Consider the following 95225-nt stretch of genomic DNA (forward strand, 5'->3'; position numbering starts at 1 on the left):
GCACATGGAGCCGGACTACCTGCAGCTGGAGTTCGATACCCGCCTGTACCTGACCGAGCTGGCCAACCGCAGCCAGCGCTGACCGGCCGCAGCAGCTACACTGCGCGCCCCCTGACCGACCTGCCCGCCATGGAACCGACCCGCCTCGACAAACGCCTGTCCGCCCTGCTGGGGATCCCGCGCGGCGAAGCGCGCCGCTACATCGAAGGTGGCTGGGTGACGGTCAACGGCGAGGTGGTGGAGCAGCCGCAGCGCCCGGTCGATGAGAGCGCCGTGATCGTGATGGCCGAACAGGCCGAAGACAGCAAGGCCGAGCGGGTCACCATGCTGCTGCACAAGCCGGCCGGCGTCGCCGCCGAGACGCTGTGCGCGCTGGTCAGCAGCGCCACCCGCAGCGAGCTCGATGCCAGCGACATCCGCCCGCTGCAGCGTCATTTCCACGGGCTGCAGCTGGCGGCATCGCTGCCGGCCGCCGACAGTGGCCTGGTGGTGGTCAGCCAGGACCCGGCCACCCTCGCCCACCTGCAGCGCAACCTGGGCCGCACCGAGCAGGAGTACCTGGTGGAAGTGGCCGACGGTGGCCCGGAGCGCGGCCCTTGGCTGATGGCCCGGCTGCAGCACGAATCCGGCGGCGCCAAGGTCAGCTGGCAGAACGAGCAGCGCCTGCGTTTTGCCGGCAAGGGCCTGACCGCCAAGGGCCTGCGGACGGCGGTCGGCAACGCCGGCCTGCAGGTTGCCGCGGTTCGCCGCCTGCGTATCGGCCGCGTGGCCCTGGGGCCGCTGCCGCCGACGCAGTGGCGTTACCTGGGCAGCGACGAGCGGTTCTGATTCTCGCGGTGGTGGCATCCACGCAGGGCGTGGATCTACCATCGATGGCATGAGCCCGTTCCTGCCGCCCTGGCGACGCGTGCTGCGTGTCGTCGCACTCATCATCGCCGCCCTGCTGGTGCTGGTGTTGTCCGGCCTGCTGCTGGCCGACCACCTGACGCCGCAGGCGCGGGGGCCTGTCTCGCACGTGCTGCCGCTGCAACCGGCGCAGACCGCCATCGATCGCCAGCTGGTGCCCGAACAGGACGCGCGGCCCGGGCAATCGGGCGTGGCGTTCCTCAGCGATGGCATGGATGCATTCGCCGCGCGCGCGAAGATCACCGAACAGGCCGGGCGCAGCCTGGACCTGCAGTACTACATCTGGCACGACGACCTGGTGGGCCATCTGATGGCCAAGGCGCTGTACGACGCGGCCGAACGCGGCGTGCGCGTGCGCATCCTGCTGGATGACATGAATGCCAAGGACAAGGACGCGCTGATGATGGCGCTCGATGCGCACCCCAACATCGAGATCCGCCTGTACAACCCGTTCCGCAACCGCAGCGGCATCGCGCGGACGCTGGAAATGATCCAGCGCGCCTTCAGCGTCAACCACCGCATGCACAACAAGAGCTGGATCGCCGATGGCCGCGTGGCGATCGTCGGCGGCCGCAACATCGGCGAGGAGTATTTCAGCGCGCGCAACGACGTCAACTTCCAGGACCTGGACCTGGTGGTGGCCGGGCCTGCGGTGGAACAGGCCAACCGCATCTTCGACGACTACTGGAACAGCGCGGCGGCCATTCCCATCGGCGCACTGGCCAGCTACACCGATGCGCAGCTGCGCGCCCTGCTGCGCCAGTCCGACCGCGATGCACTGCACGCCCGGGCGCAACCCTACCTGCAACGGGTCGAGGCGTCGCGCGCGCTGCGCCAGCCGGGCCCGGACCCGCTGCACTGGAGCGCGAGCGTGCGCATCCTGTCCGACCCGCCGATGAAGCATCGCGACGATGCGCGCGATGGCTGGCTGGTCAGCGCGCTGGTCGAGGAGCTGCAGTCCACCCGCCATACCGCGCTGCTGGTGTCGCCTTACTTCGTGCCCGGTCGCGATGGCCTGCAGGGCCTGTCGGCGATGGCCGCGCGCGGTGCCCAGGTGGGCGTGGTGACCAATTCGCTGGCCGCCACCGACGTGGCGGCGGTACACGGCGGCTACATGGGCTATCGGGCACCGCTGCTGAAGGCCGGCGTGCAGCTGTACGAACTGAAGGCGCACGGCGAGCCGGGCGAATCCAGCCTGTTCGGCAGCAGTGGTGCGAGCCTGCACACCAAGGCCTTCGTCATCGACGACCGCCGCGGCTTCGTCGGTTCATTCAACCTCGACCCTCGTTCGGCCTACCTCAACACCGAAATGGGCGTGCTGTTCGATGACCCGGTGCTGGGTGCGCGGCTGCGCGAGGAATACCTGCGCCTGGCCGACCCGCTGCACAGCTGGTGGCTGGCGCTCGGGCCGGACGATGACCTGCGCTGGCTGGAGCGGCAGCCACCGCCGCACTGGGTGGGCCGCGAGCCCGGCAGCACTGTGGGCGCGCGCCTGACCGCCCGCGTGATCAGCTGGTTGCCGGTGGAATCGCAGCTATAGCGCTCATGCCCCGGCCTCGCCGTGCGCGTCATGCATGGCCTCGTCGAGGGTTTCCACGTTGCGCCCGTGCAGGCGCCGCCAGATCCAGCGCAGGGCGTGCGGCGGTGCGGAGGGCAGCTGCTCCAGCAGCGCCAGCATGCGCGCCTGGGGGCCGTGGCCGTGCCGGCACAGCAGGCTGGCGGCAGCCGCCGCGCTGCCCAGGCGCAGGCTGTCGGCCAGCGGGCCCTGGGCATCGGCCGCCAGCGCCTGGTGCACCGGTTCGGGCAGGTCCCAGGCCGCGGCCACGCGCTGGGCCAGCGGCAGCGACCAGCGCTGCAGCAGGTCCAGCACCACCTCCGGTGCAACCGTCTCGCCACGTGCCTGCGCTTCCTGCAGCAGCTGGCGCATCACCAGGGCCGCGCCCAGGCCCTGCACCAGGCCCAGCCACTGCGCGGCGAAGGCATCGCCGAAGGTGACCGTGCGCGCATGGTCGGCGGCCGCGCGCGAGGCCAGCAGCGCGTGCTCCCAGATGATCGCGCTGAACTGCGGGAACACCTCGCACTGCACCTGCATGACCGGCTGCACCAGCACGGCACTGATGATCTGCCGCACGCCCTCGGTGCCGACCAGGGTCACCGCCCGCTGCAGGCTGTCCACCGGCCGTTCGTGCACTTTGTAGGCCGGGCTGTTGGCGATGCGCAGCAGGTTGCCGGTCAGCACCGGGTCCTGGCCGATGATCGCCGCCATCACCCGGGCCGAGGCTACCTCGTCGTTGACGGTCTGGATCAGCTGCGGCAACAGCTGCGGGCGCCGCGGCAGCTGCCGGGTCGCCCAGTCGCGGTCCTGCAGGGCGCGGTCCACCGCATCGGCCAGTGCCGAGGGCTGCCCTTCAGGCAGCTCGCCCACCAGGTGCGGGTACAGCGCCAGCGCATGCAGGCCGCGCTGCAGGTGGGCGGCAATCTCCGCCGGCTGCAGCGCCTCGCCCTGCAGGCTTGCCGCAGCGGCGGCCACGGCCTGCCGCGGTGCCGTGGCCAGCCGCACCGGGTCCGTGCCAGCCCGCCGGGACACCCATTCCACCAGCGTTTGCCACCAGGCCGGCCTCATCCGGGTCGGCCCTGTCGTTGCACTGCTGCTGCCACTGACTGCCCCTGCGCGTTCTTCACATCGGCCACCTGCCGTCGACGCTGCATCGGCCGCACTTTCATCTTCTTTAACCCGGACCGCTCGGATCTGCACGGCAGATGCCGGGGGAATGGACTAGAATGGCGCCGCGCGACCCGTCCCCCAGCCATGACGACGTCGCTTTTTTTGTTTTGGGACCCTACCGTTCATTGGCAGTTCGCTGCAGTTCGCCGCTGATCGCGCCATCGGAGACGCCATGCTATTCGAAACCCTCGCCACCACCGGCCACGAACAGGTTGTGTTCTGCCACAACCAGGATGCCGGCCTGAAGGCGATCATCGCCATCCACAACACCACCCTGGGCCCGGCCCTGGGCGGCGTGCGCATGCGCCCCTACGCCAGCACCGACGAGGCGCTGGCCGACGTGCTGCGGCTGAGCCGGACGATGACCTACAAGAATGCACTGGCCGGCCTCAACGTCGGTGGCGGCAAGGCCGTCATCATCGGTGATCCGAAGGTGGACAAGACCGAGGTGCTGTTCCGCGCCTTCGGCCGCTACGTCGATTCGCTGGGCGGTCGCTACATCACCGCCGAGGACGTTGGCACCGACGTCAATGACATGGAAAACATCTACCTGGAAAGCCAGTTCGTGACCGGCGTGCACCAGGTCCACGGTGGCTCGGGCGACCCCGCCCCGTTCACCGCCTATGGCGCGCTGCAGGCGCTGATGGCGTCACTGCGCTTCAAGTTCGGCCACGAGGAAGTGGGCAAGACCAGCATTGCCGTGCAGGGCCTGGGCCACATCGGCATGGAACTGGTGAAGCTGCTGCGCGACCGCGGTGCCAAGCTGTATGTGACCGACCTGGACAGCAGCCTGGTCGATCGCGCGGTCAGCGATTTCGGCGCCGAGGCGGTCAAGCCGGACGAGATCCACGAGGTCAACGCCGACGTGTTCGCACCGTGCGCGCTGGAAAGCGCCATCAACGCCGACACCCTGCCGCGCATCAAGGCCAAGATCATCTGCGGCACCGCCAACAACCAGCTCTCCAGCCTGGAGATCGGCGATGAACTGCATGCGCGCGGCATCCTCTACGCGCCGGACTATGCGGTCAATGCCGGCGGCGTGATGAACGTTTCGCTGGAGATCGACGGCTACAACCGCGAACGCGCGATGCGCCTGATCCGCAGCATCTACCACAACCTCACCCGCATCTTCGAACTGTCGCAGCGCGAGAACATCGCACCGCAGCGCGCCGCCGACCGCATCGCCGAAGCGCGCATCCTGTCGATCGGCAAGCTGAAGATGCCGCTGGGCCGCAGCACTCCGCGCCTGGGCAACCTGCGCGGCGGCTGATACGCCCGGTGACAGGAACAGGGAATGCCGGCCAGCGGCCGGCACTACCTGCATTTCCTGATCAGAAAGCGGCGCTATAGCGCAGCGCCACCTGGCGCAGATCGCCGCGCGGACCGAAGCGCTGGTCGTAGCCGAACGCCAGCCGCGTGTTGCGGCTCAACCACGATTCCACCGACACGCCGAACAGGCCACCGGAACGGGTGGGCTGCAGGCCGGCCATCGGTGCCCATGCATCGACGCCGACGAAGCTCGCGTCCGCATCCAGGCCCTGGCTGGACAGCAGCTGCTGCCACTCGGCATAACCGCGCAGCGACCAGCCACGCCATTGCCGTTCGGCACGCACGCCGGCCAGTGCCTGGCTGCGGCTGCTGATACCGCCCTGCGTGCGCAGGCCGAAGCCCAGCCCGCCCTGTTCGCTGAAACGATCGTTGTCCACGCGCGCGTAGTCGGCGCCCACGTAGGGTGTCAGCGCGGCGCGGGCCGAGCCGAAGCGGTAACCGGTCTCCACGCTGGCCATGCTGAAGCTGCCGCCATAGCGCGCATTGACGCCGTACTGGCCGGCCCCCAGCAGCAGCTGGCGGTCGATCTGGCGGGTGAACTGGCCGGCGCCGACCTGCCCCAGTGCGTAGGCGCCGCCGCTGCTCCAGCCGGCGTAGAGCTGCGCCTGCGATTGCCGGTCACGCCCGCGATCACTGCCCCAGCTGCTGTTGCTGTAGCTGCGCAGTTCGCCGAAGGCAAAGCCCAGCACGCCGTTGCCGCCCATCGCCACATCCTGGCCCATCATCCAGCCACGGGTGTCGGTGCCGCTGGCCGAGAAGCTGCCCTGGCCGGCATCGCCCAGCGCGTTCTGCCACGCACCGCCCAGCCGCGGCGCGGCCTGCACCTGGCCGAAGCGGGCTGACAACGCGCGACGGCCCAGGTCGATGCTGTCGAAGGTGGCCGCCGCGGCCAGCGCATGCGCCTTGCCCGACAGGCTGTCCAGGCTGGCCTGCAGGGCCTGGTTGCCGTCCACGCGCTGCAGCGCGGCGGCCCCGTCGGCGAAGGAGGACGAGCCGGCGCCGAGATCGAGGCGTTCGAACGCCGACTCCACGCGCAGTGCCGACGCCAGCCCCGCATCCGACGCGCGCGCCAGGCTGGCGGCCTGGGTCACGTTGATGCGGTCGGTGACCAGCACCACGTTGTCGCTGCCGTAATTCAGCGAGCTCTGCAGCAGCGTGCCCTGCGGCAGGCTGTTGCTGACCCCGTCGAACCTGCCGGTGACACCCTGGCCGGCATGCAGCACGGTCTGGGTGCGGCCATCGGCGGCCACGTAGCCGCTGATGATGCTGGCCACGTGTACGTCACCGCCCTGCAGGGTGGCCGTGCCGGTGATCTCCAGCGGGTTGGAACCCAGCGAGATGCTCAGCCGCGCGCCCGCGCGGTGCAGGTAGTTGCCCTCGATGGTGGCCGTGGTGTTGGCGTTGCGCAGGATGACGGTGGCGCCGTTGTCGACGTTGCCCTTGATCCGGCTGGTGCCGGTCATGAACTGCAGCGCGGCGGCCTCGGGAACACCGGCCTGCGGCACCACGACCACGTTGGAGGTGATCGACGCACCGTCGCGCAGCGCCAGCGTGCCCTGCTCGATGCGGGTATCGCCGGTGTAGGTATTGGTGCCCGACAGGCCCAGCGCGCCAACGCCCTGCTTGACCAGCCCGCCGCTGCCGCTGATGTCGTTGCTCCAGACCGAATCAAGGCCGGTCTGCGAGACGTTGACCGTGGCATTGCCCCAGTCGAACTTCGCCGGGCCGTTGATGGCCTTGGCGATGTTCAGCAGGCCATAGCCGAAGACGCTGTCCACGCCGGGCGCACCGAGGTCGGTGGCGGTGCCCAGCAGGGTCTGCCGCACCAGGTCGTTGCTGAAGTACGGGTATTTCTGCCACACCAGCGCCGCCGCACCGGATACCAGCGGCGCGGCGAACGAAGTGCCGTAGTTCCACAGCAGCGCGGAGCCGGTCGGGTACTCCGGATTGACGAAGATCGCCGCGCCCGGTGCGGCCAGGCAGTAGCTGGCGGCCACGCCGCAGGCATTGGCATAGCTGGCGCGCTTGCTGGGATCGGTGGAATCGACGGCGGTCACCGCCAGCCAGCCGCGCTCCAGGTCGGCCGCCGGGCGCGAGTTGCCCGGGCCCGCCTGGCTGGGCAGCGCCGCCATGTCGGACGGATCGGCCTTGGCTTCATTGCCGGTGGCAAACACCACCAGGCCGTTGTTGTTGATGATGAAGGGACGGTACTCGGCGGCGATGGGGGCGGTGGCGGCGGCGTTGGTCCAGTACAACCCGCCCCACGAGTTGTTCATGACCTTCACGCCCTGGTTGATCAGGTCCTGGTGGACCCCGGCCAGTCCAAGCGCACCATCGACCTCGTTGCCATTGCCCGTGCCATCGTCGCTGGGACGCGTGTCGGAAATGATCCGGGCCGAGACGATCTGCGCATTCGGCGCGATGCCACCGGGCCACGAACCGAACGCCTTGCCCGCCGCCAGCTCGGCAACCGCCGTACCGTGGCCGACCACGTCATCGTTGTTGAGGTTGTTGCTGCGCGGATCGACGTAGCTGTAGTTGGCCAGCACCCGTCCGCTCAGGGTGGGATGGTTGCGCTGCACGCCCGAATCGACGATGCCGATGCGCACGCCGCTGCCGTCCAGCCCCGCGCTGCGGGCCGCGTCCGCCTGGGTGATGGACAGGTGCGCGTTGATGGCCGGTTCGGCCGGCGTGGCCGGTGGCGGTGTCGTCGGCGGTGGCGTGGTGGGGGGCGTGGTCGGTGGAGGATCGACGCGCACGTTGCCGCCGCCACCTCCGCCGCCACATGCCGTCAACGCCACCACCAGTGCCGACCCCAGGATCGACCTTGCCATCGTCGTGCGTTCCATCGATTCCATCCCATGAACGTTGGCCTGCTACCGTCCCTGCAGGCATCAAGGGCTGCCCAGCGGCAGCCATCGCCGACCCTCTATACTTGGGCCGACCCCCACGCAGTCTGCCGGGAAACAGCGCTGCATCCAACAGCCGCCGTCTCCTTTCCGAACATTGCTCACGCATCAACGAGATTGCCATGTCCAACATCGTCATCGCCGCCGCCAAGCGCACCGCCATCGGCTCCTTCCTCGGCCAGTTCAACGGCGTGCCCACCCCGACCCTCGGCGCGGCTGCCATCGCCGCCGCCCTTGAGCAGTCCGGGGTTCCGGCCAGCGACGTTTCCGAAGTCCTGATGGGCTGCGTGCTGCCGGCCAACCTCGGCCAGGCGCCGGCCCGCCAGGCCGCCATCGCTGCCGGCATCCCGCTGTCGGCCGGTGCCACCACGCTGAACAAGGTGTGCGGCTCGGGCATGAAGACCATCATGCTCGGCCATGACCTGATCAAGGCCGGCTCGGCCAAGGTGGTGGTGGCCGGCGGCATGGAGTCGATGTCCAACGCCCCGCACATGCTGCCCAATTCACGCACCGGCAACCGCTTCGGCAACTTCCAGGCGGTGGACCACATGGCCCACGATGGCCTGGTCAACGCGTACGACGGCAAGGCCATGGGTGAGTTCGCCGAATGCGCGGTGGACAAGTACCAGTTCACCCGCGAGGAACAGGACGCCTACGCCATCGAATCGGTGCGCCGTGCCCAGGCCGCGCAGGCCAACGGTGCCTTCGCCGGCGAGATCGTCGCGGTGAAGGTCGCCACCCGCAAGGGTGAGGTCGAGTTCGCCACCGACGAGCAGCCGGGCCGTTCGGACATCGCCAAGATCCCGACCCTGCGCCCCGCATTCAAGAAGGACGGCAGCGTCACCGCCGCCAGCTCCTCCAGCATTTCCGACGGCGCCGCCGCCGTGGTCCTGCTGGCCGAGGAAGACGCCGCTGCGCGCGGCATCACCCCGCTGGCGCGCATCGTCGGCCATGCCACCCATTCGCAGGAGCCGGAGTGGTTCACCACCGCCCCGATCGGCGCGATCCACACCCTGCTGCAGAAGACCGGCTGGACGCTCGACCAGGTGGACCTGTTCGAGATCAACGAAGCCTTCGCCGTTGTCGCCATGGCGCCGATGCGTGAACTGGGCATCCCGCATGCGAAGATCAACGTGAATGGCGGTGCCTGCGCACTGGGCCATCCGATCGGTGCCTCCGGTGCGCGTCTGGTGGTGACCCTGGTCAACGCCTTGCGCACGCACGGCGGCAAGCGCGGCATTGCCACGCTCTGCATCGGTGGCGGCGAAGCAACGGCTATCGCCATCGAATTGATCTGAAAGGAATTAACGCTGATTTCGCAAAAATGAATGCGGGATCGCTTGACAGCCAAACGTGGCTTGTCATCATGTTGTCGGCGCGCAGTTGCGCGTTGCCTAATTCAACGACGAGGATTCACACAATGAGCATCAACAAGCTGCTGGTCGCTATGTCCCTGGCCCTGGCCCTGGCCGCCTGCTCGAAGCAGGAAGCTGCCCAGGACGCCGCTGCTTCGGCCAACGAAGCCGCCACCGAAGCCCAGGCTGCTGCCGACCAGGCCGCCGCTGCTGGCGCCCAGACCGCCGACGCTGCCCAGCAGGCCGCTGACACCGCCGCCACCGCTGCCGACGCTTCGACCGACGCTGCTGCCCAGGCTGGCGCTGCTGCCACCGACGCTGCTGCCGGCGCTGCTGCCGACGCTGCCAAGGCTGCCGAAGGCACCGCCGAGCAGGCCAAGGACGCTGCTGAAGAAGCCAAGAAGTAATAACTTCTTTCTTCACGCTGTTCTGGAAAAGCCGCTGGTTCGCCAGCGGCTTTTTCTTTGCCTGCTGCACTGCTGCACGCACCACCACCGGGCCTTCACGAAGGCATGAATAGGCTGGCGTCCCCATCCATTGCAGCACTGGAGCCCGCCATGAAGACCCGTCCGCTGACCACCACCCTGCTGGCCGCCTCCCTGCTGCTGGCACTGGCCGCCTGCAAGGGCCCCGAGGCCGAGCAGGCCAGGCAGGACGCCGCACAGGCTGCCGACAGCGCCGGCGCCGCCGCACGCGAAGCCGTGGACAAGGCCGCCGCCGCAACCCGCGACGCCGCCGACAAGACGGCCGAGGCGTCCGAGCACGCCGCCGCCGACACCCAGCAGGCGCTGGACAATGCCGCCGACGCCACCGCCAACGCTGCCGACCAGGCCAAGGCCGCCGCCACCGATGCCGCCGCCCACGCCAGCGATGCCACCGCCACGGCCGCGCAGAAGGTCGCCGACAAGGCCAGCGACGTCGCCGCCGACGCGCGCGCCAACGCCGCCAAGGAAGAAGCCAAGCACTGACGTGCCGCAACGCTCGCCGGGCATGGCCCGGCGCTACCGGGCGCTACCGCCAGCCGAGCATGGGCTCGGCTCTACAGGAAAAGCCGCGGCACTGCCGCGGCTTTTCTGCTTTCTGCTTTTCAGTCGATTCCGTGGTGGACGCGCCCGGAAACCGTCCGGGGCCGCGCGGGTGGGTTGCGCAGGGGCGTAAGCGCCATGGATGGCGCGCTCGAGCCTACAAGGACGTATTCACGGCGTCCCCTGCGCAACCCACCCGCGCGGCCCGCTCACGATGGAAACTCCCGCACGTCCACCGCGAGGGGCTCCGCCGTTGGCCACCTACTGCGGCAATGCCCGCGCCATCATCGCGCCCACATCCACCCCGCCCGGCAGCGTCCCGAACACCAACCCATGCTCGCCCTGCAGCCGGCTGCGCACGAACACCCCGGCCATCGGGCTACGCGCCCGCAGCAGCAGCGCCGCCTGCAGCAGCAGCACCGTGCGCTCGCAGAACAGCCGCGCCTGCGATTCATCCGGCGCCGGTGCCGACGCCCAGCGCTGCAGCGCGGCCGCATAACCTGTGTCGCGATCGGCCACCGCTTCCAGCTCCGCGCGCAGCGCCCGCATCGCATCCGGCTCGCGCCCCAGCGCGCGCAGCACGTCCAGGCACTGCACGTTGCCGCTGCCTTCCCAGATCGAATTCAGCGGCGCCTGCCGGTACAGCCGCGGCAGCATCGACTCTTCCACATAGCCGGCACCGCCCAGGCATTCCTGCGCCTCGTTGACGAACGCAGCCGCGCGCTTGCACACCCAGTATTTGCCCAGCGCCGTGCCCAACCGGGCCAGCGCGGCCTCCTGCGGATCGCTGCCGGCACGATCCACCGCGCGTGCGATACGCATCGCCAGCACCGTGGCCGCCTCCGATTCCAGCGCCAGGTCGGCCAGTACGTTGCCCATCAACGCGTGCTCCACCAGCGGCTTGCCGAACGTGCGCCGGTGGCGTGCATGGTGCAGGGCCTGCGCCAGCGCCATGCGCATTTCCGCGGCTGCGCCCAGCATGCAGTCCAGCCGGGTCATCATCACCATGCCGATGATGGTGGCCACGCCCCTGCCCTCCTCGCCCACGCGCCAGGCCTGCGCGCCACAGAACTCCACCTCGCTGGACGCATTGGACCAGTCACCCAGCTTGTCCTTCAGGCGCATCAGGTGGAAGGCGTTGCGATCACCATCGGCCAGCCGCCGCGGCATCAGCAGGCAGGTCAGCCCACCCGGCGCCTGCGCCAGCACCAGGAAGCCATCGGACATCGGCGCCGAGAAGAACCACTTGTGGCCGACCAGGCGGTAGCGCTCACCGTCGATGGGCTCGGCGCGCGTGCTGTTGGCGCGCACGTCCGAGCCGCCCTGTTTCTCGGTCATGCCCATGCCCAGGGTGATGCCGGCCTTGTCGGCCACCGGGACGTCGCGCGCGTCGTAGACCGGTGAGGCCGCCTTGCGCGCCCACTCGGCCAGGTGCGGCTGCGACTGCAGCACTGCCACCGCGGCGTGGGTCATGGTGAGCGGGCAGCTGGTGCCCGCTTCGGCCTGGTGGTGCAGGTAGCTCAACGCCGCCCGCGCGACGTGCGCGCCGGGCTGCGGCTCGTGCCATGACAGTCCGGCCACGCCATGCTGCTTGGCGGCGTGCATCAGCTGGTGGTACGCCGGGTGGAACTCCACCGTGTCGATGCGATGGCCCTGCGCATCGTGCGTGCGCAGCCGTGGCCGGTCACGGTTGGCATCAAAGCCCAGCTGGTAGAGCTGGTTGCCGGCCAGCGCGCCATACACGCCCAGCCGTGGCGCGAACGCGGCACCGCCTTCGCGCTGCACCGCCTCGGCCAGGGCCACGTCGTCGGTCCATAGATGGCGGCCCGCGAACGGCGGCGGCTGGTTGAGCACCACATGGGTTTCAAAGGGCGCGCTGCTGCTGAAGCTCGGTCCGTTCATCGGTTCCATCCTGCCGGCGAGAGGGCTGCGCGCCGATTGTGCAGCATCGCCCGGCAACCCCGCGTTCAGGCCGGTTCTCGCCCCGTGCACGAGCATCGCGCGACAGTGCAGGCATGGCAGTCAACGACGATCTGGTGGTGCTTCGCCCCGAAGGGCTTTACTGCGCCGCGGGCGATTTCCACATCGACCCGTGGCGGCCGGTGCCGCGCGCGGTCATCACCCACGGCCATGGCGACCACGCGCGGCCCGGCATGGGCGAGTACCACTGCAGCCCGGGCAGTGCGCCGATCCTGCGCTGGCGGCTGGGCGACGTGCCGCTGCAGGTGCACGCTGAAGGCCAGCCGTTCACCCTGGGCCAGGTGCAGGTCTCGCTGCATCCGGCCGGCCACGTGCTGGGTTCTTCGCAGGTACGCATCGACGATGGCCGCCAGGTCTGGGTCGCATCGGGTGACTACAAGCGCCAGCCCGACCCCACCTGTGCGCCGTTCGAGGTGGTGCCCTGCGATACGTTCATCACCGAAGCGACCTTCGCCCTGCCGATCTACCGCTGGCCCGATACCACCGAGGTGGCCGCCGAGATCGTGGCGTGGCGCCGCGAATGCGGGCAACGCGGGGAAGCCGCCGTGCTGCTCTGCTATTCGCTGGGCAAGGCGCAGCGGGTGCTGGGCGAACTGCTCGCGCTGGATGACACGCCCGCCTGGCTGCATGGTGCGGTTGCCAATGGCGTGGCGGTGTACCGCGAGGCGGGCATCCCCATGCTGGAAACGCTGACGGTGGCCGAGCAGGGCCGCCAGCCGGATGCGGCCGGCAAACTGATCATCGCCCCGCCGTCGGCCGCCGGCACGCCCTGGCTGCGCCGGTTCGGCCGCCACCAGCTCGGTTTCGCCTCAGGCTGGATGCAGCTGCGCGGCAACCGCCGGCGGCGCAACGTCGATCGCGGTTTCGTGGTGTCCGACCACGCCGACTGGCCCGCCCTGCTGCAGACCATTGAACAGACCGGCGCGACCCGGGTGATCGCCACCCATGGCAACACCGATGCGCTGATTCCCTTCCTGCGCGAACGCGGCGTGGCCGCCGAGGCCTTCCGTACCGATTTCGGGAGCGAGGAATGAAGGCCTTCGCCGCGCTCTACCAGCGGCTGGACCGCAGCACGGCCACGCTGGACAAGCGTGCGGCGCTGGTCGACTACTTCGCCCACGCCAACGCGCACGATGCGGCCTGGGCGCTGTACCTGCTCAGCGGCGGCAAGGTCGGTGGCGCACGCAGGAAGATCGCCGCCAGTGGCGAACTGCGCGCGTGGGTGAGCGGGGAATCGGGGCTGCCGCCATGGCTGGTGGAGGACAGCTACGCGCAGGTGGGCGACCTCGCCGAAACACTGACCCTGCTGCTGGATGATCCCGCGCAGCGCGCCCCCGACCGCCCGCTGGCCGACTGGATCGAACAGCATCTGCTGGCCGTGGCCAACCAGCCCGAGGAGGTGCGTCGCGCCGCCGTGGTGGCCGGCTGGCGGCAGCTGCCCGCCCGCGAGCGCCTGGTGTTCAACAAGCTGCTGACCGGCGCGCTGCGCGTGGGCGTATCGCAGCGGCTGGTGCAGCAGGCCCTGGCCGAATGGTCGGGGCTGGACATCGCCCGCATCGCCCAGCGCATGCTCGGTGAGTGGGTGCCCTCGCCCGGCCTGCTGGCGCAGCTGCTGTCGCCGGAGGCGTTGCCGCGGGACCGCCAGCAGCCCTATCCGTTCTTCCTGGCGTCACCGCTGGAAGGCGAACCGGGCGAACGCCTGGGCGCGATCGAGGACTGGCTGCTGGAATGGAAGTGGGATGGCATCCGCCTGCAACTGCTGCGCCGCCAGGGCGAAGTGGCGCTGTGGTCGCGCGGCGAGGAGCGGCTGGATGGGCGCTTCCCCGAGATCGAACAGGCTGCAGCGGCGCTCCCCGATGGCTGCGTGATCGATGGCGAATTGCTGGCGTGGGATGAGGCCGACGATGCGCCGCGCGCATTCACCGCGCTGCAGACGCGCATCCAGCGGCGCAAGCCCGGTGCGGCAACGCTGCGCAACACGCCGGTGCGCGTGCTCGCCTACGACCTGCTGGAACGCGATGGCCAGGATCTGCGCGAACAGCCGCTGCGGCAGCGGCGCGCACAGTTGGCCGAACTGATCGGTGCACTCGGCGATGCACGCATCCAGCTGTCGCCCGACGTGCACGCCGACGGCTGGACGCACGCCGCGCAGCTGCGCGAAGCATCGCGCGAACGCGGTGTCGAAGGGCTGATGCTCAAGCGCCGGGATTCGATCTACCAGGCCGGGCGCCGCCGCGGCGACTGGTGGAAGTGGAAGGTCGAACCGCTGACCATCGATGCCGTGCTGCTGTACGCGCAGGCCGGCCACGGGCGGCGCAGCACGCTGTATACCGATTACACCTTCGGCGTCTGGGACGGCGACACCCTGGTGCCGGTGGCCAAGGCTTACTCCGGGCTGGACGACAAGGAGATCCTGGCGCTGGACCGCTGGATCCGCGCCAATACCCGCGAACGCTTCGGCCCGGTGCGCAGCGTGCGCGGCGAGCAGGTGTTCGAGCTTGGCTTCGAGGCGGTCAACCGCAGCACGCGGCACAAGTCCGGCATTGCCGTGCGCTTCCCGCGCATCCTGCGCTGGCGCCACGACAAGCCGGCCAGCGAAGCCGACCAGCTGGCGACCCTGCAGGCACTGGCGCGATGAAGCGTGGTGACGCGCTGCAGCGGCTGCAGGCCTGGTTCGAACACCGTGGCTGGAAGCCGCTGCCGTTCCAGCGCGCGATGTGGCGCCATTACCTGGCGGGCAGCTCGGGCCTGCTGCACACCCCCACCGGCAGCGGCAAGACCCTGGCGATGTTCGGTGGCCCGCTGCTGCAGGCCATGATCGATCCGCCGCCTGCGCCGCCGCGGGCAAACGCCGTGCGCCCGCTGCAGGTGCTGTGGGTGACGCCGCTGCGGGCGCTGGCCAGCGACACCGCCCGCGCCCTGCAGGCGCCCATCGAGGGCCTCGGGCTGGGCTGGAAGGTCGGCCTGCGCAGTGGCGATGCCAGCAGCCGCGACCGCCGCCTCGCCCGCGAAGGCCGCATCGACGTGCTGGTCACCACGCCCGAATCGCTGGCCCTGCTGCTCAGTTACCCCGACACCCTGGAACGCATGCGCCAGCTGCGCTGCGTGGTGGTGGACGAGTGGCACGAGCTGATGGGCAACAAGCGCGGCGTGCTGCTGCAGTTGAACCTCGCGCTGCTGCGCGAGACCGCGCCGGCACTGCAGCTGTGGGGCCTGTCGGCAACGCTGGGCAACCTGCAGCAGGCGCGCGATGTGCTGCTGCCGGGGATGCCCGACGCGGTGCAGGTGGAAGGTGCACGGCAGCGACCGGTGGCGATCAGCAGCCTGCTGCCTTCCAGCGGCGAACGCTTCCCGTGGGCCGGGCACCTCGGCCTGGGCCAGTTGTCGCGCGTGCTCGATGCGCTGATGAGCGCGCGCAGCAGCCTGCTGTTCACCAACACCCGCGCGCAGGCCGAACTGTGGCACCAGGCACTTGCCGCGGTCTGGCCGGAAGATGCGCAGACGCTGGCCCTGCACCACGGCTCGCTCGATCCCACCCTGCGCCAGCAGGTGGAAGACGGCCTGCGTGCCGGCACCCTGCGCTGCGTGGTGGCCACGTCCAGCCTGGACCTGGGCGTGGATTTCCCCGAAGTGGACCAGGTGCTGCAGCTGGGCAGCCCCAAGGGCGTGGCCCGCCTGCGCCAGCGCGCAGGACGCGCACGGCATCGGCCCGGCGCGAGTGGCAGCGTGCTGTGCGTGCCCACCCACGCGCTGGAGCTGGCCGAATACGCAGCCGTGCGCCGGGCGCTGCGCGAGGGCATCACCGAACCGCGCACGCCGCCCAGGCTGTCGCTGGATGTGCTGGCCCAGCACGCGGTCAGCCGCGCACTGGCGGGCGGCTTCCAGGCCGATGCCCTGCTCGCGCAGGTGCGCCGCACGGATGCCTTCGCCGCGCTGCAGGACACGCAGTGGCAGGCCGTGCTCGAGTTCATCGTGCAGGGCGGGCGCGCCCTCGCGCAGTACCCCGAGTACCGCAAGGTGGTGCTGGACGACGATGGCCGGTACCGCATGCATGATCGCCGCCAGGCGCTGCGCCACCGCCTGTCGATCGGCATCATCAGCAGCGATGGCAGTGTGCGCGTGCAGTTCCTGCGTGGCGGCGGGCTCGGCGCGGTGGAAGAGCAGTTCGCCAGCCGCCTGCGCCGCGGCGACCGCTTCCAGTTTGCCGGCCGCCTGCTGGAGCTGGTTCAGCTGCGCGACATGACCGCGTACGTGCGCCTGGCGCGTGGCAGCGGCAGTGGCGTGGTGCCGCGCTGGCAGGGTGGCCAGCTGCCACTGTCGATGGCGCTGGGGCGCGAGCTGGAGGCAGTGTTGTCCGGTGCCGACAACAGCGCCGAGGCGCGCTGGCTGGCGCCGCTGTTTGGCCTGCAGGATGACCTGTCGGAACGACCCGCGCCGTCGCGGCTGCTGCTGGAAGATGTGCGCCGTCGCGAAGGCCAGTTCCTGTTCGTTTATCCCTTCGCCGGTCGCCACGTGCACGAGGCGCTGGCGGCGTTGCTGTCGCTGCGCTGCACGCGCCGGCAACGCAACAGCATCGGCTATGCCGTCAACGACCATGGCCTGGTGCTGGCACCGGCGGAGACCATCGACCTCGATGCAGCGGCATGGCAGGCGCTGTTCGATCCGGCCGACCTGCTCGACGATCTGCGCGCAGCAGTCAACCTGGGCGAGCTGGCACGACGGCAGTTCCGCGGCATCGCGCGCGTGGCCGGCCTGCTGGTGCCGAGCCTGCCCGGCGGCGTGCCGCGTTCACTGCGCCAGCTGCAGGCCTCGGCGGGCCTGCTCTACGACGTGCTGCGCGAACATGACCCCGGCCACCTGCTGCTGGCCCAGGCCGAACAGGAAGTCCTCACCGATGCACTCGACCTGCCCGGCCTGCAGCAGGCGTTGCAGCGCATCGCCACGCAGGCGGTGTCACTGCAGCGGCCGCCCACGCTGACGCCGCTGGGCTTCCCGCTGTGGGCCGAGCGCCTGCGCGGGCAGTTCAGCAACGAGGACTGGCGCACGCGCGTGCAGCGCGCGGCACAGCAGCTGGAACGCCGCCATGGCCGCTGAACTGCCGGTGCAGCTGGGCGGTGAGCCGATGTGCCTGCTCGGCCCGCGCGCGTTGTGGTGGCCGGCACGGCAGGCGTTGCTGATCGCCGACCTGCACCTGGGCAAGGCCGACGTGTTCCGGCGCGCCGGCATTGCCCTGCCCAGCGGCGGCACCGAAGACGACCTGCAGCGCCTGCAGGCGCTGGTACAGCAGCAGGCGTGCCGCGAACTGTGGATCCTCGGCGACATCCTGCACGGGCCGGCGCACCGCGCGGCATGGCATCGGCAATGGCTGGGCTGGCGCGAGCAGCACGCCGCGCTGGACGTACACGTAGTGCGCGGCAACCATGACCGCCAACTGCCACACGCGGCGCTGCAGGTGCAGATCCACGATGACCTGCGGCTGGGACCGTTCCTGCTCTGTCACGAGCCGCGGCTGGATGCGCAGGCCCACGTGATTGCCGGCCACGTGCATCCACAGGTGGCCCTGCCCGCGCTGCGGCGGCGCTTTCCTGCCTTCTGGCTGCGGCAGGCACAGACGGTGCTGCCGGCGTTCTCGGCATTCACCGCTGGCGTGGTGCCAGCGCGACGACGCGGCGAACAGTGGATCGCCTGCGTGGAAGACCAACTGGTCCCGCTGCCCGTGCGTTGAGGACGGGCGGGTGCAACGGCGCTCCGGTCAGGCCGGTCGCGCGAGCAGTTCCGGCATCACCCGGAAATCGGCGCTGCGCTCGGTGCTGCGGCGTGGCAAGGCCTGGATGGCGACCAGCATTTCCCGCGCGCAGGTACGGATGCGCGCGTGGTGCGCCGGTGCCGAATGGCTGATCAGGCTGCCCACATGGAACTCGAACACATCTTCCAGGACGTCGGGCTGGTCCTCGTGCAGCATCTGCAGCAGGCCCCTCAGCTTGCAGATTTCCGATTCCAGCTCATCGACCGCGAACAACATGGCATCCTCCTCGAATACTGCGGCGCATCCGGGCCGCAACAGGCCGCGACGGCGGTGCCGCCCGGCCACGCGCGATGTTCGATCACGGAAAGGAAAACGGGCGACGCGCCAATGGCGTGCTCCCCTCTTCTCGCATATCCGGGGTGAGGTGTTCGTTAATTGTCGTGACGGCGCGGTTCACGCACGCAGCGGAATCGCGCCCACCGGCGGGCTCGCCGGCGCCTGTGAAAGTGCCTCGATGAAGGCCGGATCCAGCGCCATCGCACCGAACCAGCCGTGCTGGGTGCCGCTGAGCACGCGCAGCATGTGGCCACGGCCGCCGGGCATGCGCCCCATCGGCCCGAGCAGCACATCGCGCGCCTTGGCCCATACATCGCGCTCGGACTGGAACAACGGCGTCAGCCAGCGGCTCCAGCGCTGGTAGACCGCCACGTGCGCGCGGCGCTGCGCCTGGTAGGCCTGCAGCGCGAATGCGCCGCCACCGTGCGTGCGCAGCGCATCGCGCAGGGCCAGCGCATCCAGCAGCGCCATGTTCACGCCCTGCCCCAGCTGCGGGCTCATGGCATGCGCTGCATCGCCGGCCAGCACCAGCCGGTCCTGGTGCCAGCGCTTCATCACCGCATCGCGGTAGACCGCGCGCGCCAGCTGGCCCGCCTCCTGCAGGTGGGCGAAGCGCGCACTGGCCTGCGGCCACAGCGCATGCAGTTCCTCCAGCCATGGGGCCATGCCATCGGCCTGCCAGCGCTCGAAGTCAGCACGCGGCAGGCTCCAGAAGAAACTCAGGCGCGGCGTGCCGTCACCCGGGCGGGTGCCAACCGGCAGCAGGCCGATCATTTTGCGCGCGGCCACGTAGCGCTGGCGAAGCTCGTTCGCATGCGGCCAGTCTTCTGCGGGCAACAGGCACCACAGCGCGCCCCACGGGTAGACCCGGTCCAGGCCGATGCCTTCCTCGACGCCGCCGCGCAGCGTGGACGCAGCACCATCGGCGGCCACCACCAGGTCGAACGGCCCGTGCTGGCGCCCCTCGCTGTCACGCAGCCGCCCCTGCACGGCATCCACCGAAACAATGGTGGTGCCGACATGCAGCTGGCCTTCGCCGGCGCGGGCCTGGTCCAGCAGCGCGAACAGCGCCCCGCGCTGCATGCCCAGGCCATGCAGGCGCGCATCCAGCCCGGCATAGCCCATGTCCATCACCGCGCGCTCGCACGGCGTATCGCCATACAGCCGGTGCACCGGTGCCGCATGCGCGCGCACCTCGTCCAGCAGGCCCATCTGCCACAGCACCTGCAGCCCGCTGGGTTGCAGCAGGAAGCCGGCCCCCACCGGGCCGGGCGTCGGCACCCGTTCGAAGATCTCCACCTCGTGGCCATCACGGGTGAGCAGGATGGCCAATGCCTGGCCGGCGGTGCCGTAGCCGATCACGGCGATGCGCAGTCGTTCCGTCATGCCCGCATTGTGCCCGCCAGCCGATGCCGTGCGCAAAAAAAAACCCCGCCGTAGCGGGGTTTTCAACGCACTGTCGAGTGGATCACTCGGCCGGCGTGATGTTCGAAGCCTGCGCACCCTTCGGGCCCTGGGTCACGTCATAGGTGACACGCTGGCCTTCCTGCAGGCTGCGGAAGCCCTTGGAGTTGATGGCGGAGAAGTGCGCGAACACGTCGGCGCTGCCATCCTCCGGCGAGATGAAGCCAAATCCCTTGGCGTCGTTGAACCACTTGACGGTACCGTTCGGCATGTTAATGCGAGACCTTTGCAATGAATGGGTGGTGTACGCTGAACCCGCGTACCGGCTGAGTATGCAAAGCTTGCCCGAGGATGACAATCACCCCCGCGCCAATTCGCCGACCAGTTCCGGAAGTCCGTTGCTGGCGGCCTGCACGTTGGCCAGCACTTCGGCCATGGTGATCTCCTCGCCGTCGCCACAGCCTGCGGCCCAGTTCGCCACGATCGCCAGGCAGGCGTAATCCAGCCCCAGCTCCCGTGCCAGCGCGGCTTCCGGCATGCCGGTCATGCCCACCAGGTCGCAGCCGTCGCGGCGCATGCGGGCGATTTCGGCGATGGTTTCCAGCCGCGGGCCCTGGGTGGCGCCATAGCAGCCGCCGTCGTGCACCTTCACGCCGGTCACCTTCGCCGCCGCCAGGATCTTGCTGCGCAGCATCGGCGTGTAGGGGTGGCCGAAGTCCACGTGCACCACGTCGGTGCCCTCTTCCTCGCAGAGGGTGCTGATCCGGCCCCAGGTGTAGTCGATGATCTGGTCCGGGCAGGCCAGCACGCGCGGGCCGAAATCGTCACCGATGCCGCCGACCGTGTTCAGCGCCAGCACCCGCTGCGCACCGATCTGCTGCAGCGCGGCCAGGTTGGCGCGGTAGTTGATCTTGTGCGGCGGCAGCGAATGGCCCTCGCCATGGCGCGCCAGGAAGGCCACGCGGTTGCCCAGCAGCGTGCCCACGCGCACCGGGCCGGACGGGCGGCCGAAACGGGTTTCGACCTCGTGCGTCTGCACGTCGTCGAGCTTGGCCAGGTTGTAGACACCGGTGCCGCCAATCACGGCCAGGGCGATCTGTTGCATGCAATGCACTCCAGGAAAAGACAAACGCCGGCACCCGAAGATGCCGGCGCGGGACAGGACAGGACAAGGACAGGCCGCGAGCGGCCAGCCCTTATTCCTTCATCGCGTAGATGGCCGGCACGCAGCGCAGGGTTTCGTTGACGTCCATGCCGAAGCCGAAGACATAACGGTCCGGCAGTTCGATGCCCGCGTAGTCAGCGGTGACGTCCGGCAGGCCACGGTCGTGCTTCTTCACCGTCATCGCGGCGATGCGCACGTCGGTGGCGCCCTGTTCCAGGCACCAGGTGCGCACGCCCTGCAGGGTGTAGCCCTCGTCGAGGATGTCATCGACCAGCAGCACGCGGCGGCCGAACAGTGCGGTGGCCGGCTTGTGCTTCCAGACCAGGTCGCCGCCGGTGGTTTCACCGCGGTAACGGGTGGCATGCAGGTAATCGAACTGCACGTCCTGGCCGCGCGCGCCCAGTTCCAGCGCAAGCTGGCCGGCGAACGGCAGCGCACCGTGCATGATGGACAGGAACAGCGGGACCTCGCCCTCGTAGTCGCGTGCGATCGCGTCGGCGATGCTGGCGATGGCCTTGTCGATGGTGGGACGGTCGACCAGCAGGTCGGCCTGGGCCAGGGCCTGGGAAATGGTGAGGTTCGGCATCAGACGGTTCTTCCAAGGGTGTGGAGCAAACGGGATTGGGTGTCGCCATGGCGGGCATCGGCCAGCAGGCCATCCCAGCCAAGCGCGCCGCGGCCCAGCAGGCCCAGCAGCGCGGCGGTATTGAGTGAACGCCCCTGCACGGCCTGCAGGGCTTCGTCGACCAGCTCGGGGTGGCAGACCAGCACCACGTCGCAGCCGGCATCCAGGTGCGCGTGCACGCGCGCCGGCACGCCACCGGCGCTGTGCGAAGCGGCCATGCCGATGTCGTCGGAGAACACCACGCCACGGAAGCCGAGCTCGCCGCGCAGGATGTCCTGGATCCAGCGCGGCGAATAGCCGGCCGGTTCCGCTGCCACCTGCGGGTAGATCACGTGCGCCATCATCACCGCGTCGGCCCCGGCGGCAATGCCGGCACTGAACGGGACCAGGTCCTGCGCGCGCAGCTCATCCAGCCCGCGCGGGTCGATGGCGGTATCGACGTGGGTGTCTTCCAGCACGGTGCCGTGGCCGGGGAAATGCTTGAGGGTGGCGCCCATGCCGGCCGCGTGCATGCCACGCACGTAGGCCGCGGTGAACGCGGCCACCACCTGCGGGTCTTCGCTGAAGGCGCGGTTGCCGATGGCACGGTTGCCACGGCCGAGGTCGACCACCGGGGCGAAACTGAGGTCCAGGCCGCTGGCGCGCACTTCGCTGGCCATCAGCCAGCCGTGCTGTTCGGCCAGGGCCAGCGCCTGCTGCGGGTCGCTGGCGTACTGCGCGCCGATGTCCTGCAGCGGCGGCAGGTCGCTGTAACCCTCGCGGAAGCGCTGTACGCGGCCGCCTTCCTGGTCCACGCAGATCAGCTGCGGGCGCGGGGCGGCCGCGCGGATGGCCGCGCTGAGATCGGTCACCTGCTGGCGCGAGGCGAAGTTGCGCTTGAACAGCACGACCCCGGCCACGGCATCGTGCTGCAGCCACTCGCGTTCCTGGGCGGTCAGTTCAGTGCCGGCAACGCCGATCAGCAGCATGGTCGATCTCCACTACGGGCGCCCGCATGGCGCAGTGCCGCATTGTCGCAGAACCAGCCGGCAGGCGCAGTGTTCAGACGGGAACGCAGCATGAGTCAGAGCCCCTGCGGGGATCTGACCCCTGGGGGCTTAGACCTTGCAGCCGTCCGGGCCGCAGGCTTCGTCACCGGCCGCGGCGGCGGGCGCACTCTGCTCGGCAGCGATCTGGCGCAGCGCGTTGGCGAACGCTTCGGGCGGCTGTGCACCGGAAATGGCCCAGCGGCCGTCGATGACGAAGGTCGGCACCGAGGAAATGCCCAGTGCGTGCGCCTGGGCCAGCTTGGCCTCGACCTCGGCCAGGCCACGGTCGGAGGCCAGCATCTGGGCGATTTCGGCGCCGTCGAGGCCGCCTGCCACGCCGGCCTTCACCAGCACAGCGGTGTCGGCCAGGTTCTGGCCATGTTCGAAGTGCGCGCGGAACAGGGCCTCGCCCACCGCGTCCTGCACGCCCTGTTCGCCGGCCAGCCACAGCACCCGATGCGCCGGCAGCGTGGTCACCCGCACCTGGCCCTGGCTGAAGTCCATTGGCAGGCCTTCGGCGCGTGCGGTGGTCTGGGTCTGGCCCAGGATCTGCTCGGTGCGCTCGGCACCGCCGAACTTGGCGGCGTAGGCCTGGCGCAGCGGCACCGGGGTGTCCCCGGCATCCGGATCCAGCTGGAACGGCTGCCACTGGATGTCGATTTCAGGCGCATCGGCGCCTAGCAACTGCACACCCTGCTCGAATCGATGCTTGCCGATCCAGCACCAGGGGCAGACCACGTCGGAGTAGATATCGATCTTCATGCAGGTGACATGGGGACCGCTGCGGACGAAAAAAGGGGCTTCACCACTGTGAATAGGGGTGACTGGCCAAGGCGACGTTGTAGTAGCGGGTGTCGTCGGTCACTTCGGTACCGGCCCAGTCCGGCAGGTCGATGGCCTGGTCGGCGCTGTCCAGCTCGACTTCGGCCACCACCAGCCCGGCGTTGTCGCCGAGGAACTCGTCCACTTCCCAGGTCAGGCCAGCGTGCTCGACCAGGTGGCGGCGCTTGTCGACCAGCCCGCCCACGCACAGCGCCAGCAGCGCCCGCGCATCCTCCACCGGAATCGGATAATCGAACTCCTGGCGGGTGTGGCCGATCGTGCGCGACTTCAGGTTCAGCGCGGCGTGGTCGCCTTCGATGCGCACCCGCACCGAGGCGTTCTGGGTGCCGCGGTCAAGCGAGCCCATGTCGTTGATGTAGCCCTGCGCCATCGGGATCACCCGGTGCGCGGCGGCACGCCAACCGTCGTGGGTGACGAGGAATTTGCGTTCGATTTCAATGCCCATGCGGCCATTATGCGCGATGCCTGTGACCAGGCCGGTACCGGCCGCGGTGCGGCCACCTACAATGGCACTCCCTCCTGCATGGATGCCGGTCGATGCGCCGTCTGTTGCTGCTGCTGTTGTGCTGCCCACCCGCGCTGGCCCTGGCCGCCCCCGCGCCCGACCTGCAGCAGGTGCAGGCCGCATTGGCTTCGGAGATGGAAGCCGGACTGCAGGGCAGGAGCACGGGCAGCCAGATCGCCGCCGCGATGTTCGCACCGCGCTTGAACGCGCTGCCCTGGTGCGTCCCGGCCGGGGACGGCGCCGTCGACTGCAGCGTGGGCTACGAGCGTGGCATGGACCAGCGCCATCGGATGATGCGGCTGGCGCCGCAGGGCGATGGCTGGCGGCTGCAGTCAACGCGCCTGCAGGCACCGCAGCCGCCGCTGGCAGAACTGGCCCCGCAACTGCAGGCCCGCATTGAGGAAGCGATCGCGACCGGTGCCGATGCCTCGGAACGCGAAGCGCTGCGCGCCGATTTCGATGGCATGCGCCTGGCCGGCGTGGACGGCTGCGACCTGGCCCAGGCCAGCGGCCAGCTGCAGTGCGACCTGCTGCTGGCCTTCGACAGTGGCCATGATGGGCAGATGACGCTGGGCCTGCAGCGGATCGGCGACCAGTGGCGCCTGGACCCGCTGCCGGCCGGGTGACTCAGCGCTTCTCGAACACCGCGATGCTTTCCACATGCGCGGTGTGCGGGAACATGTCCATGGCGCCGGCGCTGACCAGGGTGAACCCCTGTTCGTTGACCAGATAGCCGGCATCGCGGGCCAGCGAGCCCGGGTGGCAGCTGACATAGACGATGCGCTTGAACTGCTTCAGCGGCAGCTGCTGCAGCACTTCGATGGCGCCCGAACGCGGCGGGTCCAGCAGCAGCTTGTCGAAGCCCTGGCGCATCCACGCGGTGCTGCGCTGGTCCTGGGTCAGGTCGGCGCTGAAGAACTGAGCGTTGGCCAGGCCATTGCGCTCCGCATTTTCACGGGCGCGCGCGACCAGGCCGGCATCGCCTTCCACGCCCACCACTTCGCGCACGCGGCGGGCCAGCGGCAGGGTGAAGTTGCCCAGGCCGCAGAACAGGTCCAGTACGCGCTCGTCCTCGCCCGGCTCCAGCAGGTCCAGGGCGTGGGCGATCATCTTCTCGTTGAGCTTGGCGTTGACCTGGATGAAGTCCAGCGGGCGGAACGCCAGCTCGACGTCCCACGGCGCCAGCCGGAACGACAGCGGCACGCCCTGCCCGTCCAGCGGCTGCACGGTGTCCACGCCGCCGGACTGCAGGTAGATCACGAAACCATGCTGCTGGCCGAAGGCGGCCCAGGCCGCACGGTCGGCCTCGCTGAGCGGCTGCAGGTGGCGTACGGTCAGGACCACGGCCTGGTCGCCAGCGATGAACTCGATCTGCGGGATGTCGCGTTTGCCATCCAGCGACTCGATGAAGGTCGACAGCGCCTCGACCTTGGTGCCGATCTCCGGGATCACGGTCAGGCACTGGCTGAGATCGGCCACGAAGCGCGGATCCTGCTCGCGGAAGCCGACGAGGGTCTTGTCCTTCTTCTCCACGCGGCGCACCGAGAACCGGCCCTTGCGGCGGTAGCCCCAGCTTTCGCCGACCAGCGGCGGCAGCACGGCGCCCGGCTTCACGTGGCCGATGCGCTCGAGGTTGTCCATCAGCACGCGCTGCTTGGCGACGATCTGCTGGTCTTCGTCCAGATGCTGCAGCACGCAGCCGGCGCAGGTGCCGAAATGCGGGCACTTGGGGGTCACCCGCTGCGGCGAGGGCTGCAGCACCTCGACGGTGCGCGCCTCGTCGAAATGACGGCTGCGGGCGGTCTGTTCAGCCATCACCACTTCGCCCGGCAGGGCGCCACTGACGAAGGTGACCTTGCCGCCCTCGCCTTCACGGCGGGCGACGCCACGACCATCATGGCTGAGGTCGAGGATCTCGGTCTGGAACGGAGTACGGTCGATGCGGGAGCGGGATCGGGCCACGTGGCAACAGGCTGCGGGCAAAAATGGGTGCGTATTGTCGCAGATCCGGGACGCGGGGGCCCGATGGCCGCTTGCGCCCGCCGCTCCCGTGATTGATGATGGACGCAGCTGACATGGAGGCAGCCCTGATGCAGATGACCCCGCGGGCCAGTCGGCCACGCTTCCTGCTTGTCGAGGATGACATCATCAGCCGCGGTTTTTTCAAGGCGGCGTTGGAAACGTTACCAGCGGATGTGGACACCGCTGACTCACTTGCAAGTGCATTGGCGCGCGCCGAACCCGGTGCGCATGACCTGTGGCTGATCGACGTCAACCTGCCCGACGGCAATGGCGCGCAGCTGCTGCATGAACTGCGCCGCTCGCATCCGGACACGCCTGCCTTGGCCCATACCGCCGATGGCGATGTGAGCATCCACGCGCGCCTGCGCGAGGCCGGCTTCAGCGACACCCTGGTCAAGCCGCTGGGCCGCGACCAGCTGCTGAAGGCGGTGCGTCGCGCACTGGTCAACAGCCCCGCGGGCGCGACCCCGCCGCCGGCAGCGATCGAGCTGGTGGTCGAGGACTGGGACGAGACGGCCGCCCTGGCTGCGCTGAATGGCCAGCGCAATCACCTGATCGCCCTGCGCGAGCTGTTCCTGGCGGAACTGCCGGGGGTGCGCGATGCGGTGGAGCAGGCGGTGGACCAGCACGACGCGTCGAGCCTGCGCAACCAGTTGCATCGGCTGCAGGCCAGCTGTGGGTTTGTGGGTGCGGCGCGGTTGGCGCGTGCGGTGCGGCAGCTGCATCACGCGCCGGAGTCGGGGCCGGCTCAGGCCGGGTTCCGGGCAGCGGTGGCAGCCCTCCTGCACTGAGGGTGTTCGGCAGGGCTGCGCCCTGCACCTGCGGTAGTGCCGGCCGCTGGCCGGCAACCTAACGTCAAGAGCCTGCATTCCGTGGGATGGCGGGGCGGTGTGGGTGGTCAGGACACGCCGTAAACCCGTCCCTGGGGGCTCGATGGCGCCATCCATGGCGCCAACGGTCCTGCCCACCCACACCGCCCCACCTCTGACAGTTGGCCGGTGGCTGTTGGTGGGTGCCGACCGTTGGTCGGCACATCTGTCAGATATCGAATGAATTCATCCACGCATGGCGTGGCTCTACTGGGCATGCGCGGCTGTTGGTAGGTGTCGACCTTGGTCGACACATCTGTCAGATATCGATATTTAGAATTGGGTCGGAGCCCGGCTGGTAGATCCACGCCATGCGTGGATGAAATCTGTCAGACATCGAATGAACTCATCCACGCATGGCGTGGCTCTACTGTGTCGACTCCGACCCAGTGCCGACCAACGGTCGGCACCCACCATCAGCAGCAAGTTCCGACAGATCGCGGAAAACTGTCGAAGGCGGGGTGGGTCCGGTTGAGGGGCGTGAGCCGCATGGATGCGGCGACCGAGCCTACAGGGACGTATTTACGGCGTCCCCCTCAACCGGACCCACCCCGCCAACCCACGGAATGCAGGCTTTTGACGTTGCCGTTGCATTGAGCAGGTGCAGGGCTGCAAGCCCTGCCGGGACAAAAAAAACAGGGCCGGACCCCGCCAGGGCCGACCCCCGCCTGGCGCCCTCTGCCAAGCAGCCTCGACTGTACGATGACAACGCACGACAAAGTGCGGTTGGATACATCCCGACATACGCCGACACTGCCCCGGCGAGCCTTGCATGGAACGGGTTCACGGCGCCACCGCAGGGCCTGTTCCACGCCAGTAAACGCTTGGCACATATCGCTTTCGCAGCCCCTTGCCTACACTCGGCGGCCGTGCATCAACCAGGACCTTTCATGTTGGCTCGTATCACTTCGACCCTGGCCCTTGGCCTCAGCCTGGCCGTCCTGGCCGGGTGCGCAGGCAAACAGGAGGCCGCCGCGCGTCGGCAGGGCGAAGCGGTGCCGGTCACCGCCCAGGTCGTGCAGCCCTCGCAGTGGAACGACACGCTGCAGGCGCTGGGGACGGCCAAGGCGCGTGAATCCATCAGCGTTACCGCCAAGGTCAGCGAGATCGTCGACCGCGTGCACTTCGAAAGCGGCCAGCAGGTCGCCGCCGGTGCGCCCATCGTGACCCTGCGCGGGCAGGCCCAGGAGGCGGCGCTGGTGCAGGCGCAGGCGACCTTCCATGAAGCCGACCAGCTCTACAAGCGGCAGCGCGAACTGGCGACCCAGCGCCTGGTCTCCAGCGCCACCCTCGATACCCAGAAGTCGATCCGCGACGCCGCCGAAGCACGCGTGGCGCAGATGCAGGCGGACATCGGCGACCGCCGCGTGCGTGCGCCGTTCGCCGGCGTACTCGGCATCCGCCAGGTCAGCCCGGGCACGCTGCTGACCCCGACCACCGTCATCGCCACCCTGGATGACATCGAACGCATGCACGTCGATTTCCAGGTGCCGGAAGTGGAAATGGCCGCGCTGTCCAACGGCGACAAGGTCAGTGCGACCAGCGTCGCCTGGCCGGGCCGTACCTTCGAAGGCGAAGTGACCACCATCGATGCGCGCGTCGATCCGGCCACCCGCGCGGTGACCGTGCGCGCCGACTTCGCCAACGCCGATCATGCGCTGCGTCCGGGCATGCTGCTGGACGTGCGCCTGTTCCGCCCCGAGCGCCCGGCGCTGGTGGTGCCGGAAATCGCCGTGGTGCAGGTCGGCCGCGATACCTTCATGTACCGCATCAAGGCCGACGACACCGTCGAGCGCATTGACGTGATCACGGGTGCGCGTCGTGCCGGCGTGGTCGAGATCCGCCAGGGCCTGCAGGGCGGCGAGCGCATCGTCGTCGATGGCACCGGCAAGCTGCGCGCCGGCCTGAAGGTGGCGGCGACCGATGCCGCGCCGGCCAGCGGCACCGCACCGGCCAAGACGCCGGCCGCAGCACCGGCCGAGGGCAACGGCGGATGAAGCTGTCGGATATTTCCATCCAGCGGCCGGTGTTTGCCGTGGTGATGAGCCTGCTGCTGGTGGTGCTGGGCATCATGTCTTTCACCCGCCTGACCCTGCGCGAGCTGCCGGCCATCGATCCGCCCATCGTCTCGGTGTCGGTGGATTACACCGGTGCTTCGGCGGCGGTCATCGAAAGCCGCGTGACCCAGGTGCTGGAAGATGCGCTGGCCGGCATCGAAGGCATCGATACGATCAACGCGCGCAGCAGCAATGGCCGCTCGCAGGTCAGCATCGAATTCACCTCCAACCGCGATATCGAAGCGGCCGCCAACGATGTGCGCGATGCGGTCAGCCGCGTGGCCGACCGCATGCCTGAAGAGGCGCGCCCGCCGGAAATCGCCAAGGTCGAGAGTGATGCCGACCCGATCATCTGGTTCAACATGTCCTCCACCACGATGGACACGCTTGAACTGAGCGACTACGCCGACCGCTACGTGGTCGACCGCTTCTCCAGCCTGGATGGCGTGGCCCAGGTCCGCATCGGTGGCCGCCAGCGCTATGCCATGCGCATCTGGCTGGACCGCGACCAGCTGGCCGCCCGCGGCCTGACCACCGGCGATGTGGAAACCGCGCTGCGCAACGAGAACGTGGAGCTGCCGGCCGGCCGCATCGAGTCGACCGACCGCGACTTCACCCTGCGCGTCGAGCGCAACTACGTGAAGCCCGAGGATTTCGCCACCATCCCGCTGGGCAAGGGCAGCGATGGTTACGTGGTGCGCATGGGCGATGTTGCCAAGATCGAACTGGCCTCGGCCGAACGCCGCGCGTACTTCCGCAGCAACGGTGAACCCGGCGTCGGCCTGGGCATCGTCAAGACCTCCACGGCCAACTCGCTGGACGTGGCCCGCGCCGCGCGCGCGGAAGCTGAGAAAGTTGCCGCGACGCTGCCCGAAGGCACGCAGATCGTGGTCACCTTCGACAACACCACCTTCATCGAGGCGGCCGTCGATCGCGTCTACGCGACCCTGATCGAAGCGATGCTGCTGGTGCTGGCGGTCATCTGGCTGTTCCTGGGCAGCTTCCGCGCCGCGCTGATTCCCGCGGTGACCGTGCCGGTGTGCCTGGTCGCGGCCTTCATCGCGCTGTACGCCTTCGGCTTCTCGATCAACCTGCTGACCCTGCTGGCGCTGGTGCTGTGCATCGGCCTGGTGGTGGACGATGCGATCGTGGTGGTGGAGAACGTGCAGCGCCGCATCGACCTCGGCGAACCGCCGCTGGTCGCCTCCAAGCGGGGCACCACCCAGGTGGCCTTCGCGGTCATCGCCACCACCGCGGTGCTGGTGGCGGTGTTCCTGCCGGTCGGCTTCCTGGAAGGCAATACCGGCCGCCTGTTCCGCGAGCTGGCGGTGGCGCTGGCCGCCGCAGTGGCTCTGTCGGCGTTCGTCGCGCTGACGCTGACGCCGATGATGGCCTCCAAGCTGCTCAAGCCGCACAGCGGGCACGCGCCGCGCGGCCTGTATGGCGTCATCAACCGCAACCTGGAGCGCCTGGCGTCGGGTTACGGCCGCGTGCTTGACCACCACGTCGATCGCCTGTGGATCTACCTGGTGGTGATGGCGCTGGCACTGGCTGCCAGCTGGGGCCTGCTGAAGATCCTGCCGTCCGAGCTGGCCCCGGCCGAAGACCGTGGCTCCTTCCAGATCATGATCGACGGCCCGGAAGGCGCCGGCTATGACTACACCGTGCAGCAGGTGCAGCAGGTCGAAGCACTGCTGGCGCCGCACGTGGGCGCCGACAAGACCATCGCCCGCGCCAACCCGCGCGTGCCCGGCGGCTTCGGTGCCAGCGAGGAAATGCACACCGGCCGCGTCAGCGTGTTCCTGCAGCCGTGGCGCCAGCGCACCGAAAACACCGTGGACGTGGCCAACGAGCTGCAGAAGGAGCTGGACACCCTGCGTGGCGTGCGCGTGCGTACCCAGGTCGGTGGTGGCCTGGTGCGCAGTGGCGGCCAGCCGTTCCAGATCGTGCTGGGTGGCCCGGAATATGCCGAGATCGCGCAGTGGCGCGACCGCATCCTGCTGCGCATGGCCGACAACCCGGGCCTGGTCGGCCCCGATTCGGACTACAAGGAAACCCGTCCGCAGATGCGGGTGAACATCGACCGCCAGCGTGCGGCCGACCTCGGCGTGCCGGTCACCGCGATCGGTTCGGCACTGGAAACCATGATGGGCTCGCGCCGCGTCACCACCTTCGTCGACAACGGCGAGGAGTACGACGTGCTGGTGCAGGCCGGTCGTGATGGCCGCGCCAGCCCGGCCGACCTCGCCGCCATCCGCGTGCGTGCCAACTCCGGCGAACTGGTACCGCTGTCCAACCTGGTCACCCTCAGCGAAGTGGCCGAGGCCGGCACCCTGAACCGCTTCAACCGCCTGCGCTCGATCACCATCAGCGCCGGCCTGGCCCCCGGCTACCCGCTGGGCGAGGCCATCGCCTGGGCACAGCAGGTCACCCGCGAGGAGCTGCCGCAGTACGCGCAGGTCAACTGGAAGGGCGAGTCGCGCGAATACCAGAGCGCCGGTGGCGCGGTGCTGCTGACCTTCGCCATGGCCCTGCTGGTGGTGTACCTGGTGCTGGCCGCGCAGTTCGAGAGCTTCATCCACCCGCTCACCATCATGCTGACCGTGCCGCTGGGCGTGCTCGGCGCGCTGGTCGGGCTATGGGTCAGTGGCGGTACGGTGAACCTGTTCAGCCAGATCGGCATCGTGATGCTGGTGGGCCTGGCGGCGAAGAACGGCATCCTGATCGTCGAGTTCGCCAACCAGCTGCGCGATGACGGGCGTACCGTGCGCGCGGCCATCATCGAATCGGCCGTTGTCCGCCTGCGCCCGATCCTGATGACCTCGATCGCCACCGTGGTCGGCGCCATCCCGCTGGTGGTGGCTGGCGGCCCGGGTTCGGCCAGCCGTGGCACCATCGGCATCGTGATCATTTTCGGCGTCACCCTGTCCACGTTCCTGTCGCTGTTCGTGGTGCCGGCGTTCTACGCGCGCCTGGCCCCGTATACGCGTTCGCCCGAAGCGGTGAAGCGCGAACTGGAGAAGCAGGAAGCCGAGTCGCCTTCGGTGGGCGGTCATGCCTGACCCTCGGCTGCAGGGCGAAGGCTTCTGCCTGCGCCCCTGGCGCAGCGACGACCTGGCGTCGCTGCTGCGCCATGCCGACGATCCGGAGGTCTCGCGCGGCCTGCGCGACCGCTTCCCGAGCCCCTACACGCGTGCGGACGGCGAGGCCTTCCTGGCCGGCCGCGTGCTTGGCCCCGGCACCCTCAACCTGGCCATCGAGATCGACGGCCTGGCCTGCGGCAGCGTCGGCGCACAACCCGGCACGGCCGAGCGCGGACATACCGCTGAACTGGGGTACTGGCTGGGCCGGGCATTGTGGGGGCAGGGCGTGATGACCCGGGTGGTGGGCCTGTTCGCGCCGTGGGTGATGGACGAGCTGCGCCTGTTCAGGCTGCAGGCCGAGGTGTTGGATTTCAACGAGGGCTCGGCCCGCGTGCTGCTGGCAAATGGCTTTGCCGAAGAGGGCACGGCCCGCTGCGCCGTCTACAAGCGCGGCGTCCTGCACGACCTGCGGCGCTTCGCCCGGGTACGCAGGGACCTGTAGAGCCGAGCCCATGCTCGGCTGCCGTCGGGGCCCAAGCCGAGCATGGGCTCGGCTCTAAAAAACAGCGCTATCGCAGCGACCTTCGATCAGGGAGAATCGGTCCGGTCCCTTCCAGCCGACGGGACGTCCTTACAACCCGCCGACTGGAGAGAGCGCGCGTGGAAGCAACCGTACATTTCATCAACAGCATCATCTGGAGCAAGGCCCTCATCGTGGTGTGCCTGGGCGCCGGCCTGTATTTCAGCCTGCGCACCCGCTTCATGCAGATCCGCGGTTTCTTCGAGATGTGCCGCCTGACCGTGCAGGGCGAGAAGTCCGAGGCCGGCGTGTCCTCCTTCCAGGCCCTGGCCATGTCGATGGCCGGCCGCATGGGCATCGGCAACATCGCCGGCGTGGCCACCGCCATCGCCTTCGGCGGCCCGGGCGCCATCTTCTGGATGTGGGTGATGGGCTTCCTCGGCGCGTCCACCTCGTACGTGGAATGCACCCTGGCACAGATCTACAAGACCAAGGATGCCGAGGGCCGCTACCGCGGTGGCCCGGCGTACTACATCGAAAAGGCCATGGGCCTGAAGTGGTATGCGCTGGCCTTCGCCATCGCCACGATCATCGCCGCCGGTTTCCTGATGCCAGGCGTGCAGGCCAACGCCATCGCTGACAGCGTCATCAACGCCTGCCGTGGCACCGCCGTGTGCGGTCCGCTGGATGGCCAGATGCTGGGCATGAGCTCGGTCGAAGCGCTGAAGCTGGGCATCGGCATCGCCGTGGCGCTGCTGCTGGGCGTGGTCATCTTCGGTGGCGTCAAGCGCATCGCCAACTTCGCCGAAGTGGTGGTCCCGTTCATGGCGGCCGCCTTCATCCTGATGGCCATCGTCATCATGGTCATCAACTACGACCGCGTGCCGGAAATGTTCGGCATCATCTTCGACAGCGCCTTCGGCACCCACGCGGCGTTCGGCGCGATGATGGGCCTGGCGGTGGAGTGGGGCATCAAGCGCGGCATCTACGCCAATGAAGCCGGCCAGGGCTCGGGCCCGCACGCCGCCGCGGCCTCCGAGGTTTCGCACCCGGCCAAGCAGGGCTACGTGCAGGCCTTCGCCATCTACTTCGACACCATGATGGTGTGCACCGCCACCGCGTTCCTGATCCTGGCCAGCGGCACCTACAACGTGTACTCGCCTGCGGGCGCCGACGCGCCGCCGATCTTCCAGGGCCTGGCAGGTATTCCGGAAGGCGCCGGCTACGCGCAGGCCGGCGTGGAAGCGGTGCTGCCGGGCTGGGGCGCGGCGTTCGTCTCGATCGCCATCTTCTTCTTCGCCTTCACCACCATCATGGCCTATTACTACATGGCCGAAACCAACCTGACTTACGTCAACCACAACAAGAAGCGCCCGCTGACCGTGCTGGTGCTGCGCCTGGGCATCATCGCCATGGTCGTGTTCGGCGCATTCCATAATGCGACCCTGGCCTGGGCGCTGGGTGACATCGGCGTGGGCCTGATGGCCTGGCTGAACATCATCGCCATCCTCATCGTGCAGAAGCCGGCCATGCTGGCCCTGCGTGACTACGAACGACAGAAGAAGCTGGGCCTGGATCCGACGTTCGACCCGGATGCCCTGGGCATCAAGAACGCCGACTTCTGGCGCCAGCGCAAGCAGGAGAATGTGTAAGTGAACAACCCCTGGAACAACCGCCGCCCGTCCGCCCGTCCGCCGCGCGCAACGCCGTTGCCGCGTCCGGAGGTGCCGGCCACGGGTGGTGGCGGTGGCGGCCGTGGCGGCAACGATGAGCTGCGCCTGTTCGGCCTGAACGCCGTGCTGGCCGCCTTCGAAGCGCGCCCACAGGCGCTGCGCAAGCTGTACCTGCTGGAGGCGCGCATTCCGCGCCTGCAGCCGCTGCTGAAGTGGTGCGTGGCCAACCGCGTGGGGTACCGCGTGGTGGAAGACGGCGACCTGAACAAGCTGGCCGGCACCACCCACCATGAGGGCGTGGTGGCTGACGTGGTGCGCGCGCCGGTACTGCCGCTGGCGCAGTGGCTGCAGCAGGTAGGCGATGGCCCCGCGCTGGCGCTGTGGCTGGATGGCGTGGGCAACCCGCACAACCTGGGCGCGATCCTGCGCTCGGCCGCGCACTTCGGCGCCAAGGCGCTGCTGCTGCCGGCCGGCAGCACGCTGGCGCTGTCCGGTGCCGCCGCGCGCGTGGCCGAAGGTGGCGCCGAGGCCCTGCCGCTGGTGCAGCTGCCCGGTGACGCAGATGCCATGGCGGCGCTGCGTGCGGCGGGCTTCGGCCTGGCTGCGACCCTGGTCGAGGGTGGCCAGGACGTGTTCCGTGCCGAGTTGCCCGCGCGCCTGGTGTACGTGATGGGTGCCGAGGGCGAGGGCATGGATCGCGCGCTGGCCAGCCAGTGCGACCAGCAGGTCTCCATCCCCGGCAGCGGCGCGGTGGAAAGCCTCAACGTCGCCTCGGCGACGGCGGTGCTGCTGGCGCAGTGGTCCAGCCGTCACGGCTGAGTGGCCGGATAGGGGGCAGAGCCCTCGCCGCAGGCGAGGACTCTGGCCCCCGTCGATTGCCAGGCATGCTTTACAGCGCTGAAAGCGCGCTGGAAATTTGAAACTTTCCTCATAGGTCGGCCATCGCCGGCGACGCAGGGTGGAGCTCCATCCCTCGTTGTCCCCGGAGTGGCTGTCATGTCCCATCTGCAACGCATCCTGTCCGTGTCCCTGCTGCTGGCCAGTGCGCTGGCCAGTGCCAGTGCCTGCGCCAACGAACGCAGCCTGGAAAACGTCAACTTCATGGGGCCGTTGATCACCCCCAATCCCGCGGGCCTGCCGCAGGGCCGCTGGTTCCTCGAACCCTACCTGGTCCGCGTCGACAGCAACGCCCACTACGATGCCGACGGCGAGCGCCAGCACAGCGCGCAGGACAGCGGCGCGTGGGCGGTGGTCATGCCGGTGATGTACGGCTTCAGCGACCGCCTGATGGGCCAGGTCAACCTCAGTGCGTCGCGGGCGGAGTCCGGCACCGGGCACAGTGGCGGCTTCCGTGCCGGCGATACCACCGCCCGCCTGCAGTACCTGCTGCAGGCGCCCAGCGCCGATGGCACCCGGCCTGCGGTTTCGCTGGCGGTGTCGCAGCGCTTCAGCACCGGCAGCCACGACCGCATCACCGGCAACCCCCTGGATGCGCAGGGCGATGGCGTGCAGCGCACCACCGTCGCGCTCGGTGTGCAGCAGGTGGTGTGGATGCCGAACGGGCGACCGCTGCGCTGGCGTGGGCAGCTGATGGCCGGGCCTGCGCCGGCGCGTACGGCGCTGTCGGGCGCCAGCATCTATGGCACCGAAGCCGGCTTCCAGGGCCATATCGCGCGAGGCTCGGTGCTGGGCCTGTCGGTGGCCGGCGAGTACAGCTTCAACGACCGCTGGGTCGGGGTGATGGAACTTGCTGCCAGCCGCGAGACCGGCCAGCGCCTGATCGGCTTCATGCCCACCGCCGACGGGGGCGGGCGACGCATCGACGAACAGCGCCCGGCCAGCCGCTCGCTGTCGGTGGCGCCAGCGGTGGAGTACCACTTCAGCCCGTCGCTGGGGCTGATTGCCGGCGTCGAGATCACCCTGGCCGGGCGCAATACCGGCCGCGTCATCAGCCCCCAGGTCGCCCTGGGCGTGTTCTTCTGAGGGGGCGGCCATGAGCATCGAATCGATCGTCAATGTCCTGCTGGGCATCATCTGGAGCCCCTGGCTGGTCGTGCTCTGCCTGCTGGCCGGCCTGTACTTCAGCGTGCGCACGCGCTTCATCCAGCTGCGCGCGCTGCCTGACATGCTGCGCCTGATGTTCCGCCACGAGCGCTCCGAAGCGGGCGTTTCGCCCTTCCAGGCGCTGTCGTTGTCACTGTCCAGCCGGGTCGGTGTCGGCAACATCGCCGGTGTCGCCATGGCCATCGCCTTCGGCGGCCCGGGGGCCATCTTCTGGATGTGGATCGTGGCCTTCCTCGGCGCCTCCAGTGCCTTCATCGAATCGACGCTGGCGCAGATCTACAAGGAGCGCGATGCCAGCGGCCAGTACCGGGGCGGCCCGGCCTACTACATCGAAAAGGGCCTGGGCCAGCGCTGGTATGCGGTGCTGTTCGCGCTGGTCACCGTGCTGGCGGGGGCGATGCTGGCCGGCACCCAGTCCAATGCCATCACCAGCGCGGTGAACGAGGCCTGGGGTATCCCGGTGGCGGGCACCACGGCGGTGTTGCTGGCTGTCCTTGCGGCGGTGCTGTACGGCGGCGTGCGCCGCATCGCCCGCGTTGCCGAGTGGGTGGTGCCGATCATGGCGGTGGCTTACCTGCTGGTCGCCGCCGTGGTCATGGTCATCAACGTCGACAGGGTTCCCGAGGTTTTCGCGCTGGTGCTGCGCAGTGCATTCGGCGTGGACGCCGCGCTCGGCGCGATGATCGGCACCGCCATCCAGTGGGGCGTGCGTCGTGGCGTGCTGTCCAACGAGGCGGGCATGGGCAGCGGTGCGCATCCGGCCGCAGCGGCGGAAGTCTCGCATCCGGTCAAGCAGGGCCTGGTGCAGTCGTTCTCGGTCTACATCGACACCATGGTGGTGTGCAGCGCAACCGCGTTCCTGATCCTGTCGACCGGGCTGTACAACGTCTACGATCCGGCCGTGAACGGTGTGCCCGACGAGGCGCGCCTGCTGCTCGCCAACCTGCCGGGTGTCGAGGCCGGGCCGCGCTTCGTGCAGCATGCGGTGGAATCGGCGCTGCCGGGTTTCGGCAAGTCGTTCGTCGCGCTGGCGATCCTGCCATTCGCGTTCACCACGATCCTGGCCCTGTACTACATGGCCGAAACCAATGTCAGCTACCTGTGCCGCGACCGCCCCGGGCGCGCGACGGTCACCGGTTTCCAGCTGCTGTTCCTGGGCGCAACCGGCTACTCGGCGGTCAATACCGCAACGGTGGCCTGGGCGCTGGGTGATATCGGCGTGGGCATGATGAGCTGGTTGAACATCATTGCCATCCTGCTGCTGCAAAGGCCTGCCCTGGCAGCACTGCGCGATTACGAACAGCAGAAGCGGCAGCAGCGTGATCCGTTGTTCAGGCCGCAGGCGATCGGCGTGCGCAATACGCGGGTCTGGCAGGGGTAAACGAAAGCGGGGTCAGATCCCTCGCGCATGCGAGGGCTCTGACCCCATCATTTCACCGCGTCACTCGTTCGGCGGCGTGGTGGCCTTGGCTTCGCTGCCGAAACTCCCATCGGCGTCGGCCGCCAGGTAGGCGAACACGGTGTAGGCGGCCACGTTCTGCGCCAGTGCCTTCGGGTCGATCTTGTCCAGGGTGTCGTCGGCGGTGTGGTGCAGGTGGAAGTAATCCGAACCATCCTGTGCCAGCCACGCCCACGCGCCGCCCTTGGCGGCCAATGGGCCGACATCCGGGCCCGGGCCACCCTTGTCGGCCATGTATTCGATGCCCAGCGGCTTCATCACCTCGGCAATCTGCCGGGTGGCGTCACGCGAGCCTTCCGGGTTTGGCGAGCCGGTGTTGAACGCGTAGATGCGGCCGGCACCGAAATCGCTCTCGGCGGCCAGCTGGTGCAGCGTCACGTCCTTGGCATGTGCCTCGGCGTACGCCTTGCCGCCATACAGGCCCTGTTCTTCGTTGGCGAAGGCGATCACGCGGATGGTGCGCTTGGGGGCCTGCTTGAGCTGGCCGATCAGGTGGCCGGCGGCCATGGTGATGCCCACGCCTGCGCCGTCATCCACGGCGCCGGTGCCCAGGTCCCAGGAATCGAGATGACCACCGATCACCACCACTTCCTTCGGCAGCGTACGCCCGGTGATTTCGCCGATCACGTTGTAGGAGGTCGCAGTGCCGTCCCAGCCGCAGTCCAGCGCCACCCTCACGGTGGTGGTGCCACGCGCCACCAGGCGGGCCAACTGGTCGGCATCGGGCACCGAGAGGGCCGCCGACGGCACCGGGGTCAGGCCATCATCGAAGCGGGTGATGCCGGTATGCGGCACGCGGTGCGAATCGGTACCGGCCGAGCGCATGAGGAAACCGACCGCGCCCTTGCGGATCGCCTCGGACGGGCCCTTGCTGCGGATCGCGCCGCCACGGCCGTAGTCACGGCCGTCGCGGAACGGCAACATCTGGTAATCAACGAAGGCGATCTTGCCCTTCAGCGAACCTTCCGGTGCCGCCTGCAGCGCGGCGAGGTCGGCAAAACGCACCACCTCGGCCTCGACGCTGCCGCCGGGGCTGCCACCCAGGGCGGTGATCTGCAGCGGCTGCGGGTTCCTGCCGGTCACTGCGGCATGTTCACTGCGGCGCTCCCACTTGGGGAAAGTCACGGGCTCTTTCCACACCTTGTCGAAGCCGAGTGCCTTGAACTTGGCTTCGGCCCAGGCCACGGCGCGGGCGTCGGCTTCGCTGCCGGCGATGCGCGGGCCGATCTCTGTGGTCAGCGATTCCACCACCTTCCAGCCGGTGTCGTCAGCCAGTGCCTGGTCACGCAGCTGCGCAGCGGTGGCCAGCGAGGCCGGGGGCAGGGTGGTGGTGCGCGGCGCCGCGAAGGCCGGCGCGGCCAGCAGGGCGAGGGAGGATGCGATGGCAAGGACGCGGCGACGCATGGACAGCTCCGGGAAGGGAATCAGCCTTGGAGCTTAACAGTCGTTCAGCGCCGCGCATGGGCGGGAGGTCACGGTGGCGGCGAACGCTGTTTTCCGGCCATGACCGGCAAAGCGGTAGCGCCGGGCCATGCCCGGCGAACGTCGACCAACCGCTTCGCTCGCCGGGCATGGCCCGGCGCTACCTTGACGACTGCCCGGCGCAGTCGAGCACGGCTCGACTCTACAGGTACGCGGGGCGCGCGATGGCGCCCGGCACCTTACTTCTTCAGGCTGTCGCGGATCTCGCGCAGCAGCACCACTTCTTCCTTCGGTGCGGCCGGGGCGGCATCCTTCTTGCGCGAGAGGCGGTTGATGACCTTGATCACCATGAAGATGGCGAAGGCCACGATGATGAACTGCACCAGCGTGTTGAGGAAATCACCGTAGCCGATCACCACGGCCGGAATTTCCGTACCATCGGCGCCGACCCGCGCAGGTGCTAGCGTCCACGCCAGATCGGAGAAATCGACCTTGCCAATCAGCATGCCCAGCGGCGGCATGATGATCTTTTCCACCAGGGCGGTGACGATCTTGCCGAAGGCCGCGCCAATGACCACGCCGACGGCGAGGTCGATGACGTTGCCGCGCATCGCGAATTCCTTGAACTCGGTGAGCATTCCCATTCTTGTTCTTCTCCTGAGGGCGAGGGATCGTGCGCAGGTTAACGCAGCGGATGTCAGCCTGCGATGACGCCGTGGCGTTCGGCCACGTTTTCCAGTCGTGCACTGAAACGGTCGCCCGGCTTCAATGCGGCCACACCCGACGGCGTGCCCATGAACACCAGGTCGCCGGCGCGCAGCTGCCACAGCTTGGACAGCTCATGCAGGATCTCAGGAACATTCCAGATCATCTGGTCGAGCAGCGATTGCTGGCGCACTTCGCCGTTCACTTCCAGCGACAGGTTCAATGCGGCCAGGTCGCCCACTTCACCGGCGTGCACGATCTCGCTGATCGGCGCGGAGGCATCGAAGCCCTTGGCCGAATCCCACGGGTGGCCCTTTTCCTTGGCGGCGGCCTGCAGGTCGCGGCGGGTCAGGTCCAGGCCGACGGCGTAGCCGTAGATCAGCGCCTCGGCATCGGCCACGGCCAGCTCGCCGGCGGGCGCATCCACGCCGATCGCCACCACCAGCTCCACTTCGTGGTGCAGGTTGCTGGTGGCGGGGGGATAGGGGATCACATCGTCGTGGCCGACCACGATGGCATCGGCCGGCTTGCAGAAGAACATCGGGCGGCCGCGATCGTCGGCCGCCGGCACCGCAGCACCCATCTCACGCGCATGGTCGGCGAAATTGCGGCCGACGCAGTAGATGCGGTGGACCGGGAAGGTGCCACCGCCCACCACCGGTACGCGCGGCACGGCGGGGGCAGGGATCACATCGGAAACAACGGCAGTGGACATGCGGGGGTTCCAGTAGGAAGGCCCCTGCAGTCTAGAACGGTGCGGCGCCCACGTCAGCGGGCGAGCGCATCAGCGCGACATCGGCAAAGCTGACTTGCGCACCACGCGGTATTCGCCTTCCACCACGTTGGCATCCGCCGCACGGAGAGTGACGCTGGGCTTGCGCGACGCCAGCAGCTTCCACGCCAGGCCGATCAGGATCATCGCCGCACCGACGAACACGCCGATGAACACCATCGCTGCCAGGATCGCCAGGCCGAGCAGGCCCACGGCAACGCGCACCAGCGGGTGGCGCGGCTTGCGCGGCGCGAACAGGGTGCGGAACTGGTTGAAGGCGGAAGCGCGAGTAAACATGGCGGCTCGATAGGGCTGGGATCAGCGAAACCAGAGTATCGGGATGCGCCACTGTCATTGAGTGAAAAACTCGTTAAATATAGCCTTTGCTTATTACGGATCAATGACTTGTGTTCATGTCGCAGCCAGTCATATGAGCGGCCGTGCGACAATCCGGTTTTCCGCAAGAGCCTTCCGCCATGACTGCCGCCGCTGCCCTGATCGCCCTTGATGCCCTTGCCGACGGGGCCTTTGCCGAGGTCGAAGCGGTGGTCGAGGGCGATGCCGAATCGCTGGTGCTGTACCGCGATGGCGCGCAGGTGCGCGCATTCCTGAACATCTGCCCGCACGCCGGCCGCCGTCTCGACTGGGCTCCCGGCCAGTTCCTGAAGAGCCGTGAAGGCCACCTGGTGTGTGCTGCGCACGGCGCCTCGTTCGCGCTGGACAGCGGCGACTGCATTGCCGGCCCGTGCAAGGGCGACCGCCTGCGCGCGGTGCCGGTGGATATCCGCGATGGGCAGGTCTACCTGGCCTGAGGCCAGGTTCTGGGCTCCGACCCCATCGGGGCGTCAGGGTAGAAGCAGAAGCATCCACGCATGGCGTGGATCTACTGGCGACCAGGGGCGACACCTACCAGAGCACAGCCCCATTCCGACAGATCGCGGCCAGTAGATCCACGCCATGCGTGGATTGAAGCCGTCAGATATCGAATTTCAGATTGGGGTCAGAGCCCATTGCGCAGCAACGGGATCCGACCCCGTGCCGACCAACGGTCGGCACCCACCACACCCGTGGTGGTCCGCACCTTCCGCAGGTGCAGGGCTCAGAACATCAGGTTGATCATCACCACCACCACCAGCGTGTAGATCAGCGACAGCGGTCCGCCGACCCGCCACATCTCGCGCGGGGTGTAGTTGGCCGGGCCGGTGATCATCGAAATCACCGGGTTGGAGGCCGTCATCAGGTTGTTGGACGCTGACAACGCCACGATCAGCGCGAACGCGGTCGGATTGCCGCCCGCCGCCAGCGCCAGGTTCACCGCGATGGGCACCATCACGATCGTCGCGCCCACGTGGCTGATCACCAGCGAGAACACCGTGGTCAGCAGTGCCAGCGCAAGCTCCAGCACCCAGATCGGGATGCCGGTCGGCAGCTTGTCGATCGTGTGGCCGGCCACCCAGGCCGCCGCGCCGCTGGAATCCATTGCCCAGCCGAGCGGAATCAGCCCGGCCATCATGAATACCGTCTTCCAGTTGATCGAGGCATAGGCCTCGTCCATGCGCAGCACGCCGGTCAGCAGCATGCCGGCCACGCCGGTCATCAGCGTCAACGCCACCGGCAGCTTGCTGGTCAGCGCGATCAGGATGGTCAGCGCGAAGATCGCCATCGCGATCTTGAACTTGTGCGGGCGCTGCTCGCCGGTCGGGTAGTCGGTCACCACCACGAAGTCGCGGCTCTTCGCGGCCTGCGCCAGGTCGGTCCAGATGCTGTGGAAGACCAGCATGTCACCGGCGCGCAGCTGCACGTCGCGCACGTCCTCGCGGATCACCTGCTTGTCGCGGTTGATCGCCAGCAGGCTGATGCCGCGCTCCTTGCGCAGGCGCAGATCGGCCGCGCTCTTGCCGATCACGTTGGAGGTCGGCGGCACCACCGCCTCGGAAATACCGGCGCGGCTGGGGTTGAACAGGTCGCCCAGGTGCTTCAGCCGCGAGGACATGCGCAGGAACTGGTTCTGCGCGAAATCGTGCACGTCCTGGCGCGGGCCCATCGCGCCCAGCACGCTGCCCACCCAGATGCGCATCTCCGCCGGCGGTGCCAGGCGGGTGTCGTTGCCGGTCTTCAGCGCCAGCAGCAGCGGCGCATCATGCAGGGTCTCGGCCTCGCCCAGGGTCATACCCACCAGCGGGCTTTCGGCGGTGACCACCAGCTCGAACACATCGCCTTCGATGCCGTAGGTCTTGGCGAAGTAACTCTCGGTGCGTGCCGGGGTCACCCCGTCATTGACCAGGCTTTCCTCTTCGATCAGCTTGCGGTCGCCGTAGTAGCGGAAATACAGCAGCGAGGCGATCAGCAGGGCCACGCCGATCGGCAGCGGCGCGAACATGCGCAGCGGCTCGATGGTCGCCAGGCCCGAGGGCAGGTTGTTGTTGGCCGAGGCCAGCAGATCGTTCAGCAGGATCAGCGGCGAGTTGCCGACCATGGTCAGCGCGCCGCCCATCACGATCGCTGCCGAGATCGGCAGCAGCAGCCGCTGCAGGGTCAGCCCGGTGCGCGCGACCAGCCGCGAGGCGACCGGCAGGTACAGCGCCATCACCGAGGGGTTCTGCATGAAGGACGAGTTCAGGCCGGCGATGGCCGTGGTCATCATCAGCAGCCGCTGCTCCACGCCGTGGCCGCGCCGCAGCAGCCACGCGGCCAGCCGGTTCAGCGCCCCGGTGCGGTCCAGGCCCGCACCGAGGATGGTGGTGGCGATGATGCTCATCACCGCGTTACCCGAGAAGCCACCGAAGATTTCTTCAGGGGCGATCAGGCCGGTGACGCCGAGCACCACCAGCACCACCAGCGCGACGACGTCGGCGCGGATGCGCTCGAACAGGAACATCGCCATCGTGAAGCCGACCAGCCCGAGCACGAGCTTCATGTCGTTGGTCAGCGTCAGCGCGGTATCCATGTGGGGCGCAGCGTCCTCGGGCGTGGGTCAGGTGCGGTCGTACAGCAGGTCCCAGACGCCGTGGCCGAGCTTCTGGCCGCGGGTCTCGAAGTGCGTCTGCGGGCGCCAGTCCGGGCGCGGCACGCTGCCACGCGGGCCGGCACGGTTGACCAGGCCGGCGGTGGCGTCGAGCACATCCCACATCTGCTCGGCGTAGTCTTCCCAGTCGGTGGCGCAGTGCAGGCGACCACCCGGGCGCAGCTTGCGCACGATCAGTTCGGCGAAGGCCGGCTGCAGCAGGCGGCGCTTGTTGTGGCGCTTCTTGTGCCACGGGTCCGGGAAGTAGATGCGCACCTCATCCAGCGCACCGTCGGCGATCTCGTTCTGCAGCACTTCCACCGCATCGTGGTGGTACAGGCGCACGTGGTCGGCGTTGTCATCGGCCAGCGCGTTCAGCAGGCGGCCCACGCCCGGGGCGTGCACTTCGATGCCGATGTAGTCGCGCGACGGATCGTGCTGCGCGGCGAAGCGCATCGCTGCACCGTTGCCGAAGCCGATTTCCAGCACCTTGTGCGCCGGGCGGCCGAAGGTGGCATCCAGGTCGCGCGGCTGGCCGTTGTAGTCGATGCCGAAGCGCGGCCAGCGTTCGTCGAACGCGCGCTGCTGGGCGGGGGTGAAGCGGCCCTGGCGCAGCACGAAGCTGCGCACCTCGCGGCGGCCCTCGCTCACGGTGAAGGGCTTGGGCGGGGCCTTGGAGCCGGCGCTGTCAAAAGGATTGGTCATCAGCCGATCAGCCCATCCACCGGGGAGGAGGCGCTGGCGTAGCGCTTGCGCGGGATGCGCCCGGCCAGGAAGGCCTCGCGGCCGGCTTCCACGGCCTTGCGCATGGCGCTGGCCATCAGCACCGGATGGCGCGCACCGGCGATGGCGGTGTTCATCAGCACGCCGTCGCAGCCCAGCTCCATCGCGATGGCGGCATCGGAGGCGGTGCCCACGCCGGCGTCGACGATGATCGGCACCTTGGCGTCTTCGATGATCTGCAGCAGGTTGTACTTGTTCTGGATGCCCAGGCCCGAGCCGATCGGCGCGGCCAGCGGCATCACCGCAGCGCAGCCGATCTCTTCCAGGCGCTTGGCCAGGATCGGGTCATCGGAGGTGTAGACCATCACCTCGAAGCCGTCCTTGACCAGCTGCTCGGCAGCCTTGAGGGTCTGCACCACGTCCGGGTACAGCGACTTCTGGTCGCCCAGTACTTCCAGCTTGGTCAGGTTGTGGCCGTCCAGCAGCTCGCGGGCCAGGCGGCAGGTGCGCACGGCGTCTTCGGCGGTGTAGCAGCCGGCGGTGTTGGGCAGGATGGTGTAGCGGTCCGGCGGCAGCACGTCCAGCAGGTTCGGTTCGCCAGGGTTCTGGCCGATGTTCGTGCGGCGGATGGCTACGGTGACGATCTGGGCGCCAGCGGCCTCGGTGGCCAGGCGGGTTTCTTCCAGGTCCTTGAACTTGCCGGTGCCGGTCAGCAACCGCGAGCCATAGGTCTTGCCGGCGATCACCAGCGAATCGGGGGAGACAGGGAGGTTCATGACGCGATTATCGCTTATCCGCCTGAAGATGGGGTCGTCACTTCGACGCCGCCGGGCATGGCCCGCCGCTACCGGAAGAGATGCGCAGGGTAGCGCCGGGCCAAGCCCGGCGAGCGCGGAGCGCGGTTTTTCCTCAGCCGCCGCCGAGCGCGTGCACGATCTCCACCACGTCACCTTCGGCCAGCACGTGCTCGCCATGGCGGCTGCGGCTGACGATCTCGCCATTCACTTCCACCGCCACCCGGCGCTGCAGCAGCTGCTCGGTGGCGAGCAGGTCCAGGAGGGTCGCCGAAGCGGGCAGGGTGCGGGGTTCGCCATTGAGCTGGATGTTCATGCGCGCATTGTCGCTTATGGCCCGTCAGGATCGGAACCGTCGCCCCCGTGCGCCGCACGCCATCACCGGCACAGCCCGCCAGCGCAGTCTCAGGCGACAATTCATGCGGCGGCGCAGCGTGAGCAATCGGCGACACGGTGAAACCATTCACCGTGCGCCGGCGTACGTGTGCGCCGGATCCCCAACATTTCCCCCCAGGAGTTCTACATGCTGCTCAGCAAACGCCCGATCCGCTCCCTGATGGCGGCCGCGATCGCGCTCGCCGCGCTGCCGGCCATGGCAGGCGAATCCCCGTTCACCCGCACCGTGTTCTTCGGCGACAGCCTGACCGACAGCGGCTACTTCCGCCCGCTGCTGCCGCCCGACGTGCGCCCGGTCACCGGCCAGTCCACCACCAACCCGGGCTGGGAATGGGCGCAGTTCGTGGCCGATTACTACGGCACCAACGCCAGCCCCAACGGCAACGGCCAGAACGGTGACAACTACGCCGTCGGCGGCGCCCGCGTGGGCGTCGACCTGACCCAGCCGGCGCTCGGCAACGTCGCCGTGCCCTCGCTGAAGACGCAGATGGCCAATTATCTGGCCGCCAACGGCGGCAAGGCCGACCCGAACGCCCTGTACACCGTGTGGGGCGGCGCCAACGACCTGTTCTCGATCACCGCCCCGGCCCAGGCACCGGCCGTCATCGGCGCGGCGGTCACCACCCAGATCGGCATTGTGTCCAGCCTGAAGCAGGCCGGTGCGCAGTACGTGCTGGTGCCCAACCTGCCTGATATTGGTTCCACCCCGGGCTTCATCGATCGTGGCGCCGCGGCGCGCGCACAGGGCACCGCCCTGTCCAACGCCTACAACAACGCGCTGTACGGTGGCCTGAAGCAGGCCGGCATCGAGTTCATCCCGCTCGATACCTACACCCTGCTGCACGAGATCATCGCCAACCCGGGCATGTACGGCTTCAGCAACGTCACCGGCCGCGCCTGCCTGGTGCCCTCGTCGCTGACCTGCAGCCCGCTGGCCTATGTGCGCCCGGATGCGGCCAGCACCTACCTGTTCGCCGATGACGTACACCCGACTACGGCCGCGCACCAGATGCTGGGCCAGTACGCCATCTCGATCCTGGAAGGCCCGCGCCTGCAGCAGATCCTGACCCACTCGGCGCAGACCATCGGCCGTTCGCGCGCCGACCAGGTCAGCCTGCACCAGGCCGGCCGTCCGGCCGATGGCATGTCCTGGTGGGGCGGCGTGCGCGGCGACATGCAGCGCTACGACCACGCCGACGTGTATGACGGCGTGGCCCCGGCCGGCCTGTTCGGTGTCGACTGGGCACGTGACGGCATGGTCTTCGGCGGCTTCGCCGGTTTCGGCCGCATGAACGCCGACTTCGGCAACAGCCGTGGCGACTTCACCCAGAAGGACACCACCGCTGGCCTGTTCGCGGGCTGGTACGGCGACCGCATCTGGGTCAACGGCCAGGTCAGCTACACCTGGCTGTCCTATGACGTGAACCGCAAGGTCCAGCTCGGCCCGGCCACCCGTGAACACGGCGGCTCGCCGGACGGCAGCAACCTGACCGCCGCCCTGAACGCCGGTTACGAGTTCGGCACCGAAGGCGGCTTCCGCCACGGCCCGATCGCCTCGGTGATCTGGCAGAAGGTGAAGATCGACGGCTACACCGAAACCGCCGATGCCAACACCCTGGCCACCGCCCTGGGCTATGGCAAGCAGGACGTCGATTCCACCGTGGGCCGCATCGGCTGGCAGGCGCGCTTCGATGGCGGCAGCGTCAAGCCGTACGTGCAGGTGACCTACGACCACGAGTTCGAGGACACCAAGCAGGCCAGCGCATGGGTGCAGAGCCTGCCGGACGTGGGCATGTACCGCGTGCCGGGCATGGACTTCGACAAGAACTATGCAACCGCCATCTTCGGCGCGCGCATGGAGCTGTTCGGCCTGCAGAGCAACATCGGCCTGAGTGCCACCACCCTGCAGAAGCGTGCGCAGGACGCCACGCTGTTCGCCAACTTCAGCGGCAGCTTCTGATCCAGGGCGGGGTCGGATCCCTTTCCACCCGGAAAGGGCTCCGACCCCGTTGCCGCCGGCATTGCGCAACACCGGCCGGTCCGCATAGACTTTCACCCTGCAATGCGGGCGTAGCTCAATGGTAGAGCTGTAGCTTCCCAAGCTACTGACGAGGGTTCGATTCCCTTCGCCCGCTCCATCCTGCCTCTCAATCACTCTTGATCGAGCAGGTCGCCCAGCCCATCCCCTGCAGAAGCTGACTTCGTGTGAGCGCGCTGGCGCGGCTACTCGGCTGAAAGCGGTTTGATCCCAGCGAGATGTTCCTTGAGGCGCTGGTGCCGGGAAGTGCCTGCCGGCATTGTCGCGGCAAAACAGGAAACCCAGGCCGTTCCCGAGGCGGTCCACCTCCATCTAGTAGCGGAGCGTATCCCGGACGCAGGCCGTGAGGTCCTTGGTCAGATCAAGGAGGGGACGGTTGGTGTATGAAGATCGTGGGGATAGCTGGTCCATTCCGCCATCGTGTCCATCCGCCGTTGAGTGATCCACAGTATCAACGCACGACGTGTGCAACGCTGGATATTGCGCTTCGCTGCTATTAGCCTGTGAGCGCACATTCAGGAGGTCGACGTGAAGGATCGCAACGAACCATCAAAGCGGGAGGCCGCAACACATGTTGAACCTGCCGCGCCGGTCCGGCCTGTTGGCCTGATCGTGGCAGCAACGCTGACGGCCGTGACCGCGCTGCTGGCAGGCGTGAACAGTCTGTTCGTCCCGTTCGCGCCTGCGCATCTGCTTGGGGGCGCAGCAGTCGTATTTGCTGCGGTGACCTTCGTGCTGTCCAAGAAGGCCGGTCGGTAGCTCTGAAGACGGCCGGGTCCGTTCCTGCTGCCTGACTCTACGTGGCTTTGAATCGAGGCATTCTTCGCCGATACATCCAATGGCTGCCCATTCTGGTCTGGGCTGTCATCTGTGTGGCGTTTTGGTCACCTCTGGCGGTGACCGCAGGCTTGGCTGCGTGTCTTGCGCTGGGAGTCGTGCTGCAGCGCCTTGACCTGGTCGGTGATGCCGTCGGCGGCGCACGGCTGCGTTCGCAGTTGCCAGGGCGCCTGGCCGAGCGTCCCCCCACGCATGACGTGCTGCTGGAATCGGCTGAAGTGGGCATGGGCGGGCCTGTTTACAGCGTCCAGATGCTGCGCGATGGCGCCATCGTCGAAGGGGTAGCCATCCTCGGCAGCAACGAGGCCAGCTGTGGATGGACGTCGCTGCCGGGCAGCGCGCTGCGCCTGGCCACCGGCTCTGTCGACCGGAACGAGGGGGTGATCGTCTACGACGAGCAGCACAAGGTGGTGCATCTGCTGGCCGTCGCTCCAAGCGTGTTCGCGCAGGAACTGGGTGCCCGTCGGCAATCCGATGGCGATGTGGCGGCGGCATCGTGGCTGCGCAGCCTGCCTTGCCGCCTGATCCAGCTGCATCCCTGTCGAGGGCTATGGCTGGCGGAAGGGCACCCGGCACTGGCTGCAGGCGTGCCGAAGGCGCTTCGCCACGTCCTGCCCGACGCCCGGGTCCTGCAGGCCATCCCCATGCTTCCCGAGGATCTGCGCCTGACCGCGCATCCGGCCCTGTTCACGCGACTCTGTCCGTACTCGCTTCACTTCGACGGTGAGGCCACGGGCCGCCATGTGTGCGGTCTGGAGACGGTGATTGCCAGCCCATCGGGACGATGCGTGGTGGTGGCGGGCAGTGTGATGGATGCGGATCTGCGTCCCCACCAGAGCGTGTGGCTCATTTACTGGCGGGGGCGTTGGCAGGCCATCGCAGGCCATGCCGTGGGCGGTCGTGGCAAGTCCACAAGCATGGTCTGGATCAACGTGATCGAGGTGAGTGATGACGGCACGCTTCACGGCGAAGCCCATGAAGATCACTGGGTGGCCGATGCCATCAAACGGATCCCCACGCCGCACACGGCACTGGAACTGCCCGTGGAGTGGCGGCAGACCGGGCTGGCCCTGCGGGTCCGCAACGGACGCTTCACGCTGCGCCTTCCCTGATCTGCGGCAGCACGTCGCGGAGCATCATCCTCCCGCCACACGCTCGCGCTATGCTGCGCGCCTGCCGTCCACTGCCGCCGCGATGAAGCTCGCCATCCTGTCCCGCAACAGCTCGCTGTACTCCACCCGCCGGCTGGTCGAGGCCGCGCGCGCGCGCGGCCATACCGTCCGCATCCTCGACCCGCTGCGTTGCTACATGCGCATTGCCGCCGACGGCTTCTCCATGCACTACAAGGGCCGGCCGATGACCGGCGTGGACATGGTCATCCCGCGCATCGGCGCCTCGATCACCCGCTACGGCACCGCGGTGCTGCGCCAGTTCGAGCTGATGGGTGCGCGGACGCCCAATCCGTCCGACGCGATCCTGCGCTCGCGCGACAAGCTGCGCGCGCACCAGCTGCTGGCGGCCAAGGGCATCGACATGCCGGTCACGGTGTTCGGCGACAACCCGGACGATACGGTCGACCTGCTCTCCATGCTTGGCCCGCCGCCGCACGTGGTGAAACTCAACGAGGGCACGCAGGGCCGCGGGGTCATCCTCACCGAGAAGGCCAGCGCCTCGCGTGGCATCGTCGAAGCGCTACGCGGCCTGTATGCCAACTTCCTCATGCAGGAATTCATCGGCGAGGCGAAGGGCGCGGACCTGCGCTGCTTCGTCGTCGGCGACCAGGTAGTGGCGTCGATGCAGCGGCAGGCTCCAGAGGGCGACTTCCGTTCCAACCTGCATGCCGGTGGCACGGCGGTGGCGGCCAAGGCCAGCCGGGCTGAACAGCAGGTGGCGGTGCGCTCGGCCAAGGCCTTGGGCCTGTCGGTCTGCGGGGTCGACCTGATCCGCTCCGAGCGCGGCCCGCTGGTGCTGGAGGTGAACTCCACGCCGGGCCTGGAAGGCATCGAAGCGGCCTGCCAGGTGGACGTGGCCGCACGCATCATTGCTCATGTCGAGAAGATTAAAAAGCCTTGATTATCGGTGGCTTGTAATTTTACTGAAGATTGCCGGGCGGGTTTAACAAGGCTTTAATCGGGGCCGGCGTAGGCTTCAGCGAACCGCAGCTCTGCCTCTCAGCAGGATCGGTAATCGGGATACGACTTCAGGCCCAGGCGGGTAGACCGCCTGGGTCTTTTTTATGCCCGCCCGGCTCCTGCCAAAGGTCCCTTGTGGTGGCGCAGGGCGGCTCGTAGAGTTGGGCCTTCGTTCCGGGATGGATCGGGGGCTGGCGATGTACCGCATCACTGTGTTTGCAATGTTGCTGGGGCTGTCCGCGGCCGCACAGGCCGGGTCGGAAAAGCCCGTCGTGCAGATGGACCGGCAGGCGCCGGTAGCCGACCAGGTGCGCCAGGTCGAAAAGGCGCTGGACAATGGCGAGTACGCCGAAATTTCAACGGATGACCGTGCGCAGGTGCGGCAGTCGCTGGCCCGCATCACCCAGCGGATGGGTGACCGCCAGACGGTGCAGGAACTGCCCGCGACGGTACAGAACGAGGTCTTCAACGACCAGGAGCGGATCAACACCATCCTTACCCGCGCCCACGCCGACAGCCGGCAGGTCTGCCAGCACACCCGTACCACCGGCAGCAACATGCCCAAGAGCCGCTGCCTGACCGTGGCCGAGCGCCGGCGGATCGAGGAGAAGGGCAAGGCGCTGCTCAACGACGAGCGCAGCTACAAGACCCTCTCGCCGCCCCCCGCCGGGCGCTGACGGACGGCCGTTGGGCCCCCTGCCGGTCGTCCCTTGTAGGTACACCGGCAGCTCCGTAGAGTGGGTGATTCTTCATGGACGATAACAAGGGAAACTATGCGCCGCATGACCTCGCTTGGCCTGGTGTTCTGCATTGGAGTGACGCTGGCGGCCACCGCCCAGGCCAAACCCGACAAGGATGCTGAAGTGAAGCTGGATGCGAACCTGCCGGTTGCCGCGCAGGTGAGCGCCATCGAAAAAGCGATCGATTCCGAGGATTACAGCGAGATCGCCAGGGAAGACAAGACCAACCTGCAGCAGGCGCTGGGCCGCATCCAGACCCGGCTGGGCGACCAGGAGCGGGTGGACCAGCTTGACCCGCAGGGCCGCGCCGAGATCCTCAAGGACCAGGACGTGGTCAACACCATCCTGGCCCGGGCCTGGTCCGACAGCAGGATGGTCTGCAGTCGCGAGCGCACCGTCGGCAGCAACATGGCCAAGCGCGTGTGCACCACGGCAGCCCAGCGGCGCCGGATTGACGAGGCCAGCCGCAGGTCGTTCGAAGACAGCAACCGGATGGGCAACCTGAGGCGCTGACCAGCCGGTCCCGCGTTCCGTACGAAATGTTAAGAATGGAACCTGTATCGTTCAGCGGGTAGACGTGGCGTCCACCCGCTCGGTTGCATCCTGAGCGGGTCGGCATCCCCCGACGACCCTTACTGAATCAGAGGTCCCAGTGCGTATTCTCGTAATCGAAGACAACAGCGACATCGCAGCCAATCTTGGCGATTACCTCGAGGATCGGGGCCACACGGTGGACTTCGCTGCTGACGGGGTCACCGGCCTGCATCTTGCCGTGGTGCATGAGTTCGACGCGATCGTGCTGGATCTCAACCTGCCGGGCATGGACGGCATCGAAGTCTGCCGCAAGCTTCGCAATGAAGCCCGCAAGCAGACCCCGGTGCTGATGCTGACCGCGCGTGATTCGCTGGACAACAAGCTGGCCGGTTTTGATTCCGGCGCCGATGACTACCTCATCAAGCCGTTCGCGCTGCAGGAAGTGGAAGTCCGCCTCAACGCCCTGTCGCGCCGCGGCAAGGGCGTGCAGACCCGCGTGCTGGAAACCGGCGATCTGGAATACAACCTGGACACGCTGGAAGTGCGCCGCCAGGGCAAGCTGCTGCAGCTCAACCCGACCGCGTTGAAGATCCTGCAGGCGCTGATGGAGGCCGCTCCGGCGGTGGTCACCCGCCAGGAACTGGAAACCCGCGTCTGGGGCGAGGAGCTGCCGGATTCGGATTCCCTGCGTGTACACATCCACGGCCTGCGCGCGGTGGTCGACAAGCCGTTTGAAGTGCCGCTGATCCAGACCCGCCATGGCATCGGATACCGCATCGCCACCCCGGAAGCCTGATCCGGTGGCAACCAGGGGGGGGCGTCGGCGCACGCCTTATCGGCGGCGCCTGCGCAGTCGCATCATCGTCTCGTTTGTGTTGTTGGGCTTCTGCCTGACGACACTGTTCGCGTTCGCCACCAACTGGGCCCGCATGCGCGTGGAAACCCAGCTGGTCGAAGACGTGATGAACCGCAACATCAACGAGTACGCGCGGCGTTACTACGAAGACCCCCTGCGCAGCCCCGACCTTCCGGTGCAGCAGATCAAGGCGTATGCCTACCCGAAGGACAAGTTCGAACGGGTCAGGGAAGAACGCGCGCAGTGGGCGGCCTTCCCCGATGGCATCCATACGGTCACCGGTGACGAGCACGGCGAGCAGTATTCGTACAAGCTGGCCGTGCGCAAGACCCCTGACGCCTGGTTCTTCCTCGCCTATGACATGACCGACAGCGTGCGCGGCGGGCAGCAGCTCAACCGCGCACTGGTGTTGTCGGTACTGGTGTTCAGCCTGCTGTCGCTGGTGCTGGGCTGGTGGTCAGCATCGAAGGTGATGAAGCCGGTGTCCGACCTGGCCGCACGGCTGCGTGCCTACCGCGGTGGCACCAGCGATCCCGAGCCGCTGGCACCGCGCTTCCCGGATGACGAGGTGGGCCAGCTGGCGCAGGCGCTGGATGACTATTCCTCGCGGCTTACCGAGGTCGTGCAGCGCGATCGCGAATTCAATGCCGATGTCAGCCACGAGCTGCGTACACCGCTGGCGGTCATCCGTGGCGCGACCGAGCTGCTGCTGACCCGCCCTGGCCTGGACGAAAAAGTGCTGCAGCGACTGCAGCGCATCCAGCGTGCCGAACAACAGTGCAGCGACCTGATCGGCGCCTTGCTGCTGCTGTCGCGCAACGAGCGCGGGCAGGGCACCAGCAATGTGGCGCGCGTGGCCGATCAGCTGCTGGATGCCCACCGCGCCCAGCTGGGCGGCAAGCCGCTGGAACTGGTGCTGGAAGGCGAGCGCGACCTGGTGATCGATGCTCCCGAAGCCGCGTTGTCGGTGGCGCTGGGCAATCTCATCGGCAACGCCGTGAAGTATTCGCAGGATGGCAGCGTGCGCGTGCACGTCAGCAGCAATGCGGTCTCGGTGACTGACAGTGGCCCTGGCCTGAGTGAAGAAGATGCGGCCAAGCTGTTCCAGCGCGGCTATCGCGGTACCCATGCCGGCCACTCGCAGGGCGGTGGCATCGGCCTGTCGATCGTCAGCCGCCTGTGCGACCTGTACGGCTGGCAGGTGAGCGTGCGCCCCGGTGGCGACCGCGGCGTGATCGCGACCCTGACGTTCTCGCCAAAACCGCTCTGATCATCCACGCATGGCGTGGATCTACTGAACCCTGCTGGCGGTGGGTGCGGACCGTTGGTCCGCACGGCGGATGAGTCCGGTGATGGTGGGTGCGGTGAGTGGTGGGTGCGGACCGTTGGTCCGCACCGAGGTTAAGTCCGGTGATGGTGGGTGCGGACCGTTGGTCCGCACCGCAGGCATCCTCATCCACGCATGGCGTGGATCTACTGTCGTAACCGGCGTGCTTGGGTCTTGCTTCTGCCGGTGGACGTCCATCCATTCCCTTGCCGCAGAGCGCTTTGACGCATTTGCCTGCTGACATCGCCCCGCGCAGCTGGCCAGATGGCCTACCACCTGCACGGAGCCCGGCCATGTCCCATCGCACCCGTTACCCGAACCTGCACCAGCTGGTCGGCGATTCGATCGACCTTCTGTCTGCGGAGGTCGCCGAACGCGTGGAAGCTGTCCTCAGGGAACCTGGTGACCTGATGAACGTCCTGCAGGAAAGGATGGAAGCCGACGCTGCAACCAGCCAGGCCGCCCAGCGCGCCGGGCTGAGCGAGCCGCAGACCGGCACCATGGCGGGCCTGAGGCGTACCGTGTCCGGTATCAGCACGCTGACCCGGCTCATGCATGCCGCGCACATCGCGCGGACGCGTGGCGGCCCGCTGCAGGCCGTGCCATCAGAGACGATGGAAGGCCTGATGGTGGCCGCGCGTGAGCTGACCCGCCATGTGCAGCAGCAGCTGCAGGCCGAGCGCATGCGGGGCGCTGCGACGCTGCAGTAGAGCCGAGCCCATGCCCAGCTGCCGTGGCGGCGGTGCCGCCGCCCGGGAATGGAGCCCGGGGTGCGGACCGTTGGTCCGCACTGCCGATGCTCTCATCCACGCATGGCGTGGATCTACCGGGCCTTCGTGGCCGAGTGCTCGCCTGGAATCGGCGTCGCTGTGCCGAGCGCTTCGACGACATAGAGCCGCTTGACCAGCACATACAGCACCACGGTCAGCGGCGCCGCCAGCAGCACGCCGGCCGGGCCCAGCAGCGAGCCGATGCCGAACAGGGAGAACAGCAGCAGGGCAGGGGGAAGATCAACCGCACGCTGCTGGATAAGCGGCTGCAGCAGATGTCCCTCCATCTGCTGCACCACCACGAACAGTGCCACCGTAGCCAGGGCAATTTCCGGACTGACGGTGAAGGCCAGCAGGATGGCCGGAACCGCCGCGAGGATGGGGCCGACGATCGGTACGAAATCCAGCAGTGCGGTGATGATGCCCAGCCCGAAGGCGACCGGCACGCCCAGTGCCCACAGGCCCAGCCCGGTCAGCAGGCCGACGACTGCCATGGCCAGCAGCTGGCCGCCCAGCCAGGCCTTCAGTGCATTGCCGCTGGCGTGGAGTGCATCGTCCACGGCCGGACGCTGCCGCGTCGGCAGCAGCTTCAGCAGGCCCGTGCGGTACAGCGTCGGTTGCGCGGCCAGATAGATGCCGCCGATCAGCACCAGGAACAGGTCCGCCACACCGCCGGTGGCCGACATCGCCAGTGACCCGGCGCGGGCGGCCATCGTCGATACGCTGGATTGTGCGTTCTGGGTCAGCTCATGGACCGTGGGCCCGATCGGGCTGTCCGCCAGCCACGTCTGGAAGTTCTCCCATGCGGCCGGCAGCGTCTGCCGCAGGGTGGCCATCTGCGCACTCAGCTGCGACCCGAACAGCCACATCGCCAGCGCAAACAGCACCATCAGCAGCAGTACGGTCAGGCCCAGTGCCCACCCTTCTGACAGTGGCGTGTGACGAAGCACCGCGCCGACGATCGTCCGCAGCAGCGCTGCCACGACTACGGCGCCGAAGATCAGCAGCACCAGTTGCGACAGTTGCCACAGCACCAGGCCGAGGGCGACCAGCGCCAGGGTCACCACCACGCGGGCGGTATAGGAACGGAGAGAGGCGGTGGGCACGAGGTGATCTCACAGGCAGGCGCAATGACAGGCGCAGGACCATAGCGGGAGGCGTGAGAAGACGGTGTGTGTCTGTCCGGTTTCAGTTGTCGCGTACGCGGCACGGCTGTCCGGAAGGCGATTGTCGGGGCGACCTCTGGTGTGGCAGGCAATGTGTGAGCGTCACCGCCCTTTCGAGCGCTGCTGATTGTCGATGAGGCAGTGTGTGCGTAGCCTGATGAAGTCAGGACGCTGTGCGCCCTGTCGTCATGGCCCGGAAACCAATATCCCTGAGCGCGATGCTATTTGGATGATGATCAGATCACGTGTCGTAGCGTTGGCATTTCTGGCGGGTGTTGCTGGCTGTGATCGCAGCGCGCGGACCTATGATTCCCTCTCGCAGATTGCAAGTGAGGAGGATCTTTCCGTGGTGCGCGCTGCAGCAGTGCCCGAGGATGCCACGCTGATCGATATCCGGTCGGATGTGGAATCCGGGGAATACTACATTTCCTACAATGCGAAGGATCCGCTTGCCTGGATTCGCAATGGCGGGCTGAAGGAGGCGGAGGGAAGTATCGTTTCGATGATCCGGAGTTCAGTTGGCTTCGGGGCCAGTTTGCCGCCTGATGCTGAATTTTATTACAGGTGCGGCATTTCCCGCCGTTTGGGCGCAGAGGGTATGAGTGCGTATGAGCTTGTGCTGGTCGGCCTGGATGGAAAGCGGCGATATTTCTGGAACAGCTTCCATGATGAGCATCTCGAAAGGGCCTTGTGCCTTGAAACGAACTCCCGGTGATTCCTGCTCAGTCTCGTATTGTTGCGGTGGGATCGAGCATTGCCGCTGCACTCTGGCTGCGCCTTGGGTGATTTTCGGTCCAGCGTGAGTGCCCCGGTCGCGCGGGTGTCATGTAGAACATATCTCCCAAGGAAGGCGTGAATGATCCCAAATGACCAAGGGCTCAAGGAAATTCTGTCGAAGTTTGCAGATGAATATACGTTCGAAGGATATAGTCTGACCGCCCCTGAGAGCCCTGGCGTCTGCGGTGACACTCCGCTTCATGTGGCGGCGATGAAAAACAAGGTCGATCTTCTGAGCGAGATGATGCCCTATGTGACTAATGTTGACGTTGCCGGTGACATGAATCTGACGGAAGCCGCCGGATATCTTCTCTCATGTGGTGCAGACCCCTTCATCAGGGACGAGTTTGGAGATCTGGTCCTGGATAAGATGAAGCTGAAGGCCGGGTTCGAGGAGCTTGTGGCCAGCATCGAGTCAGGACGATACAAGGGGGCACAAAATCGGGGGCGCTGAATCTTGCGGTCTGAAGTAGCCGTGAGTTCCAGTGTGTGCGCGCAACCCGACCTCGATGTAAGTGGGGTCGGGTAGTAGTGTGATGATTGAGGTGGGAGGTGGAAGTGTCCAGATCGCGGCGGACGTGGCGTCCGGTGATTTTCATTCCAGCGATGGTATTTGCCCTTCTGTCCGCAGCCATGGGGGCTGCGACATTGGAGATTGGGCTCAACGAGGGGGCTGTGCGCTGTAATCGCCGCTGCGGGGTTGTTTTCTCGCTCCTGAAGTATTTCAGTCACTCGACGCAGGAGCGTGTCATCGCGCTGTTGTTTTTCGCCTCGGCTGCAATGCTGGTGCATATCGCAATGCGTCATGGGTTGCTTGACGGGCACCAGCGTGGAGTCAAAAAGAAGAAATCCAGGAAATGAGGGCTGATCCCAGTCGTTCTTCCAGGAGCAGGCAGTACAGCCCGCTACGGCGCAGCCAGTTCGAGATACCGCGCATGCAGGGCTTCGACCTGCGCCTGCAGGTCTTCCGGGTGGCCATCATTGACCACCACGTCGTCGGCAAGGGCCTGGCGCTGTGCGCGGCTGGCCTGGGCGGCAATCATCCGGTCCGCCAATGCAGCATCGATGCCGTCGCGCTGCATCAACCGCGCGTGCTGCACGGCCTCGGGCGCATCAACCAGCAGGATGCGGTCCAGCCAAGGGTAGGCCTGGCGGCCGCCGACCTCGGTCAGCAAGGGAATGGCGGCCAGCGCATAGGGGCTGGCTGCCTGTTCGCACTGCTGCTGCATCAGGCGGCGAATCGCGGGATGGGTAATTGCCTCAAGGGCCACCCGTTCGGCGGGGTCGGCGAACACATGGGCCCGCAGGCGGGCCCGGTCCAGGCTGCCATCGGGCAGCAGCATGGTGGCGCCGAAGCGCTCGGCGATCATGGCCAGCGCCGGGCTGCCAGCAGCGACCACCGCACGCGCGGCCAGATCCGCGTCGGCGACCACGATCCCCAGCGCCTCGAAGCGCCGGGTCACCTCGCTCTTGCCGGCGGCGATGCCGCCGGTCAGGCCGACCACGTAGCGGCTCATGACGGCAGCGTCAGCGCAGCCCGCTCATGACCAGGTACTGGTTCACCACCGGCTCGCCCCACATGAAGTACACCCAGCCAGCCAACGCCAGATAGGGGCCGAAGGGGATCGGCGTAGCCTTGTCGCGGCCGCGGGTATACAGCCAGATCGAGCCGATGATGGCGCCCAGCACGGACGACAGCAGGATGATGGGCAGGATGCCCTTCAGCCCGCACCAGGCGCCCAGTGCCGCGAGCAGCTTGGCATCGCCGCCGCCCATGCCGTCGCGGTTGGTCACCAGCTTGTAAGCCTTGGCCACGACCCACAGCACGAGGAAGCCGGCAGCGGCGCCGATCAGGGCGGGCTTGGCTGGCATGTACAGGTTGTCCATGCTCCCCACCAGGCCCAGCCACATCAATGGCAGGGTGACCTGGTCCGGCAGGTACTGCGTGCGCAGGTCGATACCCGACAAGGCGATCAGGAAGCAGGTCAGCACGATGGCGCCGAAGCCCTGCCAGCCGAAGCCGAACTGCCAGACGCAGGCCAGCACCAACACCGCGGTCAGCGCCTCCACCAGTGGGTACTGGATGGAAATGGGCGCCTTGCAGTGGCGGCACTTGCCGCCCTGGATGATCCAGCTGAACAGCGGGATGTTTTCGTACCAGGACAGCTTGTGCTTGCAGTGCGGGCAGTGCGACGGCTCGACCACGATGCCGGGTGGAGGCGGGTCGTAGATGTCCGGCTGCTCCAGGACCTCACGCGCCTCGCGCTTCCACTCCCACATCATCCGCCTGGGCAGGCGCAGGATGACTACGTTGAGGAAACTGCCGATTAGCAGGCCCAGGGCGGCCGCGGCGGGGTAGCCGAGGCCGGGATGCTGGTCGAGAAATGCCATGTAAGGTTAGACCACGGAAGCAAGTTTGAAGATTGGGAGGTACATACCGATGACGAGGCCACCCACGATGACGCCGATGAAGATCATGATCATCGGTTCCAGCAGGCTGCTCAGTGCGTCAACGGCATTGTTGACCTCCTGCTCATAATACTCGGCTACCTTGAACAGCATGGTGTCCAGCGCACCCGCCTCCTCGCCGATGCCGGTCATCTGGATGACCATGTGCGGGAACAGGTTCTGCTGCTTCATGGCCATGTTGACCGGGTAGCCGACGGAGACGTCGTCGCGCATGCGCAGCACGGCTTCTTCGTAGACCTTGTTGCCGGTGGCGCCGGCAACGATGCCCAGTGCCTCCACCAGCGGAACGCCGGCCTTGAAGGTCACCGCCGTGGTACGGGCGAAGCGGGCGATCGAACTGTTGTTCATGATCTGCCCGATCACCGGCACCTTCAGCACCAGCCGGTCCAGCGTGTGCTGCATCTTCGGAGAACGCTTGTAGGCCATGGTGAACCCTACGAGGGCACCGATCACCACGAGCAGGATCAGCCACCACCAGGAAACCATGAAGCGGGACATGTTCACGATCAGCTGGGTGAAGGCCGGCAGATCGGCGCCGAAGCCGCGGAACACGTCCTCGAACTGGGGCACGACCCAGATCAGCAGGATGGAGCTGACCGCCAGTGCCACGGCGATGACCATGGCCGGATAGAACAGCGCCTTCTTGATCTTGCCCTTCAGGGCCTCGATGTTTTCCTTGTAGTTGGCGACGGTATCCAGCACCGTTTCCAGCACGCCGGCGCCTTCGCCAGCCCTGACAAGGTTGCGGTAGAGCTCGTCGAACTGCACCGGATGCTTGCTGATGGCTTCGTAGAGCGAGGAGCCGCCCTCGATATCCGTGCGGATGCCATCCACCATCTTCTTCATGCGCGGGTTCTTGTGGCCGCTGCCGATGATCTCCAGCGCCGACACGATCGGCACGCCGGACTTCATCATGGTGGCCATCTGCCGGCTGAAGAACGCGATGTCCTTCGGGCTGACCGCCTTGCCGGCGGCACCGAACATCGGCTTGGGCTTGACCTTCACCTGTCCGGGGTTGATGCCCTGGCGGCGCAGTTCGGCCCGCAGCAGATTGGCGTTCTTCGCCAGCTGCTCCCCTTTCATCTTCACGCCACGCTTGTCGGTCCCCTCCCAGACAAACGGCTGAAGCTCCATGGTGCTACGCGCCACGGGCTCTTTCTTTATCGCACTGCGACTGACAGACATGTTGGCTCCCCAAGGCCCGCCATCCCCAGGCGGGCATCATTGGCTCCGATGTTAGCCGGTTCATGGCCTTCTGGGCAGGCTGTGCGGGGGGCAAATTGCGGAATCGTGCCGGGTTCCGGCCAAAGGTGACGCATTGCGTCACATTGGCTGACTCGTCGCATTTCCGGGCCGGGGGGCTTCACATCCAACAATTTGCTGCCATTATTGGCGCCGGGGAAATCCAAGGGGGGGGCGTGCCGGGGTTGGCACGCAACCTGCGTTGATCCACCCGCGGGGCGCAGGAACCGCTCAGCCGGCCCGGAGCCGGACCGTTCAGGCGCACTGAACTCAACCACCACCAATCTTGGGGATGTACACAATGAAGAACCAGAAGGGCTTCACCCTCATCGAACTGATGATCGTCGTCGCGATCATCGCGATCCTGGCCGCCATCGCTCTGCCGGCTTACCAGGACTATGTCGCTCGCTCGCAGGTCTCCGAAGCGATGACCCTGAGCGGCGGCGCCAAGACCGCTGTCACCGAGTACTACGCTGACAAGGGTGCCTTCCCGGACACCAATGCCAAGGCTGGCCTCGCTCCGGCTGCTTCGATCAACGGCAAGTACGTCCTCAGCGTCGGCCTGAGCGGCAATGGCGTGATCACCGCCACCATGAAGGGCACCTCCTCGGCGAGCTCGAAGATCGCTGGCAAGACCTTCGTGATGACCCCGGCTGATGCCGGCGGCTCGATCACCTGGGATTGCAAGAGCACCGGCACCATCGACGCCAAGTACCGTCCGTCTTCCTGCCGCTAATTGCGCAGAGGACATTGCAGTACTGGGAAAGGGCCGCTTGCGGCCCTTTCTCTTATCTGGAAGGGGAGTTCCATCCGATGCAAAGTGTGCCTGCCCAGCGGATTCTGCGCTTCGGAGCGTTGCTGCTGTTGCTTGTGGGAGTGGTTGTCTATTGGAATGGCCTGAAAGGCGGTTTCATCTTCGATGACTTTCCCAACCTGGTGGACGATGAGGACTGGCGTCTTGTTTCATTGGATGCTGGATCCATCAAGGCCGCCATGACCGAAGGGATCACGGGTGATGCGGGCCGTCCGCTTGCGCTCCTCAGCTTCGGTCTCAACTACTATTTCACCGGTCTGGCAACGTGGCCCATGAAGGCCACGGGCCTGGCCGTGCACCTGCTGAACTCGCTGCTGGTGTTCGCCTTGGCGTCAGCGTTGATGCGGCGGGTACTGTCCGCTCCGGTGGCGAAGGTACGCCTGATCGCGCTCGCCGTGGCGCTGGCGTGGATGGTGCATCCGCTGCAGGCGTCCACCGTGCTTTACGTCGTGCAGCGCATGGAGCTGGGGGCGGCGACGGGGGTGCTCATCGCACTGAACTGCTACCTCCACGCACGCAGCAGCACGCCGCGTTCAAAGAGCGCAGTCCTGTGGTGGTGCGGTGTCGTGCTGGGCACCGTTCTGGGGCTGGGCTTCAAGGAAACCGCGATTCTCATTCCCGCCTACGCGCTGGTGCTGGAGGTATTCGTCCTCGGCTTCCGCAACGCGGATGGAACGCGCGCGCGCACGCTGATTGCCTTGTATGCAGTGGGCATTCTGGCGGCAGCCGCTGTGTTCTTCGCCATCGTCCTTCCGGGAGCGATGTCGCCGGAGCGGTACTCCGCGCGTGATTTCAGCCTGGCGGGCCGGCTTCTCTCGCAGCCAGGTGTCCTGCTCGATTATCTCCAGCAGATCGTCCTGCCTTGGCCGGAGTCGCTGAAGTTCTACTATGACAACGTAGGCGTGCCGACTTCCTGGCTGGCGCCTGCCTTCATGGTGCCGATGCTGTTGCTGATGGCATTGGCGGGCTTCGGCTGGGCCGTACGCAAGCGCTGGCCGCTGACCGCGCTGGGTATCGCCTGGTTCTTTGTCAGCCATGCACTGACCAGCAATGTCGTGCCCCTGGAGTTGGCCTTCGAGCACCGCAACTACCTGGCGCTTGCCGGTATCGCCTTGGCATGGGTGCAGCCCCTTCGTGCGCTGATGGCACGATGCACGCGTGGCGTCGCAGTGACGGTTGTGTCGGTGATGCTGGTCTTCGTGGCTGGAATGGGATGGGTGCAGGTCCAGACCTGGGCTGACCCGATGCGCTTGGCACTGACGCTGTCCAACCGGAATCCGGATTCCCCTCGCGCGGGCTACGAGCTCGGACGCACTCTGCTGGCCTTGAATCCGGATGCCCCGCGGTCTCCCGCGTGGGGATTGGCGGAGAAGGAGTTTGAGCATGCAGCGGCGCTTCCGGGCGGATCTCCTTTGCCTGAGCAGGCATTGATCATCCTCCACTCGTACCAGGGGCGGACGCAGTCGCCCCAGGTGTGGGCGTCGCTTGAACGGAAGATCTCCCGGCGGGCGCTGGGGCCGCAGGAGTCCGGTGCACTCGAGGCAGTGGTCGCCTGTCGCGTGCAAGGGGGCTGTCGCCCCGTCGATGAGCGGGTGCTGCTGGACCTGCTGACGGCAGCCACGGTCGCAAATCCCAACTCGTCGCGGATCAGGCTGGTGTTTGCCAACTATGCGTTCAACGCAATGAAGGACTACCCGCTGGCCATGGAACTCCTGCGGGAGGCGGTCCGCATCTCCCCCGGCGATACGGGCGCGCAGCTCTGGCTGCTGCGGATGGGGTTGGCATCCAACTTGCTTGGCTTGGAGGAAGGCCGCAAGGGGATGGGGATCCTCACGGCGGCCAATAGTCGTCATGCGTATGATCCGGACATCAAGCACCTGGAGCATTGGCTGGCGGAGCAGCAGCAGACAAAGGCAAAAGGGGACTGAACATGAAGCAGCGCGGCTTTACCTTGATCGAACTGATGATCGTCGTTGCGATCATTGCCATCCTGGCGGCCATCGCGACGCCGGCGTACCTCGACTACGTGGCCCGCGGCCAGGTCGCAGAAGGTCTTTCCCTGTCATCGAGCGCCAAAGAAGCGATCGCGACCTACTACTCTGATCACGGCCAGTTCCCGGCGGACAATCTGGCCGCGGGGATGGCAGCACCGGCATCCGTGCGGGGCAAATACGTGCGCTCGGTCACGGTGGACAATACCGGTTCGATTTCGGTCGTGTTTGCGTCTTCGGCCAGCTCAAAAATCGCAGGCCGCAGCCTGGTCCTGACTGCCCACGATACGAATGGCGCGGTGAACTGGTCCTGCAGTGGGCTGGATGGCCGCTACGTTCCGTCATCCTGCCGCTAGTTGATCGCCGCGTCCCAGTGCCTGCAGAAGCAGGCGCTCCATCTGCGTGGCTCTCTGCTCCCAGCTGCAGGTCAGTGAGCGGGGCGCCCGCGATGGGATGGACAGTTGCTGCTCGATGGCTGCTTTCAGTTCCTCGCAGTTCCCGGGGGAGTAGGCGGCCAGGGTTTCGCCGCCGATGCGGCGTGTGTCGCCCACGGCCGCAGCCACGACGGGGATCCCGCAGGCGATGGATTCGACCAGCTTGAGCGGATAGCAGAAGCGCCCGAAGGTTGAGTCGCGATTGCAGACGATGGACACGTCCAGCGCATTGATCAGGACGGGCACGTCTCGCCAGTCCAGCGTACCCAGGTCGATGATCCTTGGATGTGCGTAGCGCTCAAGCGTGTTGTCCCTTGGGCCCGCGATGACGAGATGGAGATCAGGGTCGCTATGCGCGAGCAGGTGGAATGCCTTGAACAGGTCTTCAATGCCCCTGCTCTGGTTCAGCGCGCCTGCGCAGCCGATCAGGCGCGCATTCGTGGGCAGGCCCAGCTGCGCCCTGCATGCGGCCTGCTCCATGGGATGGAACAGGTCAGTGCGCACGCCATTGCCGATCACTTCCAATGGCGTGCCGCCCGGGAGGGATGGACGCAGTGCCGTTGCCAGTGAGGTGGTCACCACGCTGATGCTGGCCGCGTGGCGGCATGCATGGTCGAACGCCGCGCGTACGCCAGGAAGTTTCGTCAGGCCAAACGCTGCGTAGTTGTCATAGAGGTCGACGACGTGTGCGGCATGCAGGCGGCGGGAAAGCCGGTCGCCGAGCGTTGCGCACAGGGCGTCGGAGCTCGAGAGGAGGACATCGATCGGCCGTTGCGCGTGAATCTGGTCGATCATCCGACCCAGGTACAGGACGCGCATCGAAACGGCGTTGATCGAGTGCCAGTGCACACCGGCGGGAGAACGATGCAGGCCCGTACTCCTGCGGCGATAACTCAGCGTGAGCCCGCTGACCGCATGGCCTCGCCGGGCCAGCGCTTCCGGAATCTCCCACAGGCGGCCGTACTGGTCATCGAGCAGGTCCCGCCCTGTGTACTGGCGCTTGCAGAGCATGAGCACATGCATGAAGGGACCTGTGTGGCTATTCTGTCGGGCAGTACCGCATGATGGGCAGTTGCAGGTGGAAAGTCACCTTGGGGAAAGGCGATGGGACTGACGACTGGCAGCCTGCAGGGAACGGCTGGTGATTCCTCCTGCTGCGCCCGGAAACCGGCATGATCTGGCTGTTGGCCAGCCGCTGGGAGCCGGGCGGCCTGGAGCGCGTGCAGCTGAACCTGCTGCGCGGTTTCAGGGAACGGGGTGAGACTGCCCGTGTCATCGCCGGTCGCGATCTTGGCGGCCCTGGCCATGCGGGGGAAGTCGATTTCGTTGCGCCGCGCGGTGCCTGGCAGCTGCTTCTGCGGTTGCCATGGCTGATCAGGCGCGAGCGTCCCGCAATCGTGGTGACGACCGCCAACGATCTCGCCATCTGGATTGTCTTCTGGCAACGGCTGTTCTATCCCGGCACGGCCGTGGTGATCGCCCAGCATCTTGCGCTGTCCGCACCGCGAAAGAAGGCGCGCGGCTCTGCACGATGCAAGCGGGAGGTCATCGGTTGGCTCATGCGTTTCGCCACGCCGGCAGCGCAGGCGATGGTTGCGGTCTCTGCAGCGCTGGCCAGGGATATGGAAGAGGAGCTTGGCCTTCCGGTCGCGCAGGTTCGGGTCATCCACAACCCCATCACCCGCAAGGCGCGCAGCGCGCCGATCCTGCCGGACCAGGCATGGCCCTTCCCGGATGACGGGATCCCACTGTTCATCTATGCCGGTCGCCTTTCGCCGGAAAAGCGCCTGGACCTGTTGTGGGAGGCGTTCGTCCTTTTGCGGCAGACCCACCGGGCGCGCCTGCTGGTGCTGGGGCAGGGGGAGGAGGGAGGCCGTCTTGCCGGGTGGGTGGCAGCAAGCGCGCTGCAGGACGATGTCGCACTGCCCGGCCGCGTGGAGGACGTGCTGCCGTGGATGGTGCGCAGCACGGCGCTGGTGCTGTGTTCGGACTACGAAGGCTTTGGCAATGTCCTGGTCGAGGCCATGCACTGTGGCATCCAGGTCGTGGCCACCGATTGCCCGCATGGCCCTGCCGAAGTGCTGGGGGAGGGGCGGTATGGACAGCTGGTGCCCGTAGGGGATGCGGCTGCGTTGGCGCAGGCCCTGCGCAATGTCGTTGAGGGGAACAGCCACGTGCCTGCGCAGACGCTGCGCGCGCGCGCCGATGCCTTCTCCATCGAGACGGCGTGCCAGGCCTATCTGGATGTGTTCAGTGCTGCGCGCTCGCGCTTGCCGGCGCGGGACTGAAGGACACGACCAGCCAGGCGATGCAGGCCATCACGGCCTCGGCGGTGATGATCATCCACACGGCACCCTGCAGGCCGTACGCGGGGATCCACAATGCCGAGAGCGCCGCCATCAACAGCAGGCCCAGCGCTTCGACGAGGAACTTGCGCAGTTTCCAGCCGCGCCCCAGCAGCGTGTGGCAGCCGATCTGCCGCACGCTGTAGCCGACCACGAACAGGCCCATCCACTGCAGGCCCGGAATGGCCGCGGTGAAATCGCTGCCCAGCAGATGCGGAAGCATGTGGGCGCCGTAGCCCAGCACCGCGCTGGCGGCGATGCCATAGCCCAGTGCGGCCAGGATCATCGAGGCGACGAGGCGCCGGTGCTGGGTGTTGTCCCGTTGCGCCCGGAACAGGCGCGGCATGGCGGACATGATCATGGCGTCGAGCGGCATCGCGAACACTGCCGCGATGCGGTACGCGGCCGAGTACTGGCCGGCAATCGCGCTGCCTCCTGCATGCAGCACGAAGGACTTGTCCAGGGTGGTGACACCCACTGACGAACTCCACGCGACCGCGTGGCCGCTGCCGTGCATCAGGTCGCTCCGGCTGATCCGTGCCTTTGCCGGCCCCGGCCTCAGCAGGCAGCGCACCGCCAGCAGCGCGAGGAGCGCACTACAGGCGGACGCGGCCAGATGCAGCGCGAGATACGCAGTCAGGTCGGGCGATGCGGGCAGGGCGCTGAAGATGCAGATCGCGGCCAGCCGCAGCAAGGCATTCAGCGCGGGCAGGGCGGCCGACCATCCCATCCGGTCATTGGCCGAGAGGGCGAACGCCGCGTTGGTCACGAACGGGAATGCGACGATTTCCGACAATGCGATCAGGCAGAGCGCGGGCCATGACAGCAGCCCCGCACTGAGGAGATAGAAAACCAGCGAAAGCGGACCCGCGCTGATCACGCAGAGCAGCAGGCACTGCTTCCAATAGCGGGCGAAGCGCGAGCGGTCTGCAGCGGCGTACTGGTACATCAGCATTCCGCCGCCCAGGCCCACCAACCCCGCCAGCGCCGATGCGGTGCCCACCGTGCCGGAGAAGAGGCCGTAGTTGTCCGCACCCAAAACGCGCGCACCCACGATGATCCAGGCCGCCAGGCACAGCATGCGGATGCCCTGCCAGAACATCACCAGGAGGGACGTCCGGGCCAGGCCACCGAGGCGCGGCAGTCTAACGGGCACCCGGCATCTCCATGATTGCCTGCAGCTGGCGCGCATAGTTCGCTGCGACCTGGGCGTGGTCGAAACGGGCCAGCAGCGCGGGGCGCTGCGAGTGCGCCCATGCTTCGGCCGCCTCCGGTGCGTCGAGCAGCGCCACCAGTACGCTGGCAAGCGCTGCGGCATCGCGCTGTGGGGCCAGGTAGCGTGGTGGTCCGGCCGGGAATGCATCCTGCACCGCCGGCACGTCGGTGGTCACCACGGGGCATCCACAGCCAAGTGCTTCGACGGTGACCAGGCCCAACCCCTCCTGGTCGCCATTGCGGGCCTGCACGAAGGGGGCGACGAGTGCGGTGGCCCGCTGGTAGTGCGCCGGCAGGGATTCCTGCGGGAGGGCACCCAGGAACCGCACGTGCGCCTGCAGCCCCAGGGCTTCCACCTGGGCCTGCCGCGCGTCGCGCTCCGGGCCATGGCCGATGACGGTGAGCGTCGTATCGGGGTGGTGTGCGAGCACCGCCGGCAATGCGTCGAGCAGGTGGACCAGGCCCTTCTTCTCGACCAGGCGGCCGACGAACAGCAGTTCATTGCGCGCCCGTGCTGCTGAAGAGGGCACGAAGTGGCGCTGCAGGTCCACGCCCATCGGCGAGACCGACAGAGGGAGGTGCGGGGCCAAGGCTCGCATCGGGGCGACCATCGCTTCGCTGACAACGGTGGCTGCCTGTGCACGCAACAGCACGAAGCGCTTGATTGCATGGAACATGCGGCCACGCAGCGAGAACAGGTCGCCACCATGGGAGGTGACCAGCATCGGGGGGCGGAGGCGTTCGGGCAGGAAGGCGCTGGCCAGACCCTGCGGTACGATCCAATGGACGTGCAGCGCGTGGTGGCCATGCCGCTGCAGTTCACGCCGCATGGCCCACCATTGGCCCAGCAGGAAGGTGGGCACCAGGGCCAGCGTCCATGGGCGCTGGCGCAGGTTGGAGACGATGCCGCCCCCGTTGACCAGCTGCTCGAGTGCTATGGGTGCGTAGCGGTAGCGGATGACCCTGACACCGTCGAGATCCTCCTGCGGAGCTGCGCCGGGCGCATGCGGACAAAGCACCGTGACCTGGAAGTGGTCGGTCAGGTGCCGGCTCAGCGCATGCACGAACCCTGGTTCCGGGTCACCGCGCCAGCGCGGATAGGTGGAGGCCACGACCAGCAGCTTCGGAAGGGCTGCGGTGGCCCCGCCCTCCGATGTCACGGTTGTGAATCCTTCCGCGACGCCAGGTAGGTCAGGCCGGTGATCTGCTCGGAAACCAGCCCTATCAGGAAGATGATCACCGATGCACTGAACAGCAGCGTGCTCATGTTGGTGAAGCGGTGCATGGTCGCGAAGGTATAGCCGTAGTAGCCCAGGCCCACCAGGAAGAACGCCACTGCCACCGGCGCGAACAGCTTCAGCGGCGAGTACAGGGTGGCGATCTTGAAGATGATCAGGAGGAAGCGGATGCCGTCCTTGATGGGACGGATGTGGCTGCCGTTGCCGACCCGCTTGGCCACCGGGATCGGCACGTAGGCCACCGGGTATGCGCTGCGGAAGAAGGCCATGGTGCTGGTGGTGGGATAGCTGAACCCGTTCGGCAGCAGGTGCAGGAACTCGCGGAAGCGTCCTGCGCGCACCGCACGGAACCCGGAGGTCAGGTCCTTCACTTCGAAGCCGGTCATGTGGCTGGCCAGCCAGTTGTAGAGCCGGTTGGCGAGGCCGCGGTGGACGTTTGCCTGGCCGCTGCTGTCACGGGCACCCACGACCATGTCATAGCCTTCGGCCAGCTTGTCCAGCAGGGCCTGGATGTGGGCCGGATGATGCTGCCCGTCGGCATCCATGAACACCAGGATTTCGCCGGTGGCCTCGCGCGCACCGCGCTTGATCGACGCGCCGTTGCCCATCGAGTAGGGGCTGGAAAGCACCTTGACGCCGTGTTCGCGGGCGATGGCCGCGGTGGCGTCGGTGGAGCCATCATCAACGACGATGATCTCCGCGTGAGGGTAGTGCTGGCGAAGTGCCGGAAGCGTGCGCTGGAGCCCCTCCGCTTCGTTCTTTGCCGGCAGGATGATACTGAGCTGGTTCAAGGTGTTTCCCCGTTTTTCCCCGCCGTAATGTTACTCCGCCGCGATGCCTGAATGGGGTGCTGGCCGTTCCAGTCCGCAGGCCCGGAATGGGGGATGTTCACCGCTGCTGTGTTGGCCGGGCACCGGGAGAGCTATCATCACCCGGGGAGTCAGGATTGTGCCTGCCAGGCTGGACGCAGGAGGGCGGTCAGTGGCCGTGGCATGTCCTGGGACCCCGTGACGTGGCCTCGTGAACGAGCCACGGCATTGCCCGCCCCACGAGCCAAGGATTTCAATGAACGCCGTAACCACCGCCAATCTCGTCGGCATCACCGGCCTGGCGCGCCGCCTGGTCCAGGATGGCGCGCTGGATGAAGCTGCTGCCCGCGATGCGATGGCCAAGGCTACCGCCGCACGCCTGCCCCTCCCGACCTGGTTCGCGCAGAACAAGGTCGTGGGCGCCGCGCAGCTGGCCGCCGCCAATTCGGTCGAATTCGGCATGCCGCTCTTCGATGTGTCCACGTTCGACAGCAGCCAGAACGCCATTGCGCTGGTCAGCGAGGAGCTGCTGCGCAAGCACAACGTGCTGCCGCTGTTCAAACGCGGTGGCCGCCTGTTCGTCGGCACCAGCAACCCGACCCATTCGCTGGATGAGATCAAGTTCCACACCAACCTGGTGGTGGAGCCGATCCTCATCGACGAGGACCAGATCCGCCGCACGCTGGAGCAGTGGCAGGCCAAGCATGACACCATGTCCGACGCGCTCGGTGGCGATGACGAGGGCATGGCCAACCTCGACGTCAGCGGTGGCGACGAGGATCTCGCTGGCAGCAGCGACAGTGGCATCGACGCCAAGGGTGACGACACCCCGGTGGTCAAGTTCGTCAACAAGGTGCTGGTCGACGCGATCCGCAAGGGCGCTTCGGACATCCACTTCGAACCCTACGAAGACGACTACCGCGTGCGCCTGCGCATCGATGGCCTGCTGAAGATGGTCGCGCGCGCGCCGGTGAAGTTGAACCAGCGCATCGCCGCGCGCCTGAAGGTGATGGCGCAGCTGGACATCGCCGAGAAGCGCGTGCCGCAGGACGGACGCATCAAGCTGAACCTGTCCAAGACCAAGCAGATCGACTTCCGCGTCAGCACGCTGCCGACCCTGTTCGGCGAAAAGGTGGTGCTGCGTATCCTGGATGGCAGCGCGGCCAAGCTGGGCATCGACAAGCTTGGTTACGAGCCGGAGCAGCAGAAGCTGTTCCTGGAGGCCATCCACAAGCCCTACGGCATGGTCCTGGTGACCGGCCCGACCGGTTCGGGCAAGACGGTGTCGCTGTATACCGCGCTGGGCATCCTCAACGACGAGACCCGCAACATCTCCACCGCCGAAGATCCGGTGGAAATCCGCCTGCCCGGCGTCAACCAGGTGCAGCAGAACAACAAGCGCGGCATGACCTTTGCCGCCGCGCTGCGCTCGTTCCTGCGACAGGATCCGGACATCATCATGGTCGGCGAAATCCGCGACCTGGAAACGGCCGAGATCGCGATCAAGGCCGCGCAGACCGGCCACATGGTGCTGTCCACCCTGCATACCAACGACGCGCCGCAGACCATCGCGCGCCTGATGAACATGGGCATCGCGCCGTACAACATCACCAGCTCGGTCACCCTGGTGATCGCCCAGCGCCTGGCGCGCCGCCTGTGCAGCAACTGCAAGCGTCCGTCCACCCTGCCGGCGCACGCGCTGCTGGCCGAGGGCTTCACCCAGGAGCAGCTGGATGCGGGCATCGAGCTGTACGAAGCGGTGGGCTGCGATGAGTGCACCGAGGGCTACAAGGGCCGTACCGGTATCTACCAGGTGATGCCGATGACCGACGAGATCTCGACGATCATCCTGGCCGGTGGCAATGCCTTGCAGATCGCAGAGGCAGCGCAGGCGATCAAGGTGAACGACCTGCGCCAGTCCGCGCTGAAGAAGGCCGCAGCGGGCGTGACCAGCCTGGCCGAGATCAACCGCGTCACCAAGGATTGATGCGGTTGTAGCCGAAGCAGCCGAGCGTGGGCTCGGCTCTACGGTAGATCCACGCCATGCGTGGATGGCGCGATGCGTGAAGTTGCCGGCCAGCGGCCGGCACTACCAGGGGATGGCCCGCCCTTACTCCATCCCCAGCTTCTTCAGCTTGTAGCGCAGCGCCCGGAAGGTGATGCCCAGCTGCGCGGCGGTGCGCGTCTTGTTCCAGCGGTTCTCTTCCAGCGCACGCTGGATGGCGCTGCGCTCGAGCTGCTCGATGTAGGAGGGCAGGGCGGCACTGCCAGGCTGCAGGTCGACCACGGCCTCGGGCGCGGCAGGGCCTCCGGCGGCGCGCGGGGCGTGCTGCGGCAGGCGCAGGTCATCGGCACCGATACGGTCTTCCTCGGCCAGGGCCAGGGCGCGCTCGAGGATGTTCTCCAGTTCGCGCACGTTGCCCGGGAAGCCGTAGTGGGACAAGGCGTCCAGCGCCGAGGGCGCCAGCAGCGGAGTGGCACGGCCATGGCTGCGGGCCAGCCGGGCCAGGATCGAACCGGCCAGGTCCGGCAGGTCCTGCCGGCGCTCGCGCAGCGGCGGCACCTTCAGTTCGATGACGTTGATGCGGTAGTAGAGGTCATGGCGGAAGCGCCCGTCCTCGACCAGTTCGGCCAGGTCCTTGTGGGTGGCCGAAAGAATGCGCACGTCCACCGGTTCCTCGTTGGCCGCACCCAGTGCACGCACCGATTTTTCCTGGATGGCGCGCAGCAGCTTGACCTGCATCTGCAGGGGCAGCTCGGCCACTTCATCCAGGAACAGGGTGCCGCCGTGTGCCGCCTGGAACAGGCCGGGCTTGTCGGCGTGTGCGCCGGTGAAGCTGCCCTTGCGGTGGCCGAAGAACTCGCTTTCCATCAGCTCGGTGGGGATGGCGCCGCAGTTGACCGGAATGAAAGGGCCCGAGGCGCGTGCGCCCTGCGCATGGATGGTGCGCGCGACCAGCTCCTTGCCCACCCCGGATTCGCCCAGGATGTAGACCGGCGCCTGGCTGCGGGCAACCTTGCTGATGGTGGTGCGCAGCACGTCCATCGCCGGCGAACTGCCGAGCAGGCGCGCGGCCTGTTCGGTGGCCGCCGCGGCGACCGGCCGCTCGCTGTTGTTGAGTTCCAGGGCGTGCTTGACCAGGCCCCGCAGGACGCTGATGTCCACCGGCTTGCTGACGAAGTCGAAGGCGCCGGCTTTCAGCGCTTCCACGGCCAGGTCCATGCTGCCGAAGGCGGTGATCATCGCCACCGGCGTACGTGGGTAGTGGTGGGCGATCTCGCTCACCAGTTCGATGCCGTTGCCGTCGGGCAGCCGCATGTCGGTGATGCACAGGTCGTAAGGGTTGCTGGCCAGCAGTTCGCGGGCTTCGGCGAGGTTGGCGGCGGTGCTGATGCGCAGGCCCATGCGGCCAAGGGTCAGCACCAGCAGTTCGCGGATGTCGCGTTCATCGTCGACGACGAGGGCGCTGCGGGTTTCGTTCATGGGCGGAGAAGATAAACGACGGGGGCTGGAAGCGACAAATGTTTGACGCGGCGGATCACTGCGGAATCAATGCATGCGGGCCGGGCAGGACCAGGCGGAAACAGGAACCACCCGCCGGCACGGGGATGTAGTCCAGCCGTGCCTGGTTGGCGCGGCACAGCTCGCGGGCGATGTACAGGCCCAGGCCGGTGCCGTGTTCGGAGGTGGTGAAGAACGGGCGGAACAGCTGCGCGGCCACGGCCTCGGGAATGCCGGGACCACGGTCCATCACATCGATCACCGCGCTGCGCTCGTGCTGGGCCACGCGCAGGCGCACGCGCGCCGGCTGCTCGCCCACGCGGCCGTACTTCAGCGCGTTGTGCACCAGCACGGTCAGCACCTGGTACAGGTGGCGGGTATCGACCAGGGCCGGGACCGAGGTGTCGTTGATGATCGGCTCGATGCTGTCCGTTTCCAGGGTCTGGCCCTGCTTGTACTCCAGCACGAAGCGGCGCACGAAGGCGGCCAGGTCGACGTTCTCGGGGGTGGCGCGCTCGCGCCGGGCCAGGCCCAGCACGCTTTCCACGATGCCGTTGGTGCGCTGGCACTGCTGGTGGATGATCTGCAGCAACCGGCGGTCGCTTTCATTGAAACCGGTGCCTTCCTCCAGCAGCTGCACGGCGTAGTTGATGGCCGCCAGCGGGTTGCGGATCTCGTGCGCCAGGCTGGCCGAGAAACGGCCCATCGCCGAGAGGGTGAGCGATTCGGCGCGGCGCGAGACCACGCTGGAGTCGTCCAGGAAGACCAGGGCCAGCTCGCTGCCGGCCAGCAGGCGGGCAAAGCGCGGCTGCACTTCGGGCTGGTCGGGGTTGAGCTGCAGCGGCAGTTCGTCCTGGGTCCAGCCGTTGCGCCAGCGGTTCAGGCGCCGGGCCAGTTCGGGCGCGATGCTGGCCAGGTCCAGCTGGCCGGTCTCGCCCACGCCGTCGTTGTCACCCAGCAGCAGGGAGGCGGCCTCGTTGGCCAGCGTGATGCGGTTGTCGCCATCGACGACGATCACCCCGGTGCGCATGCGGCGGATGATCAGCTCGTTGATCTGGAACAGGTTGGCCACTTCATCGCCGCGCTGGTTGGCCAGCTGCTGGTTGCGGCGGGCGCGGCTGCCCACCTGGTAACTGATGAAGGCCAGGGCCAGGTAGCTGGTGGCGAACATGGCCAGCTCGGCCAGGGTACGGGTGGGGTCGCCGCCCTCCACCACCTTCCACAGGTACTCGGCGGCGGTGGCGGCGCTGGCGGCCAGGGCCAGCACCAGGCCCCAGCTGAGGGGCAGCAGGGTGGCCGCCGCGGCGATGTTGAACAGCAGCGACATGGAGATGCCGGCGCTGGCACCGGGCAGGGCGTGGGCCAGCAGGCTGGCCGCGACGATGTCCAGCAGCACGCCGGTGACCACGATCGGCAGCAGCCAACGCTCGCTGCGGCCGACCAGCAGGAGCAGCAGGGACAGGACCAGGTAGGTGGCCCCGACCAGGTAGGCCAGGCGCGGGTGGTGCGCTTCGCCGACGAGCATGGACAGCGGGCTGTACAGCAGCGCGGCGATGACCGAAGCGATCAGCACGCGGTACAGCGCGAAGAAGTACAGCTCGCGCCGGGGAATCGATTCGATGCGGTCGATCAATGAAGCGCTGGGTGACACGCCGGAACTCCCCTTCTGGCTGCCTGGATCTGGATGTGACGGCGTTGGTGCTGCAGCGTACCCGACGTTCCCCCGATCGTCGGACCCGCGGTGGGGTAGAGTCGAGCTTGCTCGACTGCCTTGCATATGCGCCGAGCGGGCTCGGCACCACAGCCGCAGTATATGCCGGTGGAAGCGGTTTCCTGCGCAATCGGCCCACACCGGGCCCGGGCGGGCCGCCCCCGGGGCGGCGCAACTGCCTGAATGAACGTGGAAATCTGGCCGGGTCTGGCCGTTCGTCCCGGGTTCTTTGCGCCCCGGCGCTGGCTCGGCCACAATAGTGGGCCCGCCGCGGTCCATGCCGGCGCCCCGCCGGGGGCCCTGAGGAATTGCGTGCGGTCGTTCCTATTCCCACGGTGACGCATGAATTTCCACGAATACCAGTCAAAACAGCTGCTTGCCGAGTACGGCATCCCGGTCCCGGCCGGCAAGGTCGCGGCGACCCCGGACGAAGCAGTCGAAGCTGCCAACTCCCTGGGCCAGGGCCCCTGGATGGTCAAGGCGCAGATCCACGCTGGCGGCCGCGGCAAGGCTGGCGGCGTCAAGTTCTGCAAGACCACTGACGACGTGAAGGCCGCTGCGGCCAAGATGCTCGGCACCAAGATGGCCACCTACCAGACCGCAGGCGTCGAACTGCCGGTCAACCTGGTGCTGGTGACCACCGCCGGCGAGATCGTCAAGGAACTGTACCTGTCGGTGCTGGTTGACCGTGGCACCAAGACCATCACCTACATCGCTTCTTCGGAAGGCGGCGTGGAGATCGAGCAGGTCGCTGCTGAAACCCCGGAGCTGATCCACTCGCTGAACGTCGACTTCGTCGAAGGCGTGCAGGGTTACCACGGCCGTGATTTCGGCTTCAAGCTGGGCCTGACCGCCAAGCAGGCCGGCCAGTTCGCCAGCATCATGGTGAACCTGTACCGCCTGTTCAACGAAAAGGACCTGGCCCTGGTTGAAATCAACCCGCTGGCCATCCTGGACGACGGCAACCTGTACGCGCTGGACGGCAAGTTCGACAGCGACGACAACGCCGCCTTCCGCCAGAAGGCCCTGGTCGCCATGCGCGACAAGACCCAGGAAGATCCGACCGAAGTGATCGCTTCGGAGCTGGACATCAACTACGTCACCATGGACGGCAACATCGGCTGCATGGTGAACGGCGCCGGCCTGGCCATGGCCACTATGGACGTCATCAAGCTCAACGGCGGCGAGCCGGCGAACTTCCTGGACGTGGGCGGCGGTGCGAACAAGCAGCGCGTCATCGAAGCCTTCAAGCTGATCCTGTCCTCGGACAAGGTCGAAGGCATCTTCGTCAACATCTTCGGCGGCATCGTCCGCTGCGACATGATTGCCGAAGGCATCATTGCCGCCGTGAAGGAAGTGGGCGTCAAGGTTCCGGTCGTGGTGCGCCTGGAAGGCACCAACGTGGAAGAAGGCAAGCAGCTGCTGCGTGACAGCGGCATGGCCATCATCCCGGCTGACAACATCAACGATGGCGCCAAGAAGATCGTTGAAGCTGTCAAGAACGCCGCCTGATACCGACACCAAGGAATTCCAATGTCTGTTTTGATCAACAAGAACACCAAGGTGATCGTGCAGGGCTTCACCGGCCAGCAGGGCACCTTCCACGCCACTCAGATGATCGAGTACGGCACCCAGGTCGTCGGCGGCGTGACCCCGGGCAAGGGTGGCACCACCCATATCGACCTGCCGGTCTTCAACACCGTTGCCGACGCCGTGCAGAGCACCGGCGCCAACGCTTCGGTCATCTACGTGCCGCCGCCGTACGCGGCTGATGCGATCCTGGAAGCCGCTGCTGCCGGCATCTCGGTCATCGTCTGCATCACCGAAGGCATCCCGGTGCTGGACATGCTGCGCGTCAAGAACGTGCTGACCCGTGCCCACCCGGACACCGTGCTGATCGGGCCGAACTGCCCGGGCGTCATCACCCCGGGTGAGTGCAAGATCGGCATCATGCCGGGCCACATCCACAAGCCGGGCAAGATCGGCATCGTGTCGCGTTCGGGCACCCTGACCTATGAAGCGGTCAAGCAGACCACCGAAGTCGGCCTGGGCCAGTCCACCTGCATCGGCATCGGTGGTGACCCGATCAACGGCCTGAACTTCGTCGACTGCCTGAAGCTGTTCAACGAAGACCCGCAGACCGAAGGCATCATCATGGTCGGCGAAATCGGCGGCGACGCTGAAGAAGCCGGTGCCGAGTACATCAAGAACCACGTGAAGAAGCCGGTCGTCGGTTTCATCGCCGGTGCGTCGGCTCCGGCCGGCAAGCGCATGGGCCACGCCGGTGCGATCGCCTCGGGCGGCAAGGGCACTGCAGAAGGCAAGTTCGCCGCCATGGAAGCTGCCGGTGTTGTCACCGTCCGCTCGCCGGGCGACCTGGGCGCTGCCATCGCCAAGCTGGTCAAATAAGCGACCCGCCCATGTGTTGATTGAAGGCCCGCATCCGTGCGGGCCTTCTTTTTGGACCGGAGCAACTGCGTGGAATTTCGAAAGGAAATCGAGGGTCTGCGCGGCGTCGCCGTGCTGCTGGTGGTGCTGGCACACGCGGGCGTTCCGGGGTTCGCAGGCGGGTACATCGGCGTCGATGTCTTCTTCGTCATTTCCGGCTATCTCATCACCGGGCGCCTGGCGCAGGAGCGGGCGGACACCGGCGATATCAGCCTGATGGCCTTCTACGCACGACGCGCGCGCCGCCTGCTGGCGCCGTTGGCGGTCCTGCTGCTGGTGGTCGCGGCATGCACGGTGCACCTGCTGCCGATGTCCGCCTGGCAGCTGCAGCTGGACAGTCTTGGCTGGGCTGCCTTGTGGGCCTCCAACGTCTTCTTCTCCAATGCATCGTTCGGCTACTTCAGTGAGGGGGCCGATACCAGCCTGCTGCTGCACACCTGGTCACTGGGAGTAGAAGAACAGTTCTATCTGATCTGGCCTGCCGTGGTGCTGCTGCTCTGGCGCTGGCGGGGCAGGAACGCGCTGGTCGTGGGCTGCTGGCTGCTTGTCCTCGCCGGTTTTGCCGCAGCAGTGGTTGCCGCTGAGTACGCGTCGGTGTCTGCCTATTACCAGATGCCTTTCCGCCTGTGGCAATTGGCTGCCGGCGCAGCCGTACAGCTGACCTTTGGTGCACGGGATGGAGTGGCGCGTTTCACGGTCCTCTTCCACGTGCTTGGCGCGGCCCTGCTGGCGGTATCGGCCGTCTTCTTCGTGCCTGAGTGGATCAGCTACCCGGGGGCCTGGGCCCTGCTGCCGACGCTGGGCGCGTCGTTGCTGCTGCTCGGGGGCAGGGACGTGCTGCTGCAGGCACGGCCGCTGCGCTGGTTCGGTCGCATTTCCTACAGCCTGTACCTCTGGCATTGGCCGGCGATTACGCTGGCCGTTGCGTGCCTGGGCACATCGCCGGCAATTCGCGCGGGCGCCGCGATTGCCAGCATTCCCCTGGCCTGGTTGAGCTGGCGATTCATCGAAACGCCGGTACTGCGCCGACCCATTGGTGATGGGCGGGCTTGGGTTGCCGTATTTCTTGCGACTGCTGCGGTCTTTGCCGGTACCGCCCATTGGAGCTCGTGGCAGATCGCGAAGATCGAGCTCAGCGCGCAGCAACCTCCGGCGTTGCGTACCGTGGCTCTTCCGGCACTGTATTCCGATCCCTCCTGTGATGAGTTCTACTCCGCTTCGCGCGTGGTGCCCTGCAGGCTCGTCAGCCAGGCGGAACCCGGCCGGCCACGGGTCATCCTGGCCGGCGACAGCGTCGCGGCGCAGTGGTCCACGGCCCTGTCCGCGATTGCCGTCGCGCGCGGCTGGGACCTGACGGTCATCACCAAATCATCCTGCCCGATGGTCGATCAGTCCTTCGTCTACGCGCCCATCAAGCGGCGCTATGTGGAGTGCGAGCAGTGGCGCGACGGTCTGGTGGAGTACCTGCACGCACACCCCGCCGATCTCCTGCTGTTGGGCTCGTCCGCGGCGTATGGCTTCTCGCCGCAGGAATGGGAACAGGGCGGCAGCCGCCTGCTTGCGCGAGTGGCGCCCACGGCAGACCAGGTGCTGGTGCTGGCGCCGACCCCGTTGCTGCCATTCAATGCTTCGCAATGCATCCAGTCGGTCTTTTCGATGAACACGGCGGGGACGCCGGCCGACGACTCCTGCAGCGCGGCGCTGGCTGATGTCCGCCCGGACGAAGTGACGTCGAGGATCGGCGCGGCGGTGGCAACGCAGCCCAACGCCCGCTTGATCGAGGTTGCCGATCTGGTCTGCCCCGATGGCTTGTGCCGCGCGGAGCAGGGCGGGGTGATGCACTACCGGGATGGCCAGCATCTCAACGCCGCCTATGTACTTTCGCTGGCGCCAGCGCTGGGCCATGCCCTGGATGCGGCGACAGGGCATCCTGCCGGGAAATAGGACCGTCCACCGGGGGCCGCAGGGCAGGGTGAGGCGGTGCCCGTCAGGCAGGCGGCGCTACAATGGCCGCATTGCAACCACAGGCTGGATTCCCATGGCTTCGATCCGCATCGCGATGGCGCAGTTCGATTTCCCGGTCGGCGATGTCGCCGGCAACACCGAGCGCATCATCGAGATGATCGGCCAGGCGCGCGAGGAGTACGGCGCCGAGCTGGTGATGTTCCCCGAGCTGGCGGTCAGCGGCTATCCGCCGGAAGACCTGCTGCTGCGCCCGGGCTTCCTGTACGAGTGCGAACAGGCGATGGGCCGCATCGCCGCTGCCTGCCGTGGCATCACGGCCGTGGTCGGCTGGCCGCAGGCCGCCGGTGCGGTGGTCTACAACGCCGCCAGCGTGCTGCGCGACGGCCTGGTCGAGCGCACCTACCGCAAGCGCGAGCTGCCCAACTATGCGGTGTTCGACGAGCGCCGTTACTTCGACGTGGATCCGGACGGCGGCAGCTGCGTGTTCGACGTGAACGGCGTGCCGGTCGGCCTGCTGATCTGCGAGGACCTGTGGTTCGCCGAGCCGCTGGCCGACACGGTGCGCGAGGGCGCGCAGCTGGTGGTGGTCCCCAACGCTTCGCCGTACGAGCGGGGCAAGCACGCCCAGCGTGACGCCGTGCTGGCCGCGCGCACCCGCGAGAGCGGGGCAGCGATTGCCTACCTCAACGTGGTCGGTGGCCAGGATGCGCTGGTGTTTGACGGCGCCTCCGTGGTGGCCGATGGCGACGGCACGGTGCATCCGGCGGCCGCCGCCTTCGTTGACCAGTGGCTGGTGGTGGACTACGACGGCGAAACCCGCCGCTTCCTGCCGCATGTGTGGATGGACGATGGCGACGAGAGCATGGATGCGCTGGCATGGCGCGCGGTGACCCGCGGCATCCAGGACTACTGTGGCAAGAACGGTTTCAAGAAGGTGTGGCTGGGCCTGTCCGGCGGCATCGATTCGGCCCTGGTGCTGGCCCTGGCGGTCGACGCGATGGGGGCGGAGAACGTCACCGCCGTGCGCCTGCCGTCGCGCTATACCGCTGGCCTGTCCAACGACCTGGCGGCCGAGCAGTGCCAGGTACTGGGCGTGAAGCTGGAGGCGGTCTCCATCGAGCCGGCTTTCAAGGGCCTGATGGAGTCGCTGGCGCCGATGTTCGAGGGCACCACGCCGGACGTGACCGAGGAAAACCTGCAGTCGCGCAGCCGTGGCGTGATCCTGATGGCGCTGGCCAACAAGTTCGGCGGCCTGCTGCTGACCACCGGCAACAAGAGCGAGTATGCGGTCGGTTACGCCACCATCTACGGTGACATGTGCGGCGGCTACGCGCCGCTGAAGGACCTGTACAAGACGGAGGTGTTCGGCCTGTCCAAGTGGCGCAACACCGTGGGCGGCGCGCCGGTGATCCCGCCGGCGGTGATCAGCCGCCCGCCGTCGGCCGAGCTGCGCGACAACCAGCTGGACCAGGATTCGCTGCCGGCCTATGACGTGCTGGACGGCATCCTGTACCGCTACGTGGACCAGGAGCAGTCGCGCACGGAGATCGTGGCGGCCGGCTATGACGCGGCCGTGGTGGACCGCGTGCTGCGCCTGGTGCGCATCAGCGAGTGGAAGCGGCACCAGGCGGCGCCGGGCCCGAAGGTTTCGCGCCGGGCGTTCGGCCGCGAGCGCCGGTACCCGATCAGCAACGGCTACAAGAGCTGATCGGCGGTCGCCGGGCATGGCCCGGCGCTGCCGGGTCATCCACGCATGGCGTGGATCTACAGTAGAGCCACGCCATGCGTGGATAAAGAAGAAGGGCCCCTTGCGGGGCCCTTTTCTTTATTTCTTTTCCAGCCGCGCGTTGCGCTGGCCGGTGCTGGCCGACTTCTCGCCGGCGAACGGGTTCAGCTTGCGGATCATCCACGGGTACTTCGGCCAGTTGCCTTCCAGCCACGGGTGCTGCGGCTGGTTCAGCGTCAGCACGCGACGGGCGTCGTCGGCCAGGGTCTTGTTGCCCAGGTGGGTGTAGGCCTCGCCCAGCACCGCCACGGCGTCGTACTGGAAGGCGCTCTGCGGGTAGGTTTCCAGCAGGTAGTTGGCGCGGCCGGCGGCCGAGACATAGGCCTCGCGACGCAGGTAATACAGGGCGTTGTCCAGCTCGTGCTGGGCGAACACGTCACGCAGCTCGATCATCCGCTGGCGCGCATCGGCGGCATAGCGGCTGTTCGGGTAGCGGTCGACCACGATGTTGAAGTCCGAATACGCCTGGTGCGGCGTGGACAGATCGCGGCGGCTCGGGTCCAGAGACCATACGCGACGCAGGAAAACCGTATTGCGGTTGGAGTTGGCCAGGCCGCGCAGGTAGTACAGGTAGGCGATGTTGCGGTGGGTCGGGTAGGTACGGATGAAGCGGTCGATGCTGGACACGGCGTCATCGTGCTTGCCGGCCTTGTACTGGGCGTAGGCGGTTTCGATCATCGCCTGCTCGGTGTACGGGCCATACGGGTACTGCGCCACCAGGCGACGGAAGCTGGCTTCGGCGCCGCTCCAGTTGCCGCCCTGCATCAGCGAGTGGCTCTTGTCGTACAGTTGTTCGACCGGCGTTCCTTCATCGGGGCGATCACCCTTCTTGGCGCCGCGATGGCAACCGGTGGCGGCGATGACCAGCACCAGCAGCAGGGCGGTGAGGCGGACGGGCGCGGAGAGCATGGAGGAGCGTCGGATCATGGGGTCAAGGCGGGACGCGTCTGGAATACGAAGGGTCGATGATAGCCTAGTGTCCTGTCCAGCGACTGAAACCGGTCGGCCGGACCCCAAAATTTCGAAGATACCCCCCTGCCATGTCTGAACAATCCTCCGAATCGGCCCGCCAGGCCATCGTCCCCGACACCTCCGCCGGCCGCCGTTTCGACGCGGTCGTGGCCGAGCTGTTCCCCGAATACTCGCGCTCGCGCCTGACCGAGTGGATCAAATCCGGCAATGTGCTGCTGGACGGCGCCCAGGCCCGCCCGCGCGACCCGCTGCGCGGCGGCGAGGCCGTCACCCTGAACGTGGTGCTGGACACCCAGACCGACGCCCAGCCGGAGGACATCCCGCTGGACGTGCTGTTCGAGGACGAGCACCTGCTGGTGATCAACAAGCCGGTGGGCCTGGTGGTCCACCCGGGCGCCGGCAACCACAGCGGCACCCTGGTCAACGCCCTGCTGTACCGCGACCCGTCGGTGGCGGTGCTGCCGCGCGCGGGCATCGTGCACCGCCTGGACAAGGACACCAGCGGCGTGATGGTGGTGGCGCGCACCCTGGAAGCGCAGACCGCGCTGGTCGAGCAGCTGGCCGCGCGTGACGTGCACCGCCAGTACCTGGCCATCGTGATGGGCGCCCTGGTGGCCGGCGGTACCGCCGATGCCCCGATCGATCGCCACCCGCGCGACCGCCTGAAGATGGGCGTGCGCGAGGACGGCAAGGAAGCGATCACCCATTACCGCCTGCGCGAGCGCTTCCGTGCGCACACCGCGCTGGAATGCCGCCTGGAAACCGGCCGCACCCACCAGATCCGCGTGCACATGGCGCACATCCGCCACCCGATCGTGGGTGACCCGCTGTACGGCGGCGCGCTGAAGCTGCCCAAGGGCGCCAGCGATGAGCTGGTCGCGGCCCTGCGCGGCTTCAAGCGCCAGGCCCTGCACGCGGAAACCCTGGAGTTCGTGCACCCGATCACCGGCGAGCAGGTGCGCAATACCGCACCGGTGCCGGCGGACATGCTGCACCTGATGAAGGTGCTGCGTGAAGACAGCGCGGCCTTTGCCGAGCGCGAGCGGGACCGCTGGTGATGGACGCCACGCTGCCGCTGCTGCAGGCCGACTGGCCGGCGCCTGCGGGCGTCCGCGCGCTGACCACGCGCCGGCATGGCGCGGGCATATCGCCGGCGCCGTTCGCGCAGTTCAACCTGGGCAACCGGCACGCGGCCGACGGCGATACCCCGGCCAACGTCGAGCACAACCGGCAGCTGCTGCAGCAGGGCCTGGCCCTGCCATCGGCACCGCACTGGCTGCGCCAGGTGCATGGCACCACCGTGCTGCGTTTCGACGCGGCACCGGTGGCCGGTGCCAGCGAGCCGGTGGCCGACGCCGCGGTGACCTCGGTGCCGGGCGTGGTGCTGGCCATCCTCACCGCTGACTGCCTGCCGGTGGTGTTCGCCGCCGCCGATGGCAGCGAGGTGGGGGCGGCGCATGCCGGCTGGCGTGGCCTGGCCGACGGCATGCTGGAAGACACCGTGGCTGCCATGAATACCCCGCCGGCGGAGCTGCGTGCCTGGCTGGGGCCGGCAGCCGGCCCGCAGGACTATGAAATCGGTGAAGTGGTCTACCACGCCTTCGTTGGCCACGATCCGGGCGCGGAAGCGGCCTTCATCGCCACCCGCGCCGGGCACTGGAAAGTGGACCTGTTCGCCCTGGCCCGGCAGCGCCTGCAGGCCGCCGGGCTGGATGCGGCCAGCATCCATGGCGGCACGGTCTCGACCATGGCCGACCCGGACCTGTACTCGCACCGCCGCGACCGCCGTACGGGGCGCATGGCCACGCTGGTGTGGATGGCATGAATGCGCCCGCAGCGCCGGCAGTGATCGTCTTCGACGGTGTCTGCGCGCTGTGCAGCCGCTGGGTGCGTTTCCTGCTGCGGTTTGACCGGCAGGGGCGTTACCGCTTCGCGGCGATGCAGGGTGCACAGGGCAGCGCCCTGCTGCGCGCCCATGGCCTGGACCCGAACGACCCGCTGTCCTTCCTGCTGGTGGACGCGCAGGGCGCCTGGACCGACACCGACGCGATCCTGCGCGTGCTGACGGGGCTGGGTGGCCTGTGGCGCGTGGCCGGCGTGCTGCGCCTGCTGCCACGTGGTTGGCGCGACGTGGCCTATCGCGCGCTGGCGCGCAACCGCTATCGCTGGTTCGGCCGGCACGACGCCTGTTACCTGCCGGGTCCGGAACAGGCCGCGCGGTTCCTGGACTGACCGCCGCCGGGCGTGGCCCGGCGCTACCAGGTGCACGGACCAAGGTAGCGCCGGGCCACGCCCGGCGTGGGTGATCAGGCCTCCAGCGCTTCCAGGTAGCTGCGGCGCCAGTGGTTGATGTCGTACGTGCGCAGGTGGTCCATCATCGCGTGCCAGCGTTCCTGGCGCCGGCGCAGCGACATCGTCGCCGCGGTGGCGATGGCATCGGCCACGCCGTCCAGGTCGTGCGGGTTCACCAGCAGCGCCTGCTTCAGTTCATCAGCGGCACCGGCCAGCAGTGACAGCACCAGTACGCCGGGATCATCCGGGTCCTGCGAGGCCACGTACTCCTTGGCCACCAGGTTCATGCCATCGCGCAGCGGGGTAACCAGGCCCACGGCGGCAGCGCGGTAGAAGCCGGTCAGCGTGGCGTGGGTGAAGTTCTGGTTGACGTAGCGCAGCGGGGTCCAGTCGGGCTCGGCGTGGCCACCGTTGATGTGCCCGGCAATCTGCTCCAGCTGGCTGCGCAGCTGCCGGTACTCGGTGACATCGCCGCGTGAGACCGGGGCGATCTGCAGGTAGGTCAGCGAGCCGCGCTGGTCGGGGTGGCGCTCCAGGTAGCGTTCGAAGCCCTGGAAGCGCTCGGGCAGGCCCTTGGAATAGTCCAGGCGGTCCACGCCGATGGCCAGCTGGCGGTCGCGCAGGCTGCTGCGCAGGTTCTTCACCGAGGGCTTGGTCGCTGCCGTTGCCGCCTGGCGGGCGATGAGGTCGGTATCGATGCCGATCGGGAAGGCTGCCGCGCGGAAGCGGCGCCCACCGGGGGCCTCCAGCCGGCCATCGTCCAGTACGCGGCCACCGCCGAACAGGCGCAGGTAGGTCTGGAAGCGGTCGGCGTCGCGCTGGGTCTGGAAGCCGACCAGATCGTAGGCATAGAGCGAGGAGAACAGCCGCAGGTGGTCGGGCATGGCCTGCAGCAGGTCGGCCGACGGCATCGGGATATGCAGGAAGAAGCCGATCCTGCAGCCGATGCCGCGCTCGCGCAGCATCGCGCCCAGCGGTATCAGGTGATAGTCGTGGATCCAGACGATGTCGTCCTCGCGCAGCAGCGGCGCGAGCTTGTCGGCGAACAGCGCATTGACCTTGTGGTAGGTCTCGCGGGTGCCGCGATCATAGTCGACCAGGTCCAGGCGGAAGTGCAGCAGCGGCCACAGCGTGCGGTTGGAAAAGCCGTTGTAGTAGCCATCCACATCGCGCTTGGCCAGGTCCATGGTGACGTATTCGATGTCACCGTCCTTCTGCTGGTGCAGCGTGCCGCTGGCATCCTTCGCGTTCTTGCCGCTCCAGCCGAACCACATGCCGCCGCGTTCCTTCAGTGCAGCAAGCAGGCCCACAGCCAAGCCGCCGGCGCGGCTTTCACCGGGTACGGCCACCCGGTTGGACACTACGACCAGACGACTCACGACGCCTCCTGCCAGGAACGCGACAGGCGCATGGCGGCGGTGATCAGGCCGACGTGCGAATAGGTCTGCGGGAAATTGCCCCACGCTTCGCCACCATCGAAGGCCAGGTCTTCGGAGAGCAGGCCCAGGTGGTTGCGCTGCTTCAACAGCAGTTCGAACATCTCGCGCGCTTCGTCCATGCGGCCGATCGCCGCCAGCGCATCGATGTACCAGAACGTGCAGATGGTGAAGCTGGTTTCCGGCTCGCCGAAATCATCCGGTGCCACGTAGCGGTACAGCGAATTGCCGTGCTTGAGGTCGCGGCCGATCGCCTCGACGGTGGCGACGAAGCGGGCGTCCAGTGCATCGATGAAACCGATGTCAGCCAGCAGCAGCAGCGATGCATCCAGGCGGTGGCCGTCGAAGGTGTCGGTGAAGTGGCCAAGCTCCTCGCTCCACGCCTTTTCCATGATGCGGGCGTGGATGGTGTCGGCGCGCTCGCGCCAGTAGTTCGCGCGATCGTCGCGCTTGAGGCGCACGGCGATCTTGCACAGGCGGTCGCAGGCGGCCCAGCACATCGCGCTGGTGTAGGTATGCACTTCGGTGCGGCCGCGGAACTCCCACAGGCCGGCATCGGGCACGTCATGCAGGGCGAAGGCCTGCTCGCCCAGCGGCTCCAGCCGCGCGAAGGTGTGCGCATCGCCCGGGTCCTGCAGGCGGCGGTCGAAGAACAGCTGGGTGGATGCCAGTACCACGCTGCCATAGACATCGTGCTGGCGCTGCACCCAGGCCAGGTTGCCGCGGCGGACCGGGCCCATGCCACGGTAGCCGGACAGGCTCGGCACTTCGTCTTCGTCCAGCTTGGCTTCAAAGCCGATGCCGTACAGCGGCTGCAGGGTGCCGTCGGTGGTGGCCAGATTGAAGATGTAGCCGAGGAACTGCTCCATCGTGCGCGTCGCGCCGAGGCGGTTCAGTGCGCGCACCACGAACGCCGCATCGCGCAGCCAGCAGTAGCGGTAATCCCAGTTGCGCACGCTGCCGGGCGCTTCCGGAATGGAGGTGGTCATCGCTGCGATGATCGCGCCGCTGTCCTCGTACTGGCACAGCTTCAGGGTGATCGCGCTGCGGATGACCGCGTCCTGCCATTCCAGCGGAATGGACAGGTAGCGCACCCATTCGCGCCAGTAATCGCGGGTGCGCTGGAAGGCTTCCTGCACGTAGCCGCTGATGGAGCGGTTGAGCGATTCATCCACGCCCAGGATCAGATGGATGGGGTGGTTGAGCACGAACGGCAGGCCTTCGCGCACCATGCGCACGGGCACGTCGGTGGTCAGGCGCAGCACGTGTTCGGGCAGGATCCAGCGCACGTGGTTGCTGCCCCAGGTCGATTCGGGCACGCGGGCGCCCCAGTCGGCCAACGGGCGCGCCAGCACGGTGATGCGCGGGCTGCCGGTGAGCGGCCGCACCTGGCGGATCAGGCTGACCGGACGGTAGAAGCGGTCGTTCTGCCGCCAGCGTGGGGCGAAGTCGAGGATTTCCAGCGAACCGCCGTGGCTGTCGTGCAGCACGGTGCGCAGGATCGCGGTGTTGGTCAGGTATTCCTGCTCGCTGCTGGCGAAGTCCTCAAGCTCGATGGCGAAATCGCCGCCGGTCTGCTGGTTGGGCCCCAGCAGGGCGCAGAACGTAGGGTCGCCGTCGAAGGTGGGCAGGCAGCTCCAGACAACGCGGGCATGTTTGTCGACCAGGGCGCCGAAGCTGCCGTTGCCGACCACGCCCAGATCAAGATCGGGTTGGGTCATCACGCGGTACATCTCGGTTGCGGCCGTGGGGTGGCCGGGTCAATACGCATTCTCACGCAGCCAGGCGTGCACGCTGCGTATGTCAGGCAGCGCGAACACCGCCGCGCTGGGTTCACGTTCGCCGATCAGCACGCTCCAGCCGTGCTGTCCGTTGGCGGCCTCGAAGCCGAACTCATCGGTGAGGTCATCGCCCAGGAAAACCGGCAGGCGGCCACGGAACGGCAGGTACTGCATCAGCCGGCGCACGGCGCGGCCCTTGTCGGTGCCGACGGGGACGAACTCGACCACATGGTCACCGGGTTGCAGGCGATAGCTGGGGCGACCGCGCACATGGCGCTCGGCGAAGGTGCGTACATCACTGGCGGCATGCGGTGCGCCACGCCAGTGCAGGGCCAGGCCGGCACCCTTTTCCTCCACCAGCACGCCGGGATAGCCGTGGGCGAAACGCATGGCCTGCTGGTGCAGGGCATGCAGCCATTCGGCGGTGTCATCGTCCTGTTCTTCACGCAGCACGCGCCCGTCCTCGCCACGCAGTTCGTGGCCATGCAGGCCGGCGGCGGGCAGCTGCAGGGGGGCGAACAGCTGGTCCAGCTGTTCCAGTGGACGACCACTGACGAGGGCGACCGCGCCTTCGAGGCGATCACTGATACGGCCGATGGCTTCACGCACATCCGGCAGGAGCTGCACGGCATCCGGGCGCGCAGCGAATTCTATGAGGGTGCCGTCGACATCGAGGAACAACGCACAGGCGTCGTCCAGCAATGGCGGTGGCGGACGCAGGGGGAGCGGTTCAGCCATGCCGACCAGCTTGCCAGCGGCGGCGTGTAGGACAGGTCGAGGCGGGGCGACAGCTGCCTGGCTGGTGGGTGCCGACCGTTGGTCGGCACGGAAGGGCAGTGCGGACCAACGGTCCGCACCCACCAGAAGCGGTCAGAACGTGTAACGCACGCGGCCGTAGTAGTACGCGCCGTTGCTGCCGATCGGCGACAGCACGTCATACGGCAGGTTGCCGTAGTAGTAGATATCGTCGTTGGACTTGTCCGGGTAGTTGTCCGTCAGGTTCTGCCCGCCGATGGCCACGCTCCACTGCTTGTTGAAGCGGTATTCCACTTCCGCATCCAGCTGCCACTCGGCCTGGTAGGTCTGGCGCGGAATGTAGCCATCGCCGAAATTGAACACGCGGGTGGCGCTGCCGTAGCGGTTCACGCGGCTGCTCAGCGACCAGTGGTCGTTGCTCCAGGCGGCCGAGAAGCTGGCACGGGTGCGCGGGGTCGCGTCGGTCAGCGTGTTGGTTTCCTCGATGCCGAACAGCACGTAATCCGCGTCCAGCGCCTGCAGCTGGGACGGGGTGGCCAGCACGTTCTTCAGCGTGGTCTTGGTGTAGGCATAGGTGCCGGTCAGCAGCAGCTGGCCATCGCCCAGTGCCTGGCGCCAGTTGGTCACCAGCTCGGCGCCACGTGTGCGGGTATCGGCGGCGTTGACGAAGAAGCTGGCACTCTGCAGGCCGGTGACGCCGTAGTTGGCGGCCACGAAGTCGGTCAGCGCATCGCCGGTGATGCTTTCCGACAGCGCGATGCGGTCGTCGATGTCGATCTGGAAGAAATCCAGCGACAGGTCGAAGTGCTCACCGATGCGGCTGGTGAAACCCAGCGAGGTATTGAGCGATTTTTCCGGCTTCAGGTCCTGCGCGCCGAGGCCGCGGGCGATCGGGTTGTTGACCGACAGCAGGCGGCCCTGCACCAGCTGGCCAGCGGCGTTGTAGCCGGTGGACGTGGATTCGTAGCCGATCTGTGCCAGCGATGGCGCGCGGAAGTTGTTGGAGATGGCACCGCGCAGGGCGAAGGCCGGGGTGAACTCGTAGCGCAGGCCGAGCTTGCCAGTCAGCTCGCCGCCGAAATCGTCGCTGTGCTCGTAGCGCGCGGCCAGGTCGGTGGAGAAGTGGTCGCCGAACTGGCTGGACAGGCTGGCATAGGCACTGGCCACGTCGCGCGCCAGCGACGCGGCATCCTGCGGGGTGAGGCCACCACCGGCCTGCGAGCCGGTCGGGCGATCGGTGTACGGGCCGGCCGCATAGCTGGACGGGTCACCCGGACGCGTCTGGTAGCGCTCGTGGCGCACTTCCGCGCCCAGGCCCAGGGTGTGGGTGATGCTGTCGCTCTGCGAGAACACGCGGCTCAGGTCGAGGTTGCCCACGGTCTGCGCGTACTGGTAATCGGCGGTCTTGAAGCGGGTCGGGCTGGTCGGGCCCAGCGAGGCATTGATCGAATCGCGCAGGCGGTAGGTGAAGTCGTTCTGGCCGTAATCCACGCTGCCGTCATAGCTCCACTCGCCCCACTGGCCACGCACGCCGGCCACGGCCTGCACGTCGCGGTTCTCGCCTTCGGAAATCGGGCGGTAACCGTTCGGGTAGACCTCCTTCCAGTTGGCATCGCCGTCGGGGTAGCGGAAGTAGTTCGCGCCTTCGGTGTCGCGCTGGTTGAAGGTGCCGAAGGCATAGAACGTTGCGGTTTTGCCCACCGGAATCTCGGTGTTCAGCCACAGGTTGATGTCCTTGCTGGCGCCATCGCCGAGCACGTAGTTGCGTTTGCCCTGCAGCGCCAGGTTGGCCTCGGTCTGGTCCCACGGCGGGATCAGGTCGTAGCCGGCGCGGTTGGTGCCGTTGCGCTTCTTGTATTCCAGGCCTACGCGCAGGAAGCCGCCGTCCTCGCCCAGCGACGTGCCGACCTTGGCGCTGATGTTGCCGGCCTGGCCATCGGTGAGGGTGCGGCCGATCGGCTTGAGGTCGGTGTGGTTGGCGCCGTAGCTGGCTTCGATCTCGCCGCCGTCGCCGCCGTTGTCCAGGATCACGTTGATCACGCCGGCCACGGCATCGGAGCCGTACAGGGCGCCGGCGCCATCACGCAGCACTTCGATGCGCTTGATGGCGCTGACCGGGATCGAGTTGAAATCGACCGGGGTGGTGCCCTTGCCGATCTTGCTGTCCGTGTTGACCAGTGCGGTGTGGTGGCGGCGCTTGCCGTTCACCAGCACCAGCACCTGGTCAGGCGACAGGCCACGCAGCTGCGCGGCGCGCACGTGGTCGGCGCCGCCGGAGTTGGACTGGCGCGGGAAGTTGAACGACGGCAGCAGGGCCTGCAGCGCACTGCCCAGCTCGCCATTGACCACGCCGGCCTTGCGGATGTCCTCGGCGGTGAGCACGTCCACCGGCGAGGTGGACTCGAGCACGGTGCGGTCGGCGGCGCGGGTGCCGGTGACGATCACCGTGTCCAGGTTGGTGGCCGCATCCTGGGCAGAAGCGAGGGCGGGGGACAGGGCGAGCGCGATGGCGAGGCCAAGCGGCGACGCGGACAGGCGGGGGGACATGCGGACTCCAGCAGCAACGACGTGGGGAAGGGGCGGGGGAGGGAAGGTTTCACTTACATCCATCCGGATGAAGCGATATATTATCTTGGCGTGAGGAGGGGGTGTGACGCAAGCCCCGCTTCCAATCGCATCAGCTGATGCCCCTGTGGCATGAGTGATTGGTTGCAGCCGCAACCGAAACGCAGGTGTACCCTCCGTGCCCCTTCGTCGTGCTTTTCCCCTTCCCCGGAGTGCTGTCCCCCATGAAACACCTTGGCCTGATCTTTGCCGTGCTGCTGGCGACCAGCGGCTGCGCCAGCCTGTCCTCGAAGGCGCCCAGCGCCTATGCCACCACCGCCGAGATGCAGGGCGACGCCGCGCGGCCGTCCAACGGCCAGGGCTGGGTGCGCAGCGAGCTGTACTTCGGCGTGGGTGAGGAGCAGGGCGCGGGCAACCGGCCGCAGGCCGACACCATCAGCGAGGCGCAGTGGCGCGCCTTCCTGGACAAGGAAGTGACCCCGCGTTTCCCCGATGGCCTGACGGTGTTCGATGCCTACGGCCAGTGGCTGTTCCGCGGTGATACCTCGCCCAACCGCCTGCGCACCAAGGTGCTGGTGGTGCTGCATGAAGACAGCCCGCAGCGTCGTGCCGACATCGAAGCGATCCGCCTGGCGTGGAAGCAGCAGGCCAAGCACCAGTCGGTGCTGTGGTCGCGGCAGGCAGTTGACGTATCGTTCTGACCTGGAGGCGCCACCGTGGCGCCGCAGGGAACGACGATGAGACACAGGGACACCGTGATGGGCCTGCTGCTGGCGGGCCTGATGATGCCGCTGGCGCATGCCGCTGAAAGCAATGCGCCGCTGCGCTTCGAGGCGGCGCCCGGCGTCCGCGTGCAGGCTGAGGTGACGGAGGGTGGCAGCATTGCCGTGCAGGTGCTGCCCTCTGGCAAGCGGCAGAGTCTGCCGGGGGCTCCCGATGTCGACGGCAATTCCCGCCTGTCTGCCGAGGATATCGATTTCGATGGGCGCCCGGAGCTGGTTGCGCGGGCGTCGGTCGGCATGGTCAACGAAGCGGTGGCGGTGTATCGCTACGATCCGGCCAGCGGCGGTTTCCGCGCGCTGCAGGCCCGGACCCATGGCCGTGACAACTGCGGCGGCCTGATGGGCCTCACCGTTGATGCCGCCACGCGCACGCTGACCAGCAGCTGCCGCGGCGGGCCGATGTGGTACACCGATCAATACCGCTTCGATGGCAGCACGCTCTATCTGTACCGCTCCGAGGACGTGCTGCGTCTGGGCGACACATTGAACAACACGCTGCAGCCGGATCGGACCGAGGAAAACGGCCCGCTGGCGGTCTGGCGAACCCATGATGCGTCCGGCCGCGTGCTGGAAAGCGCCATCGCCGATGGCCTGAGTGCACCGGCCGCCAATGCACCGCTGCGCGGCCAGCAGGCCACGGTGCTGACCGCGCGCCTGTTCCTGTTTGATCGCCCGGGTGCTGCAAGCACCAAGCGCTATCTGCTGCAGGGCGACCGGGTCGAGATGCTGGATGAAAAGGACGGCTGGATGAAGCTGCGCTATCGCAACCCGAAGCGCGGCGCGATCGAGGGCTGGGTCAACGTCAACGATTGAAACAGGCGTTCAATCACCGACGCAGCGGATGGTGCTGCGCTGGCGATATGCTTGGCCGAACAGCACCAGCAGACGCAGCGCCACCTCGGTCAGCGGCGAGTCTGCGCCCAGTGGTTCCTCCAGCATGCGGCCGATGATTTCCTGCACCAGTGCCTGTGACTGCTCGGGCGAGATGGAGGGCTGCGCGTAGAACTCGCGCGCGAGCTGGCACAGCTGCGGGTAGCGCTGCGCATCGGAACTGAGGATGGCTTCCTCGTGCGGCGCAATCCAGGCACGCTGTTCCGGGTCGCGCCCGTTGTCGAGGTAGAGGTCGAAGGCCACGTCAGTTCCTGTACGGGTCAGCGGGTCTGCCAGGCTACGGCCTGGCCATTGCGGTGGGCGGCGGCAAACACCAGCAGCAGGCGCAGGCCGCCCCTGCGCTGTATGTCGTCACCGGGGACGGTGGCCAGGCACTGCAGCAGTTCGTCCATCGCGGTTGCGAGCGTGGTGCCCTCGAGGCTGCCGCGCGGCTGCGCACGCAGTGTTGCCAGATGCGGATGCAGGGTGGCGTCGAGCCCCTGCAGCCACTGCAGTTCGTGGTAGTTCAGGGTGTCGCGCGATTCAGCGCGGTGCAGGATGAGCTGCATGGGGGCAGGCCGGGGAATCTGCCGTCAATGTATCGGATCAGCCTGCACAATGCCCACAGTGGCATCACTTGGCCGGGTCTAGCCTCGGGGTTCCCCCGAACCCCGGCTGTGCCCCCATGAGCAAGCGCGTTGCAGAAATCGTCATCGACACACTTCAGCAGGCCGGCGTCCGCCGCTGCTACGGCATTGTGGGCGATACCTTGAACCACGTGACCGATGCGATGCATCGCAGCGAGATCGAATGGGTGCACGTGCGCCACGAAGAGGTGGCCGCCTTCGCCGCCGGCGCTGATTCGCTGGTGAGCGGGCAGCTGACCGCCTGCGCCGGTTCCTGCGGGCCCGGTGGCCTGCACTTCATCAACGGCATCTTCGAAAGCAACCGCAACCGCGCGCCGATGGTGCTGATCGCCAGCCAGATCGTCACCAGCGAACTGGGCATGGAATTCCCGCAGGAAGTGGATTTCAAGGCGGTCTATGGAAGTTGCACGGTGTTCTGCGAGCAGGTGCACAGCCCCGAGCAGGCGCGGCGCGTGGTGGCGCTGGCCTGCCAGGCGGCGATCAGTCGCCGCGGAGTGGCAGTGGTGATCCTGCCGGCGGATATCAGCGAGGCGGAGGTGAAGCACGATGTGCCGTTCTCGGTGCATTACGCCCAGCCCGTGCTTCGCCCCTCCGATGCGGAGCTGCAGCGCATCGCCGAGCTGCTGGGGCAGGGCAAGCGCATCGGCATCTACGCCGGCGCCGGTTGCCAGGGCGCGCACGCGCAGCTGCTGGAACTCGCACGGCGGCTGCAGGCGCCGGTGGCGCACACCTCGCGCGCCAAGGATTTCGTCGAACCGGACAACCCCTACAACATGGGCATGACCGGCATCTTCGGCATCGAATCGGGCTTCCACACGCTGATGGAGTGCGACACGCTGCTGCTGCTGGGCGCTGACTTCGCCTGGGGCCAGTTCTACCCGGACAAGGCGACCATCATCCAGGTCGACCGCGATGGCAGCCACCTCGGCCGCCGCCATCCGGTGAGCCTGGGCGTGGTCGGCGATATCGCACCGACGCTGGACGCGCTGCTGCCGATGCTGCCGCCGCGCGAGGACAGCACTTTCCTGGACGAGTGCATCACGCACCGGGACAAGGCGCTGCAGAAGCGCGAACAGGAAGAACAGCCCGGCGAAGGCGAACTGATCCACCCGCAGCACCTGACCGCGTTGCTGTCCAAACACGCCAGCGACGATGCCCTGTTCACCGCCGACGGTGGCTCGCCGATGGTCTGGGTACTGCGCCATATCCGGGTGAACGGCCGCCGCCGCACGCTGACCAGCCTGCTGCACGGCACGATGGCCAACGCGATGCCGCAGGCGCTGGGCCTGCAGAAGGCATTCCCCGGCCGGCAGGTGATTTCGCTGTCCGGCGATGGTGGCCTGGCGATGCTGCTGGGTGACCTGCTGACCGCCGTGCAGGAAAACCTGCCGATCAAGGTGGTGGTGTTCAACAACGGCTCACTGAATTTCGTCGAGCTGGAGCAGAAGGTGGAAGGCCTGCTGGACAACTACACCGATCTGAAGAATCCCGATTTTGGTCGCCTGGCCGAGGTGATCGGTTTCCACGGCCGCACGGTGACCCGCAGCGAGGATCTGGAGGAAGCGGTACTGGACTTCCTGGCCCAGCGTGGACCGGCATTGCTGGATGTGCATACCAGCCGCGCGGAACTGGTGATGCCGCCGCAGATCGAAGCCAAGCAGGTGGCGGGCACGGCGTTGTATGCGGCCAAGGCGGTGTTGAACGGCCGCTTCGACGATGTGAAGCACCTGCTGGTGGACAACTTCCTGAAAAAGTAGGGGTGGGGGGCGATGCAGGGCTGCGCCCTGCACCTGCCGAATCAACGTCAACGTCAACGTCAAAAGCGGGCTATCCGTGGGTTGGCGGGGTGGGTCCGGTTGAGGGGGACGCCGTAAACCCATCCATGGGGGCTTGGTCGCGCCATCCATGGCGCTCACACCCCCTCAACCGGACCCACCCCGCCTTCGACAGTTTCCCGGTGGCCGGTAGATCCACGCCATGCGTGGATAGCGGAAGAATGATCGGAGTGATCTTCTGTAGCCGAGCCATGCTCGGCTCATGGCTCTCGCGTACAGCAGCCGAGCATGGGCTCGGCTCTACAACGAGAGCCTGCTTTTGATCTTCTGATTCTCTTCCGTGGCCGGCGCGCGCAGGAAATCGTCAGGGGCCGGGCGGGGTGGGCTGCGCAGGACCGTTGGCGCCATGGATGGCGCCATCGAGCCCCCAGGGTGAAGTGACCCCCGGGAGTTGGACACCTGATCCGACCCCGAGGGTTACATGAATAGATATGAGGTTTGTTTCAAATTGCAGGTTGCCAAAGAGGCCTGCAGCACTTCCACATCGGTCAAGGCCGTTGCCCGGCGCCATGGCCTGGAGTTCTCTACGGTCAGGCGGTGGGCTGCGACCTATCGACTGCATGGTCGGCAGGGGTTTGACCGCAAACCCCGGTCCTATGACCTCCAGTTCAAGCTGGAAGTACTGGAAAAGATGGGTCATGAGGGCATGTCCGCACGCGAGGCCACCACGTTTTTCCAGATCGGCAGCGCAGGCGCAGT

At 67.4% G+C, this 95225-nt stretch carries 86 protein-coding genes and 1 tRNA gene (1 of these 87 running past the window's edge); 50 read left to right on the plus strand and 37 right to left on the minus strand.

Going from position 1 to position 95225, the window contains the following annotated elements:
* The 3 genes in view from AC3WL7_RS09615 to AC3WL7_RS09625 are tightly spaced (at most 49 nt apart) and all read left to right on the plus strand, a layout consistent with a single transcriptional unit that may run on beyond the window.
* A protein-coding gene (locus AC3WL7_RS09615; RefSeq protein WP_079222723.1) for a M48 metallopeptidase family protein crosses the window boundary here: on the plus strand, window positions 1-82 show its end. Its footprint begins 419 nt before the window's first position; the window shows 82 of its 501 coding nt (coding positions 420-501); its start codon lies beyond the left edge, outside the window; the stop codon is at window positions 80-82.
* A 47-nt stretch (window positions 83-129) separates the two neighbouring features.
* On the plus strand, window positions 130-828 hold the full coding sequence (locus AC3WL7_RS09620; RefSeq protein ID WP_492750122.1) for an RNA pseudouridine synthase: 699 nt from the start codon (window positions 130-132) through the stop codon (window positions 826-828).
* Window positions 829-877: 49 nt separating this feature from the next.
* A complete protein-coding gene (locus AC3WL7_RS09625) occupies window positions 878-2446 on the plus strand; it encodes a phospholipase D family protein (RefSeq protein ID WP_492750123.1) in 1569 nt (522 codons plus the stop codon).
* Window positions 2447-2449: 3 nt separating this feature from the next.
* Here the strand turns inward: AC3WL7_RS09625 and AC3WL7_RS09630 are convergent, their stop codons facing one another.
* The gene (locus tag AC3WL7_RS09630; RefSeq protein WP_200733894.1) at window positions 2450-3529 is read right to left on the minus strand and encodes an HDOD domain-containing protein; all 1080 of its coding nucleotides are present in this window, start codon (window positions 3527-3529) and stop codon (window positions 2450-2452) included.
* A 274-nt stretch (window positions 3530-3803) separates the two neighbouring features.
* Here AC3WL7_RS09630 and AC3WL7_RS09635 point away from each other — a divergent pair, with 274 nt between their 5' ends.
* Window positions 3804-4901 carry a Glu/Leu/Phe/Val dehydrogenase dimerization domain-containing protein gene (locus tag AC3WL7_RS09635; RefSeq protein ID WP_079222727.1) on the plus strand — a complete coding sequence of 366 codons (1098 nt, stop codon included), beginning with the start codon at window positions 3804-3806 and terminating at the stop codon, window positions 4899-4901.
* 61 nt (window positions 4902-4962) lie between these two features.
* Here the strand turns inward: AC3WL7_RS09635 and AC3WL7_RS09640 are convergent, their stop codons facing one another.
* Window positions 4963-7809 carry a S8 family serine peptidase gene (locus tag AC3WL7_RS09640; protein WP_492750124.1) on the minus strand — a complete coding sequence of 949 codons (2847 nt, stop codon included), beginning with the start codon at window positions 7807-7809 and terminating at the stop codon, window positions 4963-4965.
* Window positions 7810-7991: 182 nt separating this feature from the next.
* On the opposite strand from AC3WL7_RS09640, the gene AC3WL7_RS09645 reads away from it, so the two are divergent.
* The 3 genes from AC3WL7_RS09645 to AC3WL7_RS09655 all read left to right on the plus strand — a co-directional run bounded on the left by AC3WL7_RS09645 (window position 7992) and on the right by AC3WL7_RS09655 (window position 10192).
* Window positions 7992-9167 (plus strand): thiolase family protein, encoded by a 1176-nt coding sequence (locus AC3WL7_RS09645; protein WP_200733896.1) that lies wholly within the window; start codon window positions 7992-7994, stop codon window positions 9165-9167.
* Window positions 9168-9289: 122 nt separating this feature from the next.
* Complete coding sequence (locus AC3WL7_RS09650; protein WP_079222730.1) at window positions 9290-9631, plus strand: hypothetical protein; 342 nt, start codon at window positions 9290-9292, stop codon at window positions 9629-9631.
* A gap of 150 nt (window positions 9632-9781) precedes the next feature.
* A complete protein-coding gene (locus AC3WL7_RS09655) occupies window positions 9782-10192 on the plus strand; it encodes a hypothetical protein (protein ID WP_079222731.1) in 411 nt (136 codons plus the stop codon).
* Between the two features lie 318 nt (window positions 10193-10510).
* Here AC3WL7_RS09655 and AC3WL7_RS09660 read toward each other — a convergent pair whose 3' ends face one another.
* Window positions 10511-12151: an acyl-CoA dehydrogenase family protein gene (locus tag AC3WL7_RS09660; protein WP_079222732.1), complete on the minus strand. Its 1641-nt coding sequence runs from the start codon at window positions 12149-12151 to the stop codon at window positions 10511-10513.
* Window positions 12152-12264: 113 nt separating this feature from the next.
* Here AC3WL7_RS09660 and AC3WL7_RS09665 point away from each other — a divergent pair, with 113 nt between their 5' ends.
* From AC3WL7_RS09665 to pdeM, 4 genes are read left to right on the plus strand one after another with little or no spacing between them, the layout of a single operon-like run.
* Window positions 12265-13263 carry a ligase-associated DNA damage response exonuclease gene (locus tag AC3WL7_RS09665; protein ID WP_079222733.1) on the plus strand — a complete coding sequence of 333 codons (999 nt, stop codon included), beginning with the start codon at window positions 12265-12267 and terminating at the stop codon, window positions 13261-13263.
* On the plus strand, window positions 13260-14867 hold the full coding sequence (locus tag AC3WL7_RS09670) for an ATP-dependent DNA ligase (RefSeq protein WP_492750125.1): 1608 nt from the start codon (window positions 13260-13262) through the stop codon (window positions 14865-14867). The genes AC3WL7_RS09665 and AC3WL7_RS09670 overlap by 4 nt, the downstream gene beginning before the upstream one ends.
* Window positions 14864-17323, plus strand: a complete 2460-nt coding sequence (locus AC3WL7_RS09675; protein ID WP_492750126.1) for a ligase-associated DNA damage response DEXH box helicase — start codon at window positions 14864-14866, stop codon at window positions 17321-17323. Before AC3WL7_RS09670 ends, AC3WL7_RS09675 begins: the two co-directional genes overlap by 4 nt.
* Window positions 17313-17954, plus strand: coding sequence for a ligase-associated DNA damage response endonuclease PdeM (gene pdeM, locus AC3WL7_RS09680; RefSeq protein WP_492750128.1), 642 nt, complete (start codon window positions 17313-17315; stop codon window positions 17952-17954). Before AC3WL7_RS09675 ends, pdeM begins: the two co-directional genes overlap by 11 nt.
* Window positions 17955-17981: 27 nt before the next feature.
* Here pdeM and AC3WL7_RS09685 read toward each other — a convergent pair whose 3' ends face one another.
* From AC3WL7_RS09685 to AC3WL7_RS09720, 8 genes are all read right to left on the minus strand, one after another.
* Window positions 17982-18251 carry a hypothetical protein gene (locus tag AC3WL7_RS09685; RefSeq protein ID WP_200733903.1) on the minus strand — a complete coding sequence of 90 codons (270 nt, stop codon included), beginning with the start codon at window positions 18249-18251 and terminating at the stop codon, window positions 17982-17984.
* 177 nt (window positions 18252-18428) lie between these two features.
* Window positions 18429-19697: an FAD-dependent oxidoreductase gene (locus AC3WL7_RS09690; RefSeq protein ID WP_492750129.1), complete on the minus strand. Its 1269-nt coding sequence runs from the start codon at window positions 19695-19697 to the stop codon at window positions 18429-18431.
* 82 nt (window positions 19698-19779) lie between these two features.
* Window positions 19780-19986: a cold-shock protein gene (locus AC3WL7_RS09695; RefSeq protein WP_005410590.1), complete on the minus strand. Its 207-nt coding sequence runs from the start codon at window positions 19984-19986 to the stop codon at window positions 19780-19782.
* Window positions 19987-20073: 87 nt separating this feature from the next.
* A complete protein-coding gene (locus tag AC3WL7_RS09700) occupies window positions 20074-20820 on the minus strand; it encodes an S-methyl-5'-thioinosine phosphorylase (protein ID WP_492750133.1) in 747 nt (248 codons plus the stop codon).
* A gap of 91 nt (window positions 20821-20911) precedes the next feature.
* Window positions 20912-21466 (minus strand): hypoxanthine-guanine phosphoribosyltransferase, encoded by a 555-nt coding sequence (locus tag AC3WL7_RS09705; RefSeq protein ID WP_079222740.1) that lies wholly within the window; start codon window positions 21464-21466, stop codon window positions 20912-20914.
* Entirely contained in the window at window positions 21466-22473 is a 1008-nt protein-coding gene (gene nagZ / locus AC3WL7_RS09710; protein WP_079222741.1) for a beta-N-acetylhexosaminidase, read from the minus strand. Before nagZ ends, AC3WL7_RS09705 begins: the two co-directional genes overlap by 1 nt.
* Before the next feature lie 129 nt (window positions 22474-22602).
* Complete coding sequence (locus AC3WL7_RS09715; protein WP_492750134.1) at window positions 22603-23295, minus strand: DsbA family oxidoreductase; 693 nt, start codon at window positions 23293-23295, stop codon at window positions 22603-22605.
* 40 nt (window positions 23296-23335) lie between these two features.
* Entirely contained in the window at window positions 23336-23821 is a 486-nt protein-coding gene (locus AC3WL7_RS09720; RefSeq protein ID WP_492750135.1) for a CYTH domain-containing protein, read from the minus strand.
* A 92-nt stretch (window positions 23822-23913) separates the two neighbouring features.
* On the opposite strand from AC3WL7_RS09720, the gene AC3WL7_RS09725 reads away from it, so the two are divergent.
* The gene (locus tag AC3WL7_RS09725; RefSeq protein ID WP_492750136.1) at window positions 23914-24507 is read left to right on the plus strand and encodes a hypothetical protein; all 594 of its coding nucleotides are present in this window, start codon (window positions 23914-23916) and stop codon (window positions 24505-24507) included.
* Between the two features lies 1 nt (window position 24508).
* On the opposite strand, the gene rlmD is transcribed toward AC3WL7_RS09725, so the two are convergent.
* On the minus strand, window positions 24509-25843 hold the full coding sequence (gene rlmD / locus AC3WL7_RS09730; protein ID WP_492750137.1) for a 23S rRNA (uracil(1939)-C(5))-methyltransferase RlmD: 1335 nt from the start codon (window positions 25841-25843) through the stop codon (window positions 24509-24511).
* 128 nt (window positions 25844-25971) lie between these two features.
* Here rlmD and AC3WL7_RS09735 point away from each other — a divergent pair, with 128 nt between their 5' ends.
* From AC3WL7_RS09735 to AC3WL7_RS09770, 8 genes are all read left to right on the plus strand, one after another.
* Complete coding sequence (locus AC3WL7_RS09735; protein ID WP_079225332.1) at window positions 25972-26694, plus strand: response regulator; 723 nt, start codon at window positions 25972-25974, stop codon at window positions 26692-26694.
* A 968-nt stretch (window positions 26695-27662) separates the two neighbouring features.
* Window positions 27663-28769 carry an efflux RND transporter periplasmic adaptor subunit gene (locus AC3WL7_RS09740; RefSeq protein ID WP_200734255.1) on the plus strand — a complete coding sequence of 369 codons (1107 nt, stop codon included), beginning with the start codon at window positions 27663-27665 and terminating at the stop codon, window positions 28767-28769.
* A complete protein-coding gene (locus tag AC3WL7_RS09745; RefSeq protein ID WP_492750138.1) occupies window positions 28766-31891 on the plus strand; it encodes an efflux RND transporter permease subunit in 3126 nt (1041 codons plus the stop codon). Before AC3WL7_RS09740 ends, AC3WL7_RS09745 begins: the two co-directional genes overlap by 4 nt.
* Window positions 31884-32414 (plus strand): GNAT family N-acetyltransferase, encoded by a 531-nt coding sequence (locus AC3WL7_RS09750; protein ID WP_492750139.1) that lies wholly within the window; start codon window positions 31884-31886, stop codon window positions 32412-32414. Before AC3WL7_RS09745 ends, AC3WL7_RS09750 begins: the two co-directional genes overlap by 8 nt.
* Before the next feature lie 158 nt (window positions 32415-32572).
* Entirely contained in the window at window positions 32573-34084 is a 1512-nt protein-coding gene (locus AC3WL7_RS09755) for an alanine/glycine:cation symporter family protein (protein ID WP_492750140.1), read from the plus strand.
* The gene (locus tag AC3WL7_RS09760; RefSeq protein ID WP_079222975.1) at window positions 34085-34924 is read left to right on the plus strand and encodes a TrmH family RNA methyltransferase; all 840 of its coding nucleotides are present in this window, start codon (window positions 34085-34087) and stop codon (window positions 34922-34924) included. It begins immediately after the preceding gene.
* A 177-nt stretch (window positions 34925-35101) separates the two neighbouring features.
* Window positions 35102-36088 carry a hypothetical protein gene (locus AC3WL7_RS09765; RefSeq protein WP_492750141.1) on the plus strand — a complete coding sequence of 329 codons (987 nt, stop codon included), beginning with the start codon at window positions 35102-35104 and terminating at the stop codon, window positions 36086-36088.
* Window positions 36089-36098: 10 nt separating this feature from the next.
* Complete coding sequence (locus AC3WL7_RS09770) at window positions 36099-37550, plus strand: alanine/glycine:cation symporter family protein (protein ID WP_492750142.1); 1452 nt, start codon at window positions 36099-36101, stop codon at window positions 37548-37550.
* 60 nt (window positions 37551-37610) lie between these two features.
* Here the strand turns inward: AC3WL7_RS09770 and AC3WL7_RS09775 are convergent, their stop codons facing one another.
* The 4 genes from AC3WL7_RS09775 to AC3WL7_RS09790 all read right to left on the minus strand — a co-directional run bounded on the left by AC3WL7_RS09775 (window position 37611) and on the right by AC3WL7_RS09790 (window position 40824).
* On the minus strand, window positions 37611-39032 hold the full coding sequence (locus AC3WL7_RS09775; RefSeq protein WP_492750143.1) for a M28 family peptidase: 1422 nt from the start codon (window positions 39030-39032) through the stop codon (window positions 37611-37613).
* Window positions 39033-39289: 257 nt separating this feature from the next.
* Entirely contained in the window at window positions 39290-39694 is a 405-nt protein-coding gene (gene mscL / locus AC3WL7_RS09780; protein WP_427783899.1) for a large-conductance mechanosensitive channel protein MscL, read from the minus strand.
* A gap of 53 nt (window positions 39695-39747) precedes the next feature.
* Window positions 39748-40470: a fumarylacetoacetate hydrolase family protein gene (locus tag AC3WL7_RS09785; RefSeq protein ID WP_492750144.1), complete on the minus strand. Its 723-nt coding sequence runs from the start codon at window positions 40468-40470 to the stop codon at window positions 39748-39750.
* A 69-nt stretch (window positions 40471-40539) separates the two neighbouring features.
* Complete coding sequence (locus AC3WL7_RS09790) at window positions 40540-40824, minus strand: hypothetical protein (protein WP_492750145.1); 285 nt, start codon at window positions 40822-40824, stop codon at window positions 40540-40542.
* Between the two features lie 179 nt (window positions 40825-41003).
* On the opposite strand from AC3WL7_RS09790, the gene AC3WL7_RS09795 reads away from it, so the two are divergent.
* Window positions 41004-41339, plus strand: coding sequence for a Rieske (2Fe-2S) protein (locus AC3WL7_RS09795; protein ID WP_079222968.1), 336 nt, complete (start codon window positions 41004-41006; stop codon window positions 41337-41339).
* A gap of 287 nt (window positions 41340-41626) precedes the next feature.
* Here the strand turns inward: AC3WL7_RS09795 and AC3WL7_RS09800 are convergent, their stop codons facing one another.
* The 4 genes from AC3WL7_RS09800 to thiS form a co-directional block, all read right to left on the minus strand.
* On the minus strand, window positions 41627-43474 hold the full coding sequence (locus tag AC3WL7_RS09800; protein ID WP_079222967.1) for an SLC13 family permease: 1848 nt from the start codon (window positions 43472-43474) through the stop codon (window positions 41627-41629).
* Between the two features lie 27 nt (window positions 43475-43501).
* Window positions 43502-44236: a tRNA (guanosine(46)-N7)-methyltransferase TrmB gene (gene trmB, locus AC3WL7_RS09805; RefSeq protein WP_006387461.1), complete on the minus strand. Its 735-nt coding sequence runs from the start codon at window positions 44234-44236 to the stop codon at window positions 43502-43504.
* Window positions 44236-45030: a thiazole synthase gene (locus tag AC3WL7_RS09810; RefSeq protein ID WP_079222965.1), complete on the minus strand. Its 795-nt coding sequence runs from the start codon at window positions 45028-45030 to the stop codon at window positions 44236-44238. The genes trmB and AC3WL7_RS09810 overlap by 1 nt, the downstream gene beginning before the upstream one ends.
* Before the next feature lie 133 nt (window positions 45031-45163).
* Window positions 45164-45364, minus strand: coding sequence for a sulfur carrier protein ThiS (thiS, locus tag AC3WL7_RS09815; RefSeq protein ID WP_108747263.1), 201 nt, complete (start codon window positions 45362-45364; stop codon window positions 45164-45166).
* 207 nt (window positions 45365-45571) lie between these two features.
* Here thiS and AC3WL7_RS09820 point away from each other — a divergent pair, with 207 nt between their 5' ends.
* From AC3WL7_RS09820 to AC3WL7_RS09865, 10 genes are all read left to right on the plus strand, one after another.
* Entirely contained in the window at window positions 45572-47404 is a 1833-nt protein-coding gene (locus AC3WL7_RS09820) for an autotransporter outer membrane beta-barrel domain-containing protein (protein WP_492750146.1), read from the plus strand.
* Window positions 47405-47508: 104 nt separating this feature from the next.
* Window positions 47509-47582: transfer RNA gene (locus AC3WL7_RS09825), tRNA-Gly, on the plus strand.
* A gap of 428 nt (window positions 47583-48010) precedes the next feature.
* Complete coding sequence (locus AC3WL7_RS09830; protein ID WP_313418903.1) at window positions 48011-48241, plus strand: hypothetical protein; 231 nt, start codon at window positions 48011-48013, stop codon at window positions 48239-48241.
* Between the two features lie 41 nt (window positions 48242-48282).
* Complete coding sequence (locus tag AC3WL7_RS09835) at window positions 48283-49431, plus strand: hypothetical protein (protein ID WP_492750147.1); 1149 nt, start codon at window positions 48283-48285, stop codon at window positions 49429-49431.
* Window positions 49432-49513: 82 nt separating this feature from the next.
* Window positions 49514-50392, plus strand: a complete 879-nt coding sequence (gene rimK, locus AC3WL7_RS09840; RefSeq protein ID WP_492750148.1) for a 30S ribosomal protein S6--L-glutamate ligase — start codon at window positions 49514-49516, stop codon at window positions 50390-50392.
* 256 nt (window positions 50393-50648) lie between these two features.
* Window positions 50649-51128, plus strand: coding sequence for a hypothetical protein (locus tag AC3WL7_RS09845; protein WP_079222960.1), 480 nt, complete (start codon window positions 50649-50651; stop codon window positions 51126-51128).
* Window positions 51129-51233: 105 nt separating this feature from the next.
* Window positions 51234-51704, plus strand: coding sequence for a hypothetical protein (locus tag AC3WL7_RS09850; RefSeq protein ID WP_492750149.1), 471 nt, complete (start codon window positions 51234-51236; stop codon window positions 51702-51704).
* A 139-nt stretch (window positions 51705-51843) separates the two neighbouring features.
* A complete protein-coding gene (locus AC3WL7_RS09855; RefSeq protein WP_005410804.1) occupies window positions 51844-52521 on the plus strand; it encodes a response regulator transcription factor in 678 nt (225 codons plus the stop codon).
* Window positions 52484-53851, plus strand: coding sequence for a sensor histidine kinase (locus AC3WL7_RS09860; RefSeq protein WP_492750150.1), 1368 nt, complete (start codon window positions 52484-52486; stop codon window positions 53849-53851). Before AC3WL7_RS09855 ends, AC3WL7_RS09860 begins: the two co-directional genes overlap by 38 nt.
* Before the next feature lie 350 nt (window positions 53852-54201).
* Window positions 54202-54618, plus strand: a complete 417-nt coding sequence (locus tag AC3WL7_RS09865) for a hypothetical protein (RefSeq protein ID WP_313418908.1) — start codon at window positions 54202-54204, stop codon at window positions 54616-54618.
* Window positions 54619-54731: 113 nt separating this feature from the next.
* Here AC3WL7_RS09865 and AC3WL7_RS09870 read toward each other — a convergent pair whose 3' ends face one another.
* Window positions 54732-55784 (minus strand): AI-2E family transporter, encoded by a 1053-nt coding sequence (locus AC3WL7_RS09870; protein ID WP_492750151.1) that lies wholly within the window; start codon window positions 55782-55784, stop codon window positions 54732-54734.
* 205 nt (window positions 55785-55989) lie between these two features.
* Between AC3WL7_RS09870 and AC3WL7_RS09875 the strand changes: the two genes are divergently transcribed.
* The 3 genes from AC3WL7_RS09875 to AC3WL7_RS09885 all read left to right on the plus strand — a co-directional run bounded on the left by AC3WL7_RS09875 (window position 55990) and on the right by AC3WL7_RS09885 (window position 57482).
* Entirely contained in the window at window positions 55990-56559 is a 570-nt protein-coding gene (locus AC3WL7_RS09875) for a hypothetical protein (RefSeq protein ID WP_492750152.1), read from the plus strand.
* A 141-nt stretch (window positions 56560-56700) separates the two neighbouring features.
* On the plus strand, window positions 56701-57075 hold the full coding sequence (locus AC3WL7_RS09880; RefSeq protein ID WP_492750153.1) for a hypothetical protein: 375 nt from the start codon (window positions 56701-56703) through the stop codon (window positions 57073-57075).
* Between the two features lie 98 nt (window positions 57076-57173).
* A complete protein-coding gene (locus tag AC3WL7_RS09885) occupies window positions 57174-57482 on the plus strand; it encodes a hypothetical protein (RefSeq protein ID WP_492750154.1) in 309 nt (102 codons plus the stop codon).
* A gap of 44 nt (window positions 57483-57526) precedes the next feature.
* Here AC3WL7_RS09885 and coaE read toward each other — a convergent pair whose 3' ends face one another.
* From coaE to AC3WL7_RS09900, 3 genes are read right to left on the minus strand one after another with little or no spacing between them, the layout of a single operon-like run.
* Window positions 57527-58138 carry a dephospho-CoA kinase gene (coaE, locus tag AC3WL7_RS09890; RefSeq protein ID WP_079222954.1) on the minus strand — a complete coding sequence of 204 codons (612 nt, stop codon included), beginning with the start codon at window positions 58136-58138 and terminating at the stop codon, window positions 57527-57529.
* A gap of 10 nt (window positions 58139-58148) precedes the next feature.
* Window positions 58149-59012, minus strand: a complete 864-nt coding sequence (locus tag AC3WL7_RS09895; RefSeq protein ID WP_108747255.1) for a prepilin peptidase — start codon at window positions 59010-59012, stop codon at window positions 58149-58151.
* Window positions 59013-59018: 6 nt separating this feature from the next.
* Entirely contained in the window at window positions 59019-60275 is a 1257-nt protein-coding gene (locus tag AC3WL7_RS09900) for a type II secretion system F family protein (RefSeq protein ID WP_079222952.1), read from the minus strand.
* A gap of 358 nt (window positions 60276-60633) precedes the next feature.
* Here AC3WL7_RS09900 and AC3WL7_RS09905 point away from each other — a divergent pair, with 358 nt between their 5' ends.
* The 3 genes from AC3WL7_RS09905 (at window position 60634) to AC3WL7_RS09915 (ending at window position 63493) form a co-directional block, all read left to right on the plus strand.
* Window positions 60634-61068 (plus strand): pilin, encoded by a 435-nt coding sequence (locus tag AC3WL7_RS09905; RefSeq protein ID WP_295517164.1) that lies wholly within the window; start codon window positions 60634-60636, stop codon window positions 61066-61068.
* A gap of 77 nt (window positions 61069-61145) precedes the next feature.
* Window positions 61146-63074, plus strand: a complete 1929-nt coding sequence (locus tag AC3WL7_RS09910; protein WP_492750155.1) for a tetratricopeptide repeat protein — start codon at window positions 61146-61148, stop codon at window positions 63072-63074.
* 2 nt (window positions 63075-63076) lie between these two features.
* On the plus strand, window positions 63077-63493 hold the full coding sequence (locus AC3WL7_RS09915) for a pilin (protein WP_079222949.1): 417 nt from the start codon (window positions 63077-63079) through the stop codon (window positions 63491-63493).
* On the opposite strand, the gene AC3WL7_RS09920 is transcribed toward AC3WL7_RS09915, so the two are convergent.
* Window positions 63479-64594: a glycosyltransferase gene (locus AC3WL7_RS09920; RefSeq protein ID WP_492750156.1), complete on the minus strand. Its 1116-nt coding sequence runs from the start codon at window positions 64592-64594 to the stop codon at window positions 63479-63481. The genes AC3WL7_RS09915 and AC3WL7_RS09920 overlap by 15 nt on opposite strands.
* 149 nt (window positions 64595-64743) lie before the next feature.
* On the opposite strand from AC3WL7_RS09920, the gene AC3WL7_RS09925 reads away from it, so the two are divergent.
* Complete coding sequence (locus AC3WL7_RS09925) at window positions 64744-65859, plus strand: glycosyltransferase (protein ID WP_492750157.1); 1116 nt, start codon at window positions 64744-64746, stop codon at window positions 65857-65859.
* Here AC3WL7_RS09925 and AC3WL7_RS09930 read toward each other — a convergent pair.
* From AC3WL7_RS09930 to AC3WL7_RS09940, 3 genes are read right to left on the minus strand one after another with little or no spacing between them, the layout of a single operon-like run.
* The gene (locus tag AC3WL7_RS09930; RefSeq protein WP_492750174.1) at window positions 65822-67018 is read right to left on the minus strand and encodes a lipopolysaccharide biosynthesis protein; all 1197 of its coding nucleotides are present in this window, start codon (window positions 67016-67018) and stop codon (window positions 65822-65824) included. The genes AC3WL7_RS09925 and AC3WL7_RS09930 overlap by 38 nt on opposite strands.
* Before the next feature lie 43 nt (window positions 67019-67061).
* Window positions 67062-68243 carry a glycosyltransferase gene (locus tag AC3WL7_RS09935; protein WP_492750158.1) on the minus strand — a complete coding sequence of 394 codons (1182 nt, stop codon included), beginning with the start codon at window positions 68241-68243 and terminating at the stop codon, window positions 67062-67064.
* Between the two features lie 44 nt (window positions 68244-68287).
* Window positions 68288-69160: a glycosyltransferase family 2 protein gene (locus tag AC3WL7_RS09940; protein WP_492750159.1), complete on the minus strand. Its 873-nt coding sequence runs from the start codon at window positions 69158-69160 to the stop codon at window positions 68288-68290.
* A 274-nt stretch (window positions 69161-69434) separates the two neighbouring features.
* Between AC3WL7_RS09940 and pilB the strand changes: the two genes are divergently transcribed.
* Window positions 69435-71165, plus strand: coding sequence for a type IV-A pilus assembly ATPase PilB (gene pilB, locus AC3WL7_RS09945; protein WP_079222942.1), 1731 nt, complete (start codon window positions 69435-69437; stop codon window positions 71163-71165).
* Between the two features lie 123 nt (window positions 71166-71288).
* Here the strand turns inward: pilB and AC3WL7_RS09950 are convergent, their stop codons facing one another.
* A complete protein-coding gene (locus tag AC3WL7_RS09950; protein ID WP_492750160.1) occupies window positions 71289-72662 on the minus strand; it encodes a sigma-54-dependent transcriptional regulator in 1374 nt (457 codons plus the stop codon).
* A gap of 55 nt (window positions 72663-72717) precedes the next feature.
* Window positions 72718-74331 carry a sensor histidine kinase gene (locus tag AC3WL7_RS09955; RefSeq protein ID WP_492750161.1) on the minus strand — a complete coding sequence of 538 codons (1614 nt, stop codon included), beginning with the start codon at window positions 74329-74331 and terminating at the stop codon, window positions 72718-72720.
* Window positions 74332-74733: 402 nt separating this feature from the next.
* On the opposite strand from AC3WL7_RS09955, the gene sucC reads away from it, so the two are divergent.
* From sucC to AC3WL7_RS09975, 4 genes are all read left to right on the plus strand, one after another.
* A complete protein-coding gene (gene sucC, locus AC3WL7_RS09960) occupies window positions 74734-75903 on the plus strand; it encodes an ADP-forming succinate--CoA ligase subunit beta (RefSeq protein WP_079222939.1) in 1170 nt (389 codons plus the stop codon).
* A gap of 21 nt (window positions 75904-75924) precedes the next feature.
* The gene (sucD, locus tag AC3WL7_RS09965; protein WP_108760494.1) at window positions 75925-76800 is read left to right on the plus strand and encodes a succinate--CoA ligase subunit alpha; all 876 of its coding nucleotides are present in this window, start codon (window positions 75925-75927) and stop codon (window positions 76798-76800) included.
* 69 nt (window positions 76801-76869) lie between these two features.
* Window positions 76870-78783 carry an acyltransferase family protein gene (locus AC3WL7_RS09970; RefSeq protein ID WP_492750162.1) on the plus strand — a complete coding sequence of 638 codons (1914 nt, stop codon included), beginning with the start codon at window positions 76870-76872 and terminating at the stop codon, window positions 78781-78783.
* A gap of 94 nt (window positions 78784-78877) precedes the next feature.
* On the plus strand, window positions 78878-80512 hold the full coding sequence (locus AC3WL7_RS09975) for an NAD+ synthase (protein WP_492750163.1): 1635 nt from the start codon (window positions 78878-78880) through the stop codon (window positions 80510-80512).
* Between the two features lie 117 nt (window positions 80513-80629).
* Here the strand turns inward: AC3WL7_RS09975 and AC3WL7_RS09980 are convergent, their stop codons facing one another.
* Window positions 80630-81517 (minus strand): outer membrane protein assembly factor BamD, encoded by an 888-nt coding sequence (locus AC3WL7_RS09980; RefSeq protein WP_079222932.1) that lies wholly within the window; start codon window positions 81515-81517, stop codon window positions 80630-80632.
* A 113-nt stretch (window positions 81518-81630) separates the two neighbouring features.
* On the opposite strand from AC3WL7_RS09980, the gene rluD reads away from it, so the two are divergent.
* Genes rluD through AC3WL7_RS09995 form a run of 3 tightly spaced genes read left to right on the plus strand, consistent with a single transcriptional unit; the run spans window position 81631 to window position 83794 of the window.
* Window positions 81631-82620 (plus strand): 23S rRNA pseudouridine(1911/1915/1917) synthase RluD, encoded by a 990-nt coding sequence (gene rluD / locus AC3WL7_RS09985; RefSeq protein WP_079222931.1) that lies wholly within the window; start codon window positions 81631-81633, stop codon window positions 82618-82620.
* Window positions 82620-83387: a peptidoglycan editing factor PgeF gene (gene pgeF, locus AC3WL7_RS09990; RefSeq protein ID WP_492750164.1), complete on the plus strand. Its 768-nt coding sequence runs from the start codon at window positions 82620-82622 to the stop codon at window positions 83385-83387. Before rluD ends, pgeF begins: the two co-directional genes overlap by 1 nt.
* Complete coding sequence (locus AC3WL7_RS09995; RefSeq protein WP_312738728.1) at window positions 83384-83794, plus strand: thiol-disulfide oxidoreductase DCC family protein; 411 nt, start codon at window positions 83384-83386, stop codon at window positions 83792-83794. Before pgeF ends, AC3WL7_RS09995 begins: the two co-directional genes overlap by 4 nt.
* A gap of 74 nt (window positions 83795-83868) precedes the next feature.
* On the opposite strand, the gene otsA is transcribed toward AC3WL7_RS09995, so the two are convergent.
* The 4 genes from otsA to AC3WL7_RS10015 all read right to left on the minus strand — a co-directional run bounded on the left by otsA (window position 83869) and on the right by AC3WL7_RS10015 (window position 90374).
* Complete coding sequence (gene otsA, locus AC3WL7_RS10000) at window positions 83869-85233, minus strand: alpha,alpha-trehalose-phosphate synthase (UDP-forming) (RefSeq protein ID WP_108760499.1); 1365 nt, start codon at window positions 85231-85233, stop codon at window positions 83869-83871.
* On the minus strand, window positions 85230-87011 hold the full coding sequence (locus AC3WL7_RS10005; RefSeq protein WP_079225357.1) for a glycoside hydrolase family 15 protein: 1782 nt from the start codon (window positions 87009-87011) through the stop codon (window positions 85230-85232). Before AC3WL7_RS10005 ends, otsA begins: the two co-directional genes overlap by 4 nt.
* A gap of 39 nt (window positions 87012-87050) precedes the next feature.
* Complete coding sequence (otsB, locus tag AC3WL7_RS10010) at window positions 87051-87809, minus strand: trehalose-phosphatase (protein WP_492750165.1); 759 nt, start codon at window positions 87807-87809, stop codon at window positions 87051-87053.
* 132 nt (window positions 87810-87941) lie between these two features.
* Window positions 87942-90374: a TonB-dependent receptor plug domain-containing protein gene (locus AC3WL7_RS10015; RefSeq protein ID WP_079222926.1), complete on the minus strand. Its 2433-nt coding sequence runs from the start codon at window positions 90372-90374 to the stop codon at window positions 87942-87944.
* 242 nt (window positions 90375-90616) lie between these two features.
* Between AC3WL7_RS10015 and AC3WL7_RS10020 the strand changes: the two genes are divergently transcribed.
* Together AC3WL7_RS10020 and AC3WL7_RS10025 are read left to right on the plus strand one after the other, a co-directional pair.
* Window positions 90617-91093: a DUF3574 domain-containing protein gene (locus AC3WL7_RS10020; protein WP_492750166.1), complete on the plus strand. Its 477-nt coding sequence runs from the start codon at window positions 90617-90619 to the stop codon at window positions 91091-91093.
* 36 nt (window positions 91094-91129) lie between these two features.
* Complete coding sequence (locus AC3WL7_RS10025; protein WP_492750167.1) at window positions 91130-91987, plus strand: XAC2610-related protein; 858 nt, start codon at window positions 91130-91132, stop codon at window positions 91985-91987.
* Between the two features lie 9 nt (window positions 91988-91996).
* On the opposite strand, the gene AC3WL7_RS10030 is transcribed toward AC3WL7_RS10025, so the two are convergent.
* Window positions 91997-92308: a hypothetical protein gene (locus AC3WL7_RS10030; protein ID WP_492750168.1), complete on the minus strand. Its 312-nt coding sequence runs from the start codon at window positions 92306-92308 to the stop codon at window positions 91997-91999.
* A 17-nt stretch (window positions 92309-92325) separates the two neighbouring features.
* On the minus strand, window positions 92326-92613 hold the full coding sequence (locus tag AC3WL7_RS10035; protein WP_492750169.1) for a hypothetical protein: 288 nt from the start codon (window positions 92611-92613) through the stop codon (window positions 92326-92328).
* A gap of 116 nt (window positions 92614-92729) precedes the next feature.
* Between AC3WL7_RS10035 and AC3WL7_RS10040 the strand changes: the two genes are divergently transcribed.
* Window positions 92730-94448 (plus strand): thiamine pyrophosphate-dependent enzyme, encoded by a 1719-nt coding sequence (locus AC3WL7_RS10040; RefSeq protein ID WP_492750170.1) that lies wholly within the window; start codon window positions 92730-92732, stop codon window positions 94446-94448.
* A gap of 499 nt (window positions 94449-94947) precedes the next feature.
* The coding region (locus tag AC3WL7_RS10045) for a transposase (RefSeq protein ID WP_492750171.1) at window positions 94948-95225 on the plus strand (278 nt) is incomplete at its 3' end.

It is taken from the genome of Stenotrophomonas sp. FW305-3-2-15-E-LB1 (genome assembly GCF_058787375.1).

Excerpts from the sequence above, each read along its gene's own strand:
- AC3WL7_RS09620 (WP_492750122.1), top strand. The coding sequence starts at position 130 with ATGGAACCGACCCGCCTCGACAAACGCCTGTCCGCCCTGCTGGGGATC.
- AC3WL7_RS09625 (WP_492750123.1), top strand. The coding sequence starts at position 878 with ATGAGCCCGTTCCTGCCGCCCTGGCGACGCGTGCTGCGTGTCGTCGCA.
- AC3WL7_RS09630 (WP_200733894.1), bottom strand. The coding sequence starts at position 3,529 with ATGAGGCCGGCCTGGTGGCAAACGCTGGTGGAATGGGTGTCCCGGCGG.
- AC3WL7_RS09635 (WP_079222727.1), top strand. The coding sequence starts at position 3,804 with ATGCTATTCGAAACCCTCGCCACCACCGGCCACGAACAGGTTGTGTTC.
- AC3WL7_RS09640 (WP_492750124.1), bottom strand. The coding sequence starts at position 7,809 with ATGGAACGCACGACGATGGCAAGGTCGATCCTGGGGTCGGCACTGGTG.
- AC3WL7_RS09645 (WP_200733896.1), top strand. The coding sequence starts at position 7,992 with ATGTCCAACATCGTCATCGCCGCCGCCAAGCGCACCGCCATCGGCTCC.
- AC3WL7_RS09650 (WP_079222730.1), top strand. The coding sequence starts at position 9,290 with ATGAGCATCAACAAGCTGCTGGTCGCTATGTCCCTGGCCCTGGCCCTG.
- AC3WL7_RS09655 (WP_079222731.1), top strand. The coding sequence starts at position 9,782 with ATGAAGACCCGTCCGCTGACCACCACCCTGCTGGCCGCCTCCCTGCTG.
- AC3WL7_RS09660 (WP_079222732.1), bottom strand. The coding sequence starts at position 12,151 with ATGAACGGACCGAGCTTCAGCAGCAGCGCGCCCTTTGAAACCCATGTG.
- AC3WL7_RS09665 (WP_079222733.1), top strand. The coding sequence starts at position 12,265 with ATGGCAGTCAACGACGATCTGGTGGTGCTTCGCCCCGAAGGGCTTTAC.
- AC3WL7_RS09670 (WP_492750125.1), top strand. The coding sequence starts at position 13,260 with ATGAAGGCCTTCGCCGCGCTCTACCAGCGGCTGGACCGCAGCACGGCC.
- AC3WL7_RS09675 (WP_492750126.1), top strand. The coding sequence starts at position 14,864 with ATGAAGCGTGGTGACGCGCTGCAGCGGCTGCAGGCCTGGTTCGAACAC.
- pdeM (WP_492750128.1), top strand. The coding sequence starts at position 17,313 with ATGGCCGCTGAACTGCCGGTGCAGCTGGGCGGTGAGCCGATGTGCCTG.
- AC3WL7_RS09685 (WP_200733903.1), bottom strand. The coding sequence starts at position 18,251 with ATGTTGTTCGCGGTCGATGAGCTGGAATCGGAAATCTGCAAGCTGAGG.
- AC3WL7_RS09690 (WP_492750129.1), bottom strand. The coding sequence starts at position 19,697 with ATGACGGAACGACTGCGCATCGCCGTGATCGGCTACGGCACCGCCGGC.
- AC3WL7_RS09695 (WP_005410590.1), bottom strand. The coding sequence starts at position 19,986 with ATGCCGAACGGTACCGTCAAGTGGTTCAACGACGCCAAGGGATTTGGC.
- AC3WL7_RS09700 (WP_492750133.1), bottom strand. The coding sequence starts at position 20,820 with ATGCAACAGATCGCCCTGGCCGTGATTGGCGGCACCGGTGTCTACAAC.
- AC3WL7_RS09705 (WP_079222740.1), bottom strand. The coding sequence starts at position 21,466 with ATGCCGAACCTCACCATTTCCCAGGCCCTGGCCCAGGCCGACCTGCTG.
- nagZ (WP_079222741.1), bottom strand. The coding sequence starts at position 22,473 with ATGCTGCTGATCGGCGTTGCCGGCACTGAACTGACCGCCCAGGAACGC.
- AC3WL7_RS09715 (WP_492750134.1), bottom strand. The coding sequence starts at position 23,295 with ATGAAGATCGATATCTACTCCGACGTGGTCTGCCCCTGGTGCTGGATC.
- AC3WL7_RS09720 (WP_492750135.1), bottom strand. The coding sequence starts at position 23,821 with ATGGGCATTGAAATCGAACGCAAATTCCTCGTCACCCACGACGGTTGG.
- AC3WL7_RS09725 (WP_492750136.1), top strand. The coding sequence starts at position 23,914 with ATGCGCCGTCTGTTGCTGCTGCTGTTGTGCTGCCCACCCGCGCTGGCC.
- AC3WL7_RS09735 (WP_079225332.1), top strand. The coding sequence starts at position 25,972 with ATGCAGATGACCCCGCGGGCCAGTCGGCCACGCTTCCTGCTTGTCGAG.
- AC3WL7_RS09740 (WP_200734255.1), top strand. The coding sequence starts at position 27,663 with ATGTTGGCTCGTATCACTTCGACCCTGGCCCTTGGCCTCAGCCTGGCC.
- AC3WL7_RS09745 (WP_492750138.1), top strand. The coding sequence starts at position 28,766 with ATGAAGCTGTCGGATATTTCCATCCAGCGGCCGGTGTTTGCCGTGGTG.
- AC3WL7_RS09750 (WP_492750139.1), top strand. The coding sequence starts at position 31,884 with ATGCCTGACCCTCGGCTGCAGGGCGAAGGCTTCTGCCTGCGCCCCTGG.
- AC3WL7_RS09765 (WP_492750141.1), top strand. The coding sequence starts at position 35,102 with ATGTCCCATCTGCAACGCATCCTGTCCGTGTCCCTGCTGCTGGCCAGT.
- AC3WL7_RS09770 (WP_492750142.1), top strand. The coding sequence starts at position 36,099 with ATGAGCATCGAATCGATCGTCAATGTCCTGCTGGGCATCATCTGGAGC.
- AC3WL7_RS09775 (WP_492750143.1), bottom strand. The coding sequence starts at position 39,032 with ATGCGTCGCCGCGTCCTTGCCATCGCATCCTCCCTCGCCCTGCTGGCC.
- mscL (WP_427783899.1), bottom strand. The coding sequence starts at position 39,694 with ATGGGAATGCTCACCGAGTTCAAGGAATTCGCGATGCGCGGCAACGTC.
- AC3WL7_RS09785 (WP_492750144.1), bottom strand. The coding sequence starts at position 40,470 with ATGTCCACTGCCGTTGTTTCCGATGTGATCCCTGCCCCCGCCGTGCCG.
- AC3WL7_RS09790 (WP_492750145.1), bottom strand. The coding sequence starts at position 40,824 with ATGTTTACTCGCGCTTCCGCCTTCAACCAGTTCCGCACCCTGTTCGCG.
- AC3WL7_RS09795 (WP_079222968.1), top strand. The coding sequence starts at position 41,004 with ATGACTGCCGCCGCTGCCCTGATCGCCCTTGATGCCCTTGCCGACGGG.
- AC3WL7_RS09800 (WP_079222967.1), bottom strand. The coding sequence starts at position 43,474 with ATGGATACCGCGCTGACGCTGACCAACGACATGAAGCTCGTGCTCGGG.
- trmB (WP_006387461.1), bottom strand. The coding sequence starts at position 44,236 with ATGACCAATCCTTTTGACAGCGCCGGCTCCAAGGCCCCGCCCAAGCCC.
- AC3WL7_RS09810 (WP_079222965.1), bottom strand. The coding sequence starts at position 45,030 with ATGAACCTCCCTGTCTCCCCCGATTCGCTGGTGATCGCCGGCAAGACC.
- thiS (WP_108747263.1), bottom strand. The coding sequence starts at position 45,364 with ATGAACATCCAGCTCAATGGCGAACCCCGCACCCTGCCCGCTTCGGCG.
- AC3WL7_RS09820 (WP_492750146.1), top strand. The coding sequence starts at position 45,572 with ATGCTGCTCAGCAAACGCCCGATCCGCTCCCTGATGGCGGCCGCGATC.
- rimK (WP_492750148.1), top strand. The coding sequence starts at position 49,514 with ATGAAGCTCGCCATCCTGTCCCGCAACAGCTCGCTGTACTCCACCCGC.
- AC3WL7_RS09845 (WP_079222960.1), top strand. The coding sequence starts at position 50,649 with ATGTACCGCATCACTGTGTTTGCAATGTTGCTGGGGCTGTCCGCGGCC.
- AC3WL7_RS09850 (WP_492750149.1), top strand. The coding sequence starts at position 51,234 with ATGACCTCGCTTGGCCTGGTGTTCTGCATTGGAGTGACGCTGGCGGCC.
- AC3WL7_RS09860 (WP_492750150.1), top strand. The coding sequence starts at position 52,484 with ATGGCATCGGATACCGCATCGCCACCCCGGAAGCCTGATCCGGTGGCA.
- AC3WL7_RS09865 (WP_313418908.1), top strand. The coding sequence starts at position 54,202 with ATGTCCCATCGCACCCGTTACCCGAACCTGCACCAGCTGGTCGGCGAT.
- AC3WL7_RS09880 (WP_492750153.1), top strand. The coding sequence starts at position 56,701 with ATGATCCCAAATGACCAAGGGCTCAAGGAAATTCTGTCGAAGTTTGCA.
- coaE (WP_079222954.1), bottom strand. The coding sequence starts at position 58,138 with ATGAGCCGCTACGTGGTCGGCCTGACCGGCGGCATCGCCGCCGGCAAG.
- AC3WL7_RS09895 (WP_108747255.1), bottom strand. The coding sequence starts at position 59,012 with ATGGCATTTCTCGACCAGCATCCCGGCCTCGGCTACCCCGCCGCGGCC.
- AC3WL7_RS09900 (WP_079222952.1), bottom strand. The coding sequence starts at position 60,275 with ATGTCTGTCAGTCGCAGTGCGATAAAGAAAGAGCCCGTGGCGCGTAGC.
- AC3WL7_RS09905 (WP_295517164.1), top strand. The coding sequence starts at position 60,634 with ATGAAGAACCAGAAGGGCTTCACCCTCATCGAACTGATGATCGTCGTC.
- AC3WL7_RS09910 (WP_492750155.1), top strand. The coding sequence starts at position 61,146 with ATGCAAAGTGTGCCTGCCCAGCGGATTCTGCGCTTCGGAGCGTTGCTG.
- AC3WL7_RS09915 (WP_079222949.1), top strand. The coding sequence starts at position 63,077 with ATGAAGCAGCGCGGCTTTACCTTGATCGAACTGATGATCGTCGTTGCG.
- AC3WL7_RS09920 (WP_492750156.1), bottom strand. The coding sequence starts at position 64,594 with ATGCATGTGCTCATGCTCTGCAAGCGCCAGTACACAGGGCGGGACCTG.
- AC3WL7_RS09925 (WP_492750157.1), top strand. The coding sequence starts at position 64,744 with ATGATCTGGCTGTTGGCCAGCCGCTGGGAGCCGGGCGGCCTGGAGCGC.
- AC3WL7_RS09930 (WP_492750174.1), bottom strand. The coding sequence starts at position 67,018 with ATGTTCTGGCAGGGCATCCGCATGCTGTGCCTGGCGGCCTGGATCATC.
- pilB (WP_079222942.1), top strand. The coding sequence starts at position 69,435 with ATGAACGCCGTAACCACCGCCAATCTCGTCGGCATCACCGGCCTGGCG.
- AC3WL7_RS09950 (WP_492750160.1), bottom strand. The coding sequence starts at position 72,662 with ATGAACGAAACCCGCAGCGCCCTCGTCGTCGACGATGAACGCGACATC.
- sucC (WP_079222939.1), top strand. The coding sequence starts at position 74,734 with ATGAATTTCCACGAATACCAGTCAAAACAGCTGCTTGCCGAGTACGGC.
- sucD (WP_108760494.1), top strand. The coding sequence starts at position 75,925 with ATGTCTGTTTTGATCAACAAGAACACCAAGGTGATCGTGCAGGGCTTC.
- AC3WL7_RS09975 (WP_492750163.1), top strand. The coding sequence starts at position 78,878 with ATGGCTTCGATCCGCATCGCGATGGCGCAGTTCGATTTCCCGGTCGGC.
- AC3WL7_RS09980 (WP_079222932.1), bottom strand. The coding sequence starts at position 81,517 with ATGATCCGACGCTCCTCCATGCTCTCCGCGCCCGTCCGCCTCACCGCC.
- rluD (WP_079222931.1), top strand. The coding sequence starts at position 81,631 with ATGTCTGAACAATCCTCCGAATCGGCCCGCCAGGCCATCGTCCCCGAC.
- pgeF (WP_492750164.1), top strand. The coding sequence starts at position 82,620 with ATGGACGCCACGCTGCCGCTGCTGCAGGCCGACTGGCCGGCGCCTGCG.
- AC3WL7_RS09995 (WP_312738728.1), top strand. The coding sequence starts at position 83,384 with ATGAATGCGCCCGCAGCGCCGGCAGTGATCGTCTTCGACGGTGTCTGC.
- AC3WL7_RS10005 (WP_079225357.1), bottom strand. The coding sequence starts at position 87,011 with ATGACCCAACCCGATCTTGATCTGGGCGTGGTCGGCAACGGCAGCTTC.
- otsB (WP_492750165.1), bottom strand. The coding sequence starts at position 87,809 with ATGGCTGAACCGCTCCCCCTGCGTCCGCCACCGCCATTGCTGGACGAC.
- AC3WL7_RS10015 (WP_079222926.1), bottom strand. The coding sequence starts at position 90,374 with ATGTCCCCCCGCCTGTCCGCGTCGCCGCTTGGCCTCGCCATCGCGCTC.
- AC3WL7_RS10020 (WP_492750166.1), top strand. The coding sequence starts at position 90,617 with ATGAAACACCTTGGCCTGATCTTTGCCGTGCTGCTGGCGACCAGCGGC.
- AC3WL7_RS10025 (WP_492750167.1), top strand. The coding sequence starts at position 91,130 with ATGAGACACAGGGACACCGTGATGGGCCTGCTGCTGGCGGGCCTGATG.
- AC3WL7_RS10035 (WP_492750169.1), bottom strand. The coding sequence starts at position 92,613 with ATGCAGCTCATCCTGCACCGCGCTGAATCGCGCGACACCCTGAACTAC.
- AC3WL7_RS10040 (WP_492750170.1), top strand. The coding sequence starts at position 92,730 with ATGAGCAAGCGCGTTGCAGAAATCGTCATCGACACACTTCAGCAGGCC.